Genomic DNA, 112,955 nt, shown 5'->3' on the forward strand with positions numbered 1-112,955 from the left:
CACAGCGCGGCCAGGTCGGGCCGCTCGGCCCGCGCCTCGGCGGCGAACCGCCGGTGCAGCTCGGCGGCACGCTCGGGCGGCGGAGGGAAGGGGGGAGGGAACAGCGGGCGGCCCATCAGCGGATCACGCCTTCCCGTCCCCGGCCCCGGTCGCCGGAGAGCCAAGTCGGGCCCCGGCCCCGGTCTCCGGAGAGCCAAGTCGGGCCCCGGCCCCGGTCTCCGGAGAGCCAAGTCGGGCCCCGGCCCCGGTCACCTGAGACGCAAGTCGGGCCCCGGCCCCGGCCCCGGGCGCCTCAGACCCGAGCCCGGCCCCTGCCCCGGCCCCGGGCGCCTCAGACCCACGCCCGACCCCGGCTGCGGGCGCAGACCCCGTCCCCGGCTCGGACGCGGACTCGACCCCAGTCTCCGCCCCGGCCCCGGGGCCCGGCTCGCGGTAGTGGTGGTACGTATGGTGCGCCGTGAAGCCCATCCCGGCGTACAGGCCCCGCGCCGGCGCGTTGTCCGTCTCCACCTGGAGCCACGCCGCCGACGCGCCCTCGCCGAGCGCGCGGCCGGCCAGCGCGGCCATGACGGCGGTCGCGAGCCCCTGCCGCCGGCGCGCCGGGTCGACCTCGACCGCGGCGAAGCCTGCCCAGCGGCCGTCCACCACACAGCGGCCGATCGCGGCCGGCGGCTCACCCGCCTCCCCGGGGACGGTCGCGAACCACACCGAGGGACCGCTGTGCAGCACCTCCAGCGCCACCTCGCTCACCCCCTTGCGCTGGTAGCGGGCCAGCCAGGCCTCGTCGGCCCGGCGGGACAGCACGACCCCGGCCGGCTCGGCGAGATCGGCGACCGGGGCCAGCCCCCCGATCCACAGCTCGGCGCTCACCTCACGCACCCAGCCGCGCCGGTCCAGCTCCGCGCACAGCAGCTCCTGAGTGCCCTCGGCACCGGTCGCCGTCTGCACGTAGGCGGGCAGACCGCGTTCGCCGTACCAGCGTCGTACGGCCGCCAGGGCCTCGTCGAGGGGCAGGCCCGGGTCGCCGAGCGGCAGCGCCGAGTTGGCCCGCCGCGTGAACCCGGCGGCCGCCCGCAGCTCCCACTCACCGAGCCGTTCACTCTCCAGCGGCCGCCACGCGCGCGTGGAGACGTGCGCCAGCTCCCGGTAGGAGGCGGCGGGGCCGCGCCGACGCGCCGGGGCGGCCGGGATCACCTTCCCGGCGACCAGCGAGGATTCCGCGATCCGGACGGACGTCCCGTCCCTTCGTGTGATCAGCAGCACACCGTTGTCCCATGATGTGAGAACACCCACCGTGTCGGTGAATTTCTCTGCTGCGACACCAGCGTCGTTCAAGCGGCGTACCGAGACCCGTTTGCCCACGTCAGCAGTGGTGATACGGACCTCGAGGCGCCCGTCGGCGGAGATTTCCACTGGTCAGTTCACCCCTCCTGTTCGGATCATGCCCAGGAACGGAGATACTAGGGGCGGGCATCGACGACGCCGCGCTCCCGCGCGCCAGGCGGCGGAGCCTGAGGAGGCCCGCCAGCGCCCTATCGAGGAGGAACGACAGCGTGACCTACGTCATCGCGCAGCCTTGTGTCGACGTCAAGGACAAGGCGTGCATCGAGGAGTGCCCGGTCGACTGCATCTACGAGGGCCAGCGGTCCTTGTACATCCACCCGGACGAATGCGTCGACTGTGGTGCCTGTGAGCCGGTCTGCCCGGTCGAGGCGATCTTCTACGAGGACGACACTCCGGAGGAGTGGAAGGACTACTACAAGGCCAACGTCGAGTTCTTCGACGAGCTCGGCTCCCCGGGCGGTGCGAGCAAGCTGGGGCTGATCGAGCGGGACCACCCGGTCATCGCCGCGCTCCCGCCGCAGAACGGCTGACACCCGGCCGCCTCTGAAGCGCCGCCTCGGTCCCGTACGGCCCGATCACCGTCGTGGTCGCCGTACGGGACCGAGGCGTTTGCCGAACCGACGAAAGCGAGCAAGATCCGTGTCCGCAGTCTCGGCACTTTCCGGCCGACTCCCCACCTTCCCCTGGGACAAGCTGGAGCCCTACAAGAAGACGGCCGCGGCGCACCCGGACGGCATCGTCGACCTCTCCGTCGGCACGCCGGTCGACCCGGTGCCCGAGCTGATCCAGAAGGCCCTGATCGACGCCGCGGACTCGCCGGGCTACCCGACGGTCTGGGGCACGCCGGCGCTGCGCGACGCGATCACCGGCTGGGTGGAGCGGCGCCTGGGCGCCCGTGAGGTGACGCACCGGCACGTGCTGCCCGTCGTCGGTTCCAAGGAGCTGGTCGCCTGGCTGCCGACCCAGCTGGGCCTCGGCCCCGGCGACAAGGTCGCCTACCCCCGCCTCGCCTACCCGACGTACGAGGTGGGCGCCCGCCTGGCCCGCGCCGACTACGAGGTCTACGACGACCCGACCGAGCTGGACCCCAGCGGGCTGAAGCTGCTCTGGCTGAACTCGCCGTCCAACCCGACCGGCAAGGTCCTCTCCAAGGACGAGCTGACGACGATCGTGGCCTGGGCCCGCGAGCACGGCGTGCTGGTCTTCTCCGACGAGTGCTACCTGGAGCTGGGCTGGGAGGCCGACCCGGTCTCCGTCCTGCACCCGGACGTCAACGGCGGCTCCTACGACGGCCTCGTCGCCGTCCACTCGCTGTCCAAGCGCTCCAACCTGGCCGGCTACCGCGCCGCGTTCCTCGCCGGCGACCCGGCCGTCCTCGGCCCCCTGCTGGAGATCCGCAAGCACGGCGGCATGATGACGTCGGCCCCGACCCAGGCGGCCGTGGTGGCGGCGCTCGGCGACGACGAGCACGTCCGCGTCCAGCGCGAGCGCTACGCCGCCCGCCGCGAGGCCCTGCGCACCGCCCTGCTCGGGCACGGCTTCCGCATCGAGCACAGCGAGGCCAGCCTCTATCTGTGGGCCACCCGTGACGAGTCCTGCTGGGACACGGTCGCCCGCCTCGCCGACCTCGGCATCCTGGTCGCCCCGGGCGACTTCTACGGCACGGCCGGCGAGAAGTACGTCCGCGTGGCCTTCACGGCGACGGACGAGCGCGTCGCCGCGGCGGTGGCCCGCCTGTCCTGACGTGAACGCCGGGCCCGCCGGCAACGGATGCCCGCGGCGGCGGCCCGCCCGTGCTGCCGGGGCCCGACGTCGTACGGCCGCGGGCTCGTCGTGGCCGGTCGCGCAGTTCCCCGCGCCCTTTCCGGGGCGCGGCCTTCCCTACGGCAGCACAAGGCGACGGGGCCCGGGAACATCCCCGGGCCCCGCCGCCGTACCAGCCGTTCAAGCCGCGCAGCGAGGCGCAGCGAACCGTCAGCCGCCCAGCGGCAGGCCGCCCACCGGCAGGGACGGCGCGCCCTTGGTGAGCACGTCCGTCGGCAGGCCGCCCTGCGTCGCGGTCTTGGCCGTGTCGCCGAGGAGGCCGCCCGCGGAACCGGCCGCCTCACCGGCCGCCTTCTGCGCGACCGGCGTCAGCTTCTTCACCGCGCTGCCACCGCTCTTGCCCGCGGCCGGCACCGCCTGCTGGACCGCCTTGCCGCTGGTTTCGCCCGCGGCGGCGGAGGAGTGCTGCAGCGCGCTGTCGGCCTGGTTGGCGACGCTCGCCCCGTCCAGGGCCGTCAGTCCGCCCAGGTCGGGGGCGGCGGGCAGGGAGGGGGCCGCGCTGGCGGAGCCGGCCGCACCGACCCCGGCGGCCGCTCCTGCAGCGACGAGCAGCGCGGCACGGGCGATCCGGCGGGTCAGGGGGAGGGACATGATGCTCCTTCGACGGGAGAGATCGGTGTAACGCTGAACTGTCCGTCCGGGCCTGTCAGTTGAGCGATCGACTGGCGGTGATCGTTCGGCCTCGGACGCAGTGACTACCGCTCGAAGCCCGCGAAGGTTGCGGATCGGCAACGCAAAGAGTTGGCAATGCGTCGCATTATCGGCTGCGGATAAACACGGGCAAAGAGTGTCCGGTGCGAAAGTCCGCCGAATCCTTCCGCCCCTGTGTTTTCAAGGGATTTGGCGTGTACGCGGGTGACGGCGCGAAAACCTGCGCACCGCACCCGCCGAACCTCCGCCGAGTAACTCCTGCGAGTGAATGCCCGCACTACTGCGCAGTGACGATCCGGACCGTGCCGGTGTCCGCGGCCGGGTCCGAGGAATCCGGGCCGGCCGGGTCCGTGGCGGACGAGTCCGTGCCGGTCGCGCGCCACGTGCTGTCGGTGTTCCCGGCGCTCCACTGCCGCCCGGCGTACGTCACCCGCCGGATGTGCAGCGCGGAGGCGTTGGCCACCGCCCAGTGCGCCAGCTGCCAGCCGCGTTCGCGGACCCCGCGCCGGCCGCCCCCGGCGGGCACCGGCACGCTCACCGCCTGCCCGTCGGCCTCGGCGCTCACGGACGGCGACGGCGCGGGCCGGCCCTTGGCGCCGACCTCCGCGCCGGTCTCCTGGAACGCGCCCCGCCCGAAGTCCCGCACGAGCGCCGCCCGTACCGCGTCCGGGCCGGCCGTGGCGTCCGCGCCGGGGCGGCCCGTGCAGGTCAGCGTGGCCGCGGACTGCCCGGTCAGGGCGGCGGCGAGCAGGACGGCGTCCGGCTCGTGCTTGGCGTACGCCTCCGGGTAGCCGCTGCGCTGCACGCGCTGTGCGGCCACCGTCAGCGGAAGCTCGGTGTAGTCGTGGACCTTGACCAGGTGCTCGTAGAACACGCCCGCCGCGTACGTCGGGTCCATGATCTGCCGCTCGGTGCCCCAGCCCTGCGAGGGCCGCTGCTGGAACAGGCCGAGGGAGTCGCGGTCACCGTGGTCGATGTTGCGCAGCCCGGACTCCTGCAGCGCGGTCGCGAGCGCGATCGTCACGGCACGTTCGGGCAGGTCCCGATTGGTGCCGACGGCCGCGATCGTCGCCGCGTTCACCGCCTGCTCCGGCGTGAACGTGTACGTCGCTCCGTCGGCCCTGCCCGAGACCACCTTGCAGCCCGGGGCGCCGGCGCCTCCGGTGACGTACTGCACCACGAGGTAACCGGCGACCGCGCACAGCACCACGACGGCCGCGCCGAGACGCAGGAGACGGCTGCGACGCTTGGGAGAGGTGGGGGTCGACTCTGGCACGTCGTACAAGTTACTGGAGGGGACCGTGGGCGTCGCCAGGGGTTCGCACACCGCGGAAACGACGGGCGGGCGGACGCGCGGGATAGGGTCGGAGCCATGCCCGAAACCCCGCTTGACCTCACGCTGGACGCCGCGGCTCTCACCGCGCAGCTCGTCGACTTCCCCTCCGAGAGCGGCACGGAGAAGCCGCTGGCGGACGCGATCGAGGCCGCGCTGCGCGCCCTGCCGCACCTGACGGTGGACCGCCTCGGCAACAACGTGGTGGCGCGCACCGACCTGGGCCGCGCGGAGCGCGTGGTCCTCGCCGGCCACATCGACACCGTGCCGATCGCCGACAACGTCCCCTCCCGGCTGGACGAGGACGGCGTGCTGTGGGGCTGCGGCACCTGCGACATGAAGGCGGGCGTCGCGGTACAACTGCGCATCGCGGCCACCGTGCCCGCGCCCAACCGCGACCTGACCTTCGTCTTCTACGACAACGAGGAGGTCGCCGCCGACCTCAACGGCCTCAAGCACGTCGCCGAGGCGCGTCCCGAGTGGCTCGAGGGCGACTTCGCGGTGCTGCTGGAGCCGTCCGACGGCGAGGTCGAGGGCGGCTGCCAGGGCACGCTGCGGGTGCTGCTGAAGACGAGCGGTGAGCGCGCGCATTCCGCGCGCAGCTGGATGGGTTCCAACGCCATCCACGCGGCGGCGCCGATCCTCGCCCGGCTGGCCGCCTACGAGCCGCGCCGGCCGGTCATCGACGGCCTGCGGTACCACGAGGGCCTGAACGCGGTGGCGATCTCCGGCGGGGTCGCGGGCAATGTGATTCCCGATGCCTGTGTGGTGACGGTCAACTTCCGTTACGCGCCCGACCGCAGCGAGGAGGAGGCCGTCGCCCATGTGCGGGAGGTCTTCGCGGACTGCGGGGTCGAGGAGTTCGTGATCGACGACCACAGCGGCGGCGCGCTGCCCGGTCTGTCCCACCCGGCCGCGCGGGCCTTCATCGACGCGGTCGGCGGCACCCCGAAGCCCAAGTTCGGCTGGACGGACGTCGCCCGCTTCAGCGCGCTGGGCGTCCCGGCGGTCAACTACGGCCCCGGCAACCCGCTCCTCGCGCACAAGCGGGACGAGCGCGTGGAGACGGCGAAGATCCTCGCGGGGGAGGAGCGCCTGCGGTCCTGGCTGACGTCATGACCCGTTCGGCCGTGTTTACGGCGCAGCGCGGCGGACATATTCAGGTCCCTCAGACGTAACCCGCGTAGATCTACGCTGAGGTGTACGAACCGCACGACGGAGGGAGCGCACATGCCGACCGGGAACCCCGAGGGGAAGAAGATCCCGCCGGACGAGAAGCGACTCGGACCGGTCCTGCGGCGACGGGACAAGGTGGAGGCCAGCACCACGGACCAGCGGCTGCTGGACGAGCGCGCCCCCTCCGACTGGGTGCACACCGACCCCTGGCGGGTGCTGCGCATCCAGTCGGAGTTCATCGAGGGCTTCGGCACGCTGGCCGAACTCCCGCCCGCGATCAGCGTCTTCGGCTCCGCCCGCACCCCGGCGGACTCACCGGAGTACGAGGCCGGCGTACGGCTGGGACGCGCGCTGGTGCAGGCCGGCTGGGCGGTGATCACGGGCGGCGGCCCCGGCGCCATGGAGGCCGCCAACAAGGGCGCCTGCGAGGCGGGCGGCACCTCGGTGGGCCTGGGCATCGAGCTGCCCTTCGAGCAGGGGCTGAACCCGTACGTCGACATCGGGCTCAACTTCCGCTACTTCTTCGTCCGCAAGATGATGTTCGTCAAGTACGCGCAGGGCTTCGTGGTCCTGCCCGGCGGCCTCGGCACGCTCGACGAACTCTTCGAGGCGCTGACCCTGGTCCAGACCCAGAAGGTCACGCAGTTCCCGATCGTCCTGTTCGGCACGGAGTACTGGGGCGGCCTGGTCGACTGGCTGAAGAACACCCTGGTCGCCCAGGGCAAGGCGTCCGAGGCGGACCTGCTGCTCTTCCACGTCACGGACGACGTGGACGAGGCGGTGGCCCTGGTGTCGAAGGAGGCGGGCCGGTGACACTGCTCAGCCACTGAGCGCAAGTGTCATCCAGTTGTACACTACGTTCATGGCGGATACCTATCCCATTGCCGAGGCGCGGGGCAGGCTAGGCGAGCTCGCCCGGCGGGCCGCCCAGCATGAGCACATCACGCTCACCGACCGGGGCATTCCCACGGCCGTCCTCATCTCCCCCGCGGAGCTGGAGGATCTGGAGGACGCCCTCGCGCTGGCTCGCTTGGAGCGCGACCGGGCGCTCGGCCGCACAGAGGCACCCGTTCCGCATGCCGAGGCGCGGCGGACACTCCTCGAGGCCGCGGGGAGGAGCACGGCGTGACGTGGGAGGTCACGTGGGAGCCGGCAGCCCTCAATGAGGCCACCGGCTTCCTCAAGGCCGATCCCGAGGGCGCGGACACCCTTCTTCAGGCGACCGACGGACTCACGGAGAACCCGAGGCCGGAGGGGTCGCGAGCGTGGGGGGTGCACCACCGCCGTCTCCACCGCGGTCCGTGGCGCATCCTGTACCGCATCGCCGAGGAGGCTCGAACGCTGCACATCGAGCACATCGGCCGCACCCGCGAGTGAGGTACCCCTAGGCCAGCCCGCGTCGTGCCACCGCCGGTGGGCGTCGGCCCGCGATCGTCGCGACCATGTCCAGCACCTGCCGGGTCTCGGCGACCTCGTGCACCCGGTACACCTGCGCCCCCAGCCACGCCGACACCGCCGTCGTCGCCAGCGTCCCGAGCAGTCGTTCCTTCACCGGCTTGTCCAGCGTCTCGCCCACGAAGTCCTTGTTGGACAGCGACACCAGCACCGGCCACCCCGTCGCGACCATCTCGTCCAGCCGCCGCGTGGCCTCCAGACTGTGCCGGGTGTTCTTGCCGAAGTCGTGCCCCGGGTCGATCAGGATCGACTCCCTCGGCACGCCCAGCGCGGCCGCCCGCTCGGCGAGCCCCACGGTCACCTCGAGGATGTCGGCCATGACGTCGTCGTACGCCACCCGATGGGGTCGCGTCCTCGGCTCCGCCCCGCCCGCGTGCGTGCACACCAGCCCCGCGCCGTAGCGCGCCGCGACCTCCGCGAGGCCCGGATCGACGCCGCCCCACGCGTCGTTCAGCAGATCGGCGCCCGCCTCGCAGACGGCCTCACCGACCTCCGCGCGCCAGGTGTCGACGCTGATGACCACGTCGGGGAACCGCCGCCGCACCTCGGCCACGAAGCCGACCGTGCGCCGTGCCTCCTCCTCGGCGCCGACCTCCTCGCCCGGCCCGGCCTTCACCCCGCCGATGTCGATGATCGCCGCGCCCTCGGCCACAGCCTGCTCCACGCGCGCAAGGGCCGGCTCGTCGCGGAACGTCGCCCCCTGGTCGTAGAAGGAGTCCGGCGTCCGGTTCACGATCGCCATGATCACCGGCTCGTGCGCGCCGAATTCCCGCCTGCCCAGCCTGAGCATCCGCTGCGACCTCTCCTCGTACATCCTGGGTTCTTCCTGGTCTTGCGCCGCCTGTGACCCTAACTGTCAGCGTCGCATGGCACGATCGGACCCTGACACTGAAGACACCGAACGTGGGGTAGCCGGCGATGGTTATGTTCCTGTTCCTGGTCGTCGCGCTCGCCGTCGTGGTGGCCGCGGTGACGCTCGCCGTGCTGGGCGGCGGCGAGGGCACCGGGCCGCTGCCGGAGGCGGGCCCCGAGCGGCTCCACGATCCGCTGCCACCGGACCGGCCCGTCTCCCGCGCCGACATCGACGCCCTGCGCTTCCCGCTCGCCGCCCGCGGCTACCGCATGGCCGACGTGGACGACGCCCTGAACCGCGTCGCCGCCGAACTCGCCGAGCGGGACGCCCGTATCGCCGACCTGGAGTCCGCGCTGGCCGGGGCGCGGGCCGCGGCCACCCGGGTGCCCCTGGACAAGCCCGAGCATCAGGAGGAGCAGTGACGACGGCCACCGCGCTCGCCGGCACGGACGGCGCCCTGCGCTGCCCGTGGGCCCTGTCCGCACCGGAGTACGTGCGCTACCACGACGAGGAGTGGGGCCGCCCGGTCCACGGCGACGACGCCCTCTTCGAACGGCTCGCCCTGGAGGCCTTCCAGTCCGGCCTGTCCTGGATCACCATCCTGCGCCGCCGCCCCGGCTTCCGCGCCGCCTTCGCCGGCTTCGAGATCGCCAAGGTCGCCACCTTCGACGACGGCGACCGCGAACGGCTGCTCGCCGACCCGGGCATCATCCGCAACCGAGCCAAGATCGACGCCACGCTCGCCAACGCGCGGGCGCTCGCCGAGTGGCAGCCCGGCGAGCTGGACGACCTCATCTGGTCCCACGCCCCGGACGCGGGCACCCGCCCGGCCCCCAGAACGCTCGCCGACGTGCCCGCCATCACCCCGGAGTCGACGGCCCTGTCGAAGGCGCTGAAGAAGCGCGGCCTGCGCTTCGTCGGCCCGACGACGGCGTACGCCCTGATGCAGGCGTGCGGGCTGGTCGACGACCACCTGGCCGACTGCGTCGCCCGCCGCCGCTGAGACCCCTGAGACCGGTGAGGCGGTGAGGCCGGTGAGGCCGTGAGTCCTACCGCCCCAGGTACTTCGGCTTCTCCTTGTTGACGAACGCCTGCACCGCGATCGCGTGGTCCTCGGACTGTCCCGCGCGGGCCTGCAGCTCGTCCTCCTTCTCCAGCGTCTCGGCCAGGGAGTGGGTCAGGCCGTAGGCCACCGACTCCTTCAGCGCCGCGTACGCCACCGTCGGTCCCTCGGCGAGCTGCCGCGCCAGCTTCTCCGCCTCCGCGCGCAGCTCGGCCGCCGGCACCAGCCGGTTGGCGATGCCCAGCTCGTACGCCTCCTGGGCGGAGATGCTGCGCGGGAAGAGCAGCAGGTCGGCGGCGCGGCCGGGCCCGACCACGCGCGGCAGGGTCCAGGAGATGCCGGAGTCGGCGGTCAGCGCGACGCCCGCGAAGGACGTGTTGAACGCGGCCGTCTCCGCGACGATCCGGTAGTCCGCGGTGAGCGCGAAACCGAAGCCGGCGCCGGCCGCGACGCCGTTCACGGCGGCCACCACCGGCTTCGGCGCGCCGGCCAGGGCCCGCACGATCGGGTTGTAGTGCTCCTTCACCGTGCTCATCGTCTGCCCCGACCCGGACTCCCGGTCGGCGGCCAGCAGCCCGATGTGCTCCTTGAGGTCCTGGCCCACGCAGAACGCCCGGTCCCCGGCCGCGGTGAGCAGGATCGCCCGTACGGCGCTGTCGCCCGCCGCGGATTCGGCCGCCTCCCGGAGGGCGACCTTGGTCGCGATGTTCAGCGCGTTCATCGCCTCCGGGCGGTTCAGCGTGATCGTCGCGAGCCCGTCGCTCACCTCGTAGAGCACGGTGTCGGCCATGGCGCATCCCTCCGGTGTCGAGGCACGGCGTACCGCTCGGTACGCCGGTGTACGAAGGACAGCATGGCGGAGATCACCGGCGCTGGACCGGGCCGGACATGTGAGGTGCGTCAAACAATTCCACGCACGGCGCACCCGGGAGCCGTCCGCGCGGCCGAGCAGTATCGCAGGCACATCGCCGAATTGAGTGGTTTTGCTCGCGCGCGTTGCCCAAGCGATGCGGACTGATGTTGGTCATCGGGTCCTGAGATGCGGGATAATGGCCTGGAAGCAATGTGTTCGATGCCGGTGACGCGTGTCCTGGGCCCTTCCGGGCGGTGGGCCCGCGCGTGCCCTTCATGGGCCGTCGGCTTTGACGATGAGCTGGTTTCAGGAAGGGGAACGAGCATGGCGGCCATGAAGCCGCGGACGGGCGACGGCCCGCTCGAGGTGACCAAGGAGGGGCGGGGCATCGTCATGCGCGTTCCGCTCGAAGGCGGCGGTCGGCTCGTCGTCGAGCTGACCCCGGACGAGGCCGACGCACTCGGCGACGCCCTCAAGAAGGTCGTCGGCTGACGCGCAAGCGACCATATCCTTTCGGCCGCCCCGGCGCCCCAAGTGGGTGCCGGGGCGGCCGTTTGCACAGGTCAGGGCGCACGTGGTCAGAGGCGGCGGGACAGCGGTTCAGCGCTTGACCGCGCACAGCAGGCCGTCGCCGACCGGCAGCAGCGACGGCACCAGGTCCTGGCTCTCGCGCACCGCGCGCAGCAGCTCCCGGATCCGTATGACCTCGGTCGGCTGCGGACCGGAGTCGACCGTGCGCCCGGCCGCGAAGACGCCCTCGAAGACCACCAGGCCGCCGGGGCGCAGCAGGCGCAACGATTCGGCGAGGTAGTCCATGAACTCCAGCCGGTCGCCGTCGCAGAAGACGAGGTCGTAGCCGGCGTCCGCGAGCCGCGGCAGGACGTCGAGGGCCGGGCCGGGGATGAAGCGCGCCCGGTTGCTGGCGAACCCGGCGGCACGGAAGGCCTGCCGCGCGAACTGCTGGTGCTCCGGCTCGGGATCGACGGTGGTCAGCACCCCGTCGGGACGCATGCCGTGCAGCAGATGGATGCCGGAGACGCCGCAGCCGGTGCCGATCTCCGCCACCGCCTTGGCGTCCACGGTGGCGGCCAGCAACCGCAGCGCCGCGCCCGTGCCGGGCGACACCGAACGCAGCCCCGCCTCGAGGGCCCGGTCGCGGGCCCACAGCAGCGCGTCGTCCTCGGCGACAAAGGCGTCGGCGAACGCCCAGTCCGTCTGCCGGTTGCCGGTAATGACCCTCTCCTGTCCCCATGGTTGCCTCGGCGTGACTGTATCCGTTGGTGCCGGGAACCCGCAGATGGGACCGGGCGTTTAGAAGGGTGGGAGACGCACCGGGGGGACACAGTTGGATCACGACGGGGCGCGCGGCGCCGAGCAAGTGCTGACGCAGCCGTATGAGCCGTATCAGCACAGATCAAATTCTCGTAAAACCGCTTATCCGGTCCTAACGGGCGAGGTGGCTATGGTAGGGGCTCCACTGGACACCACCAGAGCTGACAGGGGAGGTGCGGCCGCGCCTGAGGACCGGGGAGGAGTGCTGCGGCGCTTCCTCGGATCGGCGGGCAGGCCGAAATCCGTGACCGACACCGCTGACACCAGCCACGCCGCGGCCCTTGCCGCAGGCCCGGCCCAGACCGCGACCTTCTCCACCGACGCGGACGGCCAGGCGTGGACTCCGCCCACCTGGGAGGAGATCGTCAGCACGCACAGCGGGCGGGTCTACCGCCTCGCCTACCGCCTCACGGGCAACCAGCACGACGCCGAGGACCTCACCCAGGAGGTCTTCGTCCGTGTCTTCCGCTCCCTGTCGACGTACTCGCCGGGCACCTTCGAGGGCTGGCTGCACCGCATCACCACCAACCTCTTCCTGGACATGGTGCGCCGCAAGCAGCGCATCCGCTTCGACGCGCTCGGCGAGGACGCGGCCGAGCGGCTGGCCAGCAAGGAGCCCACCCCGCAACAGGTCTTCAACGACGCCCACTTCGACGCCGACATCCAGCAGGCGCTGGACACGCTGGCCCCGGAGTTCCGCGCCGCCGTCGTCCTGTGCGACATCGAGGGACTGAGCTACGAGGAGATCGCCGCGACCCTCGGCGTCAAGCTCGGCACGGTCCGCTCGCGCATCCACCGCGGCCGCTCCCAGCTGCGCAAGGCGCTCGCCCACCGCTCGCCCGAGGCCCGGGAGCGCCGCTCCCTGATGGCCCGCGTGCCCGTGCTGGGGGGAGGGGGCGCGACCGCGTGAGTGGATCACGTCCCAACCCCGCAGAGCAGCACCTGGGAGACCGGCTCTCCGCCCTGGTGGACGGCGAACTCGGTCACGAGACGCGTGAGCGCGTCCTGGCGCACGTGGCGACCTGCCCGAAGTGCAAGGCGGAGGTCGACGCGCAGCGCCGTCTGAAGAACGTCTTCGCGGAGGTGGCGCCACCGCCCCCGTCCGAGAGCTTCCTGGCCCGTCTCCAGGGGCTGCCGGGGGGAGGTGACCTCGACGGCGGCGGCTCGCCGTTCGGCGGGGGTGGGCTCGGCGGTTTCTCCGGCTTCCCGGGACGCTCCGGGGCGTCCGGGGTCTTCGGCGTGAAGCGGGGCGGCGGAGCGCCGTTCGACTTCGACTACGCGCCGGGCCGCGGGCCGGGACACGGGCACGCCGCGGCGGTGCCGGTGCCCGCCGCGCCGGGTTTCCGCATCCACCCCGTCAGCCGGGGCGAGACCGGACCCTCCCGGGGGCTGCGGTTCGCATTTGTCGCGGCCGGGGCCGTGTCGCTGGCCGCGATCGCGCTGGGCGGTGTCACCACCGGCAGCCCTGCCGCCACGGACACCCGGGCCGGCTCAGGCAGCAACGTCACCCCGGCGGGCTCCCCGACCACGGGCGCGGCGAGCGCTCCCGAGTCCCAGCGCCGCCGGGGCGCGACACCGCTGATGGCGCAGAGCGGCCAGAGCACGTTCGCGGGCACCCCGGTGGCACCCACGACGCTGTCCGCTCCCCTGCTGCCCGGCCTGCCCACGCCGAGCACCCTCCAGGACGTGGCGCGCACGCTGACCACACCCGTCATGGCCGGTGCGGCCGCCATGTCACCGCTGATACGCCCGCTCAGCGTCACGGCGCCCATCGCACTGACCACGCCGTCCCCGGCGCCGGCGGTGACGACGCCGGGTGTGCTGTCCCTGTCGGCGTCCGGCGGCCCGGCGTTCCCCTCGTTCCCTTCCTCCTCGCCTTCCGCCACGTCCTCCCCCTGACGGCCTCTGCGCGGCAGGCCCGCGAACCTGGTTGAATCCAGATCAGCCGCGCCCTCGGCATGCCGTCGGGCGCGGGGTTCGACCATCCGCGGCCGCCGCCGACGCGCCGGGCCGCGGCCACCCGTGGGGAGAGCATGAACGAGGGGAAGCCCACGCAGGGTCCGTCCGGTCAGGGTCCGTCCGGTCAGGGGCCGTCCGAGCAGGGTCCGTCCGGTGAACGGAGCACCGGGCCCGAGGCGGCCGTGACCGCCGGCGCGAAGGACGACGGGTCGCAGGATCCGCACGCCGACTTCGCCCTGGCCCGGCCGCACGCTCGGGAGACCGACGGCGACGGGGGAGCGGCGGACGGTCGCCGTCCGGCGCCGGCCGACGGGGACTACGAGCTGAGCGAGCCGGCCCCCGCGGGCTCCGGCGCGGCGCCGGGGGCCACCGTCCCCGAGGCCGCAGTCCCGGCCGAGCGGCCGAGGCCACTGCACGACCCCGACCCCTACGGCACCCCGCCCTACGGCGAGCCCGGCCCGTGGGCACCGGCACCGCCCGTCCAGCACCCGGCGGCCCCGGCGGCGCCTCCCGCCGCGGCCCCTGCCTCCGGCGCGCTGACAGCACCGGCGCCGGCACCGCAGCCCGCCGCGCCGCCGCAGGGCCCCGCGCCGCAGCCCATGGCGGCTCCGCCGCACGGCAGCGTTCCGGGTGCCCCGGCGCCCATGGCAGCCCCGGCCCCGGCGGTCTCCGCCCCGGCCCCGACCCCCGCCCCGGCCCCGGCGGCCTCCGCCCCGGCGCCGACCCCCGCCCCGGCCCCGGCGGTCTCCGCCGGGGCCCCGACCCCCGCCCCGGCCCCGGCGGCCTCCGCCCCGGCGCCCGCCCCCGCCGGTCCCGAGAACACTCCCGTCTCTACGCCCGGCGTCCCGGCCCCCGGCGTCCCCGCCCCCCACGACGCTGTGCCCGCCGCCGATCCGTGGCAGCGTTACGACCCCTGGGCCGCGACCGGTGCGTCCTCGCAGGCCGTGCCCGGCGTGCACGCGCCGTTGCAGCAGACCGGTGCCGCCGTCGACACCGAGCAGCAGCGGCGCCGTAAGCAGCGCCGGGCGGCCGTGGCCTTCGTGCTCGCGGTCGCGCTGGTCTCCGGCGGTGTCGGCGGGCTCGTCGGCGCGTACCTGGAGCGCAACGGCGGCATCGGGACGACCGTCGAGCTGCCGCAGGCCGGGGACGAGCCCGCCGGCCGGGCCCCGGACAGCGTCGCCGGGATCGCGGCCCGCGCGCTGCCGAGCGTGGTCACCCTGCATGTCACCGGCAGCGAGGAGCAGGGCACCGGCACCGGCTTCGTCCTGGACACCCGCGGCCACATCCTCACCAACAACCACGTCGTCCAGCCGGCCGGCACCGGCGGTGAGATAACCGTCGTGTTCAACGGCGGACAGACCGCCAAGGCCAAGGTGGTCGGCCGGGACAGCGGCTACGACCTCGCCGTCGTGCAGGTCAGCGGTGTCAAGGGCCTGAAGCCCATGCCCCTCGGCAACTCCGACAACGTCCGCGTCGGTGACCCCGTCGTCGCCATCGGCGCCCCCTTCGACCTGGCGGGCACCGTCACCTCCGGCATCATCAGCGCCAAGGAGCGGCCGATCACCGCCGGGGGCGAGAAGGGCGACGGCAGCGACGTGTCGTACGTCGACGCGCTGCAGACCGACGCGCCGATCAACCCCGGCAACTCCGGCGGTCCGCTCCTTGACTCCCGCGGCCGGGTCGTCGGCATCAACTCCGCCATCCGGTCCGCCGACAGCGCCGGTGACGCGGAGGGCAGCGGGCAGGCCGGATCCATCGGCCTCGGCTTCGCCATCCCGATCAACCAGGGCCGGCGTGTCGCCGAGGAGCTGATCAACACCGGCCACGCCACGCACCCGGTCATCGGCATCACCCTCGACATGGACTACACCGGCGACGGCGCCCGCGTCGGCGCGCAGGGCGACGGCGGCGGGCCGTCCGTCACCCCGGGCGGGCCCGGCGCCAAGGCGGGGATCAGGCCCGGCGACGTGATCACCGCGGTCGACGGCCAGATCGTCCACTCCGGTGAGGAGCTGATCGTCAAGACCCGCGCGCACCGCCCCGGCGACCGTCTGGAGGTGACGATCGAGCGAGGGGCACATGAAGAGAAGGTTTCGCTGGTCCTGGGCTCGGCCGGCGGCGACTGAGGCCCGGTCGCGCCACTGACGTAAACCTCACCCCGGGACGGTACCGGTCGGACAGGTCGGACAGGTACCGTGGACCCGGCCGAGGACATCGCGAGGAGCTACAGGTGTTCAATGACATAGGACCACTCGAGCTGGTGACCATCATCGTGCTCGCTGTGCTCGTCTTCGGTCCGGACAAGCTCCCCAAGGTCATCCAGGACGTCATGCGGACGATCCGGAAGATCCGCGAGTTCTCGGAGAGCGCCAAGCAGGACATCCGGCAGGAACTGGGCCCGGAGTTCAAGGACTTCGAGTTCGAGGACCTCAACCCCAAGACGTTCATCCGCAAGCAGATGGAGAACGAGGACCTGGGGCTCAAGGAGATCCGCAACGGCTTCGACCTGAAGAAGGAGATGGCCGAGGTCACGGACGCGGTGCACAGCCGCGACACCGAGATCGCCGCCGCCAACGGCTCCCCGGCAGCCGCCTCCGGCCGTATCGACATGACGAAGAAGCCCGAGGACGGCGGCAAGGACGACCGCCCGCCGTTCGACGCCGACGCGACCTGAAAGCGCCGCCCGCGCGACCCACGCGCCGGGCGGATTCCCGGCTGCCCGCGGCGAGATGGATATGCTGCCGAGTTGTTGTGCGGATCGGACGAGTACGCCCGAAGGGGGGCGGGCCGTCCGGTCCGACGAGAGCGAGGAGGCGTCCGGGCAGATGGAGACGACGAGTCGGGGAGTCGCGCAGGCGCCGGCCGCGGAGGGTGGACAGCAGGTCCCCACCGCACGGCGCACGGTCGACGGCTACCTGAGCGCGCCCTTCCCGTGGTACGGCCTCGACGAGGCGTTCACCGGGCCGCGCTGGCTGATGCAGGTCGGTACGGCGGCCGACGGGGCCGTCGAACACGGTTCGATCGGGCACGGTGACGAGCCCTCCGTGCGGGGCGAGAGCGGTGCGGCCGGTGAGCCGCGCGAGAAGTTCGCCGTGGTGGTCACCGTCGCCGCGCACCCCTCCCGGCGCAGCGCCGACGGCACGGGGCTGCTGGAGGCGACGTCCGTCTCCTCGGCGGCGTGGCTCGCCGGGGTCGGGCTGCTGTCGTTCACCTGGCCCGGCCAGATGGACCACACCCTGCGCGACGACTGGCTGGAGCAGCAGACGGAGACGGCCTGGGTGCTCGCCGACGACCTCGACGGCGAGGACTGGTCCACGCTGTCCCTGCCGGTGGACGGCGTGCCGACGCCGTTCCACTACCGGGAGTCCGAGTTCGGCTGGGTCCTCGCCGGCACCACCCAGCAGGGCGTGCACGTCGGCGCGTACGGACGCGGCATGAGCGCGTACGGCCTGGGCTTCGCCGTGATCAAGGACATCGCCGCCTACGCCTGACCCTCCGGGGACATGCGCGCCCCGGGTCAGGAGCCCGCAGGGCGCCCGCGCCGCCGTGCGAGGGCGCCGGTCTCGCCCCCGCGGCCGTTCCCGCAGGACGTGGCGGCCGGGGTCGGGCATGGTGGACGTGTGATCCTGGTGGCCGCGTCCTTCGCCGTGGCGGGAGCGGCGTGCAACGCCGTCGGTACGGCGTTCCAGCGCAAGGCGGCCTCGTCCGTCCCGAGCGGTGGCGGACTGCGGCTGCTGCTGGCGCTGGCCCGGCACCCCGTCTGGCTGATCGGCATCGGCGGCGTGCTGGCGTCCGCCGCCTGTCAGGCGCTCGCGCTGCTCAACGGGCCGATGGCACTGGTGCAGCCCCTGTTCATCCTGGAGCTGCCCTTCGCCCTGCTGATCGCCGCCCGGCTGATGCGCCGCAGGATGCCGGCCGCGGGCTGGGGGGCGGTGGCCGCGGTGGTCGTCGGACTGGCCCTGATCCTGGCGTCGGCGGCGCCCTCCGGCGGCGGCAACGAGGCGCCGATGACCCGCTGGGTGCCCGTGCTCGTGGTGTGTCTCGGGCTGATGGGGACCGTCGTGGTCGTCGCCCGCCCGGGCCGCCCGCCACTGTTCCGCGCCGCGGCGCTCGCGGCGGCCGCCGCCACCGGCAACGCCCTCACCGCGGCCCTGCTGAAGACCGCGAGCGACAGCTTCTCGGAGGGCGGCCTGCCGGTCTTCCTGAGCACCTGGCAGACCTACGGCTTCGCACTGGTCGGAAGCGCGTCGCTGCTGCTGCTGGAGAACTCGCTGCAGGCCGGTTCGCTGGCCGCGTCCCAGCCCGCGCTGACGATCGGGGACGCCACGGTCAGCCTGGTCCTCGGCGTCACGCTGTTCGGCGAGCACATCCGCACCGGCTGGTGGCTGCTGCCCGAGGCGCTGGGCATCGGCTGCATCGTCTGGGGCGTCCTGCGGCTCACTCAGGTCGTGCCGAACACCCAGGAGACGCTGGTGGGCGACGACAGCTCGTAGAGGCCGTCGCCGCCCAGGCGGACGTCAGAACTTGTTGCGCGGCGTGATGCCCAGGGACAGGCCCGACAGGCCCCGCTGGCGGCCGCCCAGCTTGCCGGCGATGGCGCGCAGGGCCGAGCCCGCCGGGGAGTCCGGGTCGGACAGCACGACCGGCTTGCCCTCGTCGCCGCCCTCGCGCAGGCGTACGTCGATCGGGATGGAGCCCAGCACCGGCACCGTCGCACCCGTCGTACGGGTGAGGCCGTCGGCGACGGTCTGGCCGCCGCCCGTGCCGAAGACATCGACCATCTCGCCGCAGTGCGGGCAGGGCAGGCCGGACATGTTCTCGACCACGCCGACGATCTTCTGGTGGGTCTGCACGGCGATGGAACCGGCGCGCTCGGCGACCTCCGCCGCGGCCTGCTGCGGGGTCGTCACGACCAGGATCTCGGCGTTGGGGACAAGCTGGGCCACGGAGATCGCGATGTCACCGGTGCCGGGCGGCAGGTCCAGCAGCAGCACGTCCAGGTCGCCCCAGTACACGTCCGCGAGGAACTGCTGGAGCGCGCGGTGCAGCATCGGGCCGCGCCACACGACCGGGGCGTTGCCCGGGGTGAACATGCCGATGGAGATGACCTTCACGCCGTTCGCCGACGGCGGCATGATCATGTTCTCGACCTGGGTGGGCCGGCCGTCCGCGCCGAGCATGCGGGGCACGCTGTGGCCGTAGATGTCGGCGTCCACCACGCCGACCTTCAGCCCGTCGGCCGCCATCGCCGCCGCCAGGTTCACCGTCACCGAGGACTTGCCGACGCCGCCCTTGCCGGAGGCGACCGCGTAGACGCGGGTGAGGCTGCCGGGCTTGGCGAAGGGCACCTCGCGCTCGGTCTGGCCGCCGCGCAGCGCGGAGGCCAGCTCCTTGCGCTGCTCGTCGCTCATCACGTCGAGCGTGACGTCGACCCGCGTGACGCCGTCGACGCGGGAGACCGCGTCCGTGACGCGCTGGGTGATGGTGTCGCGCATCGGACAGCCGGACACCGTCAGGTACACGGTGACCGCGACCGCACCGTCGGCGCCGATCTCCACCGATTTGACCATCCCGAGTTCGGTGATGGGCCGGTTGATCTCGGGGTCGTTCACCGTCGCCAGCGCTTCGCGCACCGCGTCTTCCGTAACCATAAGGACGATGGTACGGCCCGGTAGCCGCCGCCCGGGATGCCCGTCAGCGGTCGTCTACGTCACGTCCGGGCGATCGTTCCGCCGGGAATACGACCGGCTCCGAGGAATGGCCGTTCTGCAGCGCCTCCAGCTCCTTGACCAGGTCCTGCAGCTCGGAGCGGATCCAGTCGCGGGTGGCGACCTCGCCGAGGCCCATCCGCAGCGCGGCGACCTCCCTGGTCAGGTACTCGGTGTCGGCGATGGACCGCTCGTTCTGCTTGCGGTCCTGTTCGAGGTTGACCCGGTCGCGGTCGTCCTGCCGGTTCTGCGCGAGCAGGATCAGCGGGGCCGCGTAGGAGGCCTGCAGGGACAGCATCAGCGTCAGGAAGATGAACGGGTAGCGGTCGAAGCGCAGATGGAGGGGCGCGGCCACGTTCCACACCACCCACAGGATGATGACGACGGTCATCCAGACGATGAACCGTCCGGTGCCCAGGAACCGGGCGATGCGCTCCGACAGCCGCCCGAAGGCCTCCGGGTCCCATTCCGGCAGCAGGCGGTGCCGCGGCGGCCGCGGCTGGTCGAGCCGGGCGCGCGGGCGGCTGGTCGCGGTCGCCCCGGCGGGCATGCGGTCGCGGCCGGTGTCGCGGTCAGGTGCCATGTGCGTTCGCCCCCTCTCCCAGGTGGAACTCGGTCTCGCGCCAGTCCTCGGGCAGCATGTGGTCCAGTACGTCGTCCACGGTCACCACGCCCAGCAGCGACCCCGACTCGTCGACGACGGGCGCCGCGACCATGTCGTACGTCGCGAAGAACCCGGCGACGACGGGCAGCGCCGCATCCGGCGCCAGTGGCTGCAGGTCCTGGTCGAGCAGCGCGCTGACCAGGGTGTACGGCGGGTCGCGCAGCAGTCGCTGAAAGTGGACGGTGCCCAGGTACTTCCCGGTCGGTGTCTCGTCGGGCGGCCGGCACACGTACACCTGCGCCGCGAGCGCCGGGGACAGGTCGGGGTTGCGCACCCGGGCGAGCGCGTCGGCGACGGTGGCGTCGGGGCGCAGCACGACCGGCTCGGTGGTCATCAGACCGCCGGCGGTGTGCTCCTCGTACGACATCAGGCGGCGCATCTCGGCCGCGTCGGCGGGCTGCATCAGGCTCAGCAGGCGCTCGGTGTCCGCCTCCGGCAGCTCGGAGAGCAGGTCGGCGGCGTCGTCGGGGTCCATGGCCTCCAGCACGTCGGCGGCCCGCTCCTCGGCGAGCTTGCCGAGGATCTCGATCTGGTCGTCCTCGGGCAGCTCCTCCAGCACGTCGGCGAGCCGGTCGTCGTCGAGGGCGGCGGCGACCTCGGAGCGGCGCTTGGGGGAGAGGTGGTGCAGCACGTTGGCGAGGTCGGCGGGGCGCAGCTGTTCGAAGGTGGCGAGCAGACTCTCGGCGCCCTGCCCGTGCTCCTCCAGGGAGAAGCCGGTCACCTGGGACCACTCGACGGTCAGTGCCTCGCCCCTGGCCCGGCGGAAGGCGCTGGACTTCTTGCCCTTGCGGACGAAGACGCGGTCGATCTCCCAGTCCCGGCGGGCCGGCAGCTGCTGCACCGACAGGTCGAGCACGGTGACCTCCTCGCCGGTCTCGACGAGGGTGACGCGCTTGTCCAGCAGCTCGCCGAAGACGAGCCGCTCGGTGGGCCGCTGCTCGAAGCGGCGCACGTTGAGCACGCCGGTGGTGATGACCTGGCCGGACTCGATGCTGGTCACCCGGGTCATGGGCAGGAAGATGCGGCGCCGGGTCGCCAGCTCGACGACCAGGCCGAGCAGCCGCGGTGGCCGGCGTCCCACGCGCAGCATGACGACCAGATCGCGCACGCGCCCCACCTGGTCGCCGTTCGGATCGAACACGGCGACGGCGGCGAGGTGCGAGACGAAGATCCGGGGGGCGCCCCCTGCCATGACCTGGGCCTCCTTCACATGGGTCTGTGACGCTTCCACATGGGTGCGTGACGATTACAGGAATAGGTGCTGATTTCGGTGAGTCTTTCCCCAATTGCCCGCTCGGTCGGGCTTCAGGCTAGCCCGTCCCGTTCGGATACGTCCCGGCGGGCGGTCCGGACGGACTGGCTCCGCCCGGCGTGCCGAGCCCCGGTACGCTGCCGTACGCCGCTGTGGACCTCGACGGAAAGGCACCTGCTTCCGTGACTGCGACTGCCCTGGGCCTCACCCGCCGGAACGCGCTCGCCGGCGCGCTCACCGTGCTGGCGGTGACAGGGCTCGCGGGGTGCTCCGAGGACCCGGACGCGAACACCAACGGCGTCGGCAAGCTGCCGGCCGCGCAGATCCAGAGCCGTACCCAGCAGGCCGCGGACTCCGTCGACGCCGTCCACCTCGCGGGGAACGTGGTGGCGGGCGGCCACACGTACAAGCTGGACATGCGCCTCAAGGGTGACGGCGGCACCGGCTCGGTCGTCTCCGAGGCGGGCACCTTCCAGCTGCTGCGCGTGGACAAGCAGCTCTTCCTCAAGGCGGGCTCGGACTTCTGGGACCACGAGGACTCCAAGGGCGGGCCTAAGGTGGCGGACACCGCGGCCGCGGACAAGCTCGGCGGCAAGTACGTGAAGGTGCCGCAGCGCGACCCCGCGTACCAGCGGTTCAGCGGCTTCACGGACAAGGACGTCCTCCTGGACAGTGTGCTGACCCTGCACGGGGCGCTCGCCACGGACGGCCACCACGAACAGTCCGGTGTGCGCACCATCCGCATCACCGGCGACAAGGGCTCCGGCGGCACCCTCGACGTCTCCCTGGAAGGCAAGCCGTACCCCCTGCGCCTGGTCCGCGCCGGCGGCGCGGGCACCCTGGTCTTCTCGGAGTGGGGCAAGGACTTCGCCCTCACCGAGCCGCCGAAGGACGACACGGTCGACTACGGCAGGCAACTGCCGACGTCCTGACTTCGACGACCGAACCAGGCACCCCTCGCCGCGCAGCCCTACCGCTTCCGCTTCTTGAAAAGCAGCCGCGGCAACCCCGCAGGGACCGGCTTACGGGTCGTCACCGGCGAGCCGACCGGGACCGCGGCCAGCGACCCCTCGGGCAACGGCAGCACGGAACCGGACGGCTCGAGGCGGAGCACCCGGCATTCCCGCGCCCAGCGGTCCGGCATCGCCTCACCGTCCGGCGCGTTCAGCCGCTTCCCCTTCAGCTCGGCGACAGCCGCCTCCCATGCCTCGGAGCCCGGCGTCAGCTCGACGACCTTCGCCGGCCACGACACCAGCCGGCCGCCCTTGTCCTTGCTGCGGACGGTCACCTCGGCCGAGCCGCCGTCGGTGAGACCGGTCAGCGGCTGCTCCCCGCTGCCGTCGCCGACCAGGCACGCCGCCCCCTCGTGCCACACGTGCCACAGCGCACGCGCGGCCGGGGCACCGGCGGCCTTGACCCAGATGAGGCCGGACTTCTTCGTGGCCTCCTCGACGAGGGCCTGGTCGAGCAGCTCGCTTGTCATGCCGCCCAGCCTAACCAGGGCGCCCGCCGCCCCCGGCACCTCCACCGTGCCGCGCACGCCCGCCGCGCCCGTCACAGCCAGCCGTTGCGCTTGAGCGTGCGGTGGATGCCCAGACAGATCACGCCCGTGATCGCCATGATCACCGGGTAGCCGTAGTGCCAGTGCAGCTCCGGCATGTACTGGAAGTTCATTCCGTACACCCCGCACACCATCGTCGGTACGGCGATGATCGCGGCCCATGAGGTGATCTTCCGCATGTCCTCGTTCTGCGCCACGGACGCCTGCGCGAGGTTGGCCTGGAGGATGGAGTTCAGCAGCTCGTCGAAGCCGACGACCTGCTCCTGTACACGGGCGAGGTGGTCGGCGACGTCCCGGAAGTACTTCTGGATGTCGGGGTCGATCAGCCGCATCGGCCGCTCGCTGAGCAGCTGCATGGGCCGCAGCAGCGGTGACACGGCCCGCTTGAACTCCAGGATCTCCCGTTTGAGTTGGTAGATCCGGCCGGCGTCGGTGCCGCGCGGGGTGCCCTTGCGGCCGGGCGAGAAGACGTCCGTCTCGACGGCGTCGATGTCGTCCTGGAGCGCGTCGGCGACCGCGATGTAGCCGTCCACCACGTGGTCGGCGATGGCGTGCAGCACCGCCGAGGGGCCCTTGCCGAGCAGTTCGGCGTCGTCCTGGAGGCGGTGGCGCAGCGCGCGCAGACTGCCCTGGCCGCCGTGCCGGACGGTGATGACGAAGTCCCGCCCGGTGAAGCACATGACCTCGCCGGTCTCCACGACCTCGCTGTTGGCGGTGAGTTCGGCGTGCTCGACGTAGTGGACCGTCTTGAAGACGGTGAACAGCGAGTCGTCGTACCGCTCCAGCTTGGGCCGCTGGTGGGCCTGCACCGCGTCCTCCACGGCCAGCGGGTGCAGCCCGAACTCGGTGGCGATACCGGCGAATTCGTCCTCGGTCGGCTCGTGCAGCCCGATCCACGCGAAGCCGCCGTCGCGCCGCACCTGGCGCATGGCCTCCTGCGGGGTGATCGGGCGGTCGCTGGGCAGCCGGGCGCCGTCGCGGTACACGGCGCAGTCGACGACGGCCGACGGCCGGGCGGGGCGGGGGGAGGTGTCGTAGCCGCCGGTCCTGGGCAGTTCCTTGCGCAGGGAGACACGGGAGGGGCGGACCACTGCGCGCAGGTCGCGGATCATCGACATGGGCGGGCTCCTTCGCATCGGGCAGCGAAGACCCCGTCACCCGCAGCGGGTGGAACTACCCGGAATGAGGACGTCCTGGGTGCGCATGTTTGGCACATCCACAAAGCGGGGAGCACCGCACCGTCGCGGTGGCGAGCTTCGCTGCTGATTCAGATCAGACAGATCAGGCAAAACGAAACGAAGTGCTCTTCCGAGTGAAGGCGCGAGCGCGAAAGGCGGCAGCAGGCCGGATTCAGGGAAACCGCATCAGCGGCCGGAAGAGCGAGTGGTACTGCACGGTCGACTTCGATCCATGACAGCCCCACCTCCTCCGGCCGGTCCCTCGTAAGGGAGTTCCTTCGGTGCCGGGCTCGACGGCGACGCTTCTGCGTGCTGCCCGACCGGCCAAGAGTATCAGCCGACCGGTGTGTCAAGGCGCCGCTTTGCCCGCTACTGACGAGTTCTATGCTCGCGGCATGGCAGATGTTCTTCCTCTGGTCGAGGCCCGCCTGCGCACCGCGCTGGGCGAGCCGGACGCGCGCGCGGCCGTCACCTTCCTCGGCACGGAACGGATCGAGGTGCTGCGCTTCCACGAGGGGGACATCGTGCGCTACGCCACCCTCGGCATGTCCGCGCAGCCCATGACCGACCCCACCGCGATGCTGGCCGACCCCGTCAAGGGCCCCCGGGCCGAGCTGGTGCTGTCGGTGCGCGCGGGCGTCACCGAGACCGACAAGGTGCTCCGCCCGCTCGCCGTGCTGGCCGCGTCCCCGCAGGTCGAGGGACTGGTCGTGAGCCCGGGCGCGTCGCTGGACGTCGGCGAGCCGCTGTGGCCGGGCGCCCCCTTCACCTCCGTCCTCGTCGCCGAGCCCGGCGGGCTGGTGGAGGACCTGGAGCTGGACGGCCCGATGGGCCCGGTCCGCTTCCTGCCGCTGCTGCCGATGACCCCGAACGAGGCCGCCTGGAAGCGCGTGCACGGCGCCCAGGCGCTCCAGGAGAGGTGGCTGACGCAGGGAACGGACCTGCGGGATCCGTCCCGCAGGTCCGTCCCGCTGGAGTGACCGGGACGACCCCGGGCGAGTGACCGATGTCACCAACCCCGGGCTCGCGGCGGTCAGTTGGCGAAGACCGTGACACCGTCCTCGGTGGCGTGCCGCGGCTCCAGCTCCTGCGCGTCGTGGGTGAGGGCGTTGCGCCGCACGAGGACCACGAGCGCGCCCAGCACCGCGGTGACCGCCGCCACCACGAACGGGATGTGGATGTCGCTCCACTCCTCGATCTTCGGCGCGAGGTAGGGTGCGGCCGCCGCCGCGAACCACCGCACGAAGTTGTACCCGGCGCTGGCCACCGGCCGGGGGGCGTCCGAGACGCCGAGGGCCAGCTCGGTGTAGACGGTGTTGTTCACGCCGATGAACGCGCCGGACAGGATCGTGCAGACGATCGCCGTCGTGTGGTCGCCGTAGCCGAGGACGGCCACGTCGGCCGCGAGCAGCACCAGCGAGCCGCCCAGCACCTTCAGCGAGCCGAACCGGGCCTGCATCCGCGGCGCCACGATCACCGAGAACACGGCCAGCAGCACGCCCCAGCAGAAGAAGACCGCACCCGACTTGTACGGCGTCATGTTCAGTACGAACGGCGTGAACGCCAGGACCGTGAAGAACGTGTAGTTGTAGAAGAACGCGGAGACGGCGGCGGAGGCGAGGCCGCCGTGGCCGAGCGCCTTGAGCGGGTCCAGCAGTGACGTCTTGCGGGCGGGCTTCGGCTGCTCCTTCAGGAACACCGTGATGCACAGGAAGCCCACCGCCATCAGGAACGCGGTGCCGAAGAACGGGTAGCGCCAGCTGGCGTCACCGAGGAGTGCGCCCAGCAGCGGGCCGCAGGCCATGCCGAGGCCGAGCGCGGACTCGTACAGCAGGATCGCCGCCGCGCTGCCGCCGGCCGCCGCGCCGACGATCACCGCGAGGGCGGTGGAGACGAAGAGGGCGTTGCCGAGGCCCCAGCCCGCCCGGAAGCCGACCAGCTGGCCGACCGAGTCGGAGGTGCCGGCCAGGCCGGCGAAGACCACGACCAGGGCCAGGCCGGCCAGCAGCGTCTTGCGGCCGCCGATGCGGCTGGAGACGAAACCGGTGACCAGCATCGCGATCGCGGTGATCAGGAAGTACGAGGTGAACAGGAGGGAAACCTGGCTCGGGGTGGCCCGGAGTCCCTGGGCGATGGACGGCAGGATCGGGTCGACCAGCCCGATGCCCATGAAGGCGACGACGGACGCGCCCGCGGTCGCCCAGACCGCCTTGGGCTGCCGCAGGATGCCGCCGGCTCCCGCGTCGAAGGGGTCCATGTCTTCTCCAATCCCGGCGTGTGCCCGGCGAGAGATGATTGCACTATGCATACAGTAAGTTAGGTGAGCTAATTAGTGCAAGTAGCATCTAGTTTTGGCTGGTGAGGGCGGCGGACGGGGAGAGTCCGGACGGGTGATCGTCCTTGACGTGGCGCGGCCGGGGTAGGACCGTGGAGCCCTATGAGGGGCGAACCCAGTTGCCCGAAGTGTGGTGGCCGGGTCAGGGCTCCCGGCCTCTTCGCCGATTCCTGGCAGTGCGATGTCCACGGGACGGTGTATCCGTTGCAGCCTGTTATCCCGCCCAGTGTCGAGGCCCTCAACGCCGTGGTGCGCCGCACCCAGGTGCCGGTCTGGATGCCGTGGCCGCTGCCGGTCGGCTGGCTGTTCACGGGCGTGGCCTGCGCCGGCGACGACCGCAGCGGCGGCCGCGCGACCGCGGTGGCCTGCACGGGCCCCGGCCCGCTCGGCGGCATGGGCGAGCTGATCCTCGTCGCCGAGGAACTGGGCGTGGGGCTCGGCGCGCGCTACGCCGGCCTGGACGGGCCCGACCCGGGGCCGTATCTGAACGTCGAGAAACCCGCCGAGGTCAAGGTGCTGGCCGCCGGCCGGCCCACCCCGCTGTGGCATGTCGCGGGTGGCCCGGCCGACCGGGCGATCTTCGCGGGGGAGGCGCTCGGGCTGTGGCTGTGGGCGGTGGTCTGGCCGGAGCAGTCGGGGCTGCTGATGTACGACGAGCTGGTGCTGGCGGATGTGCGGGAGGCGGGGGCGGAGGTCGAGCTGGTGCCGTGCGGGGCGTTGTCGCCGCGCTTGCTCAAGCCGTAGGGCTGTGCCCGCTTGAGTCGTGTGTCCACTGGGGCACCTCGGCTCGTCGAGGGCGGCTGCGGGTGCGGGTGCGTCGTGGCGGGTCGCGCAGTTCCCCGCGCCCCTTGAGGGCGTTGTCCGTGCCGGGGATGTACTCGACGGCGTTGTCCGTGCCCGGGGTGTACTCGAGGGCGTTACCCGTGCCCGGGATGTAAGAGATGCCGCCCGCTTCGGGGTGTGACAAGGAGGGTGTCGTTCCCGGTATGCTGGAGCGTCCCCTTTTGTGTCGGCATCGGCTGGAGTTCGCGTGCGTATCGATCTGCACTGCCACTCCACCGCGTCCGACGGCACGGACACCCCGGCCGAGCTGGTGTGCAACGCCGCCGCGGCCGGACTCGACGTCGTCGCGCTGACCGATCACGACACCACCCGTGGGTACGCCGAGGCGATCGCCGCGCTCCCGGAGGGGCTCACGCTGGTCACCGGCGCCGAGCTGTCCTGCCGTATCGACGGCGTCTCGATGCACATGCTGGCCTACCTCTTCGACCCCGAGGAGCCCGCGCTGCTCGCCGAGCGTGAGCTGGTGCGCGACGACCGGGTGCCGCGGGCCCAGGGCATGGTCGCCAAGCTGAACGCGCTGGGTGTGCCGGTCACCTGGGAGCAGGTGGCCCGGATCGCCGGCGAGGGTTCGGTCGGGCGGCCGCACGTGGCGACCGCGCTGGTCGAGCTGGGTGTCGTCCCCACGGTAAGTGACGCCTTCACCGCCGACTGGCTCGCCGACGGCGGCCGGGCGTACGTCGGAAAGCACGAGACCGACCCCCTCGAAGCCATCCGGCTGGTCAAGGGCGCGGGCGGGGTCACGGTCTTCGCGCACCCGGCCGCGAGCAAGCGCGGGCGGACCGTGCCGGAGTCCGCGATCGCCGAGATGGCGGCCGCCGGTCTCGACGGCATCGAGGTCGACCACATGGACCACGACGAGGAGACCCGGGCCCGGCTGCGCGGCCTGGCGAAGGACCTCGGCCTGCTGGTCACCGGCTCCTCGGACTACCACGGCAGCCGTAAGACGGTCGAGCTCGGCACGTACACCACCGATCCCGAGGTCTACGGCGAGATCACACGGCGCGCGACCGGCGCGTTCCCGGTGCCCGGCGCCGGCGGAGCGTGAGCCGTCCGCTCACGCCCCCTCTCTCTTTCTCACTCTTCGCAAGGCTTGCACCACACTCATGTTCGACGTCGCTGTCTTCGGCTCTCTCTTTCTGACCCTTTTTGTCATCATGGATCCCCCTGGGATCACCCCGATCTTCATCGCGCTGACCGGCGGCCGGCCCGCACGGGTGCAGAAGCGGATGGCGCTGCAGGCCGTCTGCGTGGCCGGCGGCGTGATCACCGTCTTCGGTCTGCTCGGCCACCAGATCCTGAACTACCTGCATGTCTCCGTGCCCGCGCTGATGATCGCGGGCGGTCTGCTCCTGCTGCTCATCGCGCTCGACCTGCTCACCGGCAAGACCGACGAGCCCAAGCAGACCAAGGACGTCAACGTCGCCCTGGTCCCGCTGGGCATGCCGCTGCTCGCCGGGCCCGGCGCGATCGTGTCGGTCATCCTGGCCGTGCAGAAGGCCGGCAGCGTCTCCTCGCAGGTGTCCGTGTGGGCGGCGATCCTCGCGATCCACGTCGTGCTGTGGCTGGTGATGCGCTACTCGCTGCTGATCATCAAGGTCATCAAGGACGGCGGCGTGGTCCTGGTGACCCGGCTCGCCGGCATGATGCTCTCCGCCATCGCGGTGCAGCAGATCATCAACGGCGTCACGCAGGTGATCCGGGGCGGCTGACCCGGCCGTACGCGAAGGGCCCGTGCCTGTGCGGGCCCGCACGCAACAGGGCCCCGCGCGGCGATGTGCCGCGCGGGGCCCTGAAGCTTCTGTGGGGGAGCCGCCCTGTTATGAGGCCGTGGTGTCGGCCGGGCGGATCCACAGGCGCTGCCCGATGGCGGCGGCCTGCTGAACGATCCTGTTGACGGAGGCGGCGTCCACGACAGTCGTGTCCACGGGCGTACCGTCGACGTCGTCGAGTCGCATGATTTCGAAGCGCATGGTGGCTTCCCCCTTCGTCTGGTCATCCTCCTGGGGAGAACTACTCATCAGTGGACCACTGGGCGTCGGTGCCCGCGATCCGTACGTCTTAGTCAACCCGTTGCGTGTTACGAACATTCCCTACGCTAAAGAAATTTTTCGAACGACTAATTACTGACGAGTAAGACGTCCACTGCGGGACCGAACGGGACCGGTTGTGTTCACAGCGTGACCAACAGGACAATGGAGACGATGAACGACGACCCGGCGGCCCTGGCCGCCCGCATCGACCGCACGAACGAGCTGCTGCAGCGCATGCTCGCCGAGGTGGCCAAGACGCCCTCCACCCACGCGATCTTCGTGGACGCGGGCTACCTCTACGCGGCCGCCGGACGCCTGGTCGCGGGCACCGAGGACCGCCGCGCCTTCGACCTCGACGCCGAGGGGCTCATCGAGGCCCTCATCGACCGCGCCCGCTCCGTCTTCGCCGACAGCCGCCTGCTGCGCGTCTACTGGTACGACGGCGCCCGGCGCCGTATCCACACCGCCGAGCAGCAGTCCATCGCGGAACTCCCCGACGTCAAGGTCCGCCTGGGCAACCTCAACGCCAACAACCAGCAGAAGGGCGTCGATTCACTGATCCGCACCGACCTGGAGTCCCTCGCCCGGCACCGCGCCATCAGCGACGCGGCCCTGCTCGGCGGCGACGAGGACCTGGTGTCGGCGGTCGAGGCGGCCCAGGGCTACGGCGCCCGGGTGCACCTGTGGGGCATCGAGGCGCCCGAGGGCCGCAACCAGGCGGAACCCCTGCTGTGGGAGGTCGACAGCCAGCGCACCCTCGACCTCGACTTCTTCAAGCCGTACGTCTCCCGGCGCACCGCCGCCACCTACGAGGGCGCGCAGGCCACCCCCCGGCCCACCCGCGAGGCCGTCCGCTTCGTCGGCGCGCAGATCGCGGCGAAGTGGCTCGCGGCGCGCGGGCGCGAGGCCCTGGTGGAACTGCTGCCCGGGCATCCCTATCTGCCCGGCTCGGTCGATCAGGACCTGCTCGTCGAGGCCGAGGGCCTGCTCCAGTACTCCCTGCGCGGCCAGGCGGACCTGCGGCGCGCGCTGCGGGACGGGTTCTGGGAGCACCTGCAGGGGCAGTACTAGGCGCTCAGGCAGGCGGCCTGCCGGGGACCGCGTCCCAGAAGTCGGCGAGCGCCCGGGCCGTCGCCGCCGGCTGGTCGGCGTTGGGGGAGTGCTCGGCGCCCTCGACGACCGTGCGGCAGGCGTGCAGGCTTACCGCCATGTCGTCCAGCAGCGGCACCGGCCAGGTGTCGTCATGGGCGCCCGACAGCACGTGGAACGGCAGCGGGAGAGCCGCCAGTTCGGCGACCCGGTCCGGCTCGGTGACCAACTGCCGCCCCGCGGCCAGCAGTTGCGCGGGACGGGTGTTCAGCCAGCGTTGCCGCAGCTGCTCCGGGCTCACCGGGCCGCGTGCCGGGCCGCCGACCTCCTCCGGCGGGCCCATCGTCTGCATGACGTCCCACACCTCGGCCATCGTCATCACCGCGAGCGCGTCCCGCAGCAGCTTCACCCGCTGCTCCTGTGAGACGGAGATCTGCGCCGGCCCCGAGGACATGAGGGTGAAGGAGCAGAACGGCGTGTGGTCGAGCAGTACGGCCGCCCGGCACAGCTGCCCGCCGAGCGAGTGCCCGAGCAGATGCACCGGCTCCCCGAGGGCCGCCGCCTGCGCCAGCACGTCCCGCGCCAACTCCCCCTGGGCGTACGGCGACTCGTCGTCCGCCGGGCCGTCGGACTCGTTCTGCCCGCGTCCGTCCACGGCGACCGTCCGGTACCCGCGCCCGGCGAGCGGCGCGTGCAGCAGCGCGAAGTCCTCCTTGCTGCCGGTGTATCCGGGCACCAGCAGCGCGACGCCCCGCTGAGCGACGCCGGGCGCCACGGGCATGTCGACGACGGCGAACCCCCCTCGCGGGGTGCGAAGCGAGTACGCGCGAGCACCGGGGGGTGGGGGGAAGGGGGAGGCGGGGGAGGGGGACTGGAGTTGTCTTTCGGTGGGCTCGGCTTCGGTGGGCTCGCCTTCGAAGGACTGGGCTTCGAAGGACTCTGTTTCCGAGGACTCGGAGGAACGGGGATCGGTCACGAGCCGAGGATATGCATGACGGAACCTCCGGCGGTCGTCCCCCACAACGCCGGCGGCCCGGCCCACTCGAGGTGGACCGGGCCGCCGGCGTTGTGTGTGGCCGCGAGGGTCAGTCGTCGGCCGACTCCGGGGCCGCTGCCGCGACCTTCCGCGTGCGGCGGGCCTTCGGCTTGGCCTCCGGCTCCGCCTCCGCCGTGGCGGCCGCGGCGTTGCGGGTGCGGCGGACCGTCTTCGGCTTGGCGTCGGTCTCCGGCTCGGCGGTGGCCTGGGCGGGGATCTCGGCGGTCGCCTCGGTGGCGGCCTCGGTGGCCTTGGTCGCCGCGGTCTTGCGGGTGCGGCGGGCCTTGGGCTTGGCCTCCGTACCCTCGGCCGTGTCGACGGCCGCCTCGGCGGTCGCCGTGGCCTTGCGGGTACGGCGCGGCTTGGCCTCGGCGGTCTCCGTCGCCACCGTCGCCTCCGGCTCCGCGGTGGCGGCGGCTGCCGTCTTGCGCGTGCGCCGGGTCTTCGGCTTGGCCTCGGTCGCCTCGGCCGTGTCGACGGCGGCCTCGGCCGTCTCCGTGGCCTTGCTCGCCGCGGTCTTGCGGGTGCGGCGCACGGTCTTCGGCTTGGCGTCGGTCTCCGGTTCGGCGGTGGCCTGGGCGGGGATCTCGGCGGTCGCCTCGGCGGCTGCTTCGGCGGTCTTGGTCGCCGCGGTCTTGCGGGTGCGGCGGGCCTTGGGCTTGGCCTCCGTACCCTCGGCCGTGTCGACGGCCGCCTCGGGGGCTGCCGCAGCGGTCGCCTCGGTGGCTGCTTCGGTGGCCTTGGTCGCCGCGGTCTTGCGGGTGCGGCGAGCCTTCGGCTTGGCCTCGGTGGCCTCGGTGGCCTCGGTGGCCTCGGCGGTGTCGACGGCGGTCACGGCTGCCTCGGGGGCTGCCGCAGCGGTCGCCTCGGTGGCTGCTTCGGCGGTCTTGGTCGCCGCGGTCTTGCGGGTGCGGCGAGCCTTCGGCTTGGCCTCGGTCGCCTCGACGGCTTCCGTGGTCCCGGCGGTCGCCTCGGTCGCCGGAGCGGCGTCCTCGGTGCTCGCCGTCGCCTTGCGGGTGCGGCGGGCCTTCGGCTTGGCCTCGGCGGTCTCCGCCGTGTCGACGGCCGCCTCGGCCGCCGTCTCGGTCACGGCCGTCTCCGTCGCTGCCGCCGCCTTGCGGGTACGGCGGCGCGGCGCGGCGGCCGGAGCCTCGGTGACCTCGGCCTGCTCCGGAGCCGACGGGGCCGACGGAGCGGTCGCGTCGGTCACCGGCATGACCTCGGCCGGAGCCGTGGCGGTCTCCGCCGGCTTGCGGGTACGGCGGCGCCGCGACTTCGACGAGGTCTCGGGCGTGTCCAGCTCCGCGCTCTGCGACGCCGTGACGGCTGCCTCGGCGGCCGGCGCGGCCTGGGCCGTCGTGGCGGCGGAGGCGGTCTGGGCCGTCGTGGCGGCCGCGGCACCGCCGCGGGTGCGGCGACGGCGGCGCAGGACGCGCGGGCCGTCCTCGGTGCCCTCGGCCGTCGCGGTCGCCTCGGCGGCCGCAGCCGTCTGCTCGGCGCCAGCCTCCAGCGGCGCCCCGCCGCGCGTACGGCGGCGACGGCGCGGCGTACGGCTGCGCTCGCGCTCCGCCTCGCGGTCGTGGGAACGGGGGGCCTCCTCGCGGCGGCCGCCACGGCCACCGCGGCCACGGGCAGCCCGCCCGCCCGGCTCGCCCAGGTCCTCGAGCACCTCGGCGTCCAGGCCGGCGCGGGTGCGCTCGGAACGCGGCAGGGTGCCCTTCGTGCCCTCGGGGATGCCGAGGTCGGAGAACAGGTGCGGGGAGCTCGAGTACGTCTCCGCCGGGTCGTTGAAGTCCAGCTCCAGCGCCTTGTTGATCAGCTGCCAGCGCGGGATGTCGTCCCAGTCGACCAGCGTGATCGCCGTACCCTTGGCGCCCGCGCGGCCGGTGCGGCCGACCCGGTGCAGGTACGTCTTCTCGTCCTCGGGGGACTGGTAGTTGATGACGTGCGTGACACCCTCGACGTCGATGCCGCGCGCGGCGACGTCGGTGCAGACGAGGACGTCGACCTTGCCGTTGCGGAAGGCGCGCAGCGCCTGCTCGCGGGCGCCCTGGCCGAGGTCGCCGTGGACCGCGCCGGAGGCGAAGCCGCGGCGCTCCAGCTGCTCGGCGATGTCGGCCGCCGTGCGCTTGGTCCGGCAGAAGATCATCGCGAGTCCGCGGCCCTCGGCCTGCAGGATGCGGGCGACCATCTCCGGCTTGTCCATGTTGTGCGCGCGGTAGACGAACTGCTTGATGTTCGCGACCGTCACGCCCTCGTCGTCCGGCGCGGTGGCGCGGATGTGCGTGGGCCGGGACATGTAGCGGCGGGCGAGACCGATGACCGCGCCCGGCATCGTGGCCGAGAACAGCATGGTCTGCCGCTTCGCCGGCAGCATGTTGATGATCTTCTCGACGTCGGGCAGGAAGCCGAGGTCGAGCATCTCGTCGGCCTCGTCGAGGACCAGGCACTTGACGTGCTTGAGGTTCAGCTTCTTCTGGCCCGCGAGGTCGAGCAGGCGGCCCGGGGTGCCGACGACCACGTCGACGCCCTTCTTCAGGGCCTCGACCTGCGGCTCGTAGGCGCGGCCGCCGTAGATCGCCAGCACGCGCACGTTACGGGCCTTGCCCGCCGTCAGCAGGTCGTTGGTGACCTGGGTGCACAGCTCGCGGGTGGGGACGACGACGAGCGCCTGGGGAGCGTCGGTGAGGGCCTCGGGGGCGGCGCGGCCGGCCTCCACGTCGGCGGGGACGGTCACGCGCTCGAGGAGCGGGAGGCCGAAGCCGAGGGTCTTGCCCGTGCCGGTCTTGGCCTGGCCGATGACATCCGTGCCCGAGAGGGCGACGGGGAGGGTCATCTCCTGGATGGGGAAGGGGGTGATGATGCCGACGGCTTCAAGCGCCTCGGCGGTCTCGGGAAGGATTCCGAGCTCTCGGAACGTCGTAGTCAGGGTGCTGCCTCTTCTGTGTGCGCGGTGCGAGGCGAGCGCGGGGGTCGTGTCGGACCGTGCCGGGGACGTCGGCTGCCTTACGGAAAGCCGGGCGGGCAAGCCGTAGTGCACGGGACCACTGCCGACGCTCGAGCGCTCGTACCGCTGAGGGTGTCCCCCCTCCGGGGCCGTACGCGTGCTGCCGTACGGTCGGGGAGGGCTGTCGGGTCGGAGCCGATCGGGCCACCGACCGGGCATCCTCATACGTGCGGCCCGTCGAGACACTACGTCGGAACACGACCGAGTATTCGGCAGGCGCATTACCACCATACCCCGGATCGGCGCACACGCGATGGCCGATTCGGTCACGTTGTCGTCGTCACATCCGTACGGTGGAGATCGGCGCGGCCTCCGGCACTGTGGTGACCAGGGCCTTCCGTCCCGCGGCGAGCGGGCTATTGTGCGCTGCATGACGAGCTCTGACAAGCCTGACCACGCCTCCGACGCACCCACGGGAGTCGCCGCCCAGGACTGGGCGACGGCCTCCGCCGAACCGCAGTACCGGGCCGCCGTCGTGGACCTGCTCGGCGCGCTCGCCTACGGCGAGCTGGCGGCGTTCGAGCGGCTCGCGGAGGACGCCAAGCTCGCGCCCACGCTGGCAGACAAGGCGGAGCTGGCCAAGATGGCGTCGGCCGAGTTCCACCACTTCGAGCGGCTGCGCGACCGTCTCACCGAGGTCGGCGAGGACCCGACGCTGGCGATGGAGCCGTTCGTCGCCGCGCTGGACGGCTTCCACCGCCAGACCGCGCCCTCGGACTGGCTGGAGGGCCTGGTCAAGGCGTACGTCGGCGACTCCATCGCCAGCGACTTCTACCGTGAGGTCGCGGCCCGCCTGGACGCCGACACCCGGTCGCTGGTGCTGGCCGTGCTGGACGACACCGGCCATGCCGGCTTCGCCGTGGACCGGGTGCGCGCGGCGATCGACGCCGATCCGCGTGTCGGCGGCCGCCTGGCGCTGTGGGCGCGGCGGCTGATGGGCGAGGCGCTGTCGCAGTCGCAGCGGGTGGTGGCCGACCGGGACGCGCTGTCCACGATGCTCGTGGGAGGTGTCGCGGACGGGTTCGACCTCGCGGAGGTCGGGAGGATGTTCTCGCGGATCACGGAGGCGCACACCAAGCGGATGGCCGCGCTGGGCCTCGCGGCCTGATCGGGGTCGTCCCTCGGGGGACGGTTGCGGTGGCCTCGCGGCCTGGGCGGGTTTTGCCCTGTGGGGCCCGTTGCGCTGGGCCTCGCGGCCTGGGCGGGGTTCGCTCCGTGGGGGCGGTTGCGGGGAAGTGCGCGGCTGCCGGTTCGTCGTGGCCGGTCGCGCAGTTCCCCGCGCCTCTTGGGCTTCGGCTTCGCCGTCGCCCCACGGGGTTCGGCTTCGCCATCGCCCCTTCGCGCTTCCGCTACGCCGTCGCTGATCGGCGTAGACGGCCTGCGGGGCGCAGGAGCAGGGAGAGGGAGGCCGCCGAGACGATCGTCGCACCGATCAGGCCGGGCAGGACGCTGTCGGTTCCCAGTGCGCTGTGGGTGACGAAGTCGCCGAAGAGGGCGCCGGCGACGCCCGTCGCGAGGACCAGCGCGCGGGCCGGCAGGCGGTGCGACAGGCGGTGCAGCGCGGCCCACGCCAGGACCAGACCGAGCACTGCCGAGCCGAGCGCTTCGAAGATCATCGCGGGTCCCTCCCAGACGACCGGACATTGCACCGTAGGCGACACCCACCCGGTACCAAGGTCGTAGCCGGTCATACCCGTGACCTGCGAAATCCAATCATCGGCTGTGAGGCTTCTGTGCCCCGCCCACGGAGATCCGGTGACGGGAACGGCGAAGGGGGCCGACGGTTCCACACCGTCGGCCCCCTCCGCTCGCGCGTCCGCAGCGCGGCGTCCCTACAGCGCGCCGAAGCCCACCTTGCGGGGAGCCGGCTCGCCGATCTCGACGTAGGCGAGGCGGTCGGCCGGGACCAGGATCTTGCGGCCGTGCTCGTCCTTGAGGCTCAGCAGCTGCGACTTGCCGGCCAGCGCCGCGGCCACCGCCTGCTCGACCTCCTCGGCGCTCTGACCGCTCTCCAGAACGATCTCGCGGGGCGCGTGCTGCACGCCGATCTTGACCTCCACGGCTATGTCCCTCCGACGGTCAGTGAAGTGCGCGACCTTCCGCGCCGTACCCAGCACACATTAGCCCGGTGAGGGGACCCGCACGCTCCGCGCCGGGCACGCCAACAGCGAACAGCCGACGGGAACAAAGTCCCGTCGGCTGTCGTGGGCCCCGCGAGGCGCGTGTCAGTGGTGCTGCTCGTTGCCGTGCAGCGGGAAGCCGGCGATGCCGCGCCAGGCCAGCGAGGTCAGCAGCTGCACCGCCTGGTCGCGCGGCACGCTGCGGTCGCTGTGCAGCCAGGAGCGCGCCACCACCTGGGCGAGACCCCCGAGGCCGGAGGCCAGCAGCATCGACTCCGCGCGCGAGAGACCGGTGTCCTCGGCGATGACGTCGCAGATCGCCTCGGCGCACTCGTTCGTGACCTTGTCGACGCGCTCGCGCACCGCGGGCTCGTTCGTCAGGTCCGACTCGAAGACCAGGCGGAACGCCCCGCCGTCGTCCTCGACGTACGCGAAGTAGGCGTCCATGGTCGCCCGCACGCGCTGCTTGTTGTCGGTCGTCGACGCCAGCGCGTTGCGCACGGCTTGGATCAGCGACTCGCAGTGCTGGTCCAGCAGCGCGAGGTAGAGGTCGAGCTTGCCCGGGAAGTGCTGGTAGAGCACCGGCTTGCTGACGCCGGCGCGCTCGGCGATGTCGTCCATCGCGGCGGAGTGGTAGCCCTGCGCCACGAAGACTTCCTGGGCGGCGCCCAGCAGCTGGTTCCGTCGGGCACGGCGCGGCAGCCGCGTACCCCGCGGGCGTGCCGCCTCTGTCTGCTCGATGGCTGTCACGCCGCCTCCCAAAGTCGTCCACATGCGGTGTGCGCCGCGCCGCCATCGTACTTTTCGGTAACCCGGGTGTGCGCGGTGCGAGCGCAGAATTTCACGGACCGGACGGTGGCGAAAGTCGGGTAAAGAGTTTCAAACCGGATCCGAGCGGGCAAAAAATGGCCTCTCTCCAGCTCAGCGGGGTGCCCGGAGGTCAGCGGTAGTCGTCCTCGTCGAGCGAGACGACGCGCGCCTGCTCGATCAGGTCCGCCTCGTTCGCCCGGGCGGGGTCCACACCGGTCAGCGGGTCGTCGCGGTCGGGCGCGACGTCGGCTTGCTGCTCGGCCGCGTCCGCGTCGGGCGCCTCGACGTCGAACTCCGTGGCGCCCTCCTCCGCGATCTCCTCGAACGTCTCGGGGTCGGTGGGGTCGACGGCCATGGACGGGCTCCCTTCCTACGAATGTCCCTGGGAAAGCAGGGGGTCACACCCGGGTGCCCTGTCCTGAGCGTAGGAGACACCCGACGCGGACGCCATGCTGCACACGCCTGTACGCGTGCGTGGCCGCACGCCGCGCGTGACGTCCACGCGTGCGTGGCCGTACGTCCACGCGTGCATGGCCGTACGTCCGCGTCGGGCCGTGTGCCCCTTGGGGTGGCGGCGACCCCTGTGACGCCGAACACGTGAACCATTGCGTGATCGTCTCGTAACATTGCCGCATGTCTTCGACCGAGCTGCCGTCCGTGCCGCCCACCAACCTGGCCCCGAAGGCGGCACCCGTCAGGGTTTCGGAGGGCGAGCGGCTGACCTCGGTCGGACTGCCCGGCATCACCCTCGCCGTGCGCTCGCGTCCCGCCGCGCGCGAGGGACTGCCGCCCGCGCTGTACGTCCACGGGCTGGCCGGTTCCTCGCAGAACTGGTCCTCGCTCATGGCCGAGCTGGACGGCGTCGTGGACAGCGAGGCCGTCGACCTGCCGGGCTTCGGCGACTCGCCGCCACCGGACGACGGCGACTACTCCGTCAGCGGGCACGCGCGCGCGGTGATCCGCTACCTCGACGCGTCCGGCCGGGGCCCGGTCCACCTGTTCGGCAACTCGCTCGGCGGCGCCGTCTCTACGCGCGTGGCCGCCCAGCGCCCCGACCTGGTCCGCACGCTCACGCTCGTCTCACCGGCGCTGCCCGAGCTGCGCATCCAGCGCTCCGCCGTGCCGACCGCGCTGATCGGTGTGCCCGGCGTGGCCCCGCTGTTCACCCGGCTGACCCGCGACTGGACGGCCGAGCAGCGCGTCCGCGGTTCCATGGCCCTGTGCTACGGCGACCCCTCGCGCGTGTCGCCGGAGGCCTTCCGGTACGCCGTGGAGGAACTGGAGCGGCGCATGCAGCTGCCGTACTTCTGGGACGCCCTGGCCCGTTCCGCGCGGGGGATCGTCGACGCCTACACACTGGGCGGTCAGCACAGCCTCTGGCGCCAGGCCGCCCGCGTCCTCGCCCCCACCCTGCTCGTCTACGGCGGCCGTGACCGGCTCGTCGGCTTCCGTATGGCCCAGAAGGCGGCGCGCACCTTCCGCGACGGCCGCCTGCTGACCCTGCCGGAGGCCGGGCACGTGGCGATGATGGAGTACCCCGGGGCGGTGGCCGCCGGCTTCCGTGACCTGCTGGCCGACGTGGAGCGGACCGCGTCCGGCTCCACCGCCGTGTCCCTGTCCGCATCCGAATCCGCGAGCCAGGGGAGCTGAGGCGCGACGTGGGACGCCACAGCAGGCGGGGGCCGGCGCCCAAGAAGGCGCCCGGCGACAGTACGGCGGCGGCGGGAGCGGGGCGCGGGGGAGCACCGGCTGCGCAGCCGCCGGCATCGGGGGCGGGGGAGAACGCAGGCCCGGGCGAGTCCTGGGCCGGTCCCGGTCCCGTTCGTGGACTGCCGACGCCCGGGGCGCCCGTGCCAGGTGCCCCGATGGCGGGGGCACGGAGTCAAGGTGCGCGGATGCCGGGCATGCCGAGCACGCCGGGCTTGGGCATGCCCGGGCCGGGTGCGCGGATGCAGGGTGCCCCGATGCCGGGTGGGTCACCGGTTTCACCGGCCCAGGGTGGGTCGACGCGTGGCGCGCCGACGCGGGGCGTACCGCCTCGGAGCGCGCCGGCCCGGGGCGGGGCCGGGCAGGCCGACGGGACGCCGGCGCACGGCGTGCCACGGGTCTCCGACGGCACGCCCGCGCACGGCGTTCCGCAGTTCTCCGACGGGACGCCCGCGCACGGTGTGCCGCGGTTCTCCGACGGGACGCCCGCGCACGGCGTTCCGCAGTTCTCCGACGGGACGCCCGCGCACGGTGTGCCGCGGTTCTCAGGCGGCACCCCGGCTCACGGCGTGCCCCGGGTGCGGGGTGGTCATCCCGAGCAGCGGGAAGCCGGCGGTGGCTGGGGCGAGTCGGCCGGGCCCGGAGCCGGACGCGGGCGGCCTGCCGGGCCGCAGGTCGCAGGCGTTCCCCTGCCTCGGCAGCGCAAGGCGCCGTCGGCCGGTCCCCGTCAGGATTATCTGGACGCCTTCGAGGGCATCGACGGCAAGCGCCCTGGCCCCCACGATGACGTCTTCGTGCGTCCCCGGACCACTCCCGACCGTCCCGCCGGGCCCTCCGCCGCAGCCCGGGCCGGCTCCACCGGTGCCGCGGCCCCGCCCGGCGCCCGGACGCCGGACGCCGGCCCCGCCGACGACGAGCAGCCCGGCCGCGCCGAGGGCGGCAAGAGCACCAAGGGCGGCAAGGGCCGCATGTTCACCGGCATCGCGGCCGCCGCCGTCACCACCGTGCTCGCCGTCGTCGTGGCCGGGCAGGTCGCCGGCGGCCACGGGGACGGCGTACACGCGCAGTCGGCCACCGACCAGGCGCGCGACGCCCGTGACTCCGCCTCGCGCGGCGACGGCCGGCCGAACGCCTCCGTGCCTGCCGCCCCGATGACGTACGAGCAGAAAATGGCGCAGAAGTACCCGCTCGGCGCCACCCTCAAGGGGCCGGGGACCTTCGCCACGGTGCCCGGCACCGACAAGGCGCCGGGCAAGGGCCAGAAGTACACCTACCGCGTCGACGTGGAACAGGGCCTCGGTCTCGACGGTGCGCTGTTCGCCGAGGCCGTGCAGAAGACGCTCAACGACCCCCGCAGCTGGGCACACGGCGGCGCGCGTACCTTCGAGCGCGTCTCCTCCGGCAAGCCCGACTTCGTCGTCACGCTCGCCAGCCCCGGCACCACCGCCACCTGGTGCGCCAAGTCGGGCCTGGACACCACCGAGGACAACGTCTCCTGCGACTCCGCCGCCACCGAGCGCGTGATGATCAACGCCTACCGTTGGGCGCAGGGTTCCCCGACGTACGGCGATCAGATCCACGCCTACCGGCAGATGCTGATCAACCACGAGGTGGGCCACCGTCTCGGCCACGGCCACGTGACCTGCGACAAGGACGGCGCACTCGCCCCGGTCATGCAGCAGCAGACCAAGTTCCTCGACCACGACGGCATCCACTGCCTGCCCAACCCCTGGCCCTACCCGGGCCGCTGAAGGCCCCTGACGCCCGGCCCGCCCGCCGCCCCTGACCCGCGACGCGGCGGCGCTCGGCATCGGCGCGCCGGATGACGGTTCGCAACCACGTGATCTCTTAGCGCGACCGAACGCGACCCGCACGGGAAAGTTACGACCGTTCACCCCTTTTGGTGGCGCGACGGACAACCGTCCGTCGCGCCACCGCCTTGTCCGCATACGTTCGTCCCGCTGCGAGCCGCCGGACCAACGGCGGCTCCCCACACGGAGATCGGGGGTGTACGCGTGCGCATCGGACTGGTCACGGAGGGTGGCTACCCGTTTCTGAACAGTGACGCCGGGCCGTGGTGCGACCGGCTCGTGCGCGGGCTCGGGCAGCACGAGTTCGACATCTACGCGCTCAGCCGCAGTCGGTGTCAGGAGGACGAGGGCTGGGTTCCGCTGCCGCCGCAGGTCAGCAGGGTGCGGATGGCGCCGCTGTGGACGGCCGACGACGACGGCGTGAGCCTCGGGCGCCGTGCGCGCCGGCGCTTCGCCGAGTGCTACGGCGAGCTGGTGGCCGCACTCTGCGCCGAGCCGTCGGCCGCCCCCGCGCACGCCCCGGAGACGGCGCACACGCCCGAGGCGGACCGTTTCAGCAACGCGCTGTACGGCCTCGCCGACCTCGCCCGCGACGAGGGCGGGCTGGTCGGCGCGCTCCGCTCGGAGGGGGCGGTACGCGCCCTGGAACGCGCCTGTCGCGCGCCCGGCGCACTGCGCACCGCACGCGATGCACGGCTGGCGGATCTCCTCACCGTCGCCGCCCACCTGGAGAGCGCCCTGCGCCCCCTCTCCCTGGACTGGTACGACGACGCCGGGCTCGGCTCGGCCGACGTGTGTCACGCCGCCTCCGGCGGTCCGGCCGCGCTGCCCGGCCTGCTCGCCGGCCACTTCTTCGGCGTACCCCTGCTGGTGACCGAGTACGGCGTCCGGCTGCGCAGCCACTATCTGGCGCACGGCGCCGGCCAGGACGCCGCGCCCGCCGTACGGGCCCTGCTCGCCGCCTTCCACGGCCGGCTCGCCACCGAGGTCTACCGCCGGGCCGCCTGTGTCACGCCCGGCAACGCACACGCCCGCCGCTGGCAGGAACGCTGCGGCGCCGAGCGGGACAAGCTGCGCACCGTATACCCCGGCATGGACGCGAGCCGCTTCACCGAGGTGGGCGAGGCGCCCGACGCCGCCGACCCCGACACCCTCGTGTGGATCGGCCGGATCGAACCCGCCAAGGACCTGGTGTCGCTGCTGCACGCCTTCGCCGAGGTCCGCAAGGAGGAGCCGGGCGCGCGGCTGCGGATCGTCGGCCCGTCGGCCGGCGCCGAGGGCGAGGCGTACCTGGCGCACTGCCGGGCGCTTGCCGCCCAGCTCTTCCCGGACGAGGCCGACGGACTGCACGCCGTCGGCGACAACCCCGTCTCCTTCGAGGAGATCGGCGGCCCGGAGCTGCCCACCCTCGCCGACGCCTACGCGGCGGGCGCTGTCGTCGTGCTGTCCAGCGTCGTCGAGGGCTTCCCGATCGGGCTGGTCGAGGCCATGTTCTGCGGCCGCGCGACCGTCTCCACCGATGTCGGCGCGGTCGTGGAGGTCATCGGCGGTACCGGCCTCGTCGTACCGCCGCGCAACCCGCGGGCGCTCGCCGAGGCGTGCGTGGCGCTGCTGCGCGACCCCGAGCGCCGTGCGCGCCTGGGCGCGGCCGCACGCGCGCGGGCGCTGGAGCTGTTCACCGTTGAGCAGAACGTCGCGGCATTTCACGGCATTTACCTGGAGCTGGTCTCCCGCTGCCCGGTCAATCGCGTCGTCCTCGACGACACAGGCGAGCCGCTGCCCTTCGGCGTCCCGGCCGAGGCTCATCTGCCCGGCCGCTGGAGCGACTCGGGCGCCCGGGTGGTGGCCCATGGCGGCCCGGGCTGGGCCACGGCACCGGTACGGGCGGCGTCGCGGGCCGGCACCGTGCCCGTCCCTGCGGCATCGCGGGGCGGCGCGGCGGAGGTCTCGGCGGCGTCGCGTGGCGGTGCGCCGGAGGTCTCGGCGGCGTCGTGGGGCGGCACCGTGCCCGTCCCGGCAGGGGAGGTGGCGCGATGAGCGACACGGGAGAGTTCGACCGTCCGGGGACGCCCGGCAGCCCCGGCGCGTGGGACACGCGGTCGGCCCAGCTGCTGGACGAGGACGGGGCGGGGGCGTTCGCCGACGGGACGGGTGGAGCGGGGGGTGCCCCCGCGGCCAGCGCGTGGTCGGACCCGCCGGAGCGCCCAGCCGCCGCTGCGGCCCCCACCGCTCCCTCCGCCCCCGCCGTTCCCTCCGACCGCAAGCCGCCCGCCCCCCGGCGCGGGGCCGTGGACCCCGTGAAGGCCCTGATGCACCGGCACCGGGAGCTGTGCGAGCGGGCAGTCGACCCGCTGGAGATCGCCGCCGGCCTGGAGGCGCACGGCGTCACCGACCGCACCGCCGCCCGCTTCCGCCACCGGGACGTCTTCTCCCTCGCGGAGGAGATGTACGCGCGTGTGCCCCGCACCGGCGACACCCCCGCACCGCCCCCGGCCGGTACCCCACCGGAGCGGCCGCGCGCCACCTGGCTGCTGTTCTCCCTGCTGCCCGGCACCCTGTGCGCCGCGACCCTGACCGGCCTGCGCCTCACCGACGGCCGAGCCCGACTGTGCGTCGGCGTGGCCGGCATCCTCGCCGTGGCCGTCGCCCTGCGGGCCGTCCTGCGCCGGGGTCCGCTCGGAGCCCCGCAACGCCCCCACCCGGGGATTCGCCTCGTGGGCACCCGCGCGTGGACCTGCTGGCTGCTGGCCTACGCCGCCCTGGGTGACGCCCTGTTGTCGGACGCCGTCACCGGAGGCCCCGACGGCCTGCCCGACGGCACCGCGGCAGGCGCCTGGCCCTTCGCCGCCGCGCCGGTCCTGGCGCTCGCCCTCGCCTGCGCTCCTGCCGCCTGGTGCGCCCACCTCCTTTCGGCCCGCGCACGCCGCGCACTCGCCGCCAGCCGCGGCCTGGAGGAGTTCGCCGCCGCCCTGCGGCCCCTGCTGTTCGGCATCGTCGCCCTGTTCCTGGCCGCGCTCACCGCCCTGCTCGCCCTGTGCGCGTCGATCCTCGGCGAGCACGCCGGCTACGCCCAGACGCTCACGCTCGGTGCCCTCCTGTTGCTCGCCCGCCTCCTCGCCACCCACGGCTCCACACGCGCCCCCGGGCTCGTCCTCGCCGTCACCGCAGGTGGCGAGGCCGCCGTCCTGGCCGTGGTCTTCACTGCCCGGCTGCCCGGCTGCGGGTTCCTGGCCACTCCGGTCGAGGCACTCGTCGACGCCCCGGGCCCCGGCGGCGTTCCCGCCCTGCTGTGCGGGGCGGCCGCACTGACCTTGCTGATCCACGCGACCCGCACCCTCACCCGGGCCTCGGCCCACGCGCGAGCGGACCACCACCGGTGAGCCGCCGGCAGCCCACCCCCCACCGGGCCGCACGTCATCGCAACACCCCTGAAGGAGAAGACCAGATGATCACCTCCCGCGAGGACTCGGCCCGGGGAGCCGCCCGATGAGGGTCCTGCTGATCGGAGCCAACGGTTTCCTCGGTCGCTTCGTCGCCGACCGCCTGCTCGCCGACCCGGCCGTCCAGCTCACCGCGCTCGGCCGCGGCGACGACGCCGATGTCCGCTTCGACCTCGCCAGCGGCAGCCCGGGCGCGCTCACCCGCTTCCTCGACGCCGTGCACCCCGGAGTCGTCATCAACTGCGCCGGCGCCACCCGTGGCGGTGCCCGCGACCTCACCCGGCACAACACCGTCGCCGTCGCCACCGTCTGTGAAGCACTGCGCCGCAGCGGCTGCGGTGCCCGTCTGGTGCAGATCGGCTGCGGTGCCGAGTACGGCCCCAGCCAGCCGGGCTCCTCCACCGCCGAGGACGCCGTGCCGCGCCCCGGCGGCCCGTACGGCGTCAGCAAGCTCGCCGCCACCGAACTGGTCCTCGGCTCCGGCCTGGACGCCGTCGTCCTGCGGGTGTTCTCGCCCGCCGGGCCCGGCACCCCGGCCGGCTCCCCGCTCGGCCGGCTCGCCGAGGCCATGCGACGCGCCATGCAGTCCGGCGACGGCGAACTCAAGCTCGGCGGCCTCGGCGCGCAGCGGGACTTCATCGACGTCCGCGACGTCGCCCGCGCCGTGCACGCCGCCTCGCTGTCCGCCGCCCAGGGGGTCATCAACATCGGCTCGGGACGCGCCGTGCGGCTGCGCGACGCGGCCGCGACCCTCGCCCGGGTCGCCGGGTACGGCGGCGCGCTGCACGAGCTGGACGGTCCCCCCGGCGCCCTCCGGTCGACGATCGGCCACCCGCGCGCCGACGCCGACCACGTGGCCCCGATGGCGTACCCGTACCCCGACGGCTGCGGGAGCTGGCAGCAGGCCGATGTGCGCACCGCGCGCGACCGGCTGGGCTGGCGGCCGCGGATCAACCTCGAGGAATCCCTCGCCGACATCTGGATGGAGGCGGCATGCCGCATCTGACCAGCACGACGGCAGGAACCGCCGGCACGGTCCTGCGCACCGGACTCGGCCTCCCCGGCCTCGCCCACCCCCTGGTCGCACCGGCCGAGTGGGGCGAGCTCACCCGGCCCGGCACACCGGTGCACTGGGTCGTCCTCGACGTCGCCGACGGCCCCGGCACCCGCCCCGACCCGCACTGCCTGGAAGCCGCCGGCCGGCTGCGGAACGCGGGCGTGCGCGTCCTCGGCCGGCTGGACGCCGCGCGCCCGGCCGGCGATCTGCTCGGCGACGCCGAGCACTACCTCGACTGGTACCAGGTCGACGGCTTCCTGCTGCACCGCTGCCCTGCCGACCGCGCCGACCTCCCGGCGGTGCGGCGGACGGTCTCCGCGCTGCGGGCCCGACGTGACGATGCCCACATCGTCCTGGACCACGGCACCCACCCGTACCCCGGCTACGCCGAGAGCGCCGACCAGTTGGTGACCTTCAGCGGCGCTTGGAGCGACTACCGCTGGTCGCAGGCGGCCGAGTGGACCGCGGACTACCCGCCGGAGCGCTTCTGCCACTTCGTGCACGGGGTGCCGCACCCGCATCTGGAGGAGGCGCTGCGCATCGCCCGCTGGCACGGCGCGGCCACGATCTGGTTCACCGACCGGGTGGCCGACGGCGGCCGAGGGTCCGGGAACACGGATGCGTGGACGACGATGCCCGGCTTCTGGGACGACATTGTCTCGCGTATCGGAACAGGTGTCTCGGAATGAAAAAGACCATGGCACTGTTACGGGGAGAACAACCGTAGTGATTGACCGACCAACGGAGTCCCCGTGTCGTTGCCACCCCTGGTCGAGCCAGCAGCTGAGCTCACCGTAGACGAGGTCCGCCGGTACTCCCGCCACCTGATCATCCCCGACGTGGGGATGGACGGGCAGAAGCGGCTGAAGAACGCCAAGGTGCTCTGTGTGGGCGCCGGCGGCCTGGGCTCGCCGGCGCTGATGTACCTGGCCGCCGCGGGCGTCGGCACGCTCGGCATCGTGGAGTTCGACGAGGTCGACGAGTCGAACCTGCAGCGCCAGATCATCCACAGCCAGTCCGACATCGGCCGCTCCAAGGCCGAGTCCGCGCGGGACAGCGTCAAGGGCATCAACCCGTACGTGAACGTGATCCTTCACGAGGAGCGGCTCGAGGCCGACAACGTGATGGACATCTTCAGCCAGTACGACCTGATCATCGACGGCACGGACAACTTCGCGACGCGTTACCTGGTCAACGACGCGTGCGTGCTGCTGAACAAGCCGTACGTGTGGGGTTCGATCTACCGCTTCGACGGCCAGGCCTCCGTGTTCTGGTCGGAGCACGGTCCCTGCTACCGCTGCCTCTACCCGGAGCCCCCGCCGCCCGGCATGGTCCCCTCCTGCGCCGAGGGCGGCGTCCTGGGCGTGCTGTGCGCGTCCATCGGCTCCATCCAGGTCAACGAGGCCATCAAGCTCCTCGCGGGCATCGGCGAGCCGCTGGTCGGCCGCCTGATGATCTACGACGCCCTGGAGATGACCTACCGCCAGGTCAAGGTCCGCAAGGACCCGAACTGCGCGGTCTGCGGCGAGAACCCGACCGTCACCGAGCTCATCGACTACGAGGCCTTCTGCGGCGTCGTCTCCGAGGAGGCCCAGGAGGCGGCCGCCGGTTCGACGATCACTCCCAAGCAGCTCAAGGAGTGGATCGACGACGGCGAGAACATCGAGATCATCGATGTCCGCGAGCCCAACGAGTACGAGATCGTGTCCATCCCGGGCGCCCGTCTCGTGCCGAAGAACGAGTTCCTCATGGGCACCGCCCTCGAGGGCCTCCCGCAGGACAAGAAGATCGTCCTGCATTGCAAGACGGGTGTCCGCAGTGCGGAAGTCCTCGCGGTCCTGAAGTCCGCGGGCTTCGCCGACGCGGTCCACGTCGGCGGCGGCGTCATCGGCTGGGTCAACCAGATCGAACCGCACAAGCCGGTGTACTGATCACCGCTCTCGCCCACCAGCGAGACTGACGAAGCCCACGGCTCTGACCTTGTCGGATGCCGTGGGCTTCTGTCGTTGCCGGTCGGCGTCGGGTGACCTCGCACGGCCCAGGGACGGCCCGGGCGCGGCCTGGCCCGAGGGCCAGCGGCTTACCTCGGAACCGCGGATGCTGCTTTCGCAGTCATGTCGTGTCGTGGACACAGCCAAGCCGAGATCCAACGCCTGTCTCCCCTGGGCGGGCTCCGCACTATTCGGAGCCGTCATGGGCTGCCTCAGCTGGTCCCTCACCGTCTGGGCGCGAGCGTATTGCGACGCGGGATACGACGCCGGCGGGCGCCTCGAACTCAACTTCTTGTTCCCTTTGGTTGTAGGAGCCGAAGCGATGGTGGGGCTCATGGCGCGGGCCATCGGCCGACGTCTGGTGTTTCGCGCGCCAACAGCGGTCCGCGCCACAGTGCCGACCCTGCTGGTGCTTGTTGCGACGGTGTGGCTCGCCTGGTGGCTCTTCGCGACCCGAGGAACACTCGACGGCTATCCCGGCGACTCGGGCCTGTGCCCTGCGAGCAACGTCCCGCCACAGTGGCCTGGCTGGATGCCCGCCTGATCAACCACGCCTGATCACCGGCGGCCGTGACCTGCGGACGCCGAATCGATCAACGCCCTGACCTGCTGCCGAGCTGTCGACGTTGGTCACCATTGAGCGCCCTTCCACGGCCCGAGGACGGCTCGGGAAGGGCAGCACGCGCGTGAGCGCCGCTTTACAAGTTCGCTCTCGCCCCAGTCCGACGGGGGCCCGCCTCGGACACCGGTGCCGCACACGACCGCCGGTTGCCGCGGCCGTCCGCTGCTGTTGATGTCACTCGTGGATGTCAGAGACCCAGCTTCGGGAAGGGACAGACCTCCAGCGGCTCATCCGGCCGGTCGGCCCAGCCCCACCACACATGCCGACCGGCACACCGCCACAGCGCTCGACAAGTTCGCCGGCCATCGTCCTCCCGCTTGCAGAGCACGAAGCCGCCGAACCGCATGGGCTGGCTGCACTCGGGACAGGCGAGGGCTTCGTCGGTCATGCGGAGCACCCTAAGACTGGACTGGTGCGGCGCCAGGACAACGTCTGTCGCCGCACCTGCCATTGGCGTCCTGCCTACAGGTTCTGCTTCAGCCAGTTGCTACCGCGGTCGTTGAATCCGGCCCAGGCAGCTGCCCCAGTCAGCTCAACGACGAGAAGCTCATCATTCGCATCCATGTGGCGCCACAGTGCGTCACGTACCTCGGTGAGGCTCTTGGTCGTCTTCACGATCCAAGTGGAGTCGAGGTGGTGCCACCAGGTTCCCTGCGCCTTGATCGCCTCACAGAGCGAGTCGTAGTCCTGCCCGGGACGGTTCAGGTCGTAGCCGATGAGGACAGATTTCAGAGTCATGAACACCTCATTTCTGAGGTCTACTCATCAGTCGCGGACACTTGGACAACAGCGTCCGTCGTTATAGGGTCCGAAGGCGCGACCAACGCATGGGCCCCAACCGATGACTCGACCTCAAGTCGAGGCCCCGGATGGGGCCTTCTTTCTTCGATCGAGAGTAGTAGAGCACCCCGGCGACCTCGACGGCAAGCAAGAACCCAATAGGTTGTGTTACCGAAGAGTAAGTACCACTACATGTTGTGGTCGGGGGTTGAGCTGAGGCGAACTCTCAACTGTAGCGAGCGCCACTGACAACAAGACGCTCCGTCGCCCGGGCCGGCGAAGTCCAGGGTGAGTCAAGCAAGTCCCTGTGTGAGTGTCCTCGGCAGGGCCGACCACCGGGCGTTCATCTGATTGATGACGACCTTAGAGGCATGGACCGCCTCGGGGCTCCGTCGGACACCCTGGGCGGTCGCCTCTCCATCGCGTCGACCAAGCCCGGGGCCTTGCAGGTACCGACTGCTGCGTACTCACCAGTTGGCTCCGTCGCCCAGGCGCTCTAGCGCTGTGTGTCCGTGGCGTCTACAGTCTGTGATCCGTAACTGCACCTTGCTGGGGGGGCCATGCGAGTTTCGGAAGAGTTCCACCTCGGACGGACGCAGCCGTCGCTTGATTTTGTGGATGTCGACACGACGAAAGACGTGCCGGTTTTCCTCGACCCCCGCGCAATTCGCATCCAAGATAGTTCTTGGGCCGCCGAATGTGAAGCTCTCCTCCAGTCCTTCTTTACTGAAGTGTTGGAAGCGGTAGGCGCACAAGACAAGGCGCGCTTGTCCGAGCTCCTGGGTAGGCTCGGCGAACCCAACGAGACGCATCTCGGCTTTTCTATCGGACGCTCCCGAGGTAGAGGCTTGGGCGGGGTTGGTGCCGAGAAGGTAGTCGACACCCTCACACGTAGCAAAGCGGCCAGGACGGGCCTACTAAGCGATCTGGAAGATACATCCCTGCTGATTCCCGGAATCGGTCGGGACATAGTCTCAGATATAACGACACACGTCATCCGAGGGGCACTTATCGGCTACACCCAAGCAGCCTGCGATTTCTACGAGATACCAATGGAGCTGCAACATTCAGGCCCCGTCTGGAATCCAAACTCGCTGGAGTGGCAGGAAGACTTCATAGCCCTCCCCCGAGCTGGCGGTGAGGAGGGAGATAAGCTCCTGCTCGTCCCCAAGTCGGTCGTTCGACATGACCTGATCTTCAACAAAGACAGGTACTACAACGGGTACCTGGCGCCACTCCTAGAGCAGGAGGAAATCCAAGCAAAGACAGAGTTGGTGAAGATACTGAAAAATGGCAGCCCGCGCGTGTCTCGACTGGAGCTCAAGGCCAAGTACGGCGCCGACAAGCTAGCCATTATTGAACACACCGCTAAGTTCCCTCACGCCTTGCCCAGCTACAGGAAGTCCACATCGAAGCTATCGTGCCCTCCCCTGACACATTATGAAGTGGCGCACCTGACCCAGACGCCAGAAGTGGACTATCTGGCCTTGATGGAGCAGGTCGAGGCGATAAGTGCCGGGAATGGCGGAGCTTCGATGTATCACCGGGCTGTCGAGAGCCTACTCACGGCCCTGCTTTACCCATTTTGCTCGAACATGAAAATCGAGGCAGAAATCCACGAGGGGCGAAAGCGAATAGACATTCTTTACGATAATGTCGCTGGCGTCGGATTCTTCGACTGGGTTGCCCGGCGGCATGGGTCTACCCTCTTGCCGGTAGAGTGCAAAAACTATTCTCGTGAACCGGGAAACGAAGAGCTTGACCAAATCTCCGGTAGATTTAGCCGCGAGCGGGGCTGGGTTGGCGTCATCACATGCCGGAGTTTCCAGGATAAGGATCTCTTTCTGAAGCGGTGTCGCGATACCGCCAAGGATGGCCGCGGCTTTGTTATTGCCCTGGACGATTCTGATCTTCGCGAGCTTGCGGAAGAGGCGCAGGAGCGCCGCAATTCAGGCCTCAGTCATCAGGGCGAGTTCCCGTTGCTGCGGCAACGGTTCGGATACTTGATCAACTAGGTCGGTGGAGCGGCTTTGGGCTGGAGCTGATTTGGCGCGAGTGATCATGGCCCATTACGCTAGCCAGCGGATCGGGCAGGTTTGTGAGCCTGCCCGTTAGTGCCCGATTTTGGGCCATGATCTTCGAGGCTCGCGCCAAATTGGCTGCCTAAAGCCGTGGAGCCGACCGCCCCAGCCACAGAGGTTTCTCCCCACGACTGCCCGCAGCCGCCGGGCGCGGCCAGCCGGGGCGAAGACAGGAGGCAGGCCGCGCCGCAGAGGCGGCGCGCGCCCGCGCCGTGCGCGGGCCTTGATGAAGTAGGGAAAGTCTTACCGCGCCATGCGCCTGGGCTGTCGGTCCCGGGCTGTCCGTGACCTGTCCGTCTCGGCTACGGTGCGAGCTATGCCCTCTGGACTGGACACGCCCCAAGGCGCGGCCGAACTGGCCGAGTCGCTTCTGCCTCCGCTCGGGAATCGCTGGTTGCACACTCAGGCCGTGGCGGCTCGTGCTCGCGAAGCAGCGCCGGCGGTGTCCAAGGGCGACCGCGATCTACTCGTCGCCGCCGCCTGGCTTCATGACATCGGCTATGCCCCCGAGTTGAAGCAGACCGGCTTCCATCCGCTCGATGGCGCTCGCCACCTGGAGAGCCTTGGGGCGCCGGCACGGCTCGTGCGCCTGGTCGCCCACCACTCCGGTGCCGTCTACGAAGCCGAGCAGCGTGGCCTCACGGAAGAGTTGGCAGTCTATGAGCGGGAGGACTCCCCCGTCCTGGACGCGCTGATTTATGCCGACATGACGACCGGTCCCGCCGGGCAGACCTTCGACTTCGACCGCCGTATTGACGAGATCTTGGAGCGGTACGAGGTGGGCAGCGAGGTGCACAACGCCATCAGCAAGGCACGTCCGTACCTCGGGGCCGCCGTGGCACGGACGCGCTCTCGCCTTGGTGATCAGCCGATGTAGGGTTCCGGCCGGTTCGCCAACCCATGGTCGATCCGCATCCGCATCGACGGGTGGATGTTCAGGCTGTCCAGCCGACCGGGGTGCACGAACGCCACTTCCTTGCTCTCGCTGCTTGTACGCAGCTGACCGCCGATGATGCGCGCACGGAAGCAGATCGAGAACTGTTGGCGGACCTCCCCGTCGTCGTATGCCATGACGTGGGCCGGGTTGGTGTAGAGCCCGATCAGGCCCGTCACCTCGACGTCGAAGCCGGTCTCTTCCTTCGTCTCGCGTACGGCGGCATCCGACGCTGACTCGCCGACAGTGGCGCCGCAAGCACACCGGTCCCCGCGGCTTCCGCGGCGGCCGGCACCTGCGCTTCGACCCGAACGACGTGCGGGCCTGGGTGGACTCCCAGCTTGGGGAGGCTGCCTGATGGCCGGGCACATCCAAGACCGCTGGTACAAGGCCGAGCCTGGAACCAACGGCAAGGTCGTCAAGGTTAAGACCGATCGCTACGGCGTCGGCCTGCGCTACCGCGCCCGCTACGTCGGCCCAGACGGCACCGAGAAGTCCAAGAGCTTCCCCGACCGCCAGAAGCGGCTCGCCGAGCAGTGGCTCTCGCAGGTCGAGGCGGACATGGCCCGCGGGCAGTACATCGACCCGCAGGCCGGGCGCCTGACCGTACGACAGCACGCCGAACGGTGGTTGGCGTCCCTCACCATGGACCCCGGTACCTTCGTGGGCACTGAGCAGCGCATCCGCCTGCACGTCTTGCCCTACTTGGGCAGCCGCACGCTGGGCTCCCTCCGGCCGACGCACATCCGCGAGTGGCTGCGGAAGCTGCACGACGGGGGAGTGGCACCGGCCTATCAGCGGGTGATCTTCGCCAACCTCTCCACCATGCTGACCGCCGCCGTGGACGACCGGCTGATACCCGAGAACCCCTGCCGGTCGTCGTCCGTACGTGCGCCGAAGCTCGACCCTCGCCGGATCATTCCCTGGCCGCGGGAGCGTGTTCTCGCGGTTCGCTCGGCGCTGCCCGAGCAGTACCGGCCCATGGTGGACCTGGCGGGTGGCTGCGGCCTGCGTCAGGGCGAGGTCCTGGGCCTGGCGCGGCCTCTGTGACGCTGCCTTGGCGTGCTGTAGATGGACCACCGGTAACGGCCTCTCTGATCTTCCACCGGGACCAGGGTCGCCCGATCAACCGCAACGGCTTCAATCGCGGGTTCTGGCGCCCAGCCCTCGAAGCAGCGGGCGTCCCTCTCGGCAGGACGACCGGAATGCACGCGCTGAGGCACTTCTACGCGTCCGTCCTCCTCGACGCAGGCGAGAGCATCAAGGCCCTGTCCGAGTATCTGGGTCACCACGATCCGGGCTTCACGCTCCGCACGTACACGCATCTGATGCCCAGCAGCGAGAAGCGAACCCGCGAGGCGGTGAACCGGGCCTTCGGCGACGGCCCGGACACCGATGACGGCCCCACGACGGCCCACACGGAGGGCTGATAGGGAAAAGCAGCAGGTCACGCGGCAGACGCCCTGACTTGCCGGTGTACTGACTCCAAGCCGTACCCCTGGTGTGAGCGGCGGGGGTCCCGGGTGCCCGCGACGGCGTCCGGGGCCCCCGCCGTCTTCATGAGCAGACCGTGCCGGCCTTCGGCAGTGTGCCGTTGAGCAGGTACGCGTTCACCGCCGCGTCCACACAGTCGCTGCCGCTGCCGTACGCCCCGTGGCCCTCGCCCTTCCAGGTGAGGAGCGTGCCGACGCCCTTGCCGAGCGCGTCGGCCATGCGGCGCGCTCCCTCGTACGGGGTGGCCGGGTCGCCCGTGTTGCCGACGACCAGGACGGGGGCCGCTCCCGTCGCGCTCACCTGCGGTGTGTCGTACTGGCCCGGGACCGGCCAGTCGTGGCACCAGCCGGCCGTGTCCCAGGCGAGGAAGGGGCCGAAGACGGGCGAGATGCGGGTGAAGGAGGCCAGGCGCTGCCTCGTCTGCTGGGGCGTCGGGCGCTGCTTCTCGTCCAGGCAGGATATGAGCCGCTGGGAGTGGGACGAGGTGCCGTAGTGGCCCGAGGCGTCGCGTTCGTTGTAGCCGTCGGCCAGCGACAGCAGTTCCGTGCCGTCGCCGCGTTCGGCCGAGCCGAGGGCGCTGGTCAGGTTCGGCCAGCTCTCCTTGCTGTACAGCGGCAGGACGATGCCGGTCACCGCGAGGGTCTGGGTCAGCTTCCGTCCGGACGCGGTGGGCAGCGGACGGGCGTCCAGCCGGTTCAGCAGGTCGGCGATCTCTCGGGTGCCCTGCTTCGGATCCCGGCCGATGGATTTCAGGTAGTCGTCCAGGGCTCGCTGGAAGCCGCGGGTCTGGTTCTCCGCGTGGCCCACCGTGTCGGCGCTCGGATCGACGACCGCGTCGAGGACCAGCCGGCCCACGTTGCGCGGGAACAGGTGCGCGTAGACGCCGCCCAGCTCGGTGCCGTAGGAGATGCCGAAGTAGTGCGTCTTCGCGTCGCCGAGGACGTGGCGCATCAGGTCCATGTCGCGTGCGGTGTCGGTGGTGGACACGTGCGCCATCAGCTCGCCGGCGGCCTGCCGGCAGCCCTTGCCGAAGGCGGTGGCGTCCGCGAGGAAGGCCCGCTCCTCGGCCGGTGTGTCCGGCGTCGCGTCGATCGTCTCGGCGGCCTCGATCTGCCGGTCCGGGCGGCAGCGCACGCCCTTGCTCGCACCCACTCCGCGCGGATCCCAGCTGACCAGGTCGTAGTGTTCGCGCAGGCGCGAGACGAGTGGCGCGTACGACGGCATGCCGGCCACGCCGGATCCGCCCGGCCCGCCGAAGTTGAACAGCAGCGAGCCGATGCGGTCGCCGCCGTCCGCCCTGGCCCGGATCAGGGCGAGGCCGATCGTCCGGCCGCCGGGACGCGACCAGTCCAGCGGTGCCTTCAGCGTGGCGCACTGCCACTCGCCGCTCGGCGCGACGGAATCGGCGGTGCCCTTGCAGCGGCCCCAGTCGAGCTTCTGCGCGGTCAGCGCAGCCGGCAATCCCGCTGCCGTGTCCGGGGCGGCGGCCGAGGGGCGCGTCGCGCTCCTCCCGGGTCCGCCGCCCTCGGACGACGAGCCCCCGTCGCAGCCGGACAGCAGCAGCGTGGCGGCGGCGGCGAGCGCCGCCCACCGGATCGGACGTGCCATGTGCCTTACCCCCCTCGTGGACCGTCCGCACCGGGCGGCGAACGGCGGTCAGGCCATCGTAGGTTGATCGGGCAGGGCCCGTTCGACCCTGTGGATAACCCTGTGACCTGGGGGTTTCGGTGGTGGCGGCTCAGGAGCAGACCGTTCCGGCCGACGGCACCCGGCCGTCCAGCAGATAGCCGTTGACCGCGGACTGCACGCATTTGTTCTTGCTGTCGTAGGCGCCGTGCCCCTGCCCCTTGTACGTCAGCTCCACTCCGACGCCCTTGCCCAGGGCCTCCACCATCTTGCGGGCGCCCTCGTACGGTGTGGCCGGGTCGCCGGTGTTGCCGACGACGAGGATCGGGGCCGCGCCGGGTGCGCTGACGTCGGGGTGGTCGGCGGCGCCGGGCACCGCCCAGTCGGTGCAGCTGACCATGCCCCAGGCCAGGAAGTCACCGAACAGCGGCGAGACGGCCCGGAAGGAGGGCAGCTTCTGCTGCACGTAGTTCGCGGTGTAGCGCGCCTTGTCGTCGGCGCAGTTGATGGAGATGTTGGCGGCGGTGATGTTGCTGTACTCGCCGTTCTCGTTGCGCCCGTTCATCGAGTCGGACAGGGCCATGAGGATCCTGCCGTTGCCGCTGTAGGCCTCCTGGAGTCCCTCGGTGAGGTACTCCCAGAAGTCCTTGGAGTACAGGGCCTGTGCGATGCCGTTGGTGGCGGCGGTCTGCGTCAGCTGGCGGGGGAAGATGCCCGGGATCGGCTTGCGGTCGAGGTCGGTCAGCAGCTTGGCGATGCGGTCCTCGACGGCCTGCGGGGTGTCCCCGAGCGGGCAGGCCTCCGTCTTGGAGGTGCAGTCCTTCGCGAAGTTGTCCAGGGCGAGCTGGAAGCCCTTGGCCTGGCCGAGCGAGCCCTGCTCGGCGTTCTGCGTCGGGTCGACGACCGCGTCGAACACGGCCCGTCCGACGCGCTGGGGGAACAGGTGGGCGTAGACACCGCCGAGCTCGGTGCCGTAGGAGATGCCGAAGTAGTACAGCTTGGCGTCACCGAGGACCTGGCGCATCAGGTCCATGTCCCGGGCCGCGTCCGTGGTGCGCACATGCGGCAGAACCCGCTTGGAGTTGTGCTCGCAGGCGGCGTTGAAGTTCTTCGTGTTGTCGAGGTACGTCGTGCGTTCGGCGGCGTCGTCGGGAGTGGCGTCCTGCTGGAAGTAGGCGTCCAGCTGTTGGTCGTTCTCGCACTTCACCGGTGCGCTGCGGCCCACCCCGCGCGGGTCGAAGCTGACCAGGTCGAAGCGGGTGCGCAGGGTGGCGTAGTCCTGGCCGAAGGCCGGCAGCGTGGTCACGCCGGAACCGCCCGGGCCGCCGAAGTTGAAGAGCAGCGAGCCGATGCGCCGGTTCTGCGGACCGCTGGTCCTGGCCCGGATCAGCGCGATGCCGATCGTGTCGCCCTTGGGCTTGGCCCAGTCGAGGGGCGCCTTCATGGTCGCGCACTGCCACTGACCGCCGTTCGGCAGCGGAGAGGGAGCGTTGCCACCGCCCTCCGCCTGCGAGGGAGCGGGACAGTCCTTCCAGCTCAGCTTCTGATCCGTCAGGTCCTCGTCCTTGGTGCCGTCACCGCAGGCGGTCAGGGCTGCCGACAGCAGCAGGGCGGTGGCGGTCAGGGCGGCGGCGCGCAGCCGGGAGGGGTTGGGCATGATCCCATCGTGCGGTCACGTGCGCCCACGCGCGCGGGGCGCGGGCCGTTGGGGGGACGAGAGGCGGCCCCCATCCCCTTGGGGGCCATGCGGGGTCCGCCGCACTGCGCCCAGGGCCGGCCCTACGAGTCCTACAGCGCTCCCTTGCGCGTGAGCTGGTTGAACGCCAGCCAGCCCGGCAGGACCGGAATCCACAGCGTGAGCAGCCGGAACAGCAGCACGGCGGGCGCCGCGACCTCCTTCGGCAGACCGACGGCGATCAGGCCCAGCGTCAGGGACGCCTCGACGGCACCCACACCGCCCGGGGTGGGCGCTGCCGAGCCGAGCGCGTTGCCGGCCAGGAAGACGACGGCGACGCTGGCGATGCTCAGCGAGGCCGAGCCGTCACCGAAGGCGCGGATGGAGGCGTCCAGGCACATCACGAAGCAGGCGGTGAGCAGCAGCATGCCGCCGATGCCGGTGACGAGCTTCTGGGGCCGCTGGAGCACGTCCAGCATGCGCGGGATGACACCCGCGAACAGCGACCGCACGCGCGTGACGATGAACTTCCGCAGGAACGGCACCGACGTCACGACGAGGACGAGGACCGCGACGGTCAGCAGACCCGCGATGACCGTGCGGGACGGCGACAGCGAGGGCGTCTTCTCGGTGCCCGTCAGATAGCCGAACGACAGCAGCATCAGGATGTGCGCGCCGAGCCCGAACAGCTGCGAGGCGCCGACGCTCGCCACCGCGAGCCCGGGCCGTACCCCTTGGCGCTGCAGGAAGCGGGTGTTCAGCGCGACACCGCCGACCGCGGCGGGCGCCACGATCTTGACGAAGGACCCGGCGACCTGTGCGGCCACCGTCCGCGGGAAGGGCACCCGCTCGGGCACGAAGCCCAGCAGGCTCATCGCCGCGGCGACGTAGCTCAGTGCGGAGAAGAGCACGGCCGCGGCGACCCAGCCCCACTGGGCGTTGGCGACGAGCGGCCCGAACTCGATGTGGGTGAGCTGGGTGAGCAGGAAGTACGCGCCGATGGCGCCGGCGATGAAGCTGATCAGCGTGCGGGGCCGCACCCGCTCCAAGCGGGCGGGCTCGACCGGCGCCTGCGGCCTGATCAACAGGACTTCGTGGCGGATCTGGCTGAGCAGATCCTCCTCGCGGGCTTCCTCGCGCGCTTCCTCCAGCGCCTCGTCGACGGCGCGTTTCTCGGCCCGCGCATGCGCCCGTACGGCCTTCTTGTCGGCCTGGTCCGGCAGGGCCGCGCCCCCTTCGTGGGCGGCTTCGGCGCGTGCCTCCTTGGCGTGTTTGGCCGCGGCCAGGACCGCGTCGCGCTCGCGCTGGGCACGCTCGCGTGCCAGCCTGCGCAGCGTCGCGCGCGTGGAGCGGGTCAGCGCGATCGGCTGCAGCATCGGCAGGCAGTCGGCCACGGTGTCGGGCCCGAGGACGCTCACCGCGGACGCCACCGCCCGCTCGGCGCCCACCCGCAGGCCGAGTGTGGTCACCAGCTGGGCGACGTCCATGCGCAGCAGCAGATCCCCGGCCGCGATCTCGCCACCGCGCAGGTCGGTCAGGATCACCCTGCCGGAACGATCCACCAGAATGGCGTCACCGGCGAGCCTGCGGTGCGCGATGCGCCGCGACTGCAGGGCGCGCACCTGGTGCCAGGCGTTGAGCAGCAGCTCGTCGGTGATCTCCTCGTCGGCCAGCGAGTCCAGCGTGCGTCCGCCGCTGTGCTCGTAGACGAGCATGACGGCGTCGGGTCCGAGCTCGGAGGTGGCGATCAGCTTGGGCGCGTTGGCGCCGGCGGCGATCGCGGCGTAGGCGAGCAGCGCCTCCTGCTCCAGGGCCTGGCGCAGCGACTGCAGGCTGCTGCGGGTGGCGAAACCGCGCAGCGTCAGATTGCGCCAGGCGCGGTAGAAGAAGCCCTGGGCCTGCTGTTCGCGGTCGACGACCGTGACGTCCAGCGGCGGGCCGTCCTCCAGCGTGACGAAGTAACGCCGGCCCCGGTCGCCGTTCTCGGCGGTCTCCGGCGTCTCCTCGCGGGCTGCGCTGACGGGGTGGAAGCCGACGGTCCGCAGGCCGGCCATCAGGGTGCGGCCGGTGGGGCGGACGTTGGGGGAGCCGACCGCGTACAGGGTGCCGTAGGCCACGGTCCAGCCGATGAGCACCGTCAGGATGATCGAGAACGGTGTCGTGTACCCCGTGACGAGCATCGAGAAGGCGTCGAGGAGCAGCACGATCCACAGCACGGCCCGCCAGCGCGGCCTGCGGGACATGCCGACGGCGGTCATGTAGGCGATGACCGGGGCGAGGTAGCCGTGGACCGGGTCGGTCAGGGCGTGGATGTCGCCGGGGGAGGGCTGGGTAAGCGCCTCCTGGATGGAGCCGGGGGCGGCCTTGGCGACCCACAGGTCGGTGGCCAGAGTGACGCCGTGTGCCAGGACGGCGGCGAGGACGCCGTCCGCGATGCGCAGCCCGTCCCGCTTGATCAGCCGCTCGATCGCGAACGCGACGGGCACCAGCAGGATCGCGATGCTGGAGGCCAGGCCGGCGATCTTGATGAGCAGGTCGGGCGCCTGCCCGGTGCCCTTGTTGATGTCCTGTTCGAGGCCGGAGGTGGTGCCGTGGGCGAACGCGGCGATGCCCAGCAGAACGATGACGGCGAGGACGCCCACCGCCAGCCGCATCAGGTCGGAGGGGCGGTGCACGCGCGCGGGGAGCAGCGGTTCGTCGCCCTCCACCTCGTCGATGTGCGTCACGTCACCAGCCTCGTCACCGCCGCGTGAGGCGTCCGGGGTGGTCGCGCCCTTCGTGTGCCGCACGGGCCGGTCGCCGTCGGCGGGCTCGTCGCCCTGGTCGGCGCTCGTGGGCTCGGCGACCTCGTCGGTGTGCGCCGGTTCCGGTCCCTCGCCCGTGGGCGCGGGCTCGCCGTCCTTGCCGGCGCTCACCGGCCTGCCGCCCTCGCCTGCGTCGGCGGGCCCGCCGCTCTGGTCGCCGCTGCCGCCGGTGCCCGGGCGCGACGCAGCGTCAGAGGTGCCCTCCGCGTCCCCGGGGTGCACGCCCTGCTGCTTCATCGCCTCTTCTTGATCTCGTATCACCGGTCACCGCCCGCACGATGGTGGCATGCCCCACCGACACACGGGGGCATCAGGGTGCAGATGCGGGGGCGCACAGTCTGCCGGAAGCACCGCCCGGGGGCGAGGGTCACCCACCGTACGGTCCCGGTCACGCTGTCGGTGGGGTGGTGCAGGATGGGACGAATGAGCGAGCAGAGCCAGCCGGACGACGCCCGTGCGCAGGACGCCGGCCGCCCCGAGGACGCCGGCGCGCTCCCGGAGTACGCCGAGCGGGTCCTCGAGGTCGCCGAGCTGATCCCGCCGGGCCGCGTCATGACGTACGGAGACGTCGCCGAGTGGCTGGAGGAGGGCGGTCCCCGCCAGGTCGGCCGGGTGATGTCCCTGTACGGCGGCGCCGTCCCCTGGTGGCGCGTCGTGCGGTCCGACGGGGCGCTGCTGCCGGGGCACGAGCTGCGGGCGCTCGCGCACTACCGCGAAGAGGGCACACCGCTGAAGCAGGCGAGCCGGGCCGCGCAGGGCCATCTGCCGCGCCTCGACATGAAACGCGCGCGGTGGGACGGCGGCGGACGCGCTGACGCTCACATCTGACAGCTTCCGCCATGCGGCGCGCCCCTGTGTGACATGTGACCCGTATGGGTGAACAAGGGCACGAGCGTGGCATGACGTACGTTCGAGGGATGAGGGACACGCGTGGCATGAGCGTCGGACGGGAAGAAGCGGAAGTCCTGCTTCCGCCCGACGGTCCGGCGTAGCGTCGCCTGCGCGCGTCCCCCTCGGCCCGCGGCCTCCACCACGCGCACGCGGGTGGCCGCACCTCCAGCACACCCACCAGGACCGGCGAACCACGTGAGCTCCTCTTCCTCCATCAGGCGCCTGCCGCACCCCCAGGTGCGCCAGGGGAGCCGTGGCGCCTATCGACTCCTGCGTACCCCGCCCCAGCGCCCGGACCCCCCTCGTCTGGACGCCGCCCAGCGCGCCGTGGTTGACCACGAGACCGGCCCGCTGCTCGTCCTCGCAGGTCCCGGCACCGGAAAGACCACCACCCTCGTCGAGTCCGTGGCCGCCCGGGTCGCCCGCGGCGGTGACCCCGCGCGCGTGCTCGTGCTGACGTTCAGCCGCAAGGCCGCCGTCGAGCTGCGCGACCGCATGGCGCTGCGCATGGGAGCGGCCCGCGCCCCCCAGGCGACCACCTTCCACTCCTTCTGCTACGCCCTTGTCCGCGCCCACCAGGACAGCGAGCTGTTCGCCGAGCCGCTGCGGCTGCTGTCCGGCCCCGAGCAGGACGTCACCGTCCGCGAGCTGCTCGCCGGCGAGATCGACCTGGAGAAGCTCGGTCTCGCGCATGTGCGCTGGCCGGACGAACTGCGCGCCTGCCTGACCACGCGCGGCTTCGCCGACGAGGTCCGCGCCGTCCTCGCCCGCAGCCGGGAGCTCGGACTCGGGCCCGATGCCCTGGACGCCTTCGCCCGCCGCATCGGGCGCCCCGACTGGCGGGCGGCTGCCGCGTTCCTCGCCGAGTACCTGGACGTGCTCGACCTGCAGGGCGTCCTCGACTACGCCGAACTGGTCCACCGCGCGGTGCTCCTCGCCCGCCGCCCGGAGGTCGCCCGCGAGCTGGCCACCCGGTACGACGCCGTGTACGTCGACGAGTACCAGGACACCGACCCCGCGCAGGTACGGCTGCTGCGCGCGCTCGCCGGAGGCGGCCGCGACCTCGTGGCCTTCGGCGACCCGGACCAGTCGATCTACGCCTTCCGGGGCGCCGATGTGAACGGCATCCTCGACTTCCCGCACACCTTCCCGCGCGCGGACGGCCGCCCCGCCCCCGTCGCGGTGCTGCGCACCTCCCGGCGCTCCGGAGCGGCCCTGCTCGCCGCCACCCGGCTGATCACCCAGCGGATGCCGCTCACCCGGCTGCCCGCCGAGAAGGTGCGGGCCCACCGCGAGCTGACGCCGGTGCACGACGGCGGTCGCGTCGAGGTGTACACGTATCCGACGTCCGGCACGGAACTGGACAACATCGCCGACATCCTGCGTCGCGCCCATCTGGAGGACGGCGTTCCGTGGCGTGACATGGCCGTCCTGGTGCGTGCGGGTGCGCGGACCATCCCGGCGGTCCGCCGCGCCCTCACCGCCGCCGGCGTCCCGCTGGACATCGACGGCGACGACCTGCCCCTGCGGCACGAACCGGCCGTGGCGCCGCTGCTGGCGGCCCTGCGGGCGGTGGCCACGGCCGAGGCCGGGGCAGGGACCGACGGCGCGGACATGCCCGGTGACACGGCGGTGGCCGGGGCAGGGACGGACGGCGCGGACGGCGCGGACGCCGTGGACATCGCCGATGACGGGGCGGAGGGCGCGGTCACGGCTGACGTGACCAAGAGCGTCGCGGAGGGCGCGGTCACGGCTGACCCGACGGAGAGCGTCGCAGGGGCTGTTGTCCCGGCTGACGCGGCGGACGGCGTCGCGGAAACCACGGAAGCCCCGGCGCCAGGCGGCGACGACGAGAGCGGTGCCGGCCCCGAAGAGGCAGGTACCGCATCCCGCCCCGCCCCCTGCTGGCTCGACACCGAGACCGCTCTCACCCTGCTCGCCTCGCCGCTCGCCGGTATGGACGCCGCCGACCTGCGCCGCCTCGGGCGCGCGCTGCGCGAGGAGGAGCGCGCCGCAGGCAATCCGCTGCCGCCGCCCTCCGACGAGCTGCTCGCCCGCGCCCTCGCCGAGCCCGAACGCCTCGCCGTGCACGACCCGACGTACGCGCGGGGCGCCCAGCGCCTCGGCGCGCTGCTGCGCAAGGCCCGCGAGCGGCTCGCCGGAGGGGGCACCGCCGAGGAGGCGCTGTGGGACCTGTGGGAGGGCACGCCCTGGCCCGGACGTCTGGAGCGGGCCGCCCGGCGCGGCGGCGCGGCCGGCCGCAACGCCGACCGCGACCTGGACGCGGTGTGCGCGCTGTTCGCGACCGCCGCACGCGCGGAGGAGCGCACCGGCGGCCGGGGCGCGCTGAACTTCCTCGAGCAGATCGACGCGGAGGACATCGCCGCCGATACCCTCACCCGGCGCGCGGTGCGCACGGACGCCGTCCGCCTGATGACCGCGCACCGCTCCAAGGGACTGGAGTGGCGCCTGGTGGTCGTCGCGGGCGTCCAGGAGGGACTGTGGCCGGACCTGCGACGGCGCGGCTCCCTGCTGGAGGCCGACCGCATCGGCCGTGACGGTCTCGCCCAGCCCCTCACCCCGGCCGCGCTGCTCGCCGAGGAGCGCCGCCTGTTCTACGTCGCCGCCACACGCGCGCGTGAACGCCTTGTCGTCACCGCGGTGAAGGCCCCCGCCGACGACGGCGACCAGCCCTCTCGTTTCCTCACCGAGCTCGGCGTCGAGCCCAAGGACGTCACCGGCCGGCCGCGCCGCCCCCTGTCGGTCGCCGCCCTGGTCGCCGAATTGCGGGCCATCACGGTCGACCCGCGGGTCTCGGACGCTCTGCGTCAGGCCGCCGCGCAGCGCCTGGCCCGCCTCGCCGCGCTCGCCGACGAGGACGGCCGCCCCCTGGTGCCGTCTGCCCACCCCTATCGCTGGTGGGGCATGTGGGACCCGACCGAGTCCAAGGTGCCGCTGCGCGACCGTGACCAGCCCGTCGTGCTGTCCGGCAGCGCGCTGGACCAGCTCGCCAACACGTGCGCCCTGCAGTGGTTCCTGGGCCGCGAGGTCAAGGCCGACGCCCCGGCGACCGCCGCCCAGGGCTTCGGCAACGTCGTCCACGTCCTCGCCGACGAGGTCGCCTCCGGGCACACCCCGGCCGACCTCGCCGTGCTGATGGAACGCCTGGAGACGGTGTGGAACGCGCTCGCCTTCGACGCGCCGTGGAAGTCGCAGCAGGAGAAGGACAACGCGCGCGTGGCGCTGGAGCGTTTCCTGCAGTGGCACGTCATGGACCGCGCCGGCCGCACCCCGGTCGCCAGCGAGCACGACTTCGACGTCACCCTGGAGGCGGGCGAGTACGCGGTGCGCGTCCGCGGTCAGATGGACCGCGTCGAGGCCGACGGGAACGGCCGGGCCTACGTCGTCGACTTCAAGACCGGCAAGCAGGCCCCGAGCTCGGCCGACGTCGCCCGCCACCCGCAGCTCGCCGTCTACCAGCTCGCCGTCCGCGAGGGCGCCGTCGACGAGGTCTTCGACGGGGTGCGCCCCGAGCCGGGCGGCGCGGAGCTGGTCCAGCTGCGGCAGGGGGCCGCGAAACGGGACGGCGGTGAGGCGCTGCCGAAGGTGCAGGCGCAGCAGCCGCTGGAGGGGGAGTGGGTCGGTGAGCTGCTGGCGACCGCGGCCGGCAAGGTGCTCGACGAACGGTTCGCGCCGAGCGCCGGCCAGCACTGCACCCACTGCGCGTTCCGTGCCTCGTGCAGCGCCCGCCCCGAGGGCCGCCACGTCGTGGAGTGAGTCGCGTGACGTACGGACAAGGCGCGTGACGTAGCGCACCTCCCGTGCTGACCTGCGCTTCTTCTGTCACGGAAGGTGCGCTGGGCCCCCGCTGTCAGTGCCCGCCGCTAGCCTCTCTCGATGTGTCCGCACGTATCACCGATCCCGAGCAGCTCAAGGAGCTCCTCGGCATCCCGTTCACCCCGGAGCAGACGGCCTGCATCACCGCGCCGCCCGCCCCGCAGGTGATCGTGGCCGGCGCCGGGTCCGGCAAGACGACGGTGATGGCGGCGCGCGTGGTGTGGCTGGTCGGCACCGGCCAGGTCGCCCCCGAGCAGGTCCTGGGCCTGACGTTCACCAACAAGGCCGCCGGCGAACTCGCCGAACGCGTCCGTAAGGCACTGATCAAGGCAGGCGTCACCGACCCCGACGTCATCGACCCGGACAACCCGCCCGGCGAGCCGGTGATCTCCACCTACCACGCCTTCGCCGGCCGCCTGCTGACCGACCACGGCCTGCGCCTCGGCCTGGAGCCGACCTCCCGCCTGCTCGCCGACGCCAGCCGCTACCAGCTCGCCGCGCGGGTCCTGCGCGAGGCACCCGGCCCCTACCCGGCGCTCACCCGCTCCTTCCCCGACCTCGTCAGCGACCTGCTCGCGCTGGACGCCGAGCTGGCCGAACACCTCGTACGCCCCGAGTCGCTGCGCGCCCACGACGCCGGACTGCTGCTCACCCTCCAGGGCGCCAAGCTCTCCAACGCCGACCTGCGCAAGGTCCCCGAGACCGCCGCCGCCCGCCGCGAACTGACCGACCTGGTCCGGCGCTACCGCAGCGCCAAACGCGAACGCGATCTGCTCGACTTCGGCGACCAGATCGCGCTGGCCGCACAGCTCGGGGAGCTGCCCGAGGTGGGCCGCCTGCTGCGCGAGGAGTTCCGCGTGGTGCTCCTCGACGAGTACCAGGACACCTCCGTCGCCCAGCGCGTGATGCTCGCCGGTCTCTTCGGCGGCGGCAGCGGGCATCCGGTCACCGCCGTCGGCGACCCCTGCCAGGCCATCTACGGCTGGCGCGGCGCCTCCGTCGCCAACCTCGACGACTTCCCCGACCACTTCCGCCGCGCCGACGGCCGCCCCGCCACCCGGCAGGCGCTCAGCGAGAACCGCCGCAGCGGCGGCCGCCTCCTCGACCTCGCCAACCACCTCGCCGAGCCGCTGCGCGCGATGCACGCGGGCGTGGAGGCCCTGCGCCCGGCCCCGGGCGCCGAACGCGACGGCATGGTCCGCTGCGCCCTGCTGCCCACCCACGCCGAGGAGATCGACTGGATCGCCGGCTCGATCGCCCATCTCGTCCACACCGGCACCCCGCCCGGGGAGATCGCCGTCCTGTGCCGTACGGCGAACGACTTCGCCGAGATCCAGGGCGCGCTCGTCGCCCGTGACGTCCCCGTGGAGGTCGTCGGCCTGTCCGGCCTGCTGCACCTGCCGGAGGTGGCCGACCTGGTCGCCGTGTGCGAGGTCCTCCAGGACCCCGGCGCCAACGCCGCCCTGGTGCGCCTGCTCACCGGGCCGCGCTGGCGCATCGGCCCCCGCGACCTGGCGCTGCTCGGCCGGCGCGCCCGGCGGCTCGTGTCCCCCACGCGCGTGGGGGACGGTGACGACCCGGACCGGCGCCTCGCCGAAGCGGTCGAAGGAGTCGACCCCGCGGAGGTGATATCCCTCGCGGACGCCCTCGACACCTTCCTGGAGACCCCCCTGGCGGAGGGCGACGACGGGCTGCCGTTCTCGCCGGACGCGCGCGTGCGTTTCGCCCGCCTCGCCGCCGAACTGCGCGACCTGCGCCGCTCCCTGTCCGACCCGCTCATGGACGTCCTGCACCGGGTCCTCGCCGTCACCGGCCTGGAGGTGGAGCTGTCGGCGTCCCCGCACGCGCTGGCCGCCCGCCGCCGCGAGACGCTGTCCAACTTCCTCGACGTGGCGGCCTCCTTCGCCGCCAACGACAGCGAGGCCACCCTGCTGGCGTTCCTCGGCTTCCTGCGCACCGCCGCCCAGTACGAAAAGGGGCTCGACAACGCCCTGCCCGGCGGGGAGAACACCGTCAAGGTGCTCACCGCGCACAAGTCCAAGGGCCTGGAGTGGGACGTCGTCGCCGTGCCCGGCCTGGTCACCGGCACCTTCCCCAGCGGGCAGGGGCGCGAGAAGTGGACCGCGCAGGCCAAGGTGCTGCCGCACGCCCTGCGCGGCGACACCGACACCCTGCCCGACGTGCCGGCGTGGGACGCGCGCGGCATGAAGGCCTTCCACGAGGCCATGAAGGAGCACCAGCACACCGAGGAACTCCGTCTCGGCTACGTCACCTTCACCAGGCCCCGTTCCTTGCTGCTGGGCTCCGGCCACTGGTGGGGCCCCACCCAGAAGAAGCGGCGCGGCCCGTCCGACTTCCTGCTCGCCCTGTACGAGCACTGCGCCGCCGGGTACGGCGAGATCGAGGTGTGGGCGGACGAGCCGGAGGAGGACGAGGAGAACCCCGCCCTGCAGCGGGCCGGGATCGAGCAGGCATGGCCGCTGCCCCTGGACGAGGCCGCCCTCGCCCGCCGCCGGGCCGCCGCGGAGACGGTCCTCGCCCACCTCGACGCCCTCGCCGCGGGCGAGGCGACGGCCGCGCACGACCCGGACACCTACGACGACCCGGACTGGCCGCTGCCCCCGGACGAGCCGCCGTACGACGAGCCGCCGTACGACGAGCTGCCCGGCGAGGACCCGGCCGACGGTGAGCCGCCGTACGACGAACCGGGCCCGTTCCCGGACGACGCCGACTGGGACGCGTGGCCCGCCGAACGTCCGACGGTGCCCCATCAGGCGACGGCGACCGAGCCCCCGGCCACCACCGGTCCCCGGGCCGGCGAGCCGGCCCCGCACGGCCCGGCGCAACCCCACGAGGATCCCCTCACCCCTGAGGAGGCCCGCGTCGTCGCGTCCTGGGACCGCGATCTCGACGCCCTCACCGGTGAGCTGCTGCGCGCCCGTGAGGCCGTCACCGACGTACCCCTGCCCGCGTCGCTGACCGCCTCGCAGCTGCTGCGCCTGGCCGCCGACCCGGACGGTTTCGCGCAGGAGCTCGCGCGGCCCATGCCGCGTCCGCCGCAGCCCGCCGCCCGCCGGGGCACCCGCTTCCACGCGTGGGTGGAGGCGCGCTTCGAGGCGCTGACGCTGCCCCTGCTGGAGCCGGACGAGCTGCCCGGCAGTGATGCCGAGATCGCCGACGAACGCGACTTGCAGGCCCTCAAGGACGCCTTCGAACGCACCGAGTACGCCCACCGCACCCCCTACCGCGTGGAGGCGCCCTTCCAGCTGTCCCTGGCCGGACGCGTGATCCGCGGCCGGATCGACGCCGTCTACAAGAACGGCGACGGGGACGACGCGACGTACGAGATCGTCGACTGGAAGACCAACCGCCACCGCGACGCCGACCCCCTCCAGCTCGCCGTCTACCGGCTGGCCTGGGCCGAGCAGCAGGGCGTCGATGTGGCATCGGTCACGGCCGCGTTCCTGTACGTGCGCACCGGGCAGGTCGTGCGGCCGGACGATCTGCCGGACCGGGCCGCGCTGGAGCGGCTGCTGACGGCGGAACCGGCCGCCGAGGCCGTCACGCGCACGTGAAGGTGTGACGAACCGCCCAACCAGGATGTCACTCGGTGCCGATAGGCTCGTGACCATGAGCCAGACCCCGGACAGCGCCGTCCGCCAGTACATCGAGCAGCACCGTGCCGCCTTCCTCGACGACCTCGCCGCGTGGCTGCGCATCCCGTCCGTGTCGGCTCAGCCCGACCACGCTCACGATGTACGACGCAGCGCCGACTGGCTCGTCGCTCAGCTGAAGGAGACCGGCTTCCCGACCGCCGAGGTCTGGCCGACCGAGGGCGCGCCCGCCGTCTTCGCCGAGTGGCCCTGTGACGACCCCCACGCCCCCACCGTCCTCGTCTACGGCCATCACGACGTGCAGCCCGCCGCCCGCGAGGACGGCTGGGACACCGAGCCGTTCGAGCCGGTCGTGCGCGACGGCCGCCTGTACGCGCGAGGCGCCGCCGACGACAAGGGCCAGGTCTTCTTCCACACCCTCGGAGTGCGCGCCCATCTCGCCGCGACCGGCCGGACCGCCCCGGCCGTCCACCTCAAGCTGCTGATCGAGGGCGAGGAGGAGTCCGGCTCCCCGCACTTCCGCGCCCTGGTCGAGGAGCGCGCCGCCCGGCTCGCCGCCGACGCGGTGATCGTCTCCGACACCGGCATGTGGGCCGAGGACACCCCGACCGTGTGCACCGGCATGCGCGGCCTCGCCGAGTGCGAGATCCGTCTGCACGGCCCGGACCAGGACATCCACTCCGGTTCCTTCGGCGGCGCCGTACCCAACCCGGCCACCGCCGCCGCCCGCCTGGTCGCCGCCCTGCACGACGAGCACGCACGCGTGGCGATCCCCGGCTTCTACGACGGTGTCGTGGAGCTGACCGACCGCGAGCGCGAGCTGTTCGCCGAGCTGCCCTTCGACGAGCAGCGCTGGCTGGGCACGGCCAAGTCGCACGCCGCCCACGGCGAGGCCGGCTACTCCACCCTGGAGCGCATCTGGGCCCGCCCCACCGCCGAGGTCAACGGCATCGGCGGCGGCTACCAGGGCCCCGGCAGCAAGACGATCATCCCGTCGTCGGCGATGGTGAAGCTTTCCTTCCGGATGGTCGCCGGTCAGGACCCCGCCCACATCGAGAAGGTGGTCCGTGCCTGGGCCGCCGACCAGGTGCCCGCCGGGATCCGCCTGGAGATCACCTTCGGCGGCGCCACGCGCCCGTGCCTGACCCCGCTGGACCACCCGGCGCTGCGGTCCGTCGTACGGGCCATGAGCCGCGCCTTCGAACAGCCCGTCCGCTTCACGCGCGAGGGCGGCTCCGGACCGGCCGCCGACCTTCAGGAGGTCCTCGGCGCCCCGGTGCTCTTCCTCGGCATCTCCGTCCCGTCCGACGGCTGGCACGCCCCGAACGAGAAGGTCGAGCTGGATCTGCTCCTCAAAGGCGTCGAGACCAGCGCCTACCTGTGGAGCGAGCTCGCGGCCGGCCTGCGCGATGCGCCCTGACGCCGGCGCAGCCGCCCGGACGCCCTCGCGCCGGGGGCACACTGTAGGGACCGCCCGCCGAGCCCGCCCGGACCCGGTCGCCGCATGCCGTACGAACCGCTGAACCACCGCCGTACGAACCGCTGAACCGCCCGCCGACCCAAACCGTTCCACCGGGGGAGTTGGAAGCACCCGTGACCACCTGGACCGACCGCACCGCAGACCGACCCATCTCGCTCACCGCGCCCAGCGGCATCGACCGGGCCGCCCACCACCGGCTCGACGAGGCCTGGCTCGCTGCGGCGTGGAGCCACCCCTCGACGCGCTGTTTCGTGGTCTCCGGCGGCCAGGTCCTCATCGACGAGACGCCCGACGGCCGCACCGAGCTCGTCATGACGCCCTCGTTCGAGGCCCCCCTCACCGAGGCGCACCGCTACTTCCTCGGCACCGACGAGGACGGCGTCAGCTACTTCGCCCTGCAGAAGGACGCGCTGCCCGGACGGATCGACCAGTCCGCGCGCCCGGCCGGCCTGCGCGAGGCCGGGCTGCTGCTCTCCCCCCGCGACGCGGGGCTGATGGTGCACGCCGTCGGCCTGGAGAACTGGCAGCGCACCCACCGCTTCTGCTCGCGCTGCGGCGAGCGCACCGTCATCGCCGCCGCCGGGCACATCCGCCGCTGCCAGGCGTGCGGTGCCGAGCACTACCCGCGTACCGACCCGGCCGTGATCATGGCGGTCACGGACGAGGAGGACCGCATCCTGCTCGGCCGGCAGGTGCACTGGCCCGAGGGCCGCTTCTCCACGCTGGCCGGTTTCGTCGAGCCCGGCGAATCCATCGAGGCCGCCGTGCGCCGCGAGGTCCACGAGGAGGTCGGTGTCAGCGTCGGGCCCGTGGAGTACGTCGCCAGCCAGCCCTGGCCGTTCCCGTCCAGCCTGATGCTCGGCTTCATGGCCCATGCCACCTCGACCGCCATCGACGTCGATGGCGACGAGATCCATGAGGCCCGCTGGTTCTCCCGCGACGAGCTGACGGCCGCCTTCGAGTCCGGCGAGGTCCTGCCCCCCTACGGCATCTCCATCGCCGCCCGCCTGATCGAGCTGTGGTACGGCAAGCCGCTCCCGACGCGCGGCGTGTGACGCACCGAGGGCGGCCCCTGAGCTCTCTCAGGGGCCGCCCTTCGTGCGTCTGTAGCGTTGCGGGATCCGCAGAGCGGTCAGGCGCCGATCTTCTGCTTCACCTGGGCCAGCGACGGGTTCGTCAGCGTCGAACCGTCCGGGAACAGCACGGTCGGCACCGTCTGGTTTCCGCCATTCGCCTTCTCCACGAAAGCCGCGGACTCCGGGTCCTGCTCGATGTTGATCTCGGTGTACGCGATGCCCTCGCGGTCCATCTGGCTCTTCAGCCGGCGGCAGTAGCCGCACCACGTGGTGCTGTACATCGTCACAGTGCCCAGCATGTCTTGGCGCTCCTTCGGCGGGCTCGGGGATCAGGTGCTCGCTGAGGGGAGAACGTACGTGAGGGGGCCGCCATTCCCACAGGCGGTACCGGCCCGGAGGTGACGCCGGTCGCATTGATACGACTGCGAGCCCCTGCCTGTGGACAACCGCCGCACCCGCCCCGGGCGACCTGGCAGCATGGCCATGTGACAGCAGCAACGCATTCCCCCCTCTTCCCGCAGGTACCGGACTCGGCCGACGCGGTGCTCGAAGGGCTCGACCCCGAGCAGCGCGAGGTGGCGACCGCCCTGCACGGACCGGTGTGCGTGCTGGCCGGAGCCGGGACGGGCAAGACGAGGGCGATCACCCACCGCATCGCCTACGGGGTGCGCGCCGGCATCCTCCAGCCCTCCAGCGTGCTCGCCGTCACCTTCACCAACCGGGCCGCGGGAGAGATGCGCGGCCGGCTCCGCCAGCTCGGCGCCCAGGGGGTGCAGGCCCGCACGTTCCACTCCGCCGCCCTGCGGCAGCTGCAGTACTTCTGGCCGAAAGCGATCGGTGGCTCCATGCCCCGGCTCGTCGACCGCAAGATCCAGCTCGTCGCGGACGCGGCCGCCGCCTGCCGCCTCCGCCTCGACCGCGGCGAGCTGCGCGACGCCACCGCCGAGATCGAGTGGTCCAAGGTCACCCAGACCGTCCCCGCCGACTACGCGGCCGCCGCCGCCAAGGCCGGCCGCGAGACCCCGCGCGACCCGGCCGAGATCGCCCAGCTGTACGCCGCCTACGAGGACATCAAACGGCAGCGCGCGGTGATCGACTTCGAGGACGTCCTGCTGCTGACCGTCGCCGTGCTGCAGGACCGGCAGGACATCGCCGAGCAGGTGCGCAGCCAGTACCAGCACTTCGTCGTGGACGAGTACCAGGACGTCAGCCCCCTCCAGCAGCGCCTGCTGGAGCTGTGGCTCGGCGAGCGGGACTCCCTGTGCGTCGTCGGCGACGCCAGCCAGACCATCTACTCCTTCACCGGTGCCACCCCCGACCACCTGCTCGACTTCCGGCTGCGCCATCCCGGCGCCACCGTGGTCAAGCTGGTGCGCGACTACCGCTCCACCCCGCAGGTCGTCCGGCTCGCCAACGGCCTGCTCGCCCAGGCCAGCGGCCGCGCCGCCGACCACCGCCTGGAGCTGGTCTCCCAGCGGGCGCCGGGCCCGGAACCGGTCTTCGCCGAGTACGCCGACGAGCCCGCCGAGGCCGAGGGCTGCGCGCGCCGCATCCGCGAGCTGCTCGACGCCGGCGTCCCGGCGAGCGAGATCGCCGTGCTGTTCCGCACCAACGCCATGTCCGAGACCTACGAGCAGGCCCTCGCCGACGCCGGCGTGCCCTACCAGCTGCGCGGCGCCGAGCGGTTCTTCGACCGCCCCGAGGTGCGCAAGGCGGGCATGGCCCTGCGGGGCGCCGCCCGCTTCGGCGGGAACGACTCCGCCCTCGACGAGGCCGTGGACCTGCCCTCCCAGGTGCGGGCCGTCCTCTCCGGCGAGGGCTGGACCACCGAACCCCCGGCCGGCTCCGGCGCCGTGCGCGAACGCTGGGAGTCACTGGCCGCGCTGGTCCACCTCGCCCAGGACTTCGCCGCCGCCAGGCCCGGCGCCACCCTCGCCGACCTGGTCGCGGAGCTGGACGAGCGGGCGGGCGCCCAGCACGCCCCGACCGTGCAGGGCGTCACACTCGCCTCCCTGCACTCCGCGAAGGGCCTGGAGTGGGACGCCGTCTTCCTGGTCGGTGTCGCCGAGGGCATGATGCCGATCACCTACGCGCGCACCGACGAGCAGATCGAGGAGGAGCGCCGGCTGCTCTACGTCGGCGTCACCCGCGCCCGCGAGCGCCTGTACGTCTCCTGGGCCCTCTCCCGCTCGCCCGGCGGCCGTCCCAACCGCCGCCCCAGCCGGTTCCTGGACGGGCTGCGCCCCGGCTCGTCCGGTGCCGCCGGCCGTGGCGGCGCGGGCGGCGCGGGCGGCGTGGAGCGGGGCTTCGGCAGCGGCTCCCGTACGGCGGCCGAGCCCGCGCCGCGGCGCAGGGCGCGCACCCCGGCGCGCTGCCGGGTCTGCGGGCGCACCCTCACCGACGCCGGTGAGATGAAGCTGATGCGCTGCGAGGACTGCCCCTCCGACATGGACGAGGGCCTGTACGAGCGGCTGCGGGACTGGCGTGCGGAACAGGCCCGGCTCAGCGGCCAGCCCGCCTTCTGCGTCTTCACCGACCGCACGCTGATGGCGATCGCGGAAGCCGTGCCCGACGACGAGCGGGAACTGTCACGCATCCCCGGCGTGGGCGCCCGCAAACTGGGCCGCTACGGCGCCGACGTCCTGGCCATCTGCGCAGGCCGCGACCCGGGCGAGGACGGGGCGGGAGAAGAGATCGACGACTGATCCGAACTCGTCGAAAAAATAGTTTGCGCATGCCCCAGCAATCCCCATAGGTTCTTAGGCACGGGAACAGCGGCCTTCTCAAAGGCCCTGACGCCGTGTTGTACTTGCATATCCGTTGGACTGGTTCATCCCAGTCCTTGAGACGCCGAGAGGAGGCGAGTCCAGTGACCAGCATCAACGCCAACTACACCAGCACCACGGCCAAAATGACCGATCGCTCGACCGTCTCCCTGTGCATGCTCGGCGCCTCGATCCAGGGCACCGGTCTGTCCGGCATCCGTGCCGTGCGTCCGGCGTCCTGCGTTGCCCCCGCGGGTCTTCCTGTCCGCGAGCGCAATGAGCGACCGACCAAGGCACTGGAAGCGGCAGTAACGGCACAGGCGCAGGCCTATGCCTTTACGGCGACCGGTGCCGGTATCCGGAAGCAGACGACGCACCACCACCTGATGTGGGCCTTCCGTGGGCCAGAACCCTGGAGTGATCCAGCCTGATGTGATCAGGCCGGCGCCTTCAGGGCCGCGGAACCCCATCCGGGATCCGCGGCCCTTCTGTTTTTCCCCGAACGGGGACGGCAGAGCGAAGGGGCCCGGGACAAGAAAAGACCCGGTACCAGCCGCCAACCGGCCAACAGGCCGGAACGACCAGACGAGGAAGACGATCCGTGCAACTCGAAGCGCACGCCCCGTCCGTACCGCCTTCCGACACGATCCCCAAGCCCGGCTCCACGGAGGACCCCTTGACCCCGCTCACCGCGCTCACCGCGCTCGACGACGCCATCGAGAACCTCGGCGTACCCGTCCCGTGCCGCTCCTACGACCCGGAGGTCTTCTTCGCCGAGTCGCCCGCGGACGTGGAGTACGCCAAGTCCCTGTGCCGCACCTGCCCGCTGATGGAGGCCTGCCTCGCCGGCGCCAAGGAGCGGCGTGAGCCCTGGGGCGTCTGGGGTGGAGAGCTGTTCGTGCAGGGTGTCGTCGTCGCCCGGAAGCGGCCGCGTGGCCGCCCGCGCAAGAACCCGGTCAACGCATGAACACCATCGCAGGAACGATCGACCGCCCCCTCACGCACGACCCCCAGAAGCAGGCCCCGATGAAGCCGTCCACCAGCGAGCCCAGCGGCTCCGCGATCGAAGACGTCACCACCGCCGGCGCGACCGACGCGCGCCAGAACAGGACCCGAGAAATGCAACTCATCCCCGAAGCCCTGGCCCGTGCCCATATGCACGAGCGACTGCGGGAGGCCGAGCAGGACCGGCAGGCCGTGCGCCTGGCGGCCGCCCAGCGCATGCAGCGCCGGGCCGAGCGCGCCTCGCTGCGCGCCCGCCGCGCGCTCGCCATGGCGGTCATGCACTGACGGCCCGTCCGTCATGACGGCCGGTCCGTCACGCATGCGCCGCGCAGCGGCACTCCTGACAGCAGCGGCCTCCCGTACCGGGAGGCGTGGCTCCCCGCGGGGGCCGGTCCGTCCCGCACGGACCGGCCCCCGCGGGCGTTGTACCCGGCGATCATCCGGCCCGGGCGCTATCGTCGCCGGATGACGAGCCTTCCCGGCAGCGGTGACAGGGGCAAAGGTGACGGCTCCGCGGCGGAGCCCCGGCCTCCGGTGTGTGCCCGCTGCGGAACCACGGCCACCGAACCCCAGCCCACCACGTGGACCTTCTCCGTGGAGAACGGCGTGCGCCGCTACTTCTGCGACGCCTGCTCGCGGGAGAATCTCCGCGCCATCGAGGGTCGCCTGGACTCCTCCTGGTGGTGACGGGGCCGGCCCGTCCTGACTCCGGTGCGCGCCCCTACGCCTGCGCCGCCGGCTTCTCCTCGTCCGTCGTGTCGTCCGGGACGAACCCCGGCAGCCACTCCTCCAGCTCCTCGCGCATGCGGACCGTCGCACCCAGCTGGCACAGCACGCCGATGGTGCTCAGCGTCACCCGGTGTATCAGCAGATACGCGGGCGGCAGGTTGAGCCGCTTGCCGAGCTGGTAGGCGGGGGAGCGCGGGTCGGCGACCCGGGCGGCCTGGCTGCGCATCCAGCCGCGGCTGAAGGTGAACTCCTCCACCCGGGCCGGCTCGATGATCGGCAGCAGGTAGTCCAGGACCGCCTCCGGATCGAGGTCGATCGACTCCTTGACGAAGCCCTCGGCGCACAGCAGCTCATAGACCGATTCGGCGTCACCGTCGAGCGTCATCCGCAGGGAGTCGCCGATCGGTGTGGGCAGTCCGCCCGGCAGCCGGTCGACGGTACCGAAGTCCAGTACGCCCAGGCGCCAGTCGTCCTCGCCGTCCGGGCCGCCCGGCAGCAGCCGGAAGTTCCCCGGGTGCGGATCGGCGTGCAGCAGACCGGTGCGGGCGGGGCCGGAGAACAGGAAGCGGGCCAGCAGCTGCCCGGCGCGGTTGCGCTGCTCCGGCGTGCCGTCGGCGATCACTTCCGACAGCGGGACGCCGTCCATCCACTCGGTGACGAGGACCTGCTCGCACTGGTGGACCACCGCCGGCACGACCACGTCGGGATCACCCGCGAACTCCTCCGCGTGCGCCTGCTGGGCCTGGGCCTCCAGGCCGTAGTCCAGCTCCTCGGAGACGCGGTCCTTCAACTCGGTGATCAGCGGCTTGATGTCCATGCCGGGCACGAGCGGACCCAACAGCCGGGCGAAACGGCTCAGTTGGTTCAGGTCGGAGAGCAGCGCCTCCCCGGCTCCCGGGTACTGCACCTTGATCGCGACCTCGCGGCCGTCGTGCCACACGCCCCGGTGCACCTGGCCGATCGAGGCCGCCGCGGCCGGCTTGTCCTCGAACTCCTCGAACAGCTCGTGCCAGTCCTCGCCGAGCCGCTCGCGCAGCACGGCGTGCACCGTGCGGGTCGGCATGGGCGGCGCCGCGTCCTGCAGCTTGGTCAGGGCGGCCCGGTAGGGCCCGGCGACCTCCTCGGGCAGCGCCGACTCGAAGACGGACAGCGCCTGCCCGAACTTCATCGCACCGCCCTTCAGCTCGCCGAGCACCTTGAACAGCTGCTCCGCCGTGCGCTGCTGCAGCTCACGGCCGACGATCTCCGCGGACTCGCCCACGATCCGCTTGCCCAGCCCCCAGGTCGCCCGGCCCGCGAAGCCGAGCGGGAGCGCGGCGAGCTTGGCGGTCCGGGTGACCGCCTTCCGAGGAAGATCAGACATGCGCCCTCCAAGTCCCTGCCGGCCGCGCCGCGCGTGCCTGACGGCGTACCCGGATCGACGACCGATGCACAGCCATTGTCTCGTGCGCTTCCCCGTCCTCTAAGACCCGTTCCCCCTCGGCTTTCGCGGGGCTTCGCCGGGCCGCGGCGCAGGGGCACTCCGGATGGGGCCACACCGGTCGCGCGTGCCACTGCAGCCCCGGCAAGGACACCTCCCAGCGAGTGTCCGCCGCGGCGATGGAGCGGCGGTCGAGGAAGGCGAGCGCGTGGGCGGCGGCCAGCCCGGCGACGGTGGTGGCGAGAGTGAGGTCACAGGGCCGCACGGGCCGCTGCCGCCCGGAACGCCACTGGGCGATCATGCGGGGCCAGGCCGCGTCCCGGTCGGTGCGGTCCCGGTCCAGACAGCTCGCGCAGGCACTCTCACCGGGCAGGACGAGGGGGCCGACCACACCGGTCGCCTCCACCACGCCCGCGTACAGGTGAGGGGTGCCGGAGGCGACGAGCGTGTCCGCCGCGGACGGGGCGGGCGCGTGGACGGCGACGTCGTCCCGCGGGGCGATGATCACCAGCGACAGCACCGGCTCGTCGTCCCCGAGGCGGGAGCGCGGGGTGCGGCGCGGCGGCCGGTCGGGGGCGGCGCGGCGTGCGGCGCGGCGGGCGGCCTCGTCCCTGCGCTCACCGACCGCCTCCACGGGCACGCCGCCGGGCGCGACGTCCCACGGCTCGACGCGGCCGGTGTCACGGACGTCGACCTCGCCGACGCCCGCGGCGGACAGCAGTGCGGCCACGGCCGACCCCACGCGTCCGGCTCCGCGCACCTGTACTCGCAGACTGCGGCGGGCGGCGAGCGACGAGATCGCCTCGCCCGGTTCGGACGTCGTCAGCGACAGGGACTCCAGGTCCGGCCGCAGCCGGTCGAGGACGTCCTTCTTGGCCCGCAGCGCCGCCGCGGCCCGGCCGCCGCCGCGCGCGTCGTCCAGCAGGCCGGCCCGCGCGAGCCGCTCCACGAGCCGGTCGACATGGCCGGCGGGCAGATCCATGCGGGGGGCCTGCTCCCGCAGCAGCGGCAGCCCGCGGGTGCCGTCGAGCAGTTCGAGGAAGCTGCCGGTCGCCGTGTCGACCGGGCCGAGCGTCATGGCGTGCGTCGGTGTCATCCCGAACTGCACGGTGTTCAGATCGCGCCAGCCGCGCCGCAGCGCGGGTTTCACCACTGGATGCATGACAGGCCCCCGTAGCCCGAGAAGGTCGGCAAGGTCACAGACAAGAACACGAACAAGGTCACGAACAAGGTCACAGACAAGAACACGAACAAGGTCACGAACAAGGTCACAGACAAGGTCACGAACAAGGTCACAGACAAGGTCACGAACAGGGTCAAGATCACGAAGTGAGGCCCCCGGTGCCGACGGGGCGGGGGCGTGGGGGCGTCCTCGCCCCGCCGACGCCTGCCAGCATGCCCGGCCCCGCGGCCCGGCGCCGAAAGTTGTCCACAGGCGGCGGGATTCGTCGTACTGGTCGTACGGATCGATCCAGCACATCGTCTCGATCCAGCACATCGTCGTACACACCCGGTCGTACAAATCCGGCGCTCGGTGGGGCGCCGGAACACAACCGTTCGGGAGCCGGGACTTCCACCGTGTGCAGCGGGTAACGTCGGGGCGTGTCCGCCGACCCCCTGCACCACGCCGGAGCGCCCCAGCGCAAGCCGACGAGCCCGCCGCCCGCCGGCTCGGGGACGAGCGCGATCGAGGTGCGCCGAAGCAGCCGCCGACGCCGCACGGTCTCCGCCTACCGCGAGGGCGACCGCACCATCGTGCTCATCCCCGCCCGCATGTCCGAGGCGGAGGAGCGACGCTGGGTCACGGTCATGCTCGACAAGCTGGCCGCCCAGGAGAGCAAGCGGAAGCTGGGCGACAGCGAGCTGGCCGAGCGTGCCGAGCGTCTGTCGGCGCAGTACTTCGGGGGGCGCGCCCGCCCCGCTTCCGTGCGCTGGGTCACCAACCAGAACACCCGCTGGGGCTCCTGCACCCCCGCCGAGGGCAGCATCCGCCTCTCGCACCGGCTGCAGGGCATGCCGGAGTACGTCGTCGACTACGTCCTGCTGCACGAGCTGGCCCATCTGCTGGTACCGGGTCACGGCCCGGACTTCTGGAGGCTCCTGGACGCCTATCCGCGCACCGAGCGGGCCCGCGGCTATCTCGAGGGCGTCGTCGCGGCCGACCGGCTGCCGCAGGTGCCCGGCGCGCGCGGAGAGTGATCGCGCGGGCCGTCTGTGCTGCGGCCCGGCGGCCGTTGTGTAGCGGGTCTGTACCGGCCTGAGCCGATGTCGGTGTTTGCCGTTAGCCTGGCGCGACGCACTCGCTTCGGGATGGGGGACGGTCGTAACGCATGCCCAGGGAATTCCAACGCGGCCACAAGGCCAGGATCAGTGACCTCACCGCGGGTACGGATCTGTACGTCGGCGTGCAGATCTCCGCCCCCGGGCTGAGCTTCGACATCAGCTGCTTCGGTCTGGACGCCGTCGAACGGCTCTCCGACGACCGGTACTTCGTCTTCTTCAACCAGCCGAAGTCCCCGGAGGAGGCCGTCCAGCTGCTGGGCTCCCAGGCGGGCGACACGGAGTCCTTCCGCGTCACGCTCGACAAGATCCCCCCGCACATCCAGAAGCTGTCCTTCACGGCGACCATCGACGGCGCCGGACAGATGTCGCAGATCAGCCCCGGTTATCTGCGGATCGTCGCCGGCGGCGAGGAAGTGGCCCGGTACTCCTTCAGCGGCGCGGAGTTCTCCACCGAACGCGCCGTGATGCTGGGCGACCTGTACCTGAAGGACGTGTGGCGGTTCGCCGCGGTCGGGCAGGGCTTCGACGGCGGTCTGGAGGCGCTGCTGAAGAACTTCGGCGGCGAGGTGCTCGAGGAGGAGGCGCCCGCCGCGCCCCCGCAGCAGCCGCAGACCGGCGCCGCTCCCGGCTTCGCGCCGCCCGCGTTCGGTGCGCCCGCGGGCCCCGCCGCGACCCCGGCACCCGCTCCCGCCCCGGCGCCCGCCCCGCAGGGCTTCGCGCCGCCGCCCGGAGCCACACCGCCGCCCGCTCCCGCCCCGGCGCCCCAGCCGTCCGTGCACGCGCAGCCCACCCTCGTCGCGCCCCTGACACCGCACGGCGCCAACCCGCACACACCCCCGCCGCCGCCCCCGCCCGCCCCCTACCCGGGACCCAACGTCCCGCACGGCCCGCACCCCGGGCAGGCGACCATGCCCCTGCCGCCCGGCTACGGCCAGCCGCAGGCCCCGCACTCCCCGGCCCCGGCCCCGCCGCCCGGTTACGGCCAGCAGCCGCCCGGGCCCGGTTACGGGCAGCCGCCGGCGCCCCCCGGCTACGGCCAGCAGCCCTCCTACAGCCAGATCCCGGGCCAGCAGGCCTACGGCGGCGTCCCCCAGGGCGCCCCGCAGGGAGCGGGTGTCGCCGCCGCGCTCCAGCGGTTCAAGGAGACGCCGACCGGCCAGCGCTGGACGCAGCAGAACAAGAAGCTGATCCGGGTCGACCTCGGCATCGGCGGGCAGCCCGTGCTCGCCCGTCAGGGCAGCATGGTGCTCTACCAGGGCAAGGTGGACTTCAGCTACAAGGGCGCCGGTTTCGCCGGGCGGATCGTCGGCAACGCCACCGGCCAGGAAATGCAGTTGATGCGCTGCACCGGCCAGGGCCAGGTGTTCCTCGCCGAGAACTCCACCCACCTGCACCCCATCGAACTCCAGGGCGACGCCATCTGCGTCTCCGCGGAGAACGTCCTCGCCTTCGACGAGAGCCTGCAGCACGAGGTGCGCCGCATCGAGGGCCACGGCATTCCCGGCGGCGCCCTGTTCACCATGCAGTTCCAGGGCACCGGCACGATCGTCGTGAAGACGCACGGCACCCCCGTCGTCCTGCCGGTCACCCCGACCACGTTCGCGGACTGCAACGCCGTCGTCGCCTGGTCGGCCGCCTCCCAGGTGATCGTCTCCAGCCAGGTGCGGATGCGTCGCAACGCCTACCCGGGCGACACCGGGGAGAGCGTCAACCTGCAGTTCCGGGGCGCACCCGGCAACTTCATCGTCGTCCAGCCGTACGAGGTCTAGAAGGAGCCCGTCATGAACCAGCCGCTCGCGGGCTTCGCTCCCGCACCCGTCACCGCGCGCATGGAGAACCACGGCAACCACATGCTGAAGGTCGCCATGCAGAGCGGGCACGACCTCCTCGCGCGCGTGGGCTCGATGGTCGCCTACGAGGGCTTCATCCAGTACGAGCCCAACCCGCCGGCCGTGCGCCAGATCGCCCGGGACTGGATCACCGGCGAGGGCGCCCCGCTGATGAAGTGCTCCGGCGACGGCCTGCTCTATCTCGCCGACTACGGCGCGGACGTCGTCGTCATCCAGCTGAACGGCGACGGCATCTCCGTCAACGCCACCAACCTGCTCGCCTTCGACGCCCATCTGTCCTGGGGCGTGGAGCGGGTGAAGGGGCTGGCGAAGTTCGCCGGGCAGGGCCTGTGGAACACGAAGATCTCCGGGCAGGGCTGGGTCGCGCTGACCTCCCGGGGCAAGCCCATCGTCGTCGACTGCGGCGGCGGCGAGGACGAGACGTACGTCGACCCGGACGCGCTGGTCGCCTGGTCGCCGAACCTGAAGGTGAAGGGCAAGCGCAGCTTCAAGGCGCAGTCGCTCATCGGCCGCGGCAGCGGTGAGGCCTACCAGATGGCCTTCTCCGGCCAGGGCATCGTCGTCGTCCAGCCCAGTGAGGACAGCACCGACCGCCTCCGGTTCCGGGGCTGAGGGGGAGCCAGAAAGCCATGCAGAGCCCGCTTTTCGCCCACAACGACCTGCAGACCTCCGAACGCTGGAGCCTGCAGAACTCGCAGATGCTGCGCGTGACCCTGGAGGGCCACGACGACATCCTGGCCCGCAAGGGCACGATGGTCGCCTACCAGGGGCTCGTCGAGTTCGACGCCGAGTACCGCAGCAACAACCAGGCACGCGCGCGTGCGTACACCGGCGAGGGCCTGGACCTGATGCGCTGCCACGGGCAGGGCACGGTGTACCTCGCCAACCTCGCCCAGCACGTCCACGTCATGGACGTCGAGCAGGACGGGCTGACCGTCGACAGCTCCTACGTCCTCGCCATGGACTCCTCGCTGCACCACGAGGTGATCGCCGTCGACAGCCTCTACGGCATCTCCGGCTCCGGGAAGTACCAGCTCAACATCACCGGACGGGGCAAGGTCGCCCTGATGACGTCGGGGGCGCCGCTGCTGATGCAGGTCACCCCGGACAAGTACGTCAACTGCGACGCCGACGCCATCGTCGCCTGGTCCACCGGGCTGCGCGTGCAGATGCAGGCCCAGACGCACTCCTCGGGCGTGTGGCGGCGGCGCGGCAGCACCGGCGAGGGCTGGGAGCTCAGCTTCATGGGCAGCGGGTTCGCACTGGTGCAGCCCAGTGAGCTGCTGCCGCCGCAGAACGCCCAGATCGGGCAGGGCCTCGCCGCCCAGTTCGGCATGGGCCAGCAGGGGGCGCGCGGTCAGAACCAGGGCAACGTCTGGAGCTGACAGCACTTGTCGAGGGGCGGCCGCCGACAGCGGCCGCCCCTTGCGCGTGCGGGCTCAGAGCCGGGCGCGGGTCGCCTCCAGGAGACGTACGACGGAGGCGTCCGCCACGTCCGCCACCTCGTCGTAGGCGAACCAGCGCAGGTCGAGGGACTCGTCGCTGATCTGCTGCACGGCTCCCGCCGGTGCCAGGACCGCGTACTGCACGTCGAAGTGCCAGTGGCACGGCGCCGGGATCGGATGCCGGTCCAGGCGCACCGGGCCGCCCGGCAGCAGCGTCAGGCCGGAGACGCCGGATTCCTCGGTCGCCTCCCGCAGGGCCGCCGCCGCCAGGGAGGCGTCCTGCGGCTCGCAGTGGCCGCCCATCTGCAGCCACATGCGCAGCTTCCGGTGCAGGGTGAGCAGGACCCGTCCCCGCTCCGGGTCGATCACCAGCGCGCTCGCCGTGATGTGGCCCGCCTCGCAGGCCTTCCACATGCCGTCCGGGTGGGCGGCGAGATGGTCCAGGTAGGCCTGGCGCAGGTCTTCCTGGCCCTCGTACCCCTTCAGGACGAGGACCGCGTCGTCGTACAGGCTCACTCGGTGTCGTCGCCGCCCTCGGGCTTGCCGTCCTCGGCGCTCTCGTCCTTCTTGCGCAGGTCGGGCTTGGCACCGCCGGCCGCCTCGCCGAGCATCTTGTCGAGCTCGGAGAAGTCGATCTGCTCGCGGTGTACGAAGCCGTCCGGGTCGTCCAGGTCGGTGGCCGTCGGCAGCATGTCCGGGTGGTGCCACAGGGCGTCCCGGCCGTCCACCCCGCGCGCGTCCGTGAGCGAGGCCCACAGGCGGGAGGCGTCCCGCAGGCGGCGCGGGCGCAGCTCCAGGCCGATCAAGGTGGCGAACGTCTGCTCGGCCGGGCCGCCCGACGCGCGGCGGCGGCGCAGCGTCTCGCGCAGCGCGTCCGCGGACGCCAGCCGCGGCTTGGCGGCCGCGTGGACGACCGCGTCCACCCAGCCCTCCACGAGGGCCAGAGCGGTCTCCAGGCGGGCCAGGGCGGCCTTCTGCTCCGGGGTGTCCTCCGGCTGGAACATGCCCTGCTGAAGAGCCTGCTGCAGCTCCTCGGGGTTCTGCGGGTCGAACTGGCCGACCACGTCCTCCAGCTTGGCCGTGTCGACCTTGATCCCGCGCGCGTAGCCCTCGACCGCGCCGAACAGGTGCGAGCGCAGCCACGGCACGTGCGCGAAGAGGCGCTGGTGGGCGGCCTCGCGCAGGGCGAGGTACAGCCGCACCTCGTCCTGGGGGACGCTCAGGTCCTTGCCGAAGGCCTCGACGTTCAGCGGCACGAGGGCCGCCTTGCCGGCCGGGCCCAGCGGCAGGCCGACGTCGCTGGAGCCGACGACCTCGCCGGCGAGGACGCCGACGGCCTGCCCGATCTGCGTGCCGAACATGGCGCCGCCCATCGAGCGCATCATGCCGATCAGCGGGCCCGCCATGGCCTGCATCTCCTCCGGCAGGATGTCGCCCATGGCGCCGCCGACCCGCTCGGCGACCGGGTCGACGAGTTCCTTCCACGCGGGCAGGGTCGCCTCGACCCACTCCGCGCGGCTCCAGGCGACGGCGGAGGCCGAGCCGGACGGCAGCGACGTCGCGTCGTCGAGCCACAGGTCGGCCAGGCGGACCGCGTCCTCCACGGCCTTGCGCTCGGCGGGGCCGACGCTGGCGTCCTTGGTGCCGTCCGGGGTGCCCTGGGAGACCGTCTGGCGGGCGATCTGCTTGGCCATGTCCCAGTTCACCGGGCCGCCCTCGTAGGAGAGCATCTGGCCCAGCTGCTGGAACGCGGCGCCCAGGTCGGTGGGGTTCAGCGAACCGAACATGGCAGCGAGCGGATTGTCCGCGCCGCCTCCCAGGCCTCCGGCACCGGGCAGCCCGAAACCGAAGGGGTTGGACGGTCCCTGACCACCACCGCTCTGCTGGTCCTTCTTCTTGCCCTCGTCGCCGTCTTCCGGCTCCTCCGGCGGAAGGCCGAAACCGAATGGGGTGTCACTCACGGGATTCCTCGGCTGGTAAGGCCGCCGGTCTCTCTCCGACGGCACGACTGCCCGACAACACCACCCAGCGTAGACACCGCGAGCGGTTCGGGCCTCGGTGCTTCGCCGAGTGAACGCCTGCGGCAGGATGGATGCCACCTGGTACGTACGCGTCATTTGCGCTCGTATGAAGACAACCGCTGGAGACGCCCGGTGAGTTCCCCAGATCCGCAGGTTCGCGCAGCGCGAAACCACTCAACCACATCCGCCGCGCGCGGGCCCGTCGTCGCGGTCACCGGTGCCGCGTCCGGCGTCGGCGCGCTGCTCACCGAGCGGCTCGCCGCCTCGGAGGAGATCAAGCAGGTCATCGCCATCGACGAGCGGCGCGGCGAGTGCGAGGCGGCGCAGTGGCAGATCCTGGACGTCCGGGACCCCGCCATCGCCGACAAGCTGCGCGGCGCAGACGTCGTCGTCCACCTGGCGCTCGATCTCGACCTCGGCTCGGACGCCGCCGCCCGAACGGCGTACAACGTCCGGGGAACCCAGACCGTGCTGACCGCCGCCGCGGCGGCCGGTGTGCACCGGGTGGTGCTGTGCACCTCCGCGATGGTCTACGGGGCGCTGCCGGACAACGAGCTGCCGCTGTCGGAGGACGCGGAGCTGCGGGCCACGGCGGAGGCCACGGGCGTCGGGGACCTGCTGGAGATCGAACGGCTGGCGCGGCGCGCGCCGCGGGCGCATCCGGGGCTGAACGTCACCGTGGTGCGGCCGGCCGTGCTGGTCGGTGGCACGGACACCGCGCTGACCAGGTATTTCGAGTCGCCGCGCCTGCTGGTGGTGGCCGGTTCCCGGCCCGCCTGGCAGTTCTGCCACGTCGAGGATCTGTGCAGCGCGCTGGAGTACGCGGTGCTCGAGAAGGTCGACGGGGAGCTGGCCGTCGGCTGCGACGGGTGGCTTGAGCAGGAGGAGGTCGAGGAGCTCAGCGGGATCCGGCGGATGGAGCTGCCGTCCGCGGTGGCGCTGGGCGCGGCGGCGCGACTGCACCGGATCGGGCTGACGCCGTCGCCCGCGGGAGACCTCGCCTACACGATGTACCCGTGGGTGGTCAGCGGCAGCCGGCTGCACGACGCCGGGTGGCGGCCGAAGTGGACGAACGAGGAGGTGCTGGCCGAGCTGCTGGAGGAGGCGGCCGGGCGGCACACGGTGGCCGGGCGGCGGCTGGGGCGCAAGGACGCGACGGCGGCGGGAGCCGCGGGCGCGACGGTGGCGCTGCTGGGCGCGGCGGCGGTGGTGAGACGGGCCCGCAAGGCGCGCCGCCGGTGAGACGTGCCCGCCGGCCACCGGAGCCGCCGGCCACCGGAGCCGCCGGCCGGCGGGCGACTGTAGGAGCGTCCAAGCCGCCACGCGCGTGTGCCTGGTGAACCGTCTATTTCGGTTGGACGAGCGGTGGGGCACGATGGGGGGCATGGCACCCACGTACGACCATCCCGGTGAGCAGGCAGCGACGGACCCCATCAAGCTGATCGGTGTGCGGGACACGGCGCTGTCCGTGGACGAGGTCTTCCGGGCGGTCGGGGACGAGGCCGCCGGAGGGACCGCGCTGTTCGTGGGCACCGTGCGCAACCACGACGGGGGCGCCGACGTGGACGCCCTCGGGTACTCCTGCCACCCCTCCGCCGAGGCCGAGATGCGGCGCATCGCGGAGAAGGTCTGCGCCGAGTACCCGGTCCGGGCGCTGGCCGCCGTCCACCGTGTGGGGGATCTGGCCGTCGGTGATCTCGCCGTCGTCGTCGCCGTGTCGTGCCCCCACCGCGGAGAGGCCTTCGACGCCTGCCGGAAGCTGATCGACGACCTCAAGCACGAGGTGCCGATCTGGAAGCACCAGAGGTTCTCCGACGGCACGGAGGAGTGGGTCGGCGCCTGCTGATCCGCCACCCGCTGGAATTCCGGTTGCGTAACCCGCCCCCCGGCGTGAGCGTTGTCACTGCAGATGGTTAATCTGCTGATCAGTCGGTAGCGGTCGCTCAGTTGGGGTCGGGAGGTCGCCATGGGGGCGCTCGTCTGGTTGCTGATTCCGCTCGTGGCTGCGGTCGCAGCCGGTCTGTGGGGCAGTTGGGCGAACCGGACCCGCAAGGTCCGCAGCGACGGTCCCGAGCTGGACGGCTACGCGCGCTTCCGCGAGGCGATGGAGAAGTCGCACTCCAGCACCTGACGCTTGCACGGCGTGTGATCAAGTCGGCGGCCCTGACGGTGCTCCGACAGACACGTCCCGTACTGTCGTGCCATGCCACGCCGCACCGCGACGATGCTCGCCTCCACCTTGATGCTGATCGCGCTCCTGTGTGCCGGAGTGCTCATCAACGTGCCGTACTCGGAGATGTCCCCGGGGCCGACGGTGAACACCCTCGGCGACCACGACGGTGAGCCGGTGCTGCAGATCTCCGGGCGCAAGACGTACCCCACGGACGGCCACCTCAACATGACCACCGTGCGGGTCACCAGCGCCGACTACCGGATGAACCTCGTGGAAGCGGTCTACGGCTGGCTCGCGCACGACAGCAAGATCGTCCCGCACGACACGCTGTACCCGGACGGCAAGACGGAGGAGCAGTCCAGCCAGGAGAACGCCGAGGAGTTCAGCCAGTCCCAGGAGAGCGCCAAGGTCGCCGCCCTGAAGGAGCTGCACGTCCCGGTGCAGTCCTGGGTGATCGTCTCCACGGTCGTCAAGGGCTCCCCGGCGGAGGGCAGGCTGCACGCCGGCGACGTGATCAAGGCCGTCGACGGCACCGCGGTGAAGCAGCCCGCCGACGTCGCCAAGCTGGTGACCGAGCACAAGCCCGGCGAGAAGGTCGTCTTCACGATCGTGCCCGCCAAGGAGCAGGCGGCCGCCGAGAAGGAACACCGCACGGCGACCGCCACCAAGAAGGTGACGATCACCACAGCCGCGTCCGACGACCAGGGCCGCAAGCGGGCCATCGTCGGGATCTCGGCCGGCACCGACCACACGTTCCCGTTCACCATCGACATCAAGCTCGCCGACGTCGGCGGCCCGAGCGCCGGCCTGATGTTCGCGCTCGGCATCTACGACAAGCTCACCCCCGGCGCACTGACCGGCGGCAAGTTCGTCGCGGGCACCGGCACCATCGACGACGACGGCAAGGTCGGCCCGATCGGCGGCATCGAGATGAAGACCGTCGGCGCCCGTGACAAGGGCGCCCAGTACTTCCTCACGCCCGCCGACAACTGCGCGTCCGCCGCCAAGGACACCCCCGAGGGCCTCACCCTGGTCAAGGTGAAGACCATCGGCGACGCCCTCGACGCCCTCAAGGACATCAGCAGCGGCAGGACCGCCGACCTGCCGAAGTGCACCAAGTAGCACTGCCGAGGCGCACCCGGCGGCCGGACTACTCCTCGAAGGTCGCCGCCAGCGCGTCCGCCAGGCCCGGGATCAGGTCCGGGCCGGTGAGGACCTCGGTCGGGGAGTCCTTCTCCCGCAGCCGCAGCGCCGACTCACGGGTGCCGTCGCGCAGCACCGCGACGGTCATCCGGACCTCCTGCCGCTCGGGGTGCTCGGCGACCCACTGCGCCAGCTTCGCGCCGTCCAGGCCCTGGGGGACCTGGGCCTCGGCGGTCGGCGGCAGCATCAGCCGCTCCACGGTCAGCGCGCAGCCGGCCACCGCGTCGGGCCAGGCGATGGTGGCCAGGAACTCGTCCAGCGGCCGGTCCGTTGCAATCTCGTCCTGCTCGATCGGGGTGAGGCCGGTGCTCTCGTCCTCCCCGAGACCGAGCTGGTCGGCGAGCGAGGGTTCCTGGGCCCGCAGCTGCTGGGTGTCGACGAGGGCGAAGAGGCGTGCGGGCTGGTCCCAGCCGAGCCCGGAGGCGTACTCGTCGATCTCGAGCACGGCCCGGGTCAGGGGGTTCGCTGCCATGGGAGTGTTGGACATGGTCACAATCCTGCCTCGTTCCCGGCCGAAATCGGGAACCGAGTAAACCGTGAGTAAGTTGCATAGGTGTGGGCCCGCGATCACGGGGGGCCACGGAGGGCCGGCGAAAACGCGGGCCTGACGAGACGACAGCGAACTTCGAGGTGCGCACCTTGGCTTTCCAGATGCCGGACCGCGGCGGAGGCCCCACGGGGCCGCGGATCAGAGTGGGACGCCCGTCCCGGCGTGTCCGGACCCTGCTCGCGACGCTGGGCGTCCTTGCCGTACTCGGCATGGCGTTCACCATGTTCGCGGGCTTCTGGACGGACTGGCTGTGGTACCGGTCGGTGAAGTATTCGTCGGTCTTCACCACCACCCTGTGGACCAAGATCGGGCTGTTCTTCGTCTTCGGCCTGCTGATGGCCCTCGCCGTCGGCCTCAACATCTGGCTGGCCCACCGGCTGCGCCCGCCGCTGAGCGCGATGTCGATGGAGCAGCAGAGCCTCGACCGCTACCGGATGGGCATCGCGCCGTACAAGAAGTGGCTGCTGCTCGGGATCACCGCCCTGGTGGGCCTGATCGCCGGAGCCTCGGCCGCCGGCCAGTGGCGCACCTGGCTGATGTGGGTCAACGGCGTCTCCTTCGGCCAGAAGGACCCGCAGTTCCATCTGGACGTCTCCTTCTACGCCTTCGACCTGCCCTGGTACCGGTTCCTGATCGGCTTCGGCTTCGCCGCCACGATCCTGTCGCTGATCGCCGCCGCGCTCACCCACTACCTGTACGGCGGGCTGCGCGTCACCAGCCCCGGTGCGCGCGCCACGGCCGCGGCGACCGGGCATCTGTCGGTGCTGCTGGGCGTCTTCGTCGCGCTGAAGGCGGTCGCCTACTGGCTCGACCGGTACGGCCTGGCGGTGAAGTCCAGCGACTTCAAGGCGACCGACAACTGGACGGGCCTCAGGTACGTCGACGCCAACGCGTATCTGCCCGCGAAGACCATCCTGTTCTGCATCGCCGTGATCTGCGCGCTGCTGTTCTTCGCCACCCTGTGGCGGCGGACCTGGCAGCTGCCGGTGATCGGGTTCGGTCTGATGGTGCTCTCCGCGATCCTCATCGGCGGGCTCTACCCGGCGATCGTGCAGAAGTTCCAGGTCCAGCCCAACGAGCAGGCCAAGGAAGCCCCGTACGTCCAGAAGAACCTCAAGGCGACGCGCGAGGCCTACGGCATCGACGACACCCAGGTCAGCGAGTACCCGGGCTCCAGCACCACCAAGGACACGACGAAGCTGCGTGACGACGCCGAGAGCGTCGCCAGCATCCGGCTGATGGACCCCAACGTCGTCGGCCCGACGTTCCAGCAGCTCCAGCAGGTGCGCAACTACTACGGCTTCCCGTCCAACCTGGCCGTCGACCGGTACCGGACGAAGGACGGCAAGGTCCAGGACACCGTCATCGGTCTGCGCGAGCTGAACCTCAACGGGGTGCCGAAGCACAACTGGATCAACGACCACTTCCGCTACACCCATGGCTTCGGCGTGGTCGCGGCCAAGGGCACCGAGGCCGACTCCGAGGGCCGCCCGGTCTTCACCGAGTACGACCTGCCCTCCAAGGGCGACCTCGGCTCCTACCAGCAGCGGGTCTACTACGGCGAGAAGACCACCACCTACTCCATCGTCGGCGGCCCCCAGGACGAGATCGACTACTCCGACGACAGCGGGGAGAAGACCACCCGCTACCAGGGCAAGAGCGGCGTGAATCTCGCCAATCCGCTCAACCGGGCCGCGTACGCGGTGGCCTTCGGCGAGCCGCAGATCCTGTACTCGGGTGCGATCGGCGACGGGTCGCGCATCCTGTACAACCGCACGCCCAAGGAGCGCGTCGAGGCGGTCGCCCCATGGCTGACCATCGACGGCGTGACGTATCCGGCGGTGGTCGACGGCCGGATCCAGTGGATCGTCGACGCCTACACCACCACCAACGGCTACCCGTACGCCTCGCGGACCACCCTCGGTGACACCACGACCGACTCGCTGACGGCCGCGAACAACCAGCGGGTGGTGGCCCAGCAGAACCAGGTCAACTACATCCGCAACTCGGTGAAGGCGACCGTCGACGCGTACACCGGCGAGGTCAAGCTCTACCAGTGGGACACCAAGGACCCCGTCCTGAAGACGTGGATGAAGGCGTTCCCGGACACGGTCCGGCCCAAGAGCGACATCTCTCCCTCGCTGATGGACCATCTGCGGTACCCGCAGGACCTGTTCAAGGTGCAGCGCGAACTGCTCACCCGCTACCACGTCGAGGACGCGCAGACCTTCCTCAGCGGCAGCGAGGTGTGGCAGATCCCGGACGACCCGACGAACAAGTCGGGCGACGCGGTGCCGCCGTACTACCTGAGCATGAAGCTGCCGGGGCAGAAGTCCCAGGCGTTCTCGCTGACGACCACGATGACGCCGAACGGCCGGGACAACCTCAGCGCGTTCATGTCGGTCAGCGCCGAACCCCAGTCGGGTGACTACGGCAAGATCAGCATTCTGAAACTGCCGACCGGCAAGACGATCGACGGTCCGAAACGGGTGCAGAGCCAGTTCAACTCCGAACCCTCCATCGCCGAGTCGATCAGCCTGCTGCAACGCGGCGACTCCAAGGTGGAGTACGGCAACCTGCTGACGGTCCCGCTGGACGGGGGCCTGCTCTACGTGGAGCCGGTCTACGTCCGCGGCGGCGACCTCAAGTACCCGCTGCTGCGCAAGGTGCTGGTCACCTACGGAGGCAACACGGCCTTCGAGAACACCCTGGACGAGGCGCTGAACAAGGTGTTCGGAGCGAACGGCTCCACCCAGCCACCGGACCAGGGCACCGGCACCACCAAGCCGCCGGCGACGGGCAATCCGACGGTCCAGCAGGCGCTGGCCGACGCGCAGAAGGCGTTCGACGCCGGCCAGGAGGCCCTGAAGAAGGGTGACTGGCAGGCGTACGGCCAGGCGCAGAAGGACCTCCAGGCCGCCCTGAAGCGGGCGGAGGACGCCCAGTCCAAGGCGGCCCAGGGCGGCAAGGCCCAGGGCGCACCGAGCTCCGGTGCCGGGCCGACGACGGCTCCGACAGCGACCGTCAAGCCGACGCCCTCGCCGAGCGGCGGCAGCGGCTGATCATGCTCCACCCCGCGCCGTGGTACAGTTGTACACACAACGGCGCGGGGTGGAGCAGCTCGGTAGCTCGCTGGGCTCATAACCCAGAGGTCGCAGGTTCAAATCCTGTCCCCGCTACTGAAGTCGACGACGAGGTCGTACGACGGTGAAGGCCCGGATCCTCACAAGGGATCCGGGCCTTCGTGTGTGCGAACGCATGTGCCGAGGGGTAGGAGCGCCGTGCCGCCGTGGGGAGTTGGGGGAACTGTGTTTGACTTGTCTCTCTGTGGGCATGTCGACAAAACGCTGAAGTGACCTCACGGACTGCGGTATACCGGGTGTACCCAGGTTGCAGGTGGTGCGACGATGGACGTTATGGGGGACAAGGCAACTCTGTTCGAGACAGGGCGATTTGTTCAGCCTTCGGGCGATGAGGACGAGGGCGGGGCCGCGGAGGAACTGCGCCGGCGCCTCGCCGCGGAGGCCGGCGACATCGAGGCGATGAGCGTCCTCGGTGCCATGCTGCTGCGCCGCGGCGACCTCGACGGAGCCGAATCCCATCTGCGCGCCGCCACCGCCGCGGGCGACCGTGCCGCCGCCAACAACCTCGGTGTCCTGCTGCACCAGCGCGGATACGCCGACGAGGCCGCCGGATGGTGGCGGATCGCGGCCGTCGCCGGTTCCGCGGCCGCCGCGCACGCGCTCGGCAGGCACCACCGCGAGCGCGGCGACGAGCCCGCCGCCGAGTACTGGCTGCGCCAGTCCGCCGAGCAGGGACACGTGCTGGGCGCCTACGCGCTCGCCGACCTGCTGGAGCACCGGGGAGACGCCGAGTCCGAGCGGTGGCTGCGGGCCGCGGCCGAGCGCGGCCACCGGGAGGCGGCGTACCGGCTGGCCAGGGCGCTCGACGCGCGTGGCACGCGGGAGTCCGGCGACGACAACGGTGTCGGCCCCGCCGCCGAGGCCGAGCAGTGGTACCGGCAGGCCGCAGCCCGCGGTCACCGGCGGGCCGCGCTGCACCTCGGGGCGATCCTGGAGAAGCGGGGCGAGCTGAAGGAGGCCGGCCGCTGGTACCTGACGTCCGCGAAGGACGGTGAGCCGCGCGCCGCGTGCGCGCTCGGCTTCCTGCTGCGCGACGCCGGCGACTCCGACAGCGCCGCCGCCTGGTGGCTGAAGGCCGCGCAGGAGGGCGACGGCAACGCCGCCAACGCGCTGGGCGCGCTGCACGCCGAGCGCGGGGAGACGCAGACCGCCGAGCGCTGGTACCGGGCTGCGATGGACGCCGGTGACGTCAACGGCGCGTACAACCTCGGGCTGCTCTGCGCCGAGCAGGGGAGGACCGCCCAGGCCGAGCAGTGGTACCGGCGCGCCGCCTACGCGGGGCACCGGGAGGCGGCGAACGCGCTGGCCATCCTGCTGCTGCGGGGCGGGGACGAGACCGGGGCCGAGCCGTGGTTCTCCAAGGCGGCGGAGGCAGGGAGCGTGGACGCCGCGTTCAACCTGGGGATTCTGTACGCCGGCCGGGGCGAGGACGCGGCCGCGCTCCGGTGGTACGAGCGGGCGGCGGCGGCCGGGCACACCGAGGCGGCGCTGCAGGTCGGTATCGCGCGCCTCAGGGACGGAGACGAGCCGGAGGCCGAGCGGTATCTGCGGTGCGCGGCGGGAGGCGGCAGCGCGGAGGCGGCGTACCGGCTGGCCGCGGTGCTGGACGCGCGCCGGCCGCCGGTGCCCACGCACGAGCTGGGCGAGTCCCTGCAGTCGCTGCACGAGAAGACCGAGTGCGAGGAGTGGTACGAGCGGGCGGCGTCCCAGGGGCACCGGCGGGCGCAGGTGCGGGTCGGGATGCTGGCCGCGGCGCGGGGCGACGTCGTCGAGGCGGCGCGGTGGTACCGGGAGGCGGCCGAGGCCGGGTCGCGCAACGGCGCGTTCAACCTGGGGCTGCTGCTGGCGCGGGAGGGGAGCGAGCCGGAGGCGGCCCTGTGGTGGACGCGGGCCGCCGACGCCGGGCACGGGCGGGCGGCGTTGCGGCTGGCCCTGGTCTACGCGCGTCGTGGCGAGCTGGCCGAGGGGCAGCGGTGGGCCGACCGCGCGGTGTCCCTGGGGCCGGGGGAGGTCGCCGAGAGGGCGGCGCGACTGCGCGACGCGCTGCGCGAGGAACTGTCGGCGTGACGCCGGCCTGCGGAAGCGATTTGCTTCTGTCCGCTTCCTTGACGTAGTGTTCCATTCATCGACGCGGGGTGGAGCAGCTCGGTAGCTCGCTGGGCTCATAACCCAGAGGTCGCAGGTTCAAATCCTGTCCCCGCTACTGAAGGCCGAGGGCCGGAAGCCGAAAGGTTTCCGGCCCTCGGTGTTTTCTTGCCTTCGGCGCTTCCCGTCGTCGGCGCTTTCCCACGGCCCGGCGCAGACGCCGGAGCCGGTTCACGGCAGAGAAGAACCCCGGTACGGCATCCGTACCGGGGCTCTCGTAGGCGTACTGCTACGCGCTCGCGCAGTTCGGGCACAGGCCCCGGTACGTCACCTCGACGTCGGAGACCGTGAAGCCGAACCGCTCGGTGTCGGGGAGGTCGGACAGCGGGTTGCCCGTAGGGTGCACGTCCTTGATCGCGCCGCAGTGGGCGCAGACCAGGTGATGGTGCGGCCGGTGCGCGTTGGGGTCGTACCGCTTGGCGCGTTTGTCGGTGCTGACCTCGAGCACCTCGCCCAGGGAGACCAGTTCGCCGAGCGTGTTGTACACGGTCGCCCGGGAGATCTCCGGCAGCTTGGCGACGGCCCTGGCGTGCACCTCGTCGGCCGTGAGGTGGACGTGCTCGCCGTCCAGGACCTCGGCCACGACACGCCGCTGCGCGGTCATCCGCCATCCGCGGCCGCGCAGCCGTTCCAGAAGGTCGCTCATGGAGACCAGCCTAACAGCAAGGGGACCAGGTTCCGAATAGGTGTGAAGTTGGAGTCCCACTTGACTTAGACATTGTCCAATGTAGGATCGGCTACGGCTTTGGCCAAGGGACAGGAAAAGACGGACGTTACGCAGGAGGCGCTCGTGACCACGGGACCGCTCACGACGGAGGCCGGTGCTCCGGTAGCCGACAACAACCACAGCGAGACCGCGGGCGTCGGCGGCCCGGTGCTCGTCCAGGACCAGCTCCTGCTCGAGAAGCTGGCCCACTTCAACCGCGAGCGCATCCCGGAGCGCGTGGTGCACGCCCGAGGCGCCGGCGCCTACGGCACGTTCAAGGTGACCGCTGATGTCACGCCGTACACGCGGGCGGCCTTCCTCTCCGAGGTGGGCAAGGAGACCGAGGTCTTCCTGCGCTTCTCCACGGTGGCCGGCAACCTCGGTGCCGCCGACGCGGTGCGCGACCCGCGCGGTTTCGCGCTGAAGTTCTACACCGAGGAGGGCAACTACGACCTCGTCGGCAACAACACCCCGGTGTTCTTCATCCGGGACGCGATCAAGTTCCCGGACTTCATCCACACCCAGAAGCGCGACCCGTACACCGGGTCCACGGAGGCGGACAACGTCTGGGACTTCTGGAGCCTGAGCCCGGAGAGCACGCACCAGGTCACCTGGCTCTTCGGTGACCGCGGCATCCCCGCCTCCTATCGCCACATGGACGGCTTCGGCTCGCACACCTTCCAGTGGAACAACGAGGCCGGCGAGGTCTTCTGGGTCAAGTACCACTTCAAGACCGACCAGGGGATCAAGAACCTCACCGCCGAGGAGGCCGACCTCCTCGCGGGCAAGGACCCCGACTCCCACCAGCGCGACCTGCGGGAGGCGATCGAGCGCGGCGAGTTCCCGAGCTGGACGGTGTACGTCCAGATCATGCCGGCGGCCGACGCGGCGACGTACCGCTTCAACCCGTTCGACCTGACCAAGGTGTGGCCGCACGGCGACTACCCGCTGACCGAGATCGGCAAGCTGGAGCTCAACCGCAACCCGCGGAACATCTTCGCCGAGGTCGAGCAGTCGGTCTTCTCGCCGGCCCACTTCGTGCCCGGCATCGGCCCGTCGCCCGACAAGATGCTCCAGGGCCGCCTGTTCGCATACGGCGACGCCCACCGCTACCGCGTCGGCATCAACGCCGACCACCTGCCGGTGAACCGCCCGCACGCCACCGAGGCGCGCACCAACTCCCGTGACGGCCTCCTGTACGACGGTCGCCACGGCGGCGCGAAGAACTACGAGCCGAACAGCTTCGGCGGGCCGCAGGAGACCGGACGCCCGCTGTGGGAGCCGCTCGGCTCCCTCGCCGGCGGCACCGGAAACCACCCGGCGCCGCGCCACGCGGAGGACGACGACTTCGTACAGGCCGGCAACCTCTACCGGCTGATGACCGAGGACGAGAAGGAGCGCCTGGTGGGCAACCTGGCCGGCGCCCTCTCGCAGGTCTCGCGCGAGGACATCGTCGAGCGCGCGATCGGCAACTTCCGCCGGGCGGACGCCGGCTTCGGCAAGCGACTGGAGGTCGCGGTGCAGGAGCTGCGCGGCTGACCTGCCGGTTCGTGGACGGCCGACGGGCCGGGTTCCCTCGCGGGGCCCGGCCCGTCGGCGTGCTCAGGCGGGGATGCGCTCGCGGGCCGGTGCCCAGCAGCGGATGATGTCGCGGACCGAGACGATGCCGGCCGGCTCGTCGCCGTCCAGGACGATCAGATGGCGGAAGCCGCCGTGCGCCATGGCGCGGGCCGCCTCTTCCAGCGTCCAGGCGGGGGCCGCGAACACGACGTCCGTCGTGGTGTGGTCGTCGGCCCGTTCGGTGTCCGGGTCCTGGCCCAGACCGATCGAGTTGAGGATGTCGCGTTCGGTGAGGATGCCGATGCCGCCGGCGTCGGGGTCGTGGACGACGGCCGCGCCGACGTGGCGGGCGGACATCAGAGCGGCTGCCTGGCGGAGAGTGTGGTGCGGGCCGATGGTGAGGACCACCGTGGTCATGGCGTCGCGGACGAGCATGGTCTGGAGCCACCTCCTGGAGTCGCCCCGCTGCTTGTTCATGAATTCACAAGTTCACAAGCGGGGGGACTCTCAGAGTGGCAGGTAAAGCGGGGGTCAACAAGAGGGCGCGTGCGGCCCGTTGGGGGCGCGCACGCTCACCTCGGGTTTCTCAGTAGCGCCCGTTCAGATACCCCAGCAACTCGTCGTGCAGCAGGCCGTTGGACGCGGCCGCGTTGCCGCTGTGCGGGCCCGGGCGGCCGTCGAGGCCGGTGAAGGTGCCGCCGGCCTCGGTCACGACGATCGCATTGGCGGCCATGTCCCACAGCGACAGCTCGGGCTCGGCGCAGATGTCGACCGCGCCCTCCGCGACCAGCATGTACGGCCAGAAGTCGCCGTACGCGCGCGTGCGCCACACCGCGCGGGTCAGGTCCAGGAAGCCGTCCAGGTGGCCCCGCTCCTCCCAGCCGGAGAGCGAGGAGTAGGCGAAGGAGGCGTCCGAGAGCCGCGAGACGCCGGAGACCTTCAGGCGCGTCGCCTGGGAGAGGCTGCGGCCGGTGTATGCGCCGTGCCCCTTCGCGGCCCACCAGCGGCGGCCGAGGGCGGGGGCGGAGACGACGCCGACGACGGGCTGGTAGCCGCCCTCGCCGGCTTCCATCAGCGAGATCAGCGTGGCCCAGACCGGCACACCGCGGACGTAGTTCTTGGTGCCGTCGATCGGGTCGATCACCCAGCGGCGGGGGCCGGTGCCCTCGATGCCGTACTCCTCGCCGAGGACCGCGTCGCGAGGCCGGGAGCGGGCGAGGTGGCCGCGGATGATCTCCTCCGCCGCCTTGTCCGCTTCGCTGACCGGGGTCATGTCCGGCTTCGTCTCCACCTTGAGGTCGAGCGCCTTGAAGCGGTCCATGGTGGTGGCGTCGGCCGCGTCGGCGAGGACGTGGGCGAAGCGGAGATCGTCGAGGTAGTCGGGCATGTGAGGAACGGTAGTCGGCCGGGTGCGGGTGGGACCACCTGGGTCCGTCAGCCGGAACACCCGGCGGCGGACGGCCGCGTGCACACCCTTGACAGTGCATACAGGCCCGTCAAACCTGGGCGCAGAGTCGGTCGCCCTAGGGAGCGATGATGCCTGCTGCGAGGGAATCCCTGCTGGAGGCCGCGTTCGCGGCGGTGGCGCGTCGGCCGTGGCCGGCGGTGCGGATGGTGGACGTGGCCGCCGCGGCGGGAGTGTCCCGGCAGACGCTGTACAACGAGTTCGGCAGCAAGGAGGGGCTCGCGCGGGCGCTCGTCAGAAGAGAGGCGGACGCCTACGTCGCCGGCGTGGAGCGCGCCCTCACCGCAGGCGGCGAGGCGACGGAGCGGCTGGCGGCCGCCGCCGAGTGGACGGCGTCGGCGGCCCGCGACAACCCGCTGCTGCGCGCACTGCTCACCGGCTGCTGGAGCGAGCGGCTGCCCACGCCACCCCTGGACGCGGTGCCGTCCACCTCGGCCGTACCCGCGCAGCGTCGCGCCGACGGGCCGCTGCCCTCGCCCGGCGACCTCGTGGCGCTGGTGCGCGACCGTGCCGTCGCCGCGCTGTCCGCTCCCGGCACGGCCAGGACGGACGCGGCCCAACTGGCCCGCTCCTGTGAACTGGCGGTCCGGCTCGCGCTGTCCTGCATAGCCGCCCCGCCCACCGAGGGGCACCTCACCGAGCTGGTACTCGCCGTCCTGCCCCGACAGGCCGCATGAGCCGGGCTGTCCCGGCAGTCCGCCTGAGCCAGGCTGCCCCGGCAGCTCCCATGAGCCAGGCTGTCCCGGCAGCCACCTGAGCCTTCGTCAGTGCGCGGAGCCGGACAGCTGGAGGCCGATCACGCCTAGGATGACCAGGCTGATGGAGACGATCTTCAGCGTGGACACGAGGTCGCCGAGGAAGACCATGCCGTAGATCGCGGTGCCGGCCGCGCCGATGCCGGTCCACACCGCGTAGGCCGGGCCCACGTCGAGCTTCTTCAGGGACAGGGTCAGCAGGCCGAAGCTGCCGAGCGCGAAGCTGGCGAACGCGATCGTCGGCCAGAGGCGGGTGAACCCGTGCGAGAGCTTCAGGCACACGGCGAAACCGGTCTCCAGAATCCCGGCCACTATGACCAGCAGCCACGCCATGTGCTGTCCTCCCGTTGATCCGGATCTCCGGCTCGGTGCGATTATGCACTTACCGAACCCGAGCCCCGGCAAACAACGCGGACGACCGCGGCAGCGGCTCAGTCGCCTTCCGTGCGCTCCCGCGTGGACAGCAGCCGGCGCAGCGAGTACAGCCGGGCCGGGTCGGCGTGGCCCTCGGCGACCCACGCGTCCAGCGCGCAGTCCGGCTCGTCGTGGCTGCACGCGCGCGGACAGCCCTCCGTACCGGCCTCCAGATCGGGGAAGGCGTGGATCACCCGGGAGGGGTCGATGTGCGCGAGCCCGAAGGAGCGCACGCCGGGGGTGTCGATCACCCAGCCGTCCCCGCCGGCCAGCGGCAGCGCCAGCGCCGAGGTGGTGGTATGCCGGCCACGGCCGGTCACCGCGTTGACATGGCCCGTCAGGCGGCGGCGCTCTTCCGGCACCAGCGCGTTGACCAGCGTCGTCTTGCCGACGCCCGAGTGGCCGACGAACGCCGTGATCCGCCCGTCCAGCTCCGCGCGCACCCGGTCCGCGGCACCGCCGTTCTCCAGCTCCTCGCGGCTGGTGACGACATAGGGGATGTCCAGGTCGCCGTACAGCTCCAGGAGCTTGTCCGGCGGGGCCAGGTCCGACTTGGTCAGCACCAGCAGCGGCTCCAGGCCGCCGTCGAACGCGGCGACCAGGCAGCGGTCGATCAGGCGCGGACGGGGTTCCGGATCGGCGAGCGCGGTCACGATGGCCAGCTGGTCGGCGTTGGCGACGACCACCCGCTCGAACGGATCGTCGTCGTCCGCCGTACGACGCAGCACCGACGTGCGCTCCTCGATGCGCACGATCCGGGCGAGCGTGTCCTTCTGGCCGGTCAGGTCACCGACGATCGCCACCCGGTCGCCGACCACGGCGGCCTTGCGGCCCAGTTCGCGCGCCTTCATCGCCATGATCGTGCGGCCGTCGACGAGGCAGGTCAGCCGGCCCCGGTCGACGGTGAGGACCATGCCCTCGGCGGCGTCCTCGTGCTTGGGCCGGATGCTGGTGCGCGGCCTGCTGCCCCGGCGTCCGGGGCGGGTGCGGATGTCGTCCTCGTCGGTGTGCTTGCCGTAGCGGCGCATGGTGAACCCCTACGCCCCGAGCATCCCGGTCCACAGTTCGGGGAATTCCGGCATGGTCTTCGCCGTCGTCGCCACGTTCTCGATCTCCACGCCCGGAACAGCCAGGCCGATGATCGCACCGGCCGTCGCCATGCGGTGGTCCTCGTAGGTGTGGAAGACACCGCCGTGCAGCTTGCGCGGGCGGATGTGCAGGCCGTCTGCGGTCTCGGTGACGTCGCCGCCCAGCTCGTTGATCTCCTTGGTCAGCGCGGCCAGCCGGTCCGTCTCGTGCAGCCGCAGATGGGCCACGCCGCGCAGCGTCGAGGGGGAGTCGGCGAGCGCGGCGACCGCCGCGATGCCCGGGGTCAGCTCGCCCACCTCGCCGAGGTCGACGTCGATGCCGTGCACCGAGCCGGAACCGGTGAAGACGAGGCCGTAGTCGGTCAGCTCACAGGAGCCGCCCATCTCGGTGAAGATCTCCCGCAGCCGGTCGCCGGGCTGGGTGGTGCGCTCCGGCCAGTCGGGGACGACGACCCGGCCGCCGGTGACCAGCGCCGCCGCCAGGAACGGCTGCGCGTTCGACAGATCCGGCTCGATGGTCAGGTCGCGGCCGAGCAGGGCGCCCGGCGTCACCCGCCACACGTTCGGCTCGCCGCCCGACTCCGGGGTGTCCACCTGGGCGCCGACCGCGCGCAGCATGTCCACGGTCATCTGGATGTGCGGCATGGAGGGCAGGGTGGCGCCGGTGTGCCGGACCTCCACGCCCTGGTTGAAGCGCGGCCCCGACAGCAGCAGCGCCGAGACGAACTGCGAGGACGAGGACGCGTCGATCTCCACTGCACCGCCGTCCAGGGCGCCCCCGCCGTGCACGGTCATCGGCAGCGCGCCCCGGCCGTCGTCGTCGATCCGCGCACCGAGCACCCGCAGCGCGTCGATGACACCGTGCAGGGGACGCTCGTACGAGCGGGGGTCGCCGTCGAAGCGGATGGGGCCGTCGGCGAGCGCGGCCACCGGCGGCAGGAACCGCATCACCGTGCCGGCGTTGCCGACGTCGACCGTGGCCGGGCCGCGCAGCCCGGTGGGCAGCACCCGCCAGGCCTCGCCGGTGCCGTCCGGGCCGACGCCCTCCTCGATCTCCACACCCATCGTGCGCAGGGCCCCGGCCATGAGCAGGGTGTCGCGCGAGCGCAGCGGGCGGCGCAGCCAGCCCGGCTCGGAGGCGAGGGCGGCGAGCACCAGGGCACGGTTGGTGACCGACTTGGACCCGGGCACGTGGACCGTCGCGTCGACGGCTCCGCTCGCGTGCGGGGCGGGCCAGAGGGCGGTGTGTGCGGGGTTCGGGGCCATGGGGCCACTTTATAAGGAGCGGCGAGGTGGAGGTCGTCGCGAGCACCCCTCGTCAGGCGGTACGGCGGCCCGCCGTCACCACCCCAGCAGCCAGCGCCCCCCGCCGATCAGCGAGCACAGCGACACCGCGTGGAACAGGAACAGCCACACTCCGGCCGGGGCGTGCGTCAGCCGGGACAGCTGGTCCGCGTCCGAGTCCCCGGCGCCGCCCCGGCTCCGCTTCGCCTGCAGCTCGAAAGCCGGGCGCACGCCGCCCAGCAGCAAAAACCACACCACCACGTAGGCGAACGCCGCCTGCACCTGCGGTCCCGCGAGCCAGGAGACGACGACGAAGGTGCCACCCGTAAGGAGGACCGTCAACGCGCCGTACGCATTGCGGATCATCACCAGCATCGCCACCAGCAGAGCCGTCGCCACCCACAGCAGCAGCGTGATCCGGCCCGTGGCGAGCAGGGCCGCGCCGCCCAGGCCGAGCAGCGGGGGAGCGGTGTACCCGGCGGCCGCGGTGAGGATCATGCCGAGGCCGTACGGCTTGCCGCGGCTCACCGTCAGTCCGCTGGTGTCGGAGTGCAGCCGGATGCCGGTCAGCTGCCGGCCGGTGAGCAGCGCGACCAGGCCGTGGCCGCCCTCGTGGGCGATGGTGATGGCGTTGCGGGATATCCGCCACAGGGTGTGCGGGACGACCACGGCCAGCGCCGCGACCATGGTGGCCAGCACCACCCACAGGTCCGGGTCGGGCTGGGTGCCGGAGAGCCGGTCCCAGAGGTCGGGCAGCGCGGTGGCGGCGAGGTGGTCCATGGGGGGAAGTGGCTCCTCTGCTGGTGGGGAGTCTGGCAGGCTGGCACGTATGTGCGGACGGTTTGCATCGAGTCGTAGGCCCGAGGATCTCGCAGGAGTCTTTGAGATCGAGACGTGGGAGCCGGAGGAGACCCTGGCACCCGACTACAACGTGGCCCCGACCAAAGAGGTGTACGCCGTCCTGGACCGCCCCCTCAAAGACGTCCCGGACCCGCGTCCGGTTCGGCAGCTGCGGAAGCTGAGGTGGGGGCTCGTGCCGTCGTGGGCCAAGACGCCCGAGGGCGGCGCCCGGATGATCAACGCGCGGGCCGAGACCGTGCACGAGAAGCCGTCCTTCCGCCGCGCGTTCACCTCGCGCCGCTGCATCGTGCCCGCCGACGGCTACTACGAGTGGGTCACCGGCGAGCAGGAGCGGGAGCTGGAGGTCGAGGGGAAGCGGAAGCGGCCGCGCAAGCAGCCGTACTTCGTGCTGCCGGCCGACGGATCGGTGTTCGCCATGGCCGGGCTGTACGAGTTCTGGCGCGACCGCACCCTGCCCGACGACCACCCTCAGGCCTGGTGGGTGACCTGCTCGGTCATCACCACGGAGGCCGAGCAGACCCCGCTCGCCCTCGCCCCCGACCAGGGCCCGCGCTCGCTCGCCGACATCCACCCGCGGATGCCGCTGATGCTCACCCCGGACCGCTGGGACGCCTGGCTGGACCCCGCCCGCACCGATCCCCACGAGCTGCGGGAGCTGCTCGCGCCGCCGCCCGCCGGGCTGATGCGCGCCTATCCGGTCTCCACGGCCGTGAGCAACGTGCGCAACAACGGCGAGGAGCTGCTGAAGGAGCTTGCGGCGCCGGAAGAGGGCACACTCTTCTGACGTGACCACCGAGATCATCAGCACCGACGCGGGGGACGCCCGCATCACCTGGCACACGGCGAAGAAGGCACGGCTGGTCCTGGCCGTGAGCCACGGCGCCGGCGGCGGCATCGAGGCCCGGGACCTCCAGGCGCTCGCCCGGGTGCTGCCCGGGCAGGGGGTGAGTGTCGCTCTCGTCGAGCAGCCCTGGCGGGTGGCCGGGAAGAAGGTCGCGCCCGCGCCGAAGACGCTGGACACCGGCTGGCGGGGCCTGTGGCCCGCGCTGACCGCGCCCGGCCTGCCCGTGATCTCCGGCGGACGCAGCGCGGGGGCGCGCGTGGCCTGCCGTACCGCCACGGAGCTGGGCGCGCACGCCGTGCTCGCGCTGAGCTTCCCGCTGCACCCGCCGGGAAAGCCGGAGAAGTCCCGCGCCGGGGAACTGCTCGGCGCCGGGGTGCCGACCCTGGTCGTGCAGGGCGGCAACGACCCGTTCGGCAAGCCCGGGGAGTTCCCCGACGGGTCGTACGACCTGGTCGAGGTGGCCTCCGGCGATCACGGGTTCGCCGTGCCCAAGCGGGCGGAGATCACCCAGGAGCAGGCGCTGGAGATCATCACCGACGCCGTCGTGCGGTGGGCCGCGTCACTGGCCTGAAACCCTCGGGAATGTGGGACGGACGGTCGCTGTTGAGGCGGACAGAAGTGCTGGGGAACCAGCGCCGACGCCGTAGGAGAGGAAGTCCGCCGCATGGGTTCGACCTTTTGCCCGAGCCGCAGCAGCCGTGCCGACCTGGACTGGACGGTGCTGCACGCGGCCAAGACCGCTCCTATTCGAGCGGCGGCAGGCACGGGTCGTCGTCTATCCTCCGATTCGGGTGGGACCGGTTTCGGCCGCCCGACGACGTTTGAGGAGGTGGGTCCGGTTCCCGGTACCGACGCAGGGACCGACAACGGCCAGACGGGGCTGCCCGAGGGCCAGGGCGCCGGCGCGGACGCGAGCACGGAGACGACCGCCGAGCGCACCGCGCGCTTCGAGCGGGACGCCCTCGAATTCCTCGACCAGATGTATTCGGCCGCGCTGCGCATGACGCGCAACCCGGCCGACGCCGAGGACCTGGTGCAGGAGACGTACGCCAAGGCGTACGCGTCCTTCCACCAGTTCCGCGAGGGCACCAACCTCAAGGCGTGGCTGTACCGGATCCTCACCAACACGTTCATCAACTCCTACCGCAAGAAGCAGCGTGAGCCCCAGCGCTCCGCCGCGGAGGAGATCGAGGACTGGCAGCTCGCGCGTGCCGAGTCGCACATGTCGACGGGTCTGCGCTCCGCTGAGTCGCAGGCGCTCGACCACCTGCCCGACTCGGACGTCAAGGAAGCGCTGCAGGCGATCCCCGAGGAGTTCCGCATCGCCGTCTACCTCGCGGACGTAGAAGGCTTTGCGTACAAGGAGATCGCGGACATCATGGGGACACCCATCGGTACGGTGATGTCCCGGCTGCACCGGGGCCGCCGTCAACTGCGTGGCATGCTCGAGGACTACGCCCGCGAGCGCGGACTGGTCCCGGCCGGCGCCGGAGAGTCGAACGAAGCGAAAGGCTCGGGCTCATGAGCTGCGGAGAGCCGCACGAGACGGACTGCAGTGAGGTCCTCGACCACCTGTACGAGTTCCTCGACAGCGAGATGCCGGACGTCGACCGCGACAAGTTCAAGCAGCACTTCAAGGAGTGCTCGCCGTGCCTGGAGAAGTACGGCCTGGAGCAGGCCGTGAAGAAGCTGGTCAAGCGGTGCTGCGGTCATGACGACGTGCCGACCGACCTGCGCGCCAAGGTCCTCGGCCGGCTCGACCTGATCCGCTCCGGGCAGGCCGTGCCCGAGCACGACGTCACGGCCGCGCCGCAGGAGTCCTGACCCGCCCTGCCGTCACCCGAATGTGCTAATCCGCGGGTCTTACGCCCGCGGAGCCCCCTGACACCGCCCTAGGCTCCGAAGCCTGGCGCAGGCACGGTCGGGGGAGGGTCCTTCATGGAGACGGTTCCGGCACGGGCGCGTGTGTACGTGGCCGGTGTCGTGCTCTGCGCGCTGCTCTGCCTGCTTAGCGTGCCGTCCTCGGCGGTGCCGTGGCCGGCGGTCGTCCCGCTCGCGGCGGTCTACGCCGTCGGCGAGCGCGTCGCCCGCCGCCGCTTCGCCGGAACGTTCTACCCGGTCCTGCTCGCCGGCGCCCTGCTGCTGCCGGCGCCCGCGGCGGCGCTCGTGCCCCTGCCGGGCGCCCTGCTCGCACCGGTCGAGCAGCGCCCCGCACTGCTGCGCCGGCTCTGGCGCGCCGCCCAGCTCGCCGTCGGCGCCTGGGCGGCGGCCCGGGTGCACGGCGCGCTCGGCGGCCGCGACGCCGTCGCCGCCTGCCACTTCCCGTACGTCTTGCTGCCCGCCGGCGCGGCCGTGCTCACCTTCTGCCTCGTCCTCGTCCTGCTCGACGGGGGCATCCGCGCCCTCGCCGAACGCAGGCCGCTGCGCCGCGCCTGGCAGGGCCTGTTCCTGCGCTCCCTCGGCCCGCTCGCCGTGCACGGGCTCGCCGGGCTGATGACGGCCGTGCTCTGGCGCAGCCCCTACGGCCCCGTCGCCGCCCTCCTCGTCCTGCTGCCGATGGGCGTGTCGTGGTGGGTCTTCGCGCAGTACCACCGGGAGCGCGCCGCCCACCAGGCCACGATCCGGGCGCTGGTGCAGGCCGTCGACATCAAGGACGGCTACACCCGCGGCCACAGCGAGCGCGTCGGCCAGGCGTCGATGATGATCGCCCGCGAACTGGGCATGAGCGACGAACGCGTGGAGGTCCTGCGCTTCGCCGGGATCCTGCACGACGTCGGCAAACTCGGCGTCCCCACGCGCCTGCTGCGCAAGGACGGCCCGCTCACCCCCGAGGAACGCCGGATCATCGAACTGCACCCCGAGTACGGCCATGACATCGTGCGCGGCATCTCCTTCCTCGGCGAGGCCCGCTCGGCCGTCCTGCACCACCACGAACGCATCGACGGCAGCGGCTATCCGTACGGTCTCAGCGGGGGCCGGATCCCCGAACCCGCCCGTGTGGTGGCCGTCGCCGACGCCTTCGACGCGATGACGTCCACCCGTTCCTACAGCAGAGCCCGCCCGGTCCCGGCCGCGCTGACGGAGCTGCGGCGGTGCGCGGGGACCCACTTCGACCCGCGGATGGTCGAGGCCCTGGTCCGGGCGGTGACCCGGCAGGGCTGGCACCCCACCGTCACCGCCGAGGAGACCCCCGCAGCGGGCACGCTGCCCGTCCCGCGCTCCGGGTCGAGCCGAGGGGTGCACCGGTGAGGGGACCCGGCCCGTCCGGCGGGGGCCGGGCGGTGGCCCGGCGGGGCCGATGCTCGGGGGCGCGGCGGTGAACGGGCGGCCGGTCTCGGCGCTCCTGCTCTGTGTGCACACCGGTGCCGGGGTGCTGGCGGTCGTCTGTCTCGTCGGCACGCTGCACGCCGGCCTCGCCGACCGGCCCGTCGCCCTCGCCTTCGGCGCCCTCGTCGCCGTCGGCGAACTCACCCGCTGGAGTGGCCCGCACCTTCGGGAGCCCGCTCCGCTCGGCGCCGCCGGGGCGCTGTCGTACGCCCTGCTCGGGCAGTGCGCCGGACGGCCGACCGGACACGGGGTCGCCCAGGTCGTCGCCGTCGTCTGCGCGGCCGCCCTGCTCGGCGGGGTGCCGCACATCGCGCGGGGGCGCGGGCCGAGCCTCGACGACCTGGCCCGGCGCGCACTGACCGCCGGCTTCGCCGCCGCCTGTTTCCAGCCGCTGTTCAACCGGGGCGTCTTCGACGCCTGGATCGGCCCCGCCTACGCCCTGCTGCTGGTCGCGCTCCTCGCGCTGACCGCCCTGTGCGACGCGGTGCTCGCCGCCGCCCTGGCCCACGCGCGCACCCGCTGGCCGTTCGGGCCGCTGCTGCGCGACCAGCTGCGCGCACTGCCCGGGGTCGGCTCGGCGGTGTGCGCCACCGGGGCGGTGATGGCCCTGGCGGTGGCCGTCGCGGGTCTGTGGGCGCTGCCGGTGTTCTGTGCGCCGCTGCTGCTGACCCAGCTGGCCTTCCGCCGGTACGCGGCGGTGCGTGCCACCTACCGGCAGACGATCGCCTCCCTGGCCCGGGCCACCGAGATCGCCGGGTACACGCCCGCCGGGCACGCCCGCCGTGTCGCCGAGCTCAGCCAGGCCGTCGGGCGCGACCTCGGGCTGAGCGAGCCGGAGCTGACCGTGCTGGAGTACGCGGCGCTCATGCACGACATCGGGCAGCTGAGCCTGGTCGACCCGGTCCCGGACGGGGCCACCGCCCACCTCCCGGCCGAGGAGCAGCGGCGGATCGCGCTGCTCGGCGGGGCCGTCGTACGGCAGACCGGGGTGAGCCGGCAGGTCGCCACGGTCGTGGAGCGGCAGGCCGACCCCTGCCGCGAGCAGCCGCTCGCCGCGCGGATCGTGCGCGCGGTCAACGCCTACGAGGAGAAGGCGCGGGGTACCGGAGCGGGCGGGGCGCTGAACGCCCTGGAGGAACTGCGCCTCGGGACGGCCGGGGACTACGCGCCGGACGTGGTGGAAGCGCTGGCCAGGGTGTTGTCCCGGCAGCAGTCTGACCCGGCCCCCAGCTGGGTAACCCATGGGTAATGAGCGCCCCTCCCGGCGTACGTGGTTGGATGCGAGGGAGAGGGTGTCCGGGGGCGTGAGCCAGCCCACTTTCCGGAACTGGAACTGGCAGGCGGGAATCGTGAGGATCTTCGGCAAGGGACGGCACCGGCCCTCCGCCTCCTGGCGGCAGGCCACGGACCGTGCGTTCACGCTGATCGGCGACGGCCGGTACGAGGACGCGGGAGCGCTGCTGACACGCGCGGCGGATCTGGAACCCTGGCTGGCCGAGTCCTGGTTCAACCTCGCCCTGCTGCACAAGTTCCGGCACGACTGGGAGCAGGCACGGGCCGCGGGCCTGCGGGCCGTGGCGCTGCTGGAGAAGGAGACCGGCGCTCCCGACTGGTGGAACGTCGGGATCGCCGCCACCGCGCTGCAGGACTGGCCGCTGGCCCGCCGCGCCTGGCAGGCGTACGGGCTGCACGTGCCCGGAGGAGCCACCGCCGCCGGTGAGCCCGTCGGCATGGATCTCGGCAGCGCGGCCGTGCGGCTCTCACCGGAGGGCGAGGCCGAGGTGGTGTGGGGCCGGCGGCTCGACCCCGCCCGGATCGAGGTGCTGTCCATCCCGCTGCCGTCGTCCGGGCGGCGCTGGGGCGAGGTCGTGCTGCACGACGGGGTCCCGCACGGCGAGCGGACCACCTCCACCGGGCACGCCTTCCCGGTGTTCGACGAGATCGAGCTGTGGGCGCCCTCGCCGGTGCCGACCTGGGTCGTCCTGCTCGAGGCGGCCACCGAGGCCGACCGGGACGCGCTGGAGCAGCTCGCGGCGGACGCCGGCTTCGCCGCGGAGGACTGGTCGTCGTCGGTGCGGCTGCTGTGCCGGATGTGCTCGGAGTCGCGGATGCCGTCGGACGAGGGCGACGGGGTGCATCTCGACCCCCACGATCACAGCGAGCCCGGTCATCCCGGCCCGCTCGGCCATCGCACGGACGGGCAGCTGTGGGTGCCGGAGCGCGAGTGCGGCGTCGCCGCCCCCGCCTCCCTGGTCCGGGGGCTGCTGGACGGCTGGGTCGCGGACAGTCCGGACTCGCGCGACTGGCGGGATCTGGAAGAGGTCTGTTAGACCCGCCGTACCCTGTATCAGCATCCCTTTGTTTTGTTCAGGAAGGCTTACGTCGGTCATGGCGCAGCAGGACACCGATCAGCAGCACGAGGGCGTGCTCCCCGTCGACGACGAGGGGTTCGTCGTCGACACGGAGGACTGCGAGGAGCGCGAGAACGCCTGGCGCGAGCGCGGCACCTCGCGGCCGATCACGGTCGTCGGCAACCCGGTCCTGCACAAGGAGTGCAAGGACGTCACCGACTTCGGGGACGAGCTCCAGCAGCTGGTCGCGGACATGTTCGCCTCGCAGCGCACCGCCGAGGGCGTGGGCCTGGCCGCCAACCAGATCGGCGTCGACCTGAAGGTCTTCGTCTACGACTGCCAGGACGACAACGGCGTCCGGCACGTCGGCGTGGTCTGCAACCCCAAGCCGGTCGAGCTGCCGGCCGACCGGCGCGTCCTGGACGACAGCAATGAGGGCTGCCTGTCCGTGCCGACGGCGTACGCGCCGCTCGCCCGCCCCGACTACGCCGAGGTCACCGGGCAGGACGAGCAGGGCAACCCGATCAAGGTGCGCGGCACCGGCTACTTCGCACGCTGTTTGCAGCACGAGACCGACCACCTGTACGGCTACCTGTACATCGACCGGCTCTCCAAGCGCGAACGCAAGGACGTGCTGCGGCAGATGGCCGAGAACGAGCCGCGCTACCCGGTCGTCGCCAACGACTGACGCGGCACACCAGCCCCACGAACGGCGTCCGTTCGGGCCTCACCGCCCGAACGGACGCCGTTCGTCTGTCCGTCGCGTGTTCGATCCCCTGACCACATCTCTTGATCGATAAGCAGTCACATAGGGGGAGATTCTCGGCACGTTGGGGTAGTGAATGAAGCAAATCCGTTCCCAGAACGGTCAGTTGTGGTGCTGAATGGAGAGTGCGGGGATACGCGACGGCGCACGCCCGGTACGACAGGAGGGGTGTGCGCGAACGGCGGCTGAGAGGGGTACTTCGTGCACGCTCTCCCATGCAGCACCACACACGGCGCCGGAGCGGCGTCGAAGACGGTGGCAGTGCCACCGTCGCTTACTCTTCCGGTGATCGAGGCGGCGTTTCCCCGGCGGTTGCACCCGTATTGGCCGAAGCTCCAGGAGAAGACACGAACCTGGTTGCTGGAAAAGCGGCTCATGTCGGCGGACAAGGTCGAGGAATATGCCGACGGCCTGTGCTACACCGACCTCATGGCGGGCTACTACCTGGGCGCCCCCGACGAGGTCCTCCAGGCCATCGCCGACTACAGCGCATGGTTCTTCGTCTGGGACGACCGTCACGACCGCGACATCGTGCACCGCAGGCCGGTCGCCTGGCGCCGTCTGAAGAGCCGGCTGCACACCGCGCTGGACGCGCCCCAGGACCATCTGCACCACGAGGATCCGCTGGTCGCGGGGCTGGCGGACAGCGTGCGACGGCTGTTCTCGTTCCTCCCGGGCAACTGGAACGCCCGCTTCACCCGGCACTTCCACGCGGTGATCGAGGCCTACGACCGCGAGTTCCGCAACCGCACCGAGGGGGTCGTGCCGACGGTCGCGGAGTATCTGGCCCTGCGCCGGCTCACCTTCGCGCACCACATCTGGATCGACCTGCTCGAACCGAGCGCGGGTTGTGAACTCCCCGACGCCGTACGAAAGAACCCCGCATTTCTGCGCCCGGCTCTGCTGAGCCAGGAATTCGCCGCCTGGTACAACGACCTGTGCTCGCTGCCGAAGGAAATAGCGGGCGACGAGGTGCACAATCTCGGAATCAGTCTCATCACCCATGAGGGGCTGACCCTGGAAGAGGCGGTGCGCGAAGTCCGGCGGCGTGTGGAGGAATGCATCACGGAATTCCTCGACGCGGAACAGGACGCTTTACGGTTCGCCGACGGACTCGATGACGGCACAGTGCGCGGAAAGGAACTGAGCGCCGCCGTACGGGTCTGCGTCGGGAACATGCGGAACTGGTTCAGTTCCGTCTACTGGTTCCACCACGAGTCCGGCCGGTACATGGTCGACAACTGGGACGACCGGTCCACGCCCCCGTACGTCAACAACGAAGCGGCAGGTGAGAAATGACCGTCGAGTCGGTGAAGCCCTCGGTGCCCACGGCCCAGGAGCTGCGCGAGCCGCCGATCGCGGGCGGCGGTGTGCCCGTCCTCGGCCACGGCTGGCGGCTGGCCCGTGATCCGCTGCGGTTCATGTCCGCCCTTCGCTACCACGGCGACGTCGTCCGTCTCAGGCTCGGACCCAAGACGCTGTACGCCGTCACCACCCCGGAACTGACCGGCGCCCTCGCCCTCAGCCCCGACTACCACATCGCCGGTCCGCTGTGGGAGTCCCTGGAAGGGCTGCTCGGCAAGGAGGGCGTGGCCACCGCCAACGGCCCCCAGCACCGCCGGCAGCGGCGCACCATCCAGCCCGCGTTCCGGCTCGACGCGATCCCGGCCTACGGGCCGATCATGGAGGAGGAGGCGCACGCCCTCGTCGAGCGCTGGCGGGACGCCGGGACGATCGACGCCACCGGTGAGTCGTTCCGTGTCGCGGTGCGCATCGCCGCCCGCTGCCTGCTGCGCGGCGACTACATGGACGAGCGCGCCGAGCGGCTGTGCACCGCCCTCGCGGTCGTCTTCCGCGGCATGTACCGCCGGATGGTGGTCCCGCTCGGGCCGCTGTACCGGCTGCCGACGCCGGGGAACCGGGAATTCAATCGGGCGCTGGCCGATTTGCATCTCCTCGTCGACGAGATCATCGCCGAGCGACGCGCATCTGGTCAAAAGCCGGACGATTTGCTGACGGCCTTGCTGGACGCGAAGAACGAAAACGGCGACCCCATCGGGGAGCAGGAGATCCACGATCAGGTGGTCGCCATCCTGACCCCTGGCAGCGAAACAGTGGCTTCCACCATCATGTGGTTGCTTCAGGCACTCGCCGAGCACCCCGAACACGCCGACAAGGTGTGCGGCGAAGTGCAATCCGTCACCGGGGGGCGGCCCGTCGCATTCGAGGACGTGCGCAAGCTGCGGCACACCAACAATGTCGTCATCGAGGCCATGCGTTTGCGGCCGGCCGTATGGATATTGACCCGGCGGGCGGTCGTCGACACCGAACTCGGTGGCTGGCGCATTCCGGCCGGGTCGGACATCATCTACAGCCCGTACGCGATCCAGCGCGATCCGAAGTCGTACGCCCGCAACCTGGAGTTCGACCCGGACCGCTGGCTTCCGGAGCGGGCCAAGGACGTGCCGAAACACGCCATGAGCCCGTTCAGCACCGGCAACCGCAAGTGCCCCAGCGACCACTTCTCGATGGCGCAGCTGACGCTCGTCACCGCCGCGCTCGCCGCCCGGTACCGCTTCGAGCAGGTGCCCGGCTCGAACGACGCCGTCCGGGTCGGTATCACCCTGCGCCCGCACCGGCTGCTGGTGCGGGCGGTGCCGCGCTGAGCGCTCAGGCGGCCTGCGGGCCGCGGAAGGTACGGCGGTAGGCGTTCGGGGTGGTGCCCAGCGCGCGCGTGAACTGGTGCCGCAGCGCCGCCGCCGTACCGAACCCGGTACGCCAGGCGATCGCGTCCATCGTCTCGTCCGTCGCCTCCAGCAGCCGCTGCGCCAGCAGCACCCGCTGGCGCAGGATCCACCGGTACGGCGTCGTGCCGGTCTCCTGCTGGAAGCGCCGGGCGAAGGTGCGCGGTGCCATGTGGGCCCGCGCGGCGAGCTGTTCGACCGTCACCTCCTGATCGAGGTGCTGCTCCATCCAGGCCAGCACCTCGCCGACGGTGTCGCAGGAATCCTTCGGCAGCGGCCGCTCGATGTACTGCGCCTGCCCGCCGTCCCGGTGCGGCGGTACGACCATGCGCCGGGCGATCTTGTTGGCGACCTCCGGCCCCTGCTCCTTGCGCACCAGGTGCAGACAGGCGTCGATGCCGGCGGCGGTGCCCGCCGAGGTGATCACCGGATCCTCGTCGACGTAGAGCACGTCCGGCTCGACGACCGCCCGCGGGTACTGCCGCCTCAGTTCGTCGGCGTGGTGCCAGTGCACGGCGCAGCGCCGCCCGTGCAGCAGCCCGGCGGCGCCCAGCACGAACACGCCGGAGCACACGCTCAGCACCCGTGACCCGCGCTCCACCGCGCCCACCAGGGCGTCCAGCAGCGCCGGCGGATAGATGCGGTGCGTGAAGTCGTCGCCGGCCGGGACGACGATCAGGTCGGCCTCCTCCAGCCGGTCCAGGCCGTACGGGGTGGACACGGTCAGCCCGCCGACGTGCGTGCCCAGCGCCGGGCCCTCGGCCGAGACCACCGCGAAGTCGTACACCGGCAGTCCGTCGTCGCTGCGGTCGAGGCCGAAGACCTCGCACACGACGCCGAGTTCGAAGGGATGCACACCGTCGAGCAGGACGGCGGCCACGTTCTTCAGCATGCTGCCAGTGTGCCTCGTCGATGGCAGTAATTCGAGGGTCTGCGGCAGTCCTGCCACTCCCGGTAAGGAGTGTCCCGCGCGAGAGTGGTGTCCATGAACGGAAACCAGATCGAAGGCCTGATCGGAATGCTCTTCACCCTGGGGATCCTGGTCCTCCTGATGCTGCCGTCCGCACTCGGCGCCGTGCGCGAGCGACGGATGGACCGGCAGATCCAGGAGGCCCAGGAGGCCGGGGCAGAGGCAACGGCTCAGAAGTCCTCGTCCAGGTCGACGGTGCCCTCCACCGCGACCTGGTACGCCGACGGGCGCCGCTCGAAGAAGTTGGTCAGCTCCTGAACACCCTGCAGCTCCATGAAGGAGAAGGGGTTCTCCGAGCCGTACACCGGGGCGAAGCCGAGGCGGGTGAGCCGCTGGTCGGCGACGCACTCCAGGTACTGCCGCATCGAGTCGGTGTTCATGCCCGGCAGACCGTCACCGCACAGGTCGCGCGCGAACTGCAGCTCGGCCTCGACGGCCTCCCTGAGCATGTCGGTGACCTGCTGCCCCAGCTCGTCGTCGAAGAGGTCCGGCTCCTCCTTGCGGACGGTGTCGACCACGTCGAAGGCGAACGACATGTGCATGGTCTCGTCCCGGAACACCCAGTTGGTGCCGGTGGCGAGGCCGTGCAGCAGGCCCCGGCTGCGGAACCAGTAGACGTACGCGAAGGCGCCGTAGAAGAACAGGCCCTCGATGCACGCGGCGAAGCAGATGAGGTTGAGCAGGAAGCGGCG

General features: G+C 72.0%; 103 protein-coding genes, 2 tRNA genes and 4 pseudogenes (2 of these 109 cut by a window edge). 68 read left to right on the top strand and 41 right to left on the bottom strand.

All coding sequences use genetic code 11. The annotated features are described in order from the left end of the window. A protein-coding gene (locus tag ACZ64A_RS13855) for a transglutaminase family protein (protein WP_469810385.1) crosses the window boundary here: on the bottom strand, positions 1-116 show its start. Its footprint begins 751 nt before the window's first position; the window shows 116 of its 867 coding nt (coding positions 1-116); its start codon is at positions 114-116; its stop codon lies beyond the left edge, outside the window. A 307-nt stretch (positions 117-423) separates the two neighbouring features. Continuing rightward, positions 424-1,413 (bottom strand): annotated as a pseudogene (locus ACZ64A_RS13860) (GNAT family N-acetyltransferase); the annotation flags it as partial. A gap of 140 nt (positions 1,414-1,553) precedes the next feature. Here ACZ64A_RS13860 and fdxA point away from each other — a divergent pair. Both fdxA and ACZ64A_RS13870 read left to right on the top strand, forming a co-directional pair. Then, complete coding sequence (fdxA, locus tag ACZ64A_RS13865; protein ID WP_361628689.1) at positions 1,554-1,874, top strand: ferredoxin; 321 nt, start codon at positions 1,554-1,556, stop codon at positions 1,872-1,874. A 109-nt stretch (positions 1,875-1,983) separates the two neighbouring features. Next, on the top strand, positions 1,984-3,087 hold the full coding sequence (locus tag ACZ64A_RS13870) for a bifunctional succinyldiaminopimelate transaminase/glutamate-prephenate aminotransferase (RefSeq protein ID WP_469810387.1): 1,104 nt from the start codon (positions 1,984-1,986) through the stop codon (positions 3,085-3,087). Between the two features lie 231 nt (positions 3,088-3,318). Here the strand turns inward: ACZ64A_RS13870 and ACZ64A_RS13875 are convergent, their stop codons facing one another. Both ACZ64A_RS13875 and ACZ64A_RS13880 read right to left on the bottom strand, forming a co-directional pair. Beyond that, entirely contained in the window at positions 3,319-3,759 is a 441-nt protein-coding gene (locus ACZ64A_RS13875; protein WP_469810388.1) for an ATP-binding protein, read from the bottom strand. A gap of 337 nt (positions 3,760-4,096) precedes the next feature. Beyond that, on the bottom strand, positions 4,097-5,095 hold the full coding sequence (locus ACZ64A_RS13880) for a VldE C-terminal domain-containing protein (protein WP_469810389.1): 999 nt from the start codon (positions 5,093-5,095) through the stop codon (positions 4,097-4,099). Between the two features lie 96 nt (positions 5,096-5,191). Between ACZ64A_RS13880 and dapE the strand changes: the two genes are divergently transcribed. The 4 genes from dapE to ACZ64A_RS13900 all read left to right on the top strand — a co-directional run bounded on the left by dapE (position 5,192) and on the right by ACZ64A_RS13900 (position 7,705). After that, positions 5,192-6,271, top strand: a complete 1,080-nt coding sequence (gene dapE, locus ACZ64A_RS13885) for a succinyl-diaminopimelate desuccinylase (protein WP_469810390.1) — start codon at positions 5,192-5,194, stop codon at positions 6,269-6,271. A gap of 111 nt (positions 6,272-6,382) precedes the next feature. Further along, on the top strand, positions 6,383-7,141 hold the full coding sequence (locus ACZ64A_RS13890) for an LOG family protein (protein WP_469810391.1): 759 nt from the start codon (positions 6,383-6,385) through the stop codon (positions 7,139-7,141). A 49-nt stretch (positions 7,142-7,190) separates the two neighbouring features. Beyond that, a complete protein-coding gene (locus tag ACZ64A_RS13895; protein WP_469810393.1) occupies positions 7,191-7,457 on the top strand; it encodes a type II toxin-antitoxin system prevent-host-death family antitoxin in 267 nt (88 codons plus the stop codon). Further along, positions 7,454-7,705, top strand: a complete 252-nt coding sequence (locus ACZ64A_RS13900; RefSeq protein WP_469810394.1) for a type II toxin-antitoxin system RelE family toxin — start codon at positions 7,454-7,456, stop codon at positions 7,703-7,705. Before ACZ64A_RS13895 ends, ACZ64A_RS13900 begins: the two co-directional genes overlap by 4 nt. A gap of 7 nt (positions 7,706-7,712) precedes the next feature. Here ACZ64A_RS13900 and folP read toward each other — a convergent pair whose 3' ends face one another. Further along, a complete protein-coding gene (gene folP, locus ACZ64A_RS13905; RefSeq protein ID WP_469810816.1) occupies positions 7,713-8,573 on the bottom strand; it encodes a dihydropteroate synthase in 861 nt (286 codons plus the stop codon). A 134-nt stretch (positions 8,574-8,707) separates the two neighbouring features. On the opposite strand from folP, the gene ACZ64A_RS13910 reads away from it, so the two are divergent. Together ACZ64A_RS13910 and ACZ64A_RS13915 are read left to right on the top strand one after the other, a co-directional pair. Continuing rightward, positions 8,708-9,058, top strand: a complete 351-nt coding sequence (locus ACZ64A_RS13910; RefSeq protein WP_469810817.1) for a DivIVA domain-containing protein — start codon at positions 8,708-8,710, stop codon at positions 9,056-9,058. Next, positions 9,055-9,639: a DNA-3-methyladenine glycosylase I gene (locus ACZ64A_RS13915; RefSeq protein ID WP_469810396.1), complete on the top strand. Its 585-nt coding sequence runs from the start codon at positions 9,055-9,057 to the stop codon at positions 9,637-9,639. Before ACZ64A_RS13910 ends, ACZ64A_RS13915 begins: the two co-directional genes overlap by 4 nt. Positions 9,640-9,685: 46 nt before the next feature. Here the strand turns inward: ACZ64A_RS13915 and chcB are convergent, their stop codons facing one another. After that, positions 9,686-10,489: a 2-cyclohexenylcarbonyl CoA isomerase gene (gene chcB, locus ACZ64A_RS13920; RefSeq protein WP_469810397.1), complete on the bottom strand. Its 804-nt coding sequence runs from the start codon at positions 10,487-10,489 to the stop codon at positions 9,686-9,688. Positions 10,490-10,876: 387 nt separating this feature from the next. Between chcB and ACZ64A_RS13925 the strand changes: the two genes are divergently transcribed. Further along, positions 10,877-11,044 (top strand): DUF3117 domain-containing protein, encoded by a 168-nt coding sequence (locus ACZ64A_RS13925; protein WP_003966491.1) that lies wholly within the window; start codon positions 10,877-10,879, stop codon positions 11,042-11,044. Positions 11,045-11,152: 108 nt separating this feature from the next. Here the strand turns inward: ACZ64A_RS13925 and ACZ64A_RS13930 are convergent, their stop codons facing one another. Continuing rightward, positions 11,153-11,851 carry an O-methyltransferase gene (locus tag ACZ64A_RS13930; RefSeq protein WP_469810818.1) on the bottom strand — a complete coding sequence of 233 codons (699 nt, stop codon included), beginning with the start codon at positions 11,849-11,851 and terminating at the stop codon, positions 11,153-11,155. 235 nt (positions 11,852-12,086) lie between these two features. Between ACZ64A_RS13930 and sigE the strand changes: the two genes are divergently transcribed. The 6 genes from sigE (at position 12,087) to ACZ64A_RS13960 (ending at position 18,336) form a co-directional block, all read left to right on the top strand. Beyond that, positions 12,087-12,794 (top strand): RNA polymerase sigma factor SigE, encoded by a 708-nt coding sequence (gene sigE, locus ACZ64A_RS13935; RefSeq protein WP_469810399.1) that lies wholly within the window; start codon positions 12,087-12,089, stop codon positions 12,792-12,794. Then, entirely contained in the window at positions 12,791-13,783 is a 993-nt protein-coding gene (locus tag ACZ64A_RS13940) for an anti-sigma factor family protein (protein WP_469810401.1), read from the top strand. The genes sigE and ACZ64A_RS13940 overlap by 4 nt, the downstream gene beginning before the upstream one ends. A gap of 134 nt (positions 13,784-13,917) precedes the next feature. Continuing rightward, a complete protein-coding gene (locus tag ACZ64A_RS13945; RefSeq protein WP_469810403.1) occupies positions 13,918-15,969 on the top strand; it encodes a S1C family serine protease in 2,052 nt (683 codons plus the stop codon). 104 nt (positions 15,970-16,073) lie between these two features. After that, a complete protein-coding gene (locus ACZ64A_RS13950) occupies positions 16,074-16,517 on the top strand; it encodes a sec-independent translocase (protein WP_469810405.1) in 444 nt (147 codons plus the stop codon). Positions 16,518-16,668: 151 nt separating this feature from the next. Then, entirely contained in the window at positions 16,669-17,334 is a 666-nt protein-coding gene (locus ACZ64A_RS13955; RefSeq protein WP_469810406.1) for a hypothetical protein, read from the top strand. 129 nt (positions 17,335-17,463) lie between these two features. Next, positions 17,464-18,336 carry a DMT family transporter gene (locus ACZ64A_RS13960; protein ID WP_469810407.1) on the top strand — a complete coding sequence of 291 codons (873 nt, stop codon included), beginning with the start codon at positions 17,464-17,466 and terminating at the stop codon, positions 18,334-18,336. 24 nt (positions 18,337-18,360) lie between these two features. Here ACZ64A_RS13960 and ACZ64A_RS13965 read toward each other — a convergent pair whose 3' ends face one another. The 3 genes from ACZ64A_RS13965 to ACZ64A_RS13975 are packed head-to-tail and all read right to left on the bottom strand — an operon-like array spanning position 18,361 to position 21,407. Continuing rightward, a complete protein-coding gene (locus tag ACZ64A_RS13965) occupies positions 18,361-19,494 on the bottom strand; it encodes an Mrp/NBP35 family ATP-binding protein (protein WP_469810408.1) in 1,134 nt (377 codons plus the stop codon). A gap of 43 nt (positions 19,495-19,537) precedes the next feature. Further along, entirely contained in the window at positions 19,538-20,134 is a 597-nt protein-coding gene (locus ACZ64A_RS13970) for a DUF1003 domain-containing protein (RefSeq protein WP_469810410.1), read from the bottom strand. Further along, complete coding sequence (locus tag ACZ64A_RS13975; RefSeq protein WP_469810411.1) at positions 20,124-21,407, bottom strand: magnesium transporter MgtE N-terminal domain-containing protein; 1,284 nt, start codon at positions 21,405-21,407, stop codon at positions 20,124-20,126. Before ACZ64A_RS13975 ends, ACZ64A_RS13970 begins: the two co-directional genes overlap by 11 nt. 242 nt (positions 21,408-21,649) lie before the next feature. Between ACZ64A_RS13975 and ACZ64A_RS13980 the strand changes: the two genes are divergently transcribed. Beyond that, a complete protein-coding gene (locus tag ACZ64A_RS13980) occupies positions 21,650-22,399 on the top strand; it encodes a hypothetical protein (protein WP_469810413.1) in 750 nt (249 codons plus the stop codon). Between the two features lie 38 nt (positions 22,400-22,437). On the opposite strand, the gene ACZ64A_RS13985 is transcribed toward ACZ64A_RS13980, so the two are convergent. Beyond that, complete coding sequence (locus ACZ64A_RS13985) at positions 22,438-22,950, bottom strand: hypothetical protein (protein ID WP_469810415.1); 513 nt, start codon at positions 22,948-22,950, stop codon at positions 22,438-22,440. Positions 22,951-23,021: 71 nt separating this feature from the next. Further along, positions 23,022-24,146, bottom strand: a complete 1,125-nt coding sequence (locus ACZ64A_RS13990; protein WP_469810416.1) for a magnesium and cobalt transport protein CorA — start codon at positions 24,144-24,146, stop codon at positions 23,022-23,024. A gap of 455 nt (positions 24,147-24,601) precedes the next feature. Between ACZ64A_RS13990 and ACZ64A_RS13995 the strand changes: the two genes are divergently transcribed. Next, a complete protein-coding gene (locus ACZ64A_RS13995) occupies positions 24,602-25,186 on the top strand; it encodes a suppressor of fused domain protein (protein WP_469810418.1) in 585 nt (194 codons plus the stop codon). Between the two features lie 53 nt (positions 25,187-25,239). On the opposite strand, the gene ACZ64A_RS14000 is transcribed toward ACZ64A_RS13995, so the two are convergent. Continuing rightward, positions 25,240-26,463: an MFS transporter gene (locus ACZ64A_RS14000; protein ID WP_469810419.1), complete on the bottom strand. Its 1,224-nt coding sequence runs from the start codon at positions 26,461-26,463 to the stop codon at positions 25,240-25,242. A gap of 180 nt (positions 26,464-26,643) precedes the next feature. On the opposite strand from ACZ64A_RS14000, the gene ACZ64A_RS14005 reads away from it, so the two are divergent. The 3 genes from ACZ64A_RS14005 (at position 26,644) to ACZ64A_RS14015 (ending at position 29,093) form a co-directional block, all read left to right on the top strand. Beyond that, the gene (locus ACZ64A_RS14005) at positions 26,644-27,285 is read left to right on the top strand and encodes a DUF6758 family protein (protein WP_469810420.1); all 642 of its coding nucleotides are present in this window, start codon (positions 26,644-26,646) and stop codon (positions 27,283-27,285) included. 286 nt (positions 27,286-27,571) lie between these two features. After that, positions 27,572-28,429, top strand: a complete 858-nt coding sequence (locus ACZ64A_RS14010) for a PHP domain-containing protein (protein ID WP_469810422.1) — start codon at positions 27,572-27,574, stop codon at positions 28,427-28,429. 58 nt (positions 28,430-28,487) lie between these two features. After that, on the top strand, positions 28,488-29,093 hold the full coding sequence (locus ACZ64A_RS14015; RefSeq protein ID WP_363262674.1) for a MarC family protein: 606 nt from the start codon (positions 28,488-28,490) through the stop codon (positions 29,091-29,093). Positions 29,094-29,201: 108 nt separating this feature from the next. Here the strand turns inward: ACZ64A_RS14015 and ACZ64A_RS14020 are convergent, their stop codons facing one another. Then, positions 29,202-29,354, bottom strand: a complete 153-nt coding sequence (locus ACZ64A_RS14020; RefSeq protein WP_155060754.1) for a hypothetical protein — start codon at positions 29,352-29,354, stop codon at positions 29,202-29,204. Positions 29,355-29,576: 222 nt separating this feature from the next. Here ACZ64A_RS14020 and ACZ64A_RS14025 point away from each other — a divergent pair, with 222 nt between their 5' ends. Continuing rightward, positions 29,577-30,485, top strand: coding sequence for an NYN domain-containing protein (locus tag ACZ64A_RS14025; protein ID WP_469810820.1), 909 nt, complete (start codon positions 29,577-29,579; stop codon positions 30,483-30,485). 4 nt (positions 30,486-30,489) lie between these two features. On the opposite strand, the gene ACZ64A_RS14030 is transcribed toward ACZ64A_RS14025, so the two are convergent. Then, positions 30,490-31,479: an alpha/beta fold hydrolase gene (locus tag ACZ64A_RS14030; protein WP_469810424.1), complete on the bottom strand. Its 990-nt coding sequence runs from the start codon at positions 31,477-31,479 to the stop codon at positions 30,490-30,492. Between the two features lie 109 nt (positions 31,480-31,588). Beyond that, entirely contained in the window at positions 31,589-34,375 is a 2,787-nt protein-coding gene (locus ACZ64A_RS14035; protein WP_469810425.1) for a DEAD/DEAH box helicase, read from the bottom strand. Between the two features lie 541 nt (positions 34,376-34,916). On the opposite strand from ACZ64A_RS14035, the gene ACZ64A_RS14040 reads away from it, so the two are divergent. Further along, a complete protein-coding gene (locus ACZ64A_RS14040) occupies positions 34,917-35,654 on the top strand; it encodes a ferritin-like fold-containing protein (RefSeq protein ID WP_469810427.1) in 738 nt (245 codons plus the stop codon). Between the two features lie 241 nt (positions 35,655-35,895). On the opposite strand, the gene ACZ64A_RS14045 is transcribed toward ACZ64A_RS14040, so the two are convergent. The 4 genes from ACZ64A_RS14045 to ACZ64A_RS14060 all read right to left on the bottom strand — a co-directional run bounded on the left by ACZ64A_RS14045 (position 35,896) and on the right by ACZ64A_RS14060 (position 37,831). Continuing rightward, positions 35,896-36,162, bottom strand: coding sequence for a hypothetical protein (locus ACZ64A_RS14045; RefSeq protein WP_469810428.1), 267 nt, complete (start codon positions 36,160-36,162; stop codon positions 35,896-35,898). A 216-nt stretch (positions 36,163-36,378) separates the two neighbouring features. After that, positions 36,379-36,606 carry a DUF3107 domain-containing protein gene (locus tag ACZ64A_RS14050; RefSeq protein ID WP_361631291.1) on the bottom strand — a complete coding sequence of 76 codons (228 nt, stop codon included), beginning with the start codon at positions 36,604-36,606 and terminating at the stop codon, positions 36,379-36,381. Positions 36,607-36,771: 165 nt separating this feature from the next. Further along, the gene (locus ACZ64A_RS14055; RefSeq protein ID WP_469810429.1) at positions 36,772-37,416 is read right to left on the bottom strand and encodes a TetR/AcrR family transcriptional regulator; all 645 of its coding nucleotides are present in this window, start codon (positions 37,414-37,416) and stop codon (positions 36,772-36,774) included. Positions 37,417-37,606: 190 nt separating this feature from the next. After that, a complete protein-coding gene (locus ACZ64A_RS14060) occupies positions 37,607-37,831 on the bottom strand; it encodes a hypothetical protein (protein WP_469810430.1) in 225 nt (74 codons plus the stop codon). 278 nt (positions 37,832-38,109) lie between these two features. Here ACZ64A_RS14060 and ACZ64A_RS14065 point away from each other — a divergent pair, with 278 nt between their 5' ends. The 7 genes from ACZ64A_RS14065 to moeZ all read left to right on the top strand — a co-directional run bounded on the left by ACZ64A_RS14065 (position 38,110) and on the right by moeZ (position 47,422). After that, positions 38,110-39,126 carry an alpha/beta fold hydrolase gene (locus ACZ64A_RS14065; RefSeq protein WP_469810432.1) on the top strand — a complete coding sequence of 339 codons (1,017 nt, stop codon included), beginning with the start codon at positions 38,110-38,112 and terminating at the stop codon, positions 39,124-39,126. 8 nt (positions 39,127-39,134) lie between these two features. Further along, positions 39,135-40,934 (top strand): DUF3152 domain-containing protein, encoded by a 1,800-nt coding sequence (locus ACZ64A_RS14070; protein WP_469810433.1) that lies wholly within the window; start codon positions 39,135-39,137, stop codon positions 40,932-40,934. Positions 40,935-41,198: 264 nt separating this feature from the next. Further along, positions 41,199-43,031, top strand: coding sequence for a DUF3492 domain-containing protein (locus ACZ64A_RS14075; protein WP_469810434.1), 1,833 nt, complete (start codon positions 41,199-41,201; stop codon positions 43,029-43,031). Continuing rightward, positions 43,028-44,374 (top strand): hypothetical protein, encoded by a 1,347-nt coding sequence (locus ACZ64A_RS14080; protein WP_469810435.1) that lies wholly within the window; start codon positions 43,028-43,030, stop codon positions 44,372-44,374. The genes ACZ64A_RS14075 and ACZ64A_RS14080 overlap by 4 nt, the downstream gene beginning before the upstream one ends. Positions 44,375-44,480: 106 nt before the next feature. After that, positions 44,481-45,440, top strand: coding sequence for an NAD-dependent epimerase/dehydratase family protein (locus tag ACZ64A_RS14085; RefSeq protein ID WP_469810436.1), 960 nt, complete (start codon positions 44,481-44,483; stop codon positions 45,438-45,440). Continuing rightward, positions 45,428-46,180: a spherulation-specific family 4 protein gene (locus tag ACZ64A_RS14090; RefSeq protein WP_469810438.1), complete on the top strand. Its 753-nt coding sequence runs from the start codon at positions 45,428-45,430 to the stop codon at positions 46,178-46,180. Before ACZ64A_RS14085 ends, ACZ64A_RS14090 begins: the two co-directional genes overlap by 13 nt. Before the next feature lie 63 nt (positions 46,181-46,243). Further along, positions 46,244-47,422, top strand: a complete 1,179-nt coding sequence (gene moeZ, locus ACZ64A_RS14095; protein ID WP_469810439.1) for an adenylyltransferase/sulfurtransferase MoeZ — start codon at positions 46,244-46,246, stop codon at positions 47,420-47,422. Between the two features lie 869 nt (positions 47,423-48,291). Here the strand turns inward: moeZ and ACZ64A_RS14100 are convergent. Next, on the bottom strand, positions 48,292-48,492 hold the full coding sequence (locus tag ACZ64A_RS14100; protein ID WP_469810440.1) for a dehydrogenase: 201 nt from the start codon (positions 48,490-48,492) through the stop codon (positions 48,292-48,294). Positions 48,493-48,566: 74 nt separating this feature from the next. Then, positions 48,567-48,842, bottom strand: a complete 276-nt coding sequence (locus ACZ64A_RS14105; RefSeq protein WP_469810441.1) for a hypothetical protein — start codon at positions 48,840-48,842, stop codon at positions 48,567-48,569. A gap of 602 nt (positions 48,843-49,444) precedes the next feature. Here ACZ64A_RS14105 and ACZ64A_RS14110 point away from each other — a divergent pair. Beyond that, positions 49,445-50,899, top strand: coding sequence for a hypothetical protein (locus tag ACZ64A_RS14110; protein WP_469810443.1), 1,455 nt, complete (start codon positions 49,445-49,447; stop codon positions 50,897-50,899). 382 nt (positions 50,900-51,281) lie between these two features. Next, entirely contained in the window at positions 51,282-51,842 is a 561-nt protein-coding gene (locus ACZ64A_RS14115) for an HD domain-containing protein (RefSeq protein ID WP_469810444.1), read from the top strand. On the opposite strand, the pseudogene ACZ64A_RS14120 reads toward ACZ64A_RS14115, so the two are convergent. Beyond that, positions 51,830-52,153: pseudogene (locus ACZ64A_RS14120) on the bottom strand (NUDIX hydrolase); the annotation flags it as partial. The gene ACZ64A_RS14115 and the pseudogene ACZ64A_RS14120 overlap by 13 nt on opposite strands. Between ACZ64A_RS14120 and ACZ64A_RS14125 the strand changes: the two are divergent. Together ACZ64A_RS14125 and ACZ64A_RS14130 are read left to right on the top strand one after the other, a co-directional pair. Continuing rightward, positions 52,144-52,257, top strand: a pseudogene (locus tag ACZ64A_RS14125) (DNA-binding protein); the annotation flags it as partial. The pseudogenes ACZ64A_RS14120 and ACZ64A_RS14125 overlap by 10 nt on opposite strands. Continuing rightward, a pseudogene (locus ACZ64A_RS14130) lies at positions 52,257-53,329 on the top strand (tyrosine-type recombinase/integrase). The pseudogenes ACZ64A_RS14125 and ACZ64A_RS14130, both read left to right, overlap by 1 nt. A 127-nt stretch (positions 53,330-53,456) precedes the next feature. Here ACZ64A_RS14130 and ACZ64A_RS14135 read toward each other — a convergent pair. From ACZ64A_RS14135 to ACZ64A_RS14145, 3 genes are all read right to left on the bottom strand, one after another. Further along, entirely contained in the window at positions 53,457-55,001 is a 1,545-nt protein-coding gene (locus tag ACZ64A_RS14135; protein WP_469810446.1) for an alpha/beta fold hydrolase, read from the bottom strand. A gap of 130 nt (positions 55,002-55,131) precedes the next feature. Then, positions 55,132-56,676, bottom strand: coding sequence for an alpha/beta hydrolase (locus tag ACZ64A_RS14140; RefSeq protein ID WP_469810447.1), 1,545 nt, complete (start codon positions 56,674-56,676; stop codon positions 55,132-55,134). 131 nt (positions 56,677-56,807) lie between these two features. Then, positions 56,808-59,735: a lysylphosphatidylglycerol synthase transmembrane domain-containing protein gene (locus tag ACZ64A_RS14145; RefSeq protein WP_469810448.1), complete on the bottom strand. Its 2,928-nt coding sequence runs from the start codon at positions 59,733-59,735 to the stop codon at positions 56,808-56,810. 186 nt (positions 59,736-59,921) lie between these two features. On the opposite strand from ACZ64A_RS14145, the gene ACZ64A_RS14150 reads away from it, so the two are divergent. The 5 genes from ACZ64A_RS14150 to nudC all read left to right on the top strand — a co-directional run bounded on the left by ACZ64A_RS14150 (position 59,922) and on the right by nudC (position 70,375). Next, a complete protein-coding gene (locus ACZ64A_RS14150; protein WP_469810449.1) occupies positions 59,922-60,326 on the top strand; it encodes an MGMT family protein in 405 nt (134 codons plus the stop codon). Between the two features lie 258 nt (positions 60,327-60,584). Continuing rightward, positions 60,585-64,166, top strand: coding sequence for an ATP-dependent helicase (locus ACZ64A_RS14155; protein WP_469810451.1), 3,582 nt, complete (start codon positions 60,585-60,587; stop codon positions 64,164-64,166). Positions 64,167-64,288: 122 nt separating this feature from the next. Further along, positions 64,289-67,801: a UvrD-helicase domain-containing protein gene (locus ACZ64A_RS14160; protein WP_469810452.1), complete on the top strand. Its 3,513-nt coding sequence runs from the start codon at positions 64,289-64,291 to the stop codon at positions 67,799-67,801. A 55-nt stretch (positions 67,802-67,856) separates the two neighbouring features. Then, the gene (locus tag ACZ64A_RS14165; RefSeq protein WP_469810454.1) at positions 67,857-69,260 is read left to right on the top strand and encodes a dipeptidase; all 1,404 of its coding nucleotides are present in this window, start codon (positions 67,857-67,859) and stop codon (positions 69,258-69,260) included. Positions 69,261-69,433: 173 nt separating this feature from the next. Then, positions 69,434-70,375, top strand: coding sequence for an NAD(+) diphosphatase (gene nudC / locus ACZ64A_RS14170; protein WP_469810455.1), 942 nt, complete (start codon positions 69,434-69,436; stop codon positions 70,373-70,375). Positions 70,376-70,452: 77 nt separating this feature from the next. Here the strand turns inward: nudC and ACZ64A_RS14175 are convergent, their stop codons facing one another. Continuing rightward, positions 70,453-70,695 carry a mycoredoxin gene (locus ACZ64A_RS14175; protein ID WP_003992805.1) on the bottom strand — a complete coding sequence of 81 codons (243 nt, stop codon included), beginning with the start codon at positions 70,693-70,695 and terminating at the stop codon, positions 70,453-70,455. 186 nt (positions 70,696-70,881) lie between these two features. On the opposite strand from ACZ64A_RS14175, the gene ACZ64A_RS14180 reads away from it, so the two are divergent. The 5 genes from ACZ64A_RS14180 (at position 70,882) to ACZ64A_RS14200 (ending at position 74,853) form a co-directional block, all read left to right on the top strand. Continuing rightward, positions 70,882-73,101 carry an ATP-dependent DNA helicase UvrD2 gene (locus ACZ64A_RS14180; protein WP_469810456.1) on the top strand — a complete coding sequence of 740 codons (2,220 nt, stop codon included), beginning with the start codon at positions 70,882-70,884 and terminating at the stop codon, positions 73,099-73,101. 206 nt (positions 73,102-73,307) lie between these two features. Then, positions 73,308-73,592 carry a hypothetical protein gene (locus tag ACZ64A_RS14185; protein ID WP_469810821.1) on the top strand — a complete coding sequence of 95 codons (285 nt, stop codon included), beginning with the start codon at positions 73,308-73,310 and terminating at the stop codon, positions 73,590-73,592. Between the two features lie 170 nt (positions 73,593-73,762). Continuing rightward, the gene (locus ACZ64A_RS14190; RefSeq protein WP_469810457.1) at positions 73,763-74,128 is read left to right on the top strand and encodes a WhiB family transcriptional regulator; all 366 of its coding nucleotides are present in this window, start codon (positions 73,763-73,765) and stop codon (positions 74,126-74,128) included. Further along, positions 74,125-74,451, top strand: coding sequence for a hypothetical protein (locus ACZ64A_RS14195; protein ID WP_469810458.1), 327 nt, complete (start codon positions 74,125-74,127; stop codon positions 74,449-74,451). The genes ACZ64A_RS14190 and ACZ64A_RS14195 overlap by 4 nt, the downstream gene beginning before the upstream one ends. A gap of 180 nt (positions 74,452-74,631) precedes the next feature. Continuing rightward, on the top strand, positions 74,632-74,853 hold the full coding sequence (locus ACZ64A_RS14200) for a hypothetical protein (RefSeq protein ID WP_469810460.1): 222 nt from the start codon (positions 74,632-74,634) through the stop codon (positions 74,851-74,853). 34 nt (positions 74,854-74,887) lie between these two features. On the opposite strand, the gene ACZ64A_RS14205 is transcribed toward ACZ64A_RS14200, so the two are convergent. Together ACZ64A_RS14205 and ACZ64A_RS14210 are read right to left on the bottom strand one after the other, a co-directional pair. Further along, positions 74,888-76,258 (bottom strand): ABC1 kinase family protein, encoded by a 1,371-nt coding sequence (locus ACZ64A_RS14205; RefSeq protein ID WP_469810461.1) that lies wholly within the window; start codon positions 76,256-76,258, stop codon positions 74,888-74,890. Next, positions 76,251-77,477 carry a TOMM precursor leader peptide-binding protein gene (locus ACZ64A_RS14210; RefSeq protein ID WP_469810463.1) on the bottom strand — a complete coding sequence of 409 codons (1,227 nt, stop codon included), beginning with the start codon at positions 77,475-77,477 and terminating at the stop codon, positions 76,251-76,253. Before ACZ64A_RS14210 ends, ACZ64A_RS14205 begins: the two co-directional genes overlap by 8 nt. A gap of 440 nt (positions 77,478-77,917) precedes the next feature. Here ACZ64A_RS14210 and ACZ64A_RS14215 point away from each other — a divergent pair, with 440 nt between their 5' ends. The 4 genes from ACZ64A_RS14215 to ACZ64A_RS14230 all read left to right on the top strand — a co-directional run bounded on the left by ACZ64A_RS14215 (position 77,918) and on the right by ACZ64A_RS14230 (position 81,833). After that, on the top strand, positions 77,918-78,514 hold the full coding sequence (locus ACZ64A_RS14215; protein WP_469810464.1) for a M48 metallopeptidase family protein: 597 nt from the start codon (positions 77,918-77,920) through the stop codon (positions 78,512-78,514). Positions 78,515-78,645: 131 nt separating this feature from the next. Further along, positions 78,646-80,367, top strand: coding sequence for a TerD family protein (locus ACZ64A_RS14220; protein WP_469810466.1), 1,722 nt, complete (start codon positions 78,646-78,648; stop codon positions 80,365-80,367). A gap of 12 nt (positions 80,368-80,379) precedes the next feature. Then, positions 80,380-81,060, top strand: a complete 681-nt coding sequence (locus ACZ64A_RS14225) for an AIM24 family protein (RefSeq protein ID WP_469810467.1) — start codon at positions 80,380-80,382, stop codon at positions 81,058-81,060. Positions 81,061-81,077: 17 nt separating this feature from the next. Next, complete coding sequence (locus ACZ64A_RS14230; protein ID WP_469810468.1) at positions 81,078-81,833, top strand: AIM24 family protein; 756 nt, start codon at positions 81,078-81,080, stop codon at positions 81,831-81,833. Between the two features lie 54 nt (positions 81,834-81,887). On the opposite strand, the gene ACZ64A_RS14235 is transcribed toward ACZ64A_RS14230, so the two are convergent. Both ACZ64A_RS14235 and ACZ64A_RS14240 read right to left on the bottom strand, forming a co-directional pair. Beyond that, positions 81,888-82,409: an NUDIX hydrolase gene (locus ACZ64A_RS14235; protein ID WP_469810470.1), complete on the bottom strand. Its 522-nt coding sequence runs from the start codon at positions 82,407-82,409 to the stop codon at positions 81,888-81,890. Next, positions 82,406-83,854 carry a zinc-dependent metalloprotease gene (locus ACZ64A_RS14240; RefSeq protein WP_469810471.1) on the bottom strand — a complete coding sequence of 483 codons (1,449 nt, stop codon included), beginning with the start codon at positions 83,852-83,854 and terminating at the stop codon, positions 82,406-82,408. Before ACZ64A_RS14240 ends, ACZ64A_RS14235 begins: the two co-directional genes overlap by 4 nt. 192 nt (positions 83,855-84,046) lie before the next feature. Here ACZ64A_RS14240 and ACZ64A_RS14245 point away from each other — a divergent pair, with 192 nt between their 5' ends. From ACZ64A_RS14245 to ACZ64A_RS14260, 4 genes are all read left to right on the top strand, one after another. Then, the gene (locus ACZ64A_RS14245; protein WP_469810472.1) at positions 84,047-85,156 is read left to right on the top strand and encodes an SDR family oxidoreductase; all 1,110 of its coding nucleotides are present in this window, start codon (positions 84,047-84,049) and stop codon (positions 85,154-85,156) included. A 142-nt stretch (positions 85,157-85,298) separates the two neighbouring features. Continuing rightward, the gene (locus ACZ64A_RS14250) at positions 85,299-85,760 is read left to right on the top strand and encodes a molybdenum cofactor biosynthesis protein MoaE (RefSeq protein ID WP_469810473.1); all 462 of its coding nucleotides are present in this window, start codon (positions 85,299-85,301) and stop codon (positions 85,758-85,760) included. A gap of 153 nt (positions 85,761-85,913) precedes the next feature. Continuing rightward, positions 85,914-86,045, top strand: a complete 132-nt coding sequence (locus tag ACZ64A_RS14255; RefSeq protein ID WP_469810843.1) for a hypothetical protein — start codon at positions 85,914-85,916, stop codon at positions 86,043-86,045. A 72-nt stretch (positions 86,046-86,117) separates the two neighbouring features. Next, entirely contained in the window at positions 86,118-87,209 is a 1,092-nt protein-coding gene (locus tag ACZ64A_RS14260; RefSeq protein WP_469810474.1) for a YlbL family protein, read from the top strand. A 28-nt stretch (positions 87,210-87,237) separates the two neighbouring features. On the opposite strand, the gene ACZ64A_RS14265 is transcribed toward ACZ64A_RS14260, so the two are convergent. Continuing rightward, entirely contained in the window at positions 87,238-87,777 is a 540-nt protein-coding gene (locus ACZ64A_RS14265) for a PPA1309 family protein (protein ID WP_469810476.1), read from the bottom strand. A gap of 164 nt (positions 87,778-87,941) precedes the next feature. On the opposite strand from ACZ64A_RS14265, the gene ACZ64A_RS14270 reads away from it, so the two are divergent. From ACZ64A_RS14270 to ACZ64A_RS14285, 4 genes are all read left to right on the top strand, one after another. Continuing rightward, positions 87,942-90,902 (top strand): UPF0182 family membrane protein, encoded by a 2,961-nt coding sequence (locus ACZ64A_RS14270; protein ID WP_469810822.1) that lies wholly within the window; start codon positions 87,942-87,944, stop codon positions 90,900-90,902. 43 nt (positions 90,903-90,945) lie between these two features. Next, a tRNA-Met gene (locus tag ACZ64A_RS14275) sits at positions 90,946-91,019 on the top strand. Positions 91,020-91,247: 228 nt separating this feature from the next. Next, positions 91,248-93,050, top strand: a complete 1,803-nt coding sequence (locus ACZ64A_RS14280; protein WP_469810477.1) for a tetratricopeptide repeat protein — start codon at positions 91,248-91,250, stop codon at positions 93,048-93,050. A 62-nt stretch (positions 93,051-93,112) separates the two neighbouring features. Beyond that, positions 93,113-93,186 (top strand) — tRNA-Met (locus tag ACZ64A_RS14285). 171 nt (positions 93,187-93,357) lie between these two features. Here the strand turns inward: ACZ64A_RS14285 and ACZ64A_RS14290 are convergent. After that, entirely contained in the window at positions 93,358-93,774 is a 417-nt protein-coding gene (locus tag ACZ64A_RS14290) for a Fur family transcriptional regulator (protein WP_469810479.1), read from the bottom strand. A gap of 144 nt (positions 93,775-93,918) precedes the next feature. Here ACZ64A_RS14290 and ACZ64A_RS14295 point away from each other — a divergent pair, with 144 nt between their 5' ends. Beyond that, positions 93,919-95,373 carry a catalase gene (locus tag ACZ64A_RS14295; RefSeq protein ID WP_469810480.1) on the top strand — a complete coding sequence of 485 codons (1,455 nt, stop codon included), beginning with the start codon at positions 93,919-93,921 and terminating at the stop codon, positions 95,371-95,373. A gap of 63 nt (positions 95,374-95,436) precedes the next feature. Here ACZ64A_RS14295 and ACZ64A_RS14300 read toward each other — a convergent pair whose 3' ends face one another. Both ACZ64A_RS14300 and hisN read right to left on the bottom strand, forming a co-directional pair. Then, entirely contained in the window at positions 95,437-95,829 is a 393-nt protein-coding gene (locus tag ACZ64A_RS14300) for a CBS domain-containing protein (RefSeq protein WP_469810823.1), read from the bottom strand. A 151-nt stretch (positions 95,830-95,980) separates the two neighbouring features. Then, positions 95,981-96,781, bottom strand: coding sequence for a histidinol-phosphatase (hisN, locus tag ACZ64A_RS14305; protein ID WP_469810482.1), 801 nt, complete (start codon positions 96,779-96,781; stop codon positions 95,981-95,983). Positions 96,782-96,927: 146 nt separating this feature from the next. Between hisN and ACZ64A_RS14310 the strand changes: the two genes are divergently transcribed. Beyond that, positions 96,928-97,536 (top strand): TetR/AcrR family transcriptional regulator, encoded by a 609-nt coding sequence (locus tag ACZ64A_RS14310; RefSeq protein WP_469810483.1) that lies wholly within the window; start codon positions 96,928-96,930, stop codon positions 97,534-97,536. Between the two features lie 87 nt (positions 97,537-97,623). Here the strand turns inward: ACZ64A_RS14310 and ACZ64A_RS14315 are convergent, their stop codons facing one another. The 4 genes from ACZ64A_RS14315 to ACZ64A_RS14330 all read right to left on the bottom strand — a co-directional run bounded on the left by ACZ64A_RS14315 (position 97,624) and on the right by ACZ64A_RS14330 (position 101,180). Beyond that, on the bottom strand, positions 97,624-97,947 hold the full coding sequence (locus ACZ64A_RS14315; RefSeq protein ID WP_469810484.1) for a DMT family transporter: 324 nt from the start codon (positions 97,945-97,947) through the stop codon (positions 97,624-97,626). Between the two features lie 98 nt (positions 97,948-98,045). Next, complete coding sequence (gene rsgA, locus ACZ64A_RS14320; RefSeq protein WP_469810485.1) at positions 98,046-99,056, bottom strand: ribosome small subunit-dependent GTPase A; 1,011 nt, start codon at positions 99,054-99,056, stop codon at positions 98,046-98,048. Positions 99,057-99,065: 9 nt separating this feature from the next. Further along, entirely contained in the window at positions 99,066-100,382 is a 1,317-nt protein-coding gene (gene aroA / locus ACZ64A_RS14325; protein WP_469810486.1) for a 3-phosphoshikimate 1-carboxyvinyltransferase, read from the bottom strand. 75 nt (positions 100,383-100,457) lie between these two features. Continuing rightward, positions 100,458-101,180, bottom strand: a complete 723-nt coding sequence (locus ACZ64A_RS14330; protein WP_469810488.1) for a M50 family metallopeptidase — start codon at positions 101,178-101,180, stop codon at positions 100,458-100,460. A gap of 49 nt (positions 101,181-101,229) precedes the next feature. On the opposite strand from ACZ64A_RS14330, the gene ACZ64A_RS14335 reads away from it, so the two are divergent. The 10 genes from ACZ64A_RS14335 to ACZ64A_RS14380 all read left to right on the top strand — a co-directional run bounded on the left by ACZ64A_RS14335 (position 101,230) and on the right by ACZ64A_RS14380 (position 111,215). Further along, entirely contained in the window at positions 101,230-102,045 is an 816-nt protein-coding gene (locus tag ACZ64A_RS14335; protein WP_469810489.1) for an SOS response-associated peptidase, read from the top strand. 1 nt (position 102,046) lies between these two features. After that, positions 102,047-102,676 carry an alpha/beta hydrolase family protein gene (locus ACZ64A_RS14340; protein WP_469810491.1) on the top strand — a complete coding sequence of 210 codons (630 nt, stop codon included), beginning with the start codon at positions 102,047-102,049 and terminating at the stop codon, positions 102,674-102,676. A gap of 258 nt (positions 102,677-102,934) precedes the next feature. After that, positions 102,935-103,630 (top strand): sigma-70 family RNA polymerase sigma factor, encoded by a 696-nt coding sequence (locus ACZ64A_RS14345; protein WP_361631164.1) that lies wholly within the window; start codon positions 102,935-102,937, stop codon positions 103,628-103,630. Further along, positions 103,627-103,929: a mycothiol system anti-sigma-R factor gene (rsrA, locus tag ACZ64A_RS14350; protein WP_366839367.1), complete on the top strand. Its 303-nt coding sequence runs from the start codon at positions 103,627-103,629 to the stop codon at positions 103,927-103,929. The genes ACZ64A_RS14345 and rsrA overlap by 4 nt, the downstream gene beginning before the upstream one ends. A gap of 114 nt (positions 103,930-104,043) precedes the next feature. Continuing rightward, positions 104,044-105,354, top strand: coding sequence for an HD-GYP domain-containing protein (locus tag ACZ64A_RS14355; RefSeq protein WP_469810492.1), 1,311 nt, complete (start codon positions 104,044-104,046; stop codon positions 105,352-105,354). Positions 105,355-105,403: 49 nt separating this feature from the next. After that, positions 105,404-106,681 carry an HD-GYP domain-containing protein gene (locus tag ACZ64A_RS14360; RefSeq protein ID WP_469810494.1) on the top strand — a complete coding sequence of 426 codons (1,278 nt, stop codon included), beginning with the start codon at positions 105,404-105,406 and terminating at the stop codon, positions 106,679-106,681. Between the two features lie 100 nt (positions 106,682-106,781). Beyond that, on the top strand, positions 106,782-107,762 hold the full coding sequence (locus tag ACZ64A_RS14365) for a tetratricopeptide repeat protein (protein ID WP_469810824.1): 981 nt from the start codon (positions 106,782-106,784) through the stop codon (positions 107,760-107,762). A 58-nt stretch (positions 107,763-107,820) separates the two neighbouring features. Then, complete coding sequence (def, locus tag ACZ64A_RS14370) at positions 107,821-108,471, top strand: peptide deformylase (protein ID WP_469810495.1); 651 nt, start codon at positions 107,821-107,823, stop codon at positions 108,469-108,471. 279 nt (positions 108,472-108,750) lie between these two features. After that, positions 108,751-109,848, top strand: coding sequence for an epi-isozizaene synthase (gene cyc1 / locus ACZ64A_RS14375; protein WP_469810496.1), 1,098 nt, complete (start codon positions 108,751-108,753; stop codon positions 109,846-109,848). Then, positions 109,845-111,215: a bifunctional albaflavenone monooxygenase/terpene synthase gene (locus tag ACZ64A_RS14380; RefSeq protein WP_469810497.1), complete on the top strand. Its 1,371-nt coding sequence runs from the start codon at positions 109,845-109,847 to the stop codon at positions 111,213-111,215. The genes cyc1 and ACZ64A_RS14380 overlap by 4 nt, the downstream gene beginning before the upstream one ends. Before the next feature lie 4 nt (positions 111,216-111,219). On the opposite strand, the gene ACZ64A_RS14385 is transcribed toward ACZ64A_RS14380, so the two are convergent. After that, positions 111,220-112,185, bottom strand: a complete 966-nt coding sequence (locus tag ACZ64A_RS14385) for a GlxA family transcriptional regulator (protein ID WP_469810499.1) — start codon at positions 112,183-112,185, stop codon at positions 111,220-111,222. 93 nt (positions 112,186-112,278) lie between these two features. Here ACZ64A_RS14385 and ACZ64A_RS14390 point away from each other — a divergent pair, with 93 nt between their 5' ends. After that, positions 112,279-112,521: a hypothetical protein gene (locus ACZ64A_RS14390; RefSeq protein ID WP_469810500.1), complete on the top strand. Its 243-nt coding sequence runs from the start codon at positions 112,279-112,281 to the stop codon at positions 112,519-112,521. Here the strand turns inward: ACZ64A_RS14390 and ACZ64A_RS14395 are convergent. Then, positions 112,434-112,955 carry the 3' portion of a ribonucleotide-diphosphate reductase subunit beta gene (locus ACZ64A_RS14395; RefSeq protein ID WP_469810501.1) on the bottom strand. Its footprint extends 492 nt past the window's final position, so only the last 522 of its 1,014 coding nucleotides appear in the window; the start codon falls outside the window, past its right edge; its stop codon occupies positions 112,434-112,436. The genes ACZ64A_RS14390 and ACZ64A_RS14395 overlap by 88 nt on opposite strands.

Source organism: Streptomyces sp. NPDC104814, assembly GCF_055583185.1.

Excerpts from the sequence above, each read along its gene's own strand:
- ACZ64A_RS13875 (WP_469810388.1), bottom strand. The coding sequence starts at position 3,759 with ATGTCCCTCCCCCTGACCCGCCGGATCGCCCGTGCCGCGCTGCTCGTC.
- dapE (WP_469810390.1), top strand. The coding sequence starts at position 5,192 with ATGCCCGAAACCCCGCTTGACCTCACGCTGGACGCCGCGGCTCTCACC.
- ACZ64A_RS13890 (WP_469810391.1), top strand. The coding sequence starts at position 6,383 with ATGCCGACCGGGAACCCCGAGGGGAAGAAGATCCCGCCGGACGAGAAG.
- ACZ64A_RS13895 (WP_469810393.1), top strand. The coding sequence starts at position 7,191 with ATGGCGGATACCTATCCCATTGCCGAGGCGCGGGGCAGGCTAGGCGAG.
- folP (WP_469810816.1), bottom strand. The coding sequence starts at position 8,573 with ATGCTCAGGCTGGGCAGGCGGGAATTCGGCGCGCACGAGCCGGTGATC.
- ACZ64A_RS13910 (WP_469810817.1), top strand. The coding sequence starts at position 8,708 with ATGTTCCTGTTCCTGGTCGTCGCGCTCGCCGTCGTGGTGGCCGCGGTG.
- chcB (WP_469810397.1), bottom strand. The coding sequence starts at position 10,489 with ATGGCCGACACCGTGCTCTACGAGGTGAGCGACGGGCTCGCGACGATC.
- ACZ64A_RS13925 (WP_003966491.1), top strand. The coding sequence starts at position 10,877 with ATGGCGGCCATGAAGCCGCGGACGGGCGACGGCCCGCTCGAGGTGACC.
- ACZ64A_RS13945 (WP_469810403.1), top strand. The coding sequence starts at position 13,918 with ATGAACGAGGGGAAGCCCACGCAGGGTCCGTCCGGTCAGGGTCCGTCC.
- ACZ64A_RS13955 (WP_469810406.1), top strand. The coding sequence starts at position 16,669 with ATGGAGACGACGAGTCGGGGAGTCGCGCAGGCGCCGGCCGCGGAGGGT.
- ACZ64A_RS13965 (WP_469810408.1), bottom strand. The coding sequence starts at position 19,494 with ATGGTTACGGAAGACGCGGTGCGCGAAGCGCTGGCGACGGTGAACGAC.
- ACZ64A_RS13970 (WP_469810410.1), bottom strand. The coding sequence starts at position 20,134 with ATGGCACCTGACCGCGACACCGGCCGCGACCGCATGCCCGCCGGGGCG.
- ACZ64A_RS13975 (WP_469810411.1), bottom strand. The coding sequence starts at position 21,407 with ATGGCAGGGGGCGCCCCCCGGATCTTCGTCTCGCACCTCGCCGCCGTC.
- ACZ64A_RS13985 (WP_469810415.1), bottom strand. The coding sequence starts at position 22,950 with ATGACAAGCGAGCTGCTCGACCAGGCCCTCGTCGAGGAGGCCACGAAG.
- ACZ64A_RS13990 (WP_469810416.1), bottom strand. The coding sequence starts at position 24,146 with ATGTCGATGATCCGCGACCTGCGCGCAGTGGTCCGCCCCTCCCGTGTC.
- ACZ64A_RS13995 (WP_469810418.1), top strand. The coding sequence starts at position 24,602 with ATGGCAGATGTTCTTCCTCTGGTCGAGGCCCGCCTGCGCACCGCGCTG.
- ACZ64A_RS14000 (WP_469810419.1), bottom strand. The coding sequence starts at position 26,463 with ATGGACCCCTTCGACGCGGGAGCCGGCGGCATCCTGCGGCAGCCCAAG.
- ACZ64A_RS14005 (WP_469810420.1), top strand. The coding sequence starts at position 26,644 with ATGAGGGGCGAACCCAGTTGCCCGAAGTGTGGTGGCCGGGTCAGGGCT.
- ACZ64A_RS14015 (WP_363262674.1), top strand. The coding sequence starts at position 28,488 with ATGTTCGACGTCGCTGTCTTCGGCTCTCTCTTTCTGACCCTTTTTGTC.
- ACZ64A_RS14020 (WP_155060754.1), bottom strand. The coding sequence starts at position 29,354 with ATGCGCTTCGAAATCATGCGACTCGACGACGTCGACGGTACGCCCGTG.
- ACZ64A_RS14025 (WP_469810820.1), top strand. The coding sequence starts at position 29,577 with ATGGAGACGATGAACGACGACCCGGCGGCCCTGGCCGCCCGCATCGAC.
- ACZ64A_RS14035 (WP_469810425.1), bottom strand. The coding sequence starts at position 34,375 with ATGACCCTCCCCGTCGCCCTCTCGGGCACGGATGTCATCGGCCAGGCC.
- ACZ64A_RS14040 (WP_469810427.1), top strand. The coding sequence starts at position 34,917 with ATGACGAGCTCTGACAAGCCTGACCACGCCTCCGACGCACCCACGGGA.
- ACZ64A_RS14045 (WP_469810428.1), bottom strand. The coding sequence starts at position 36,162 with ATGATCTTCGAAGCGCTCGGCTCGGCAGTGCTCGGTCTGGTCCTGGCG.
- ACZ64A_RS14060 (WP_469810430.1), bottom strand. The coding sequence starts at position 37,831 with ATGGCCGTCGACCCCACCGACCCCGAGACGTTCGAGGAGATCGCGGAG.
- ACZ64A_RS14065 (WP_469810432.1), top strand. The coding sequence starts at position 38,110 with ATGTCTTCGACCGAGCTGCCGTCCGTGCCGCCCACCAACCTGGCCCCG.
- ACZ64A_RS14080 (WP_469810435.1), top strand. The coding sequence starts at position 43,028 with ATGAGCGACACGGGAGAGTTCGACCGTCCGGGGACGCCCGGCAGCCCC.
- ACZ64A_RS14085 (WP_469810436.1), top strand. The coding sequence starts at position 44,481 with ATGAGGGTCCTGCTGATCGGAGCCAACGGTTTCCTCGGTCGCTTCGTC.
- ACZ64A_RS14090 (WP_469810438.1), top strand. The coding sequence starts at position 45,428 with ATGCCGCATCTGACCAGCACGACGGCAGGAACCGCCGGCACGGTCCTG.
- ACZ64A_RS14100 (WP_469810440.1), bottom strand. The coding sequence starts at position 48,492 with ATGACCGACGAAGCCCTCGCCTGTCCCGAGTGCAGCCAGCCCATGCGG.
- ACZ64A_RS14105 (WP_469810441.1), bottom strand. The coding sequence starts at position 48,842 with ATGACTCTGAAATCTGTCCTCATCGGCTACGACCTGAACCGTCCCGGG.
- ACZ64A_RS14110 (WP_469810443.1), top strand. The coding sequence starts at position 49,445 with ATGCGAGTTTCGGAAGAGTTCCACCTCGGACGGACGCAGCCGTCGCTT.
- ACZ64A_RS14115 (WP_469810444.1), top strand. The coding sequence starts at position 51,282 with ATGCCCTCTGGACTGGACACGCCCCAAGGCGCGGCCGAACTGGCCGAG.
- ACZ64A_RS14135 (WP_469810446.1), bottom strand. The coding sequence starts at position 55,001 with ATGGCACGTCCGATCCGGTGGGCGGCGCTCGCCGCCGCCGCCACGCTG.
- ACZ64A_RS14140 (WP_469810447.1), bottom strand. The coding sequence starts at position 56,676 with ATGCCCAACCCCTCCCGGCTGCGCGCCGCCGCCCTGACCGCCACCGCC.
- ACZ64A_RS14145 (WP_469810448.1), bottom strand. The coding sequence starts at position 59,735 with ATGAAGCAGCAGGGCGTGCACCCCGGGGACGCGGAGGGCACCTCTGAC.
- ACZ64A_RS14150 (WP_469810449.1), top strand. The coding sequence starts at position 59,922 with ATGAGCGAGCAGAGCCAGCCGGACGACGCCCGTGCGCAGGACGCCGGC.
- ACZ64A_RS14165 (WP_469810454.1), top strand. The coding sequence starts at position 67,857 with ATGAGCCAGACCCCGGACAGCGCCGTCCGCCAGTACATCGAGCAGCAC.
- ACZ64A_RS14175 (WP_003992805.1), bottom strand. The coding sequence starts at position 70,695 with ATGCTGGGCACTGTGACGATGTACAGCACCACGTGGTGCGGCTACTGC.
- ACZ64A_RS14185 (WP_469810821.1), top strand. The coding sequence starts at position 73,308 with ATGACCGATCGCTCGACCGTCTCCCTGTGCATGCTCGGCGCCTCGATC.
- ACZ64A_RS14195 (WP_469810458.1), top strand. The coding sequence starts at position 74,125 with ATGAACACCATCGCAGGAACGATCGACCGCCCCCTCACGCACGACCCC.
- ACZ64A_RS14200 (WP_469810460.1), top strand. The coding sequence starts at position 74,632 with ATGACGAGCCTTCCCGGCAGCGGTGACAGGGGCAAAGGTGACGGCTCC.
- ACZ64A_RS14205 (WP_469810461.1), bottom strand. The coding sequence starts at position 76,258 with ATGTCTGATCTTCCTCGGAAGGCGGTCACCCGGACCGCCAAGCTCGCC.
- ACZ64A_RS14210 (WP_469810463.1), bottom strand. The coding sequence starts at position 77,477 with ATGCATCCAGTGGTGAAACCCGCGCTGCGGCGCGGCTGGCGCGATCTG.
- ACZ64A_RS14220 (WP_469810466.1), top strand. The coding sequence starts at position 78,646 with ATGCCCAGGGAATTCCAACGCGGCCACAAGGCCAGGATCAGTGACCTC.
- ACZ64A_RS14225 (WP_469810467.1), top strand. The coding sequence starts at position 80,380 with ATGAACCAGCCGCTCGCGGGCTTCGCTCCCGCACCCGTCACCGCGCGC.
- ACZ64A_RS14230 (WP_469810468.1), top strand. The coding sequence starts at position 81,078 with ATGCAGAGCCCGCTTTTCGCCCACAACGACCTGCAGACCTCCGAACGC.
- ACZ64A_RS14250 (WP_469810473.1), top strand. The coding sequence starts at position 85,299 with ATGGCACCCACGTACGACCATCCCGGTGAGCAGGCAGCGACGGACCCC.
- ACZ64A_RS14260 (WP_469810474.1), top strand. The coding sequence starts at position 86,118 with ATGCCACGCCGCACCGCGACGATGCTCGCCTCCACCTTGATGCTGATC.
- ACZ64A_RS14265 (WP_469810476.1), bottom strand. The coding sequence starts at position 87,777 with ATGTCCAACACTCCCATGGCAGCGAACCCCCTGACCCGGGCCGTGCTC.
- ACZ64A_RS14270 (WP_469810822.1), top strand. The coding sequence starts at position 87,942 with ATGCCGGACCGCGGCGGAGGCCCCACGGGGCCGCGGATCAGAGTGGGA.
- ACZ64A_RS14280 (WP_469810477.1), top strand. The coding sequence starts at position 91,248 with ATGGACGTTATGGGGGACAAGGCAACTCTGTTCGAGACAGGGCGATTT.
- ACZ64A_RS14290 (WP_469810479.1), bottom strand. The coding sequence starts at position 93,774 with ATGAGCGACCTTCTGGAACGGCTGCGCGGCCGCGGATGGCGGATGACC.
- ACZ64A_RS14300 (WP_469810823.1), bottom strand. The coding sequence starts at position 95,829 with ATGCTCGTCCGCGACGCCATGACCACGGTGGTCCTCACCATCGGCCCG.
- hisN (WP_469810482.1), bottom strand. The coding sequence starts at position 96,781 with ATGCCCGACTACCTCGACGATCTCCGCTTCGCCCACGTCCTCGCCGAC.
- ACZ64A_RS14310 (WP_469810483.1), top strand. The coding sequence starts at position 96,928 with ATGATGCCTGCTGCGAGGGAATCCCTGCTGGAGGCCGCGTTCGCGGCG.
- ACZ64A_RS14315 (WP_469810484.1), bottom strand. The coding sequence starts at position 97,947 with ATGGCGTGGCTGCTGGTCATAGTGGCCGGGATTCTGGAGACCGGTTTC.
- rsgA (WP_469810485.1), bottom strand. The coding sequence starts at position 99,056 with ATGCGCCGCTACGGCAAGCACACCGACGAGGACGACATCCGCACCCGC.
- aroA (WP_469810486.1), bottom strand. The coding sequence starts at position 100,382 with ATGGCCCCGAACCCCGCACACACCGCCCTCTGGCCCGCCCCGCACGCG.
- ACZ64A_RS14330 (WP_469810488.1), bottom strand. The coding sequence starts at position 101,180 with ATGGACCACCTCGCCGCCACCGCGCTGCCCGACCTCTGGGACCGGCTC.
- ACZ64A_RS14335 (WP_469810489.1), top strand. The coding sequence starts at position 101,230 with ATGTGCGGACGGTTTGCATCGAGTCGTAGGCCCGAGGATCTCGCAGGA.
- rsrA (WP_366839367.1), top strand. The coding sequence starts at position 103,627 with ATGAGCTGCGGAGAGCCGCACGAGACGGACTGCAGTGAGGTCCTCGAC.
- ACZ64A_RS14355 (WP_469810492.1), top strand. The coding sequence starts at position 104,044 with ATGGAGACGGTTCCGGCACGGGCGCGTGTGTACGTGGCCGGTGTCGTG.
- ACZ64A_RS14360 (WP_469810494.1), top strand. The coding sequence starts at position 105,404 with ATGCTCGGGGGCGCGGCGGTGAACGGGCGGCCGGTCTCGGCGCTCCTG.
- def (WP_469810495.1), top strand. The coding sequence starts at position 107,821 with ATGGCGCAGCAGGACACCGATCAGCAGCACGAGGGCGTGCTCCCCGTC.
- ACZ64A_RS14380 (WP_469810497.1), top strand. The coding sequence starts at position 109,845 with ATGACCGTCGAGTCGGTGAAGCCCTCGGTGCCCACGGCCCAGGAGCTG.
- ACZ64A_RS14385 (WP_469810499.1), bottom strand. The coding sequence starts at position 112,185 with ATGCTGAAGAACGTGGCCGCCGTCCTGCTCGACGGTGTGCATCCCTTC.
- ACZ64A_RS14390 (WP_469810500.1), top strand. The coding sequence starts at position 112,279 with ATGAACGGAAACCAGATCGAAGGCCTGATCGGAATGCTCTTCACCCTG.